Origin of the sequence: Geodermatophilus nigrescens (assembly GCF_900129495.1) — a bacterium.
GTDB classification, from domain to species: domain Bacteria; phylum Actinomycetota; class Actinomycetes; order Mycobacteriales; family Geodermatophilaceae; genus Geodermatophilus; species Geodermatophilus nigrescens.
This window is the reverse complement of the sequence record NZ_FQVX01000001.1, coordinates 397,161-510,852: the sequence shown is the minus strand read 5'-3', so window position 1 is coordinate 510,852 and position 113,692 is coordinate 397,161. Positions and strand designations below refer to the sequence as shown.

Annotated in this window: 106 protein-coding genes, 2 tRNA genes, 2 pseudogenes and 1 riboswitch (1 of these 111 running past the window's edge); of the genes and pseudogenes, 39 read left to right on the top strand and 71 right to left on the bottom strand. The window is 76.6% G+C overall.

The genetic code is table 11. The annotated features are described in order from the left end of the window. Window positions 1-61: 61 nt before the first annotated feature. A complete protein-coding gene (locus BUE37_RS02445) occupies window positions 62-613 on the bottom strand; it encodes a hypothetical protein (RefSeq protein ID WP_245794251.1) in 552 nt (183 codons plus the stop codon). Window positions 614-650: 37 nt separating this feature from the next. Between BUE37_RS02445 and BUE37_RS24705 the strand changes: the two genes are divergently transcribed. Together BUE37_RS24705 and BUE37_RS02435 are read left to right on the top strand one after the other, a co-directional pair. Further along, complete coding sequence (locus tag BUE37_RS24705) at window positions 651-2,912, top strand: helicase-associated domain-containing protein (RefSeq protein WP_073419488.1); 2,262 nt, start codon at window positions 651-653, stop codon at window positions 2,910-2,912. Between the two features lie 41 nt (window positions 2,913-2,953). Next, entirely contained in the window at window positions 2,954-4,639 is a 1,686-nt protein-coding gene (locus tag BUE37_RS02435) for a DNA repair helicase XPB (protein ID WP_073418444.1), read from the top strand. A gap of 105 nt (window positions 4,640-4,744) precedes the next feature. Here BUE37_RS02435 and BUE37_RS02430 read toward each other — a convergent pair whose 3' ends face one another. Together BUE37_RS02430 and BUE37_RS24700 are read right to left on the bottom strand one after the other, a co-directional pair. After that, window positions 4,745-5,779, bottom strand: a complete 1,035-nt coding sequence (locus BUE37_RS02430; protein WP_073418442.1) for an NAD(P)H-dependent flavin oxidoreductase — start codon at window positions 5,777-5,779, stop codon at window positions 4,745-4,747. A gap of 64 nt (window positions 5,780-5,843) precedes the next feature. Continuing rightward, window positions 5,844-7,931, bottom strand: a complete 2,088-nt coding sequence (locus tag BUE37_RS24700) for an HNH endonuclease signature motif containing protein (RefSeq protein WP_281248040.1) — start codon at window positions 7,929-7,931, stop codon at window positions 5,844-5,846. A gap of 146 nt (window positions 7,932-8,077) precedes the next feature. Between BUE37_RS24700 and BUE37_RS02420 the strand changes: the two genes are divergently transcribed. The 5 genes from BUE37_RS02420 to BUE37_RS02400 all read left to right on the top strand — a co-directional run bounded on the left by BUE37_RS02420 (window position 8,078) and on the right by BUE37_RS02400 (window position 13,997). Then, entirely contained in the window at window positions 8,078-8,587 is a 510-nt protein-coding gene (locus BUE37_RS02420; protein WP_073418440.1) for a 2Fe-2S iron-sulfur cluster-binding protein, read from the top strand. Continuing rightward, on the top strand, window positions 8,584-9,615 hold the full coding sequence (locus BUE37_RS02415; RefSeq protein WP_073418438.1) for an FAD binding domain-containing protein: 1,032 nt from the start codon (window positions 8,584-8,586) through the stop codon (window positions 9,613-9,615). The genes BUE37_RS02420 and BUE37_RS02415 overlap by 4 nt, the downstream gene beginning before the upstream one ends. After that, window positions 9,612-11,702, top strand: a complete 2,091-nt coding sequence (locus tag BUE37_RS02410) for a xanthine dehydrogenase family protein molybdopterin-binding subunit (RefSeq protein ID WP_073418437.1) — start codon at window positions 9,612-9,614, stop codon at window positions 11,700-11,702. The genes BUE37_RS02415 and BUE37_RS02410 overlap by 4 nt, the downstream gene beginning before the upstream one ends. 14 nt (window positions 11,703-11,716) lie before the next feature. Continuing rightward, window positions 11,717-12,043: a hypothetical protein gene (locus BUE37_RS02405; RefSeq protein WP_073418435.1), complete on the top strand. Its 327-nt coding sequence runs from the start codon at window positions 11,717-11,719 to the stop codon at window positions 12,041-12,043. 169 nt (window positions 12,044-12,212) lie between these two features. After that, a complete protein-coding gene (locus BUE37_RS02400) occupies window positions 12,213-13,997 on the top strand; it encodes a DEAD/DEAH box helicase (protein ID WP_073419486.1) in 1,785 nt (594 codons plus the stop codon). An 18-nt stretch (window positions 13,998-14,015) separates the two neighbouring features. Here the strand turns inward: BUE37_RS02400 and BUE37_RS02395 are convergent, their stop codons facing one another. From BUE37_RS02395 to BUE37_RS02390, 3 genes are all read right to left on the bottom strand, one after another. Beyond that, window positions 14,016-16,946, bottom strand: a complete 2,931-nt coding sequence (locus BUE37_RS02395) for a helix-turn-helix transcriptional regulator (protein ID WP_073418433.1) — start codon at window positions 16,944-16,946, stop codon at window positions 14,016-14,018. A gap of 71 nt (window positions 16,947-17,017) precedes the next feature. Then, a complete protein-coding gene (locus BUE37_RS24695; RefSeq protein WP_281248039.1) occupies window positions 17,018-17,149 on the bottom strand; it encodes a hypothetical protein in 132 nt (43 codons plus the stop codon). A 148-nt stretch (window positions 17,150-17,297) separates the two neighbouring features. Then, window positions 17,298-18,593: an MFS transporter gene (locus BUE37_RS02390; RefSeq protein ID WP_073418430.1), complete on the bottom strand. Its 1,296-nt coding sequence runs from the start codon at window positions 18,591-18,593 to the stop codon at window positions 17,298-17,300. A gap of 84 nt (window positions 18,594-18,677) precedes the next feature. Between BUE37_RS02390 and BUE37_RS02385 the strand changes: the two genes are divergently transcribed. From BUE37_RS02385 to BUE37_RS02375, 3 genes are all read left to right on the top strand, one after another. Further along, window positions 18,678-20,066, top strand: a complete 1,389-nt coding sequence (locus BUE37_RS02385) for a glucose-6-phosphate dehydrogenase (RefSeq protein ID WP_073418428.1) — start codon at window positions 18,678-18,680, stop codon at window positions 20,064-20,066. A 208-nt stretch (window positions 20,067-20,274) separates the two neighbouring features. Then, window positions 20,275-21,546 (top strand): ArgE/DapE family deacylase, encoded by a 1,272-nt coding sequence (locus BUE37_RS02380; RefSeq protein ID WP_073418426.1) that lies wholly within the window; start codon window positions 20,275-20,277, stop codon window positions 21,544-21,546. Then, on the top strand, window positions 21,543-22,160 hold the full coding sequence (locus BUE37_RS02375; protein WP_245794250.1) for an HD domain-containing protein: 618 nt from the start codon (window positions 21,543-21,545) through the stop codon (window positions 22,158-22,160). The genes BUE37_RS02380 and BUE37_RS02375 overlap by 4 nt, the downstream gene beginning before the upstream one ends. Here BUE37_RS02375 and BUE37_RS02370 read toward each other — a convergent pair. After that, complete coding sequence (locus tag BUE37_RS02370; protein WP_073418424.1) at window positions 22,132-22,407, bottom strand: DUF4031 domain-containing protein; 276 nt, start codon at window positions 22,405-22,407, stop codon at window positions 22,132-22,134. The two genes, BUE37_RS02375 and BUE37_RS02370, sit on opposite strands and share 29 nt — an antisense overlap. Before the next feature lie 35 nt (window positions 22,408-22,442). On the opposite strand from BUE37_RS02370, the gene BUE37_RS02365 reads away from it, so the two are divergent. After that, window positions 22,443-23,438 (top strand): Gfo/Idh/MocA family protein, encoded by a 996-nt coding sequence (locus BUE37_RS02365; protein ID WP_073418422.1) that lies wholly within the window; start codon window positions 22,443-22,445, stop codon window positions 23,436-23,438. A gap of 1 nt (window position 23,439) precedes the next feature. Here BUE37_RS02365 and BUE37_RS02360 read toward each other — a convergent pair whose 3' ends face one another. Further along, window positions 23,440-24,225, bottom strand: coding sequence for a DUF72 domain-containing protein (locus tag BUE37_RS02360; RefSeq protein WP_073418420.1), 786 nt, complete (start codon window positions 24,223-24,225; stop codon window positions 23,440-23,442). A 24-nt stretch (window positions 24,226-24,249) separates the two neighbouring features. Here BUE37_RS02360 and BUE37_RS02355 point away from each other — a divergent pair, with 24 nt between their 5' ends. Beyond that, window positions 24,250-24,663 (top strand): VOC family protein, encoded by a 414-nt coding sequence (locus BUE37_RS02355; RefSeq protein WP_073418418.1) that lies wholly within the window; start codon window positions 24,250-24,252, stop codon window positions 24,661-24,663. 158 nt (window positions 24,664-24,821) lie between these two features. Here BUE37_RS02355 and groL read toward each other — a convergent pair whose 3' ends face one another. The 4 genes from groL to thrC form a co-directional block, all read right to left on the bottom strand. Beyond that, on the bottom strand, window positions 24,822-26,450 hold the full coding sequence (gene groL / locus BUE37_RS02350) for a chaperonin GroEL (RefSeq protein WP_073418416.1): 1,629 nt from the start codon (window positions 26,448-26,450) through the stop codon (window positions 24,822-24,824). A gap of 218 nt (window positions 26,451-26,668) precedes the next feature. Continuing rightward, complete coding sequence (locus tag BUE37_RS02345; protein ID WP_073418414.1) at window positions 26,669-26,851, bottom strand: hypothetical protein; 183 nt, start codon at window positions 26,849-26,851, stop codon at window positions 26,669-26,671. An 80-nt stretch (window positions 26,852-26,931) separates the two neighbouring features. Continuing rightward, window positions 26,932-27,132, bottom strand: coding sequence for a cold-shock protein (locus BUE37_RS02340; protein ID WP_073418412.1), 201 nt, complete (start codon window positions 27,130-27,132; stop codon window positions 26,932-26,934). Window positions 27,133-27,340: 208 nt separating this feature from the next. Next, window positions 27,341-28,642, bottom strand: a complete 1,302-nt coding sequence (gene thrC, locus BUE37_RS02335) for a threonine synthase (protein WP_073418411.1) — start codon at window positions 28,640-28,642, stop codon at window positions 27,341-27,343. Window positions 28,643-28,654: 12 nt separating this feature from the next. Next, window positions 28,655-28,778, bottom strand: a riboswitch (SAM riboswitch). A gap of 59 nt (window positions 28,779-28,837) precedes the next feature. Between thrC and BUE37_RS02330 the strand changes: the two genes are divergently transcribed. Continuing rightward, a complete protein-coding gene (locus BUE37_RS02330; protein ID WP_073418409.1) occupies window positions 28,838-29,659 on the top strand; it encodes an HAD family hydrolase in 822 nt (273 codons plus the stop codon). Between the two features lie 108 nt (window positions 29,660-29,767). Here BUE37_RS02330 and BUE37_RS02325 read toward each other — a convergent pair whose 3' ends face one another. The 6 genes from BUE37_RS02325 to BUE37_RS02300 all read right to left on the bottom strand — a co-directional run bounded on the left by BUE37_RS02325 (window position 29,768) and on the right by BUE37_RS02300 (window position 37,261). Continuing rightward, the gene (locus tag BUE37_RS02325) at window positions 29,768-30,640 is read right to left on the bottom strand and encodes an ABC transporter permease (protein WP_073418407.1); all 873 of its coding nucleotides are present in this window, start codon (window positions 30,638-30,640) and stop codon (window positions 29,768-29,770) included. After that, the gene (locus BUE37_RS02320) at window positions 30,640-33,573 is read right to left on the bottom strand and encodes an alpha/beta fold hydrolase (RefSeq protein ID WP_083628199.1); all 2,934 of its coding nucleotides are present in this window, start codon (window positions 33,571-33,573) and stop codon (window positions 30,640-30,642) included. Before BUE37_RS02320 ends, BUE37_RS02325 begins: the two co-directional genes overlap by 1 nt. A 68-nt stretch (window positions 33,574-33,641) precedes the next feature. Next, complete coding sequence (locus BUE37_RS02315; RefSeq protein ID WP_139252793.1) at window positions 33,642-35,360, bottom strand: LytR C-terminal domain-containing protein; 1,719 nt, start codon at window positions 35,358-35,360, stop codon at window positions 33,642-33,644. 110 nt (window positions 35,361-35,470) lie between these two features. After that, window positions 35,471-35,803, bottom strand: coding sequence for a DUF3263 domain-containing protein (locus BUE37_RS02310; RefSeq protein ID WP_073418403.1), 333 nt, complete (start codon window positions 35,801-35,803; stop codon window positions 35,471-35,473). Between the two features lie 85 nt (window positions 35,804-35,888). After that, window positions 35,889-36,806, bottom strand: coding sequence for an EamA family transporter RarD (gene rarD, locus BUE37_RS02305; protein WP_073419483.1), 918 nt, complete (start codon window positions 36,804-36,806; stop codon window positions 35,889-35,891). Window positions 36,807-36,829: 23 nt separating this feature from the next. Next, window positions 36,830-37,261 carry a CBS domain-containing protein gene (locus BUE37_RS02300; protein WP_073418401.1) on the bottom strand — a complete coding sequence of 144 codons (432 nt, stop codon included), beginning with the start codon at window positions 37,259-37,261 and terminating at the stop codon, window positions 36,830-36,832. Between the two features lie 161 nt (window positions 37,262-37,422). On the opposite strand from BUE37_RS02300, the gene BUE37_RS02295 reads away from it, so the two are divergent. Beyond that, window positions 37,423-37,848, top strand: a complete 426-nt coding sequence (locus BUE37_RS02295; RefSeq protein ID WP_083628197.1) for a DUF5313 family protein — start codon at window positions 37,423-37,425, stop codon at window positions 37,846-37,848. On the opposite strand, the gene BUE37_RS02290 is transcribed toward BUE37_RS02295, so the two are convergent. Then, window positions 37,848-37,920: transfer RNA gene (locus BUE37_RS02290), tRNA-Thr, on the bottom strand. The genes BUE37_RS02295 and BUE37_RS02290 overlap by 1 nt on opposite strands. Here BUE37_RS02290 and BUE37_RS24935 point away from each other — a divergent pair. After that, window positions 37,894-38,229, top strand: a pseudogene (locus tag BUE37_RS24935) (DUF2695 domain-containing protein); the annotation flags it as partial. The gene BUE37_RS02290 and the pseudogene BUE37_RS24935 overlap by 27 nt on opposite strands. Before the next feature lie 43 nt (window positions 38,230-38,272). Here BUE37_RS24935 and BUE37_RS24270 read toward each other — a convergent pair. Continuing rightward, window positions 38,273-38,998: a hypothetical protein gene (locus tag BUE37_RS24270; protein WP_073418399.1), complete on the bottom strand. Its 726-nt coding sequence runs from the start codon at window positions 38,996-38,998 to the stop codon at window positions 38,273-38,275. Between the two features lie 152 nt (window positions 38,999-39,150). On the opposite strand from BUE37_RS24270, the gene BUE37_RS02275 reads away from it, so the two are divergent. The 3 genes from BUE37_RS02275 to BUE37_RS02265 all read left to right on the top strand — a co-directional run bounded on the left by BUE37_RS02275 (window position 39,151) and on the right by BUE37_RS02265 (window position 42,618). Beyond that, complete coding sequence (locus tag BUE37_RS02275) at window positions 39,151-39,927, top strand: ABC transporter permease (protein ID WP_073418397.1); 777 nt, start codon at window positions 39,151-39,153, stop codon at window positions 39,925-39,927. A 107-nt stretch (window positions 39,928-40,034) separates the two neighbouring features. Further along, window positions 40,035-41,297 carry a S1C family serine protease gene (locus BUE37_RS02270; protein ID WP_073418395.1) on the top strand — a complete coding sequence of 421 codons (1,263 nt, stop codon included), beginning with the start codon at window positions 40,035-40,037 and terminating at the stop codon, window positions 41,295-41,297. A gap of 61 nt (window positions 41,298-41,358) precedes the next feature. Further along, window positions 41,359-42,618 (top strand): DUF445 domain-containing protein, encoded by a 1,260-nt coding sequence (locus tag BUE37_RS02265; protein ID WP_245794249.1) that lies wholly within the window; start codon window positions 41,359-41,361, stop codon window positions 42,616-42,618. A 3-nt stretch (window positions 42,619-42,621) separates the two neighbouring features. Here the strand turns inward: BUE37_RS02265 and rlmB are convergent, their stop codons facing one another. Genes rlmB through BUE37_RS02240 form a run of 5 tightly spaced genes read right to left on the bottom strand, consistent with a single transcriptional unit; the run spans window position 42,622 to window position 46,667 of the window. Continuing rightward, window positions 42,622-43,596: a 23S rRNA (guanosine(2251)-2'-O)-methyltransferase RlmB gene (gene rlmB / locus BUE37_RS02260; RefSeq protein WP_245794248.1), complete on the bottom strand. Its 975-nt coding sequence runs from the start codon at window positions 43,594-43,596 to the stop codon at window positions 42,622-42,624. Beyond that, complete coding sequence (cysS, locus tag BUE37_RS02255) at window positions 43,578-44,981, bottom strand: cysteine--tRNA ligase (protein ID WP_073418389.1); 1,404 nt, start codon at window positions 44,979-44,981, stop codon at window positions 43,578-43,580. Before cysS ends, rlmB begins: the two co-directional genes overlap by 19 nt. Next, window positions 44,978-45,475, bottom strand: a complete 498-nt coding sequence (ispF, locus tag BUE37_RS02250; protein ID WP_073418387.1) for a 2-C-methyl-D-erythritol 2,4-cyclodiphosphate synthase — start codon at window positions 45,473-45,475, stop codon at window positions 44,978-44,980. The genes cysS and ispF overlap by 4 nt, the downstream gene beginning before the upstream one ends. After that, window positions 45,472-46,149, bottom strand: coding sequence for a 2-C-methyl-D-erythritol 4-phosphate cytidylyltransferase (gene ispD, locus BUE37_RS02245; RefSeq protein ID WP_083628195.1), 678 nt, complete (start codon window positions 46,147-46,149; stop codon window positions 45,472-45,474). Before ispD ends, ispF begins: the two co-directional genes overlap by 4 nt. A gap of 35 nt (window positions 46,150-46,184) precedes the next feature. Beyond that, window positions 46,185-46,667 carry a CarD family transcriptional regulator gene (locus BUE37_RS02240; RefSeq protein WP_073418385.1) on the bottom strand — a complete coding sequence of 161 codons (483 nt, stop codon included), beginning with the start codon at window positions 46,665-46,667 and terminating at the stop codon, window positions 46,185-46,187. A 160-nt stretch (window positions 46,668-46,827) separates the two neighbouring features. Here BUE37_RS02240 and BUE37_RS02235 point away from each other — a divergent pair, with 160 nt between their 5' ends. Next, window positions 46,828-47,643, top strand: coding sequence for a UbiA family prenyltransferase (locus BUE37_RS02235; RefSeq protein ID WP_175562774.1), 816 nt, complete (start codon window positions 46,828-46,830; stop codon window positions 47,641-47,643). An 18-nt stretch (window positions 47,644-47,661) separates the two neighbouring features. Here the strand turns inward: BUE37_RS02235 and BUE37_RS02230 are convergent, their stop codons facing one another. The 3 genes from BUE37_RS02230 to BUE37_RS02220 all read right to left on the bottom strand — a co-directional run bounded on the left by BUE37_RS02230 (window position 47,662) and on the right by BUE37_RS02220 (window position 50,869). Further along, on the bottom strand, window positions 47,662-48,606 hold the full coding sequence (locus tag BUE37_RS02230) for a hypothetical protein (RefSeq protein ID WP_073418382.1): 945 nt from the start codon (window positions 48,604-48,606) through the stop codon (window positions 47,662-47,664). After that, a complete protein-coding gene (locus BUE37_RS02225) occupies window positions 48,603-49,223 on the bottom strand; it encodes an RNA polymerase sigma factor (protein ID WP_139252792.1) in 621 nt (206 codons plus the stop codon). The genes BUE37_RS02230 and BUE37_RS02225 overlap by 4 nt, the downstream gene beginning before the upstream one ends. A gap of 77 nt (window positions 49,224-49,300) precedes the next feature. Further along, window positions 49,301-50,869, bottom strand: a complete 1,569-nt coding sequence (locus BUE37_RS02220) for a cryptochrome/photolyase family protein (protein ID WP_083628193.1) — start codon at window positions 50,867-50,869, stop codon at window positions 49,301-49,303. Between the two features lie 109 nt (window positions 50,870-50,978). Here BUE37_RS02220 and BUE37_RS02215 point away from each other — a divergent pair, with 109 nt between their 5' ends. The 3 genes from BUE37_RS02215 (at window position 50,979) to disA (ending at window position 54,315) form a co-directional block, all read left to right on the top strand. Next, window positions 50,979-51,695, top strand: coding sequence for a copper chaperone PCu(A)C domain-containing protein (locus BUE37_RS02215; RefSeq protein WP_073418378.1), 717 nt, complete (start codon window positions 50,979-50,981; stop codon window positions 51,693-51,695). A gap of 52 nt (window positions 51,696-51,747) precedes the next feature. Beyond that, window positions 51,748-53,118 carry a DNA repair protein RadA gene (gene radA, locus BUE37_RS02210; RefSeq protein ID WP_073418376.1) on the top strand — a complete coding sequence of 457 codons (1,371 nt, stop codon included), beginning with the start codon at window positions 51,748-51,750 and terminating at the stop codon, window positions 53,116-53,118. A 108-nt stretch (window positions 53,119-53,226) separates the two neighbouring features. After that, complete coding sequence (gene disA, locus BUE37_RS02205; protein WP_139252791.1) at window positions 53,227-54,315, top strand: DNA integrity scanning diadenylate cyclase DisA; 1,089 nt, start codon at window positions 53,227-53,229, stop codon at window positions 54,313-54,315. Here the strand turns inward: disA and BUE37_RS02200 are convergent. Next, complete coding sequence (locus BUE37_RS02200; RefSeq protein WP_073418373.1) at window positions 54,312-54,995, bottom strand: MucR family transcriptional regulator; 684 nt, start codon at window positions 54,993-54,995, stop codon at window positions 54,312-54,314. The two genes, disA and BUE37_RS02200, sit on opposite strands and share 4 nt — an antisense overlap. Window positions 54,996-55,093: 98 nt before the next feature. Here BUE37_RS02200 and BUE37_RS02195 point away from each other — a divergent pair, with 98 nt between their 5' ends. After that, window positions 55,094-55,969, top strand: a complete 876-nt coding sequence (locus tag BUE37_RS02195; protein ID WP_073418371.1) for an HhH-GPD family protein — start codon at window positions 55,094-55,096, stop codon at window positions 55,967-55,969. A gap of 86 nt (window positions 55,970-56,055) precedes the next feature. On the opposite strand, the gene BUE37_RS02190 is transcribed toward BUE37_RS02195, so the two are convergent. The 9 genes from BUE37_RS02190 to BUE37_RS02150 form a co-directional block, all read right to left on the bottom strand. Then, the gene (locus BUE37_RS02190; RefSeq protein ID WP_073418369.1) at window positions 56,056-58,593 is read right to left on the bottom strand and encodes an ATP-dependent Clp protease ATP-binding subunit; all 2,538 of its coding nucleotides are present in this window, start codon (window positions 58,591-58,593) and stop codon (window positions 56,056-56,058) included. A gap of 372 nt (window positions 58,594-58,965) precedes the next feature. Continuing rightward, window positions 58,966-59,322 carry a histone-like nucleoid-structuring protein Lsr2 gene (locus BUE37_RS02185; RefSeq protein ID WP_073418367.1) on the bottom strand — a complete coding sequence of 119 codons (357 nt, stop codon included), beginning with the start codon at window positions 59,320-59,322 and terminating at the stop codon, window positions 58,966-58,968. Window positions 59,323-59,482: 160 nt separating this feature from the next. Beyond that, window positions 59,483-60,985: a lysine--tRNA ligase gene (gene lysS, locus BUE37_RS02180; RefSeq protein ID WP_073418365.1), complete on the bottom strand. Its 1,503-nt coding sequence runs from the start codon at window positions 60,983-60,985 to the stop codon at window positions 59,483-59,485. A 46-nt stretch (window positions 60,986-61,031) separates the two neighbouring features. Then, the gene (locus BUE37_RS02175) at window positions 61,032-61,826 is read right to left on the bottom strand and encodes a type III pantothenate kinase (protein ID WP_073418363.1); all 795 of its coding nucleotides are present in this window, start codon (window positions 61,824-61,826) and stop codon (window positions 61,032-61,034) included. 1 nt (window position 61,827) lies between these two features. Continuing rightward, window positions 61,828-62,736, bottom strand: a complete 909-nt coding sequence (gene nadC, locus BUE37_RS02170) for a carboxylating nicotinate-nucleotide diphosphorylase (RefSeq protein WP_245794247.1) — start codon at window positions 62,734-62,736, stop codon at window positions 61,828-61,830. Beyond that, entirely contained in the window at window positions 62,733-64,415 is a 1,683-nt protein-coding gene (locus tag BUE37_RS02165; RefSeq protein WP_175562773.1) for an L-aspartate oxidase, read from the bottom strand. The genes nadC and BUE37_RS02165 overlap by 4 nt, the downstream gene beginning before the upstream one ends. Further along, the gene (gene panD / locus BUE37_RS02160; RefSeq protein WP_073418362.1) at window positions 64,412-64,837 is read right to left on the bottom strand and encodes an aspartate 1-decarboxylase; all 426 of its coding nucleotides are present in this window, start codon (window positions 64,835-64,837) and stop codon (window positions 64,412-64,414) included. The genes BUE37_RS02165 and panD overlap by 4 nt, the downstream gene beginning before the upstream one ends. Next, complete coding sequence (gene panC / locus BUE37_RS02155; RefSeq protein ID WP_073418361.1) at window positions 64,834-65,688, bottom strand: pantoate--beta-alanine ligase; 855 nt, start codon at window positions 65,686-65,688, stop codon at window positions 64,834-64,836. The genes panD and panC overlap by 4 nt, the downstream gene beginning before the upstream one ends. After that, on the bottom strand, window positions 65,685-66,629 hold the full coding sequence (locus BUE37_RS02150) for a Rossmann-like and DUF2520 domain-containing protein (RefSeq protein WP_073419478.1): 945 nt from the start codon (window positions 66,627-66,629) through the stop codon (window positions 65,685-65,687). Before BUE37_RS02150 ends, panC begins: the two co-directional genes overlap by 4 nt. A gap of 318 nt (window positions 66,630-66,947) precedes the next feature. Here BUE37_RS02150 and BUE37_RS02145 point away from each other — a divergent pair, with 318 nt between their 5' ends. Next, entirely contained in the window at window positions 66,948-67,694 is a 747-nt protein-coding gene (locus tag BUE37_RS02145) for an SDR family oxidoreductase (RefSeq protein ID WP_073419475.1), read from the top strand. Window positions 67,695-67,707: 13 nt separating this feature from the next. On the opposite strand, the gene BUE37_RS02140 is transcribed toward BUE37_RS02145, so the two are convergent. The 4 genes from BUE37_RS02140 to BUE37_RS02125 form a co-directional block, all read right to left on the bottom strand. Further along, window positions 67,708-69,036, bottom strand: coding sequence for a DUF6779 domain-containing protein (locus BUE37_RS02140; RefSeq protein WP_073418360.1), 1,329 nt, complete (start codon window positions 69,034-69,036; stop codon window positions 67,708-67,710). Between the two features lie 94 nt (window positions 69,037-69,130). Continuing rightward, window positions 69,131-70,144, bottom strand: a complete 1,014-nt coding sequence (locus BUE37_RS02135; protein WP_073418359.1) for a glycine betaine ABC transporter substrate-binding protein — start codon at window positions 70,142-70,144, stop codon at window positions 69,131-69,133. A 158-nt stretch (window positions 70,145-70,302) separates the two neighbouring features. Then, complete coding sequence (locus BUE37_RS02130) at window positions 70,303-71,040, bottom strand: ABC transporter permease (RefSeq protein WP_073418358.1); 738 nt, start codon at window positions 71,038-71,040, stop codon at window positions 70,303-70,305. Then, window positions 71,037-71,768 (bottom strand): ABC transporter permease, encoded by a 732-nt coding sequence (locus BUE37_RS02125; protein WP_245794246.1) that lies wholly within the window; start codon window positions 71,766-71,768, stop codon window positions 71,037-71,039. Before BUE37_RS02125 ends, BUE37_RS02130 begins: the two co-directional genes overlap by 4 nt. 3 nt (window positions 71,769-71,771) lie before the next feature. On the opposite strand from BUE37_RS02125, the gene BUE37_RS02120 reads away from it, so the two are divergent. Continuing rightward, window positions 71,772-72,965, top strand: coding sequence for an ABC transporter ATP-binding protein (locus BUE37_RS02120; RefSeq protein ID WP_083628189.1), 1,194 nt, complete (start codon window positions 71,772-71,774; stop codon window positions 72,963-72,965). 17 nt (window positions 72,966-72,982) lie between these two features. Here BUE37_RS02120 and BUE37_RS02115 read toward each other — a convergent pair whose 3' ends face one another. After that, entirely contained in the window at window positions 72,983-73,645 is a 663-nt protein-coding gene (locus BUE37_RS02115; protein ID WP_073418357.1) for a GAP family protein, read from the bottom strand. Window positions 73,646-73,719: 74 nt separating this feature from the next. On the opposite strand from BUE37_RS02115, the gene BUE37_RS02110 reads away from it, so the two are divergent. Next, on the top strand, window positions 73,720-74,265 hold the full coding sequence (locus BUE37_RS02110) for a TetR/AcrR family transcriptional regulator (protein WP_073418356.1): 546 nt from the start codon (window positions 73,720-73,722) through the stop codon (window positions 74,263-74,265). Window positions 74,266-74,271: 6 nt separating this feature from the next. On the opposite strand, the gene BUE37_RS02105 is transcribed toward BUE37_RS02110, so the two are convergent. From BUE37_RS02105 to dacB, 10 genes are all read right to left on the bottom strand, one after another. Continuing rightward, window positions 74,272-74,769, bottom strand: coding sequence for a DUF3180 domain-containing protein (locus BUE37_RS02105; RefSeq protein WP_245794245.1), 498 nt, complete (start codon window positions 74,767-74,769; stop codon window positions 74,272-74,274). 5 nt (window positions 74,770-74,774) lie between these two features. Further along, window positions 74,775-75,278, bottom strand: coding sequence for a 2-amino-4-hydroxy-6-hydroxymethyldihydropteridine diphosphokinase (folK, locus tag BUE37_RS02100; protein WP_073418354.1), 504 nt, complete (start codon window positions 75,276-75,278; stop codon window positions 74,775-74,777). Then, window positions 75,275-75,664 (bottom strand): dihydroneopterin aldolase, encoded by a 390-nt coding sequence (folB, locus tag BUE37_RS02095; protein WP_073418352.1) that lies wholly within the window; start codon window positions 75,662-75,664, stop codon window positions 75,275-75,277. The genes folK and folB overlap by 4 nt, the downstream gene beginning before the upstream one ends. Next, window positions 75,657-76,520: a dihydropteroate synthase gene (folP, locus tag BUE37_RS02090; RefSeq protein ID WP_245794244.1), complete on the bottom strand. Its 864-nt coding sequence runs from the start codon at window positions 76,518-76,520 to the stop codon at window positions 75,657-75,659. Before folP ends, folB begins: the two co-directional genes overlap by 8 nt. A gap of 10 nt (window positions 76,521-76,530) precedes the next feature. After that, window positions 76,531-77,148, bottom strand: coding sequence for a GTP cyclohydrolase I FolE (folE, locus tag BUE37_RS02085; protein WP_073418351.1), 618 nt, complete (start codon window positions 77,146-77,148; stop codon window positions 76,531-76,533). Continuing rightward, the gene (ftsH, locus tag BUE37_RS02080) at window positions 77,145-79,187 is read right to left on the bottom strand and encodes an ATP-dependent zinc metalloprotease FtsH (RefSeq protein WP_073418349.1); all 2,043 of its coding nucleotides are present in this window, start codon (window positions 79,185-79,187) and stop codon (window positions 77,145-77,147) included. The genes folE and ftsH overlap by 4 nt, the downstream gene beginning before the upstream one ends. A gap of 223 nt (window positions 79,188-79,410) precedes the next feature. Continuing rightward, window positions 79,411-80,001 carry a hypoxanthine phosphoribosyltransferase gene (gene hpt / locus BUE37_RS02075; RefSeq protein ID WP_175562772.1) on the bottom strand — a complete coding sequence of 197 codons (591 nt, stop codon included), beginning with the start codon at window positions 79,999-80,001 and terminating at the stop codon, window positions 79,411-79,413. Continuing rightward, on the bottom strand, window positions 79,998-81,008 hold the full coding sequence (tilS, locus tag BUE37_RS02070; protein WP_073418347.1) for a tRNA lysidine(34) synthetase TilS: 1,011 nt from the start codon (window positions 81,006-81,008) through the stop codon (window positions 79,998-80,000). The genes hpt and tilS overlap by 4 nt, the downstream gene beginning before the upstream one ends. A gap of 10 nt (window positions 81,009-81,018) precedes the next feature. Then, entirely contained in the window at window positions 81,019-82,101 is a 1,083-nt protein-coding gene (locus BUE37_RS02065) for a zinc-dependent metalloprotease (protein ID WP_073418346.1), read from the bottom strand. A gap of 39 nt (window positions 82,102-82,140) precedes the next feature. Continuing rightward, window positions 82,141-83,565, bottom strand: a complete 1,425-nt coding sequence (dacB, locus tag BUE37_RS02060) for a D-alanyl-D-alanine carboxypeptidase/D-alanyl-D-alanine endopeptidase (RefSeq protein WP_083628186.1) — start codon at window positions 83,563-83,565, stop codon at window positions 82,141-82,143. 69 nt (window positions 83,566-83,634) lie between these two features. Between dacB and BUE37_RS02055 the strand changes: the two genes are divergently transcribed. After that, complete coding sequence (locus BUE37_RS02055) at window positions 83,635-84,126, top strand: inorganic diphosphatase (protein WP_073418345.1); 492 nt, start codon at window positions 83,635-83,637, stop codon at window positions 84,124-84,126. Between the two features lie 140 nt (window positions 84,127-84,266). Here BUE37_RS02055 and BUE37_RS02050 read toward each other — a convergent pair whose 3' ends face one another. The 6 genes from BUE37_RS02050 to tmk form a co-directional block, all read right to left on the bottom strand. Continuing rightward, window positions 84,267-85,010: an SAM-dependent methyltransferase gene (locus BUE37_RS02050; protein ID WP_073418343.1), complete on the bottom strand. Its 744-nt coding sequence runs from the start codon at window positions 85,008-85,010 to the stop codon at window positions 84,267-84,269. A gap of 31 nt (window positions 85,011-85,041) precedes the next feature. Next, window positions 85,042-85,689 carry a flagellar brake protein gene (locus BUE37_RS02045; protein ID WP_073418341.1) on the bottom strand — a complete coding sequence of 216 codons (648 nt, stop codon included), beginning with the start codon at window positions 85,687-85,689 and terminating at the stop codon, window positions 85,042-85,044. Between the two features lie 76 nt (window positions 85,690-85,765). Continuing rightward, entirely contained in the window at window positions 85,766-86,347 is a 582-nt protein-coding gene (locus BUE37_RS02040) for a dihydrofolate reductase family protein (RefSeq protein ID WP_073418339.1), read from the bottom strand. A 110-nt stretch (window positions 86,348-86,457) separates the two neighbouring features. Next, a tRNA-Thr gene (locus tag BUE37_RS02035) sits at window positions 86,458-86,533 on the bottom strand. A gap of 56 nt (window positions 86,534-86,589) precedes the next feature. Next, window positions 86,590-87,750 (bottom strand): DNA polymerase III subunit delta', encoded by a 1,161-nt coding sequence (locus tag BUE37_RS02030; protein ID WP_073418337.1) that lies wholly within the window; start codon window positions 87,748-87,750, stop codon window positions 86,590-86,592. Further along, on the bottom strand, window positions 87,747-88,385 hold the full coding sequence (tmk, locus tag BUE37_RS02025; RefSeq protein ID WP_245794243.1) for a dTMP kinase: 639 nt from the start codon (window positions 88,383-88,385) through the stop codon (window positions 87,747-87,749). Before tmk ends, BUE37_RS02030 begins: the two co-directional genes overlap by 4 nt. Window positions 88,386-88,503: 118 nt before the next feature. On the opposite strand from tmk, the gene BUE37_RS02020 reads away from it, so the two are divergent. The 3 genes from BUE37_RS02020 to BUE37_RS02010 are packed head-to-tail and all read left to right on the top strand — an operon-like array spanning window position 88,504 to window position 90,085. Further along, window positions 88,504-89,289, top strand: coding sequence for a trans-aconitate 2-methyltransferase (locus BUE37_RS02020; protein ID WP_083628180.1), 786 nt, complete (start codon window positions 88,504-88,506; stop codon window positions 89,287-89,289). A 53-nt stretch (window positions 89,290-89,342) separates the two neighbouring features. Continuing rightward, on the top strand, window positions 89,343-89,774 hold the full coding sequence (locus BUE37_RS02015) for a hypothetical protein (protein ID WP_073418333.1): 432 nt from the start codon (window positions 89,343-89,345) through the stop codon (window positions 89,772-89,774). Beyond that, window positions 89,771-90,085: a winged helix-turn-helix domain-containing protein gene (locus BUE37_RS02010; RefSeq protein ID WP_245794242.1), complete on the top strand. Its 315-nt coding sequence runs from the start codon at window positions 89,771-89,773 to the stop codon at window positions 90,083-90,085. Before BUE37_RS02015 ends, BUE37_RS02010 begins: the two co-directional genes overlap by 4 nt. Here BUE37_RS02010 and BUE37_RS02005 read toward each other — a convergent pair. From BUE37_RS02005 to BUE37_RS01985, 5 genes are all read right to left on the bottom strand, one after another. Further along, the gene (locus tag BUE37_RS02005) at window positions 90,072-90,833 is read right to left on the bottom strand and encodes a class I SAM-dependent methyltransferase (RefSeq protein WP_245794241.1); all 762 of its coding nucleotides are present in this window, start codon (window positions 90,831-90,833) and stop codon (window positions 90,072-90,074) included. The two genes, BUE37_RS02010 and BUE37_RS02005, sit on opposite strands and share 14 nt — an antisense overlap. Before the next feature lie 7 nt (window positions 90,834-90,840). Further along, window positions 90,841-93,714, bottom strand: a complete 2,874-nt coding sequence (gene topA, locus BUE37_RS02000; RefSeq protein ID WP_073418329.1) for a type I DNA topoisomerase — start codon at window positions 93,712-93,714, stop codon at window positions 90,841-90,843. A gap of 188 nt (window positions 93,715-93,902) precedes the next feature. Then, window positions 93,903-95,474: an alpha/beta hydrolase gene (locus tag BUE37_RS01995; RefSeq protein WP_073418327.1), complete on the bottom strand. Its 1,572-nt coding sequence runs from the start codon at window positions 95,472-95,474 to the stop codon at window positions 93,903-93,905. Then, window positions 95,471-95,791, bottom strand: coding sequence for a hypothetical protein (locus BUE37_RS01990; RefSeq protein WP_073418325.1), 321 nt, complete (start codon window positions 95,789-95,791; stop codon window positions 95,471-95,473). Before BUE37_RS01990 ends, BUE37_RS01995 begins: the two co-directional genes overlap by 4 nt. Window positions 95,792-95,956: 165 nt before the next feature. Then, window positions 95,957-98,215 carry a sodium-translocating pyrophosphatase gene (locus tag BUE37_RS01985; RefSeq protein ID WP_073418323.1) on the bottom strand — a complete coding sequence of 753 codons (2,259 nt, stop codon included), beginning with the start codon at window positions 98,213-98,215 and terminating at the stop codon, window positions 95,957-95,959. A 202-nt stretch (window positions 98,216-98,417) separates the two neighbouring features. Here BUE37_RS01985 and BUE37_RS01980 point away from each other — a divergent pair, with 202 nt between their 5' ends. Continuing rightward, entirely contained in the window at window positions 98,418-101,084 is a 2,667-nt protein-coding gene (locus BUE37_RS01980) for a DEAD/DEAH box helicase (RefSeq protein ID WP_083628178.1), read from the top strand. Window positions 101,085-101,111: 27 nt separating this feature from the next. On the opposite strand, the pseudogene BUE37_RS24930 reads toward BUE37_RS01980, so the two are convergent. The 3 genes and pseudogenes from BUE37_RS24930 to BUE37_RS01965 all read right to left on the bottom strand — a co-directional run. Further along, a pseudogene (locus BUE37_RS24930) lies at window positions 101,112-101,441 on the bottom strand (Rv3654c family TadE-like protein); the annotation flags it as partial. Further along, window positions 101,438-101,773: a TadE family type IV pilus minor pilin gene (locus tag BUE37_RS01970; protein WP_073418321.1), complete on the bottom strand. Its 336-nt coding sequence runs from the start codon at window positions 101,771-101,773 to the stop codon at window positions 101,438-101,440. The pseudogene BUE37_RS24930 and the gene BUE37_RS01970, both read right to left, overlap by 4 nt. A 26-nt stretch (window positions 101,774-101,799) precedes the next feature. Then, on the bottom strand, window positions 101,800-102,078 hold the full coding sequence (locus BUE37_RS01965) for a DUF4244 domain-containing protein (RefSeq protein WP_083628176.1): 279 nt from the start codon (window positions 102,076-102,078) through the stop codon (window positions 101,800-101,802). Between the two features lie 229 nt (window positions 102,079-102,307). On the opposite strand from BUE37_RS01965, the gene BUE37_RS01960 reads away from it, so the two are divergent. The 7 genes from BUE37_RS01960 to BUE37_RS01930 all read left to right on the top strand — a co-directional run bounded on the left by BUE37_RS01960 (window position 102,308) and on the right by BUE37_RS01930 (window position 109,411). Continuing rightward, entirely contained in the window at window positions 102,308-103,723 is a 1,416-nt protein-coding gene (locus BUE37_RS01960) for a glycosyltransferase family 2 protein (protein WP_245794240.1), read from the top strand. Further along, window positions 103,720-104,922 carry an exosortase/archaeosortase family protein gene (locus tag BUE37_RS01955; protein ID WP_073418319.1) on the top strand — a complete coding sequence of 401 codons (1,203 nt, stop codon included), beginning with the start codon at window positions 103,720-103,722 and terminating at the stop codon, window positions 104,920-104,922. The genes BUE37_RS01960 and BUE37_RS01955 overlap by 4 nt, the downstream gene beginning before the upstream one ends. Beyond that, window positions 104,919-105,989: an ATP-grasp domain-containing protein gene (locus tag BUE37_RS23600; RefSeq protein WP_073418317.1), complete on the top strand. Its 1,071-nt coding sequence runs from the start codon at window positions 104,919-104,921 to the stop codon at window positions 105,987-105,989. The genes BUE37_RS01955 and BUE37_RS23600 overlap by 4 nt, the downstream gene beginning before the upstream one ends. Further along, entirely contained in the window at window positions 105,986-107,137 is a 1,152-nt protein-coding gene (gene wecB / locus BUE37_RS01945; RefSeq protein ID WP_073418315.1) for a non-hydrolyzing UDP-N-acetylglucosamine 2-epimerase, read from the top strand. Before BUE37_RS23600 ends, wecB begins: the two co-directional genes overlap by 4 nt. Next, window positions 107,134-107,874: an HAD family hydrolase gene (locus BUE37_RS01940; protein WP_073419466.1), complete on the top strand. Its 741-nt coding sequence runs from the start codon at window positions 107,134-107,136 to the stop codon at window positions 107,872-107,874. The genes wecB and BUE37_RS01940 overlap by 4 nt, the downstream gene beginning before the upstream one ends. A gap of 117 nt (window positions 107,875-107,991) precedes the next feature. Beyond that, window positions 107,992-108,519: a hypothetical protein gene (locus BUE37_RS01935; protein ID WP_073418312.1), complete on the top strand. Its 528-nt coding sequence runs from the start codon at window positions 107,992-107,994 to the stop codon at window positions 108,517-108,519. 130 nt (window positions 108,520-108,649) lie between these two features. Beyond that, window positions 108,650-109,411 carry a PIG-L deacetylase family protein gene (locus BUE37_RS01930; protein ID WP_083628170.1) on the top strand — a complete coding sequence of 254 codons (762 nt, stop codon included), beginning with the start codon at window positions 108,650-108,652 and terminating at the stop codon, window positions 109,409-109,411. 4 nt (window positions 109,412-109,415) lie between these two features. On the opposite strand, the gene BUE37_RS01925 is transcribed toward BUE37_RS01930, so the two are convergent. From BUE37_RS01925 to ssd, 4 genes are read right to left on the bottom strand one after another with little or no spacing between them, the layout of a single operon-like run. Beyond that, window positions 109,416-110,156: a type II secretion system F family protein gene (locus BUE37_RS01925; protein ID WP_073418310.1), complete on the bottom strand. Its 741-nt coding sequence runs from the start codon at window positions 110,154-110,156 to the stop codon at window positions 109,416-109,418. Further along, window positions 110,153-110,965, bottom strand: coding sequence for a type II secretion system F family protein (locus BUE37_RS01920; RefSeq protein WP_073418308.1), 813 nt, complete (start codon window positions 110,963-110,965; stop codon window positions 110,153-110,155). Before BUE37_RS01920 ends, BUE37_RS01925 begins: the two co-directional genes overlap by 4 nt. Further along, window positions 110,962-112,104: a TadA family conjugal transfer-associated ATPase gene (locus BUE37_RS01915; RefSeq protein WP_073418306.1), complete on the bottom strand. Its 1,143-nt coding sequence runs from the start codon at window positions 112,102-112,104 to the stop codon at window positions 110,962-110,964. Before BUE37_RS01915 ends, BUE37_RS01920 begins: the two co-directional genes overlap by 4 nt. Next, window positions 112,101-113,201, bottom strand: coding sequence for a septum site-determining protein Ssd (gene ssd, locus BUE37_RS23215; protein WP_073418304.1), 1,101 nt, complete (start codon window positions 113,199-113,201; stop codon window positions 112,101-112,103). Before ssd ends, BUE37_RS01915 begins: the two co-directional genes overlap by 4 nt. A 127-nt stretch (window positions 113,202-113,328) precedes the next feature. Here ssd and BUE37_RS01905 point away from each other — a divergent pair, with 127 nt between their 5' ends. After that, window positions 113,329-113,692, top strand: partial view of an HAD family hydrolase gene (locus tag BUE37_RS01905; protein ID WP_073418302.1) — the start only. The gene runs 488 nt beyond the window's last position; 364 of the gene's 852 nt are visible here — the first part of the coding sequence; it begins with the start codon at window positions 113,329-113,331; its stop codon lies beyond the right edge, outside the window.

Here is a 113,692-nt window from a genome sequence, read left to right as displayed (position 1 = left end):
CGCGTCCCCGCCATTCTCCCGTGCGCGGGCTCCTACCCGCAGCAGGCCTCCCCCGACACGGTCAGCGCGGCCGCCGGGCCGTGCGGGCGCCGAAGAGCGTGGGCAGCCCCTCGGCGGTGAGCACCCACTGCCCGCCGCCCACGGGTGCTGCGCGCACCTCGCCGCCGTCGAGGGCCTGCACCTGCCGGGTGCGCCAGACCGAGGTGCTCACCAGCCGCAGCCGCACCGGCTCGTCGTCGGGGTCCCACTCGTCGTAGCCCTCCGGCTCGAAGGCGACGATCGCCGGGCCGGCGATCCGCAGCAGCCCGCGCTGCCACGGGACGGCCGACAGCGCCCGCCGCCAGCGGGTGGCCCGGGCCAGGGCGCCGAGGCCCGCGGCCACCGCGCAGGCGCCGCCGACGGTGAGCGCGACGACGACGAGCCCGGCCAGCGGGACCGGGCGGCCGCGGTCGTCGGCGAGGCTGACCGCGACCGCGCCGAGCAGCACGGCGAGGACGACGGCGATGGCGCCGCCGACGAGCCAGCGCAGCGCGCCGGCCCGGTAGCCCTCGAGGGCGGTCCGGGTGTGCGGGTCGTCGGCGGCCGGTTGCACGACGTCATCGTCGCAGGGCACGGGCGGTGTCCCGGGCGGTGGACGTAACGTGGTCCGGATGCCTGCCGACCGTCCCGCCACGCTGGCCGCGTGGCTGCGCACCCGCAGTGACGCCCAGCTCGCGGCGCTGCTGGCCGCCCGTCCCGACGTGGCGCGCCCCGCGCCGTCGGACGTCGTCGCGCTGGCCAGCCGGCTGGCGGTGCCGGTCTCGGTCGACCGCGCGCTCGACGACCTCGACGCCGCCACCCTCCAGGTGCTCGACGTCGTGCTGCTCGCGCCCACCGACGGGGTGGACGCCGCCGAGGTCGTGGGCGCCCTGCGCGGACTGCCCGAGGACGTCGTCGCGGACGCGGTCGAGCGGCTGACCACGCGGGCGCTGCTGTGGGGCGACGACGTCCTGCACGCCCCCGACCAGGTGCGCCGCGCCGTCCGCTACCCCGCGGGGCTCGGGCGCCGCGCCGCCGAGCTGCGGGTGACGCTGCCGGCCGACCTGCCCGCCGCCGTCGCCGCGCTGGAGCCGGCCGAGCGGCAGGTGCTCGAGCGGCTGGCCGGCGACCGCCCGGTGGGTCACCTGCCCGAGGCCGGCGGCGGCACCGCGTCGCCGGCGCGGCGGCTGCTGCAGGCCGGGCTGCTGGCCCGCATCGACGCGCTCAACGTGGAGCTGCCGCGCGAGATCGGCCTGCTGCTGCGGGGCACCGAGCCGCTCGGCCCCTCGCGGGTGGAGCCGCGACCGGCGGTGGTCGAGCGCGACCGGGCCGTCGTCGACCGGCAGGCCGCGGGTGCGGCGCTGGAGGCGGTCGGGCGGATCGGCGAGCTGCTGGCGGTGCTCGAGGAGGAGCCGGCCGGGCTGCTGCGCAGCGGCGGGGTCGCCGTCCGCGACCGCAAGCGGCTCGCGAAGGCGCTGACGGTGTCGGAGGCCGACGCCGGGTGGCTGCTGGAGCTGGCCTTCTCGGCCGGGCTGCTCGACGTCGGCGGGCCGCACCGCGACGAGTGGCTGCCCACCCGCGGCTACGACCTCTGGCGGGAGCAGCCGCTGGCCGACCGGTGGGCGACGCTCGCCGCCGGGTGGCTGGCGAGCACCCGGCTGCCGTCGCTGGTGGGGCAGCGCGACGTCGCCGGGAAGGCGGTCAACGCCCTCTCCCCCGACCTCGTGCGGCACACCGCGCCGTCGATCCGCCGCTCGGCGCTGGAGGCGCTCGCCGGGTACCCGCCGGGCCGCGGCCTGGCCCCCGACGACCTGGTGGACCTGCTGCGGTGGCGCACGCCGCGGCGGGGCGACCGGCTGGCCCCGGTGCCGGACATGCTGGCCGAGGCCGCGCGCATCGGCGTCCTGGTGGGCGGGGTGCTGTCCTCGGGCGGGCGCGGGCTGCTGGTCGCCGGCGAGGAGGGCGCGTCCGACGGGATGCAGGGGCTGCTGCCCGAGCCGGTCGACCACGTGCTCGCCCAGCCGGACCTCACGCTGGTGGCGCCCGGGCCGCTGGTGGCCGAGCTCGCCGACACGCTGTCGGTCGTCGCCGACGTCGAGTCCTCGGGCGGGGCCACGGTGTTCCGGGTGTCGGAGGCGTCGGTGCGGCGGGCGCTGGACGCGGGCTGGTCGGCCACCGACCTGCACGAGTTCTTCACCCGCGCCTCGCGCACGCCGGTGCCGCAGGCCCTGGACTACCTGGTCGACGACGTCGCCCGGCAGCACGGGCGGCTGCGGGTCGGCTCGATCGAGTGCTACGTGCGCTCCGACGACCACGGCCTGCTCTCCCAGGTGCTCGGCGACCGGCGGACGGCCGATGCCGAGCTGCGCCGCCTGGCGCCCGGCGTGCTGGTCAGCGGGCTGGGCGCCGACGAGGTGCTGACCGTGCTGCGCGCCGCCGGGTACGCCCCGGCCGGGGAGTCGCCGGGCGGCGCGGTGCTCACCCGCCCGCCGGCGCGACCGCGGGCGGCAGGGCGCCGTCCCGGGCTGCCGGCGGCCGCGGCGGGCCGCCCGCTGACGGCGGCGGAGGCCGACGCCACCGTGCGCGAGATCCGCGCCGGCGACGCCGCCCTGGCCGCCCGGCCCGCGGCGCCGGTCCGGCAGGTCCCGGGGGTGACGACGGCGGGCACGCTGGAGGTGCTCTCCCGCGCGATCCGCGACGGCGTGCCGGTGTGGCTCGGCTACGTCGACGCGCAGGGCAGCGGCAGCCAGCGCGTGGTGCAGCCGGTGTCACTGGCCGGTGGTTTCCTCCAGGGCTGGGACGAGCGCCGGCAGGAGAACCGCACCTTCGCGGTGCACCGGATCACCTCGGTGGCGCTGGTCGAGGAGGAAGCACCGGCCGCCGGCAACGGTTGACCTGACAGACGCCCACCCGCCGAGGAGAGGCCACCCATCCCGTGAACGACGGACCCCTCATCGTCCAGTCGGACAAGACGCTGCTGCTCGAGGTCGACCACCCGCAGGCCCGCGACTGCCGCGCGGCCATCGCGCCGTTCGCCGAGCTCGAGCGCTCGCCCGAGCACGTGCACACCTACCGGGTCACCCCGCTGGCACTGTGGAACGCCCGCGCCGCGGGGCACGACGCCGAGCAGGTCGTCGACGCGCTGGTGCGCTACTCGCGCTACCCGGTGCCGCACGCGCTGCTGGTCGACGTCGCCGACACGATGGACCGCTTCGGCCGGCTGACGCTGCAGAACGACCCGGTGCACGGGCTGGTGCTCACCACCACCGACCGGGCGGTGCTCGAGGAGGTCGTCCGCTCCAAGCGGGTGGCCCCGATGATCGGCGCGCGGATCGACGCGGACACCGTCGTCGTCCACCCCTCCGAGCGCGGCAGGCTCAAGCAGGCGCTGCTCAAGGTGGGCTGGCCGGCGGAGGACCTGGCGGGCTACGTCGACGGCCAGGCGCACCCGATCGAGCTGGCGCAGGACGGCTGGCACCTGCGCGACTACCAGCACGAGGCCGTCGAGGGCTTCTGGGCCGGTGGCTCGGGCGTCGTCGTGCTGCCGTGTGGCGCGGGAAAGACGCTGGTCGGCGCCGCGGCGATGGCCCAGGCCGGCGCGACCACGCTGATCCTGGTCACCAACACCGTCTCGGGGCGGCAGTGGAAGCGCGAGCTCATCGCGCGCACCTCGCTCACCGAGGACGAGATCGGTGAGTACTCGGGCGAGCGCAAGGAGATCCGCCCGGTCACCATCGCCACCTACCAGGTGATGACCACCCGCCGGAAGGGCGAGTACCGGCACCTGGACCTGTTCGACGCGCAGGACTGGGGCCTGATCGTCTACGACGAGGTGCACCTGCTGCCCGCGCCGATCTTCCGGCTCACCGCCGACCTGCAGTCCCGCCGCCGGCTGGGGCTCACCGCCACGCTGGTGCGCGAGGACGGGCGCGAGGACGACGTCTTCTCCCTCATCGGGCCCAAGCGCTACGACGCGCCGTGGAAGGACATCGAGTCGCAGGGCTACATCGCCCCGGCCGAGTGCATCGAGGTGCGGGTGGCGCTCGACGACGAGGAGCGGATGACCTACGCCGTCGCCGAGCCCGAGGAGCGCTACCGGATCGCGGCCACCGCCACGTCGAAGCTCCCGGTGATCCGGCGGGTGCTCGAGCGGCACCCCGACGAGCAGAAGCTGGTCATCGGCGCCTACCTCGACCAGCTCGAGGAGCTCGGGCGGGCGCTCGACGCACCGGTCATCCAGGGCTCCACGACCAACCGGGAGCGGGAGAAGCTGTTCGACGCCTTCCGCCGCGGCGAGGTCAAGACGCTGGTGGTCTCGAAGGTCGCCAACTTCTCGATCGACCTGCCGGAGGCCGCGGTCGCCGTCCAGGTGTCGGGGACCTTCGGCTCGCGGCAGGAGGAGGCGCAGCGCCTCGGGCGGGTGCTCCGCCCCAAGGCCGACGGCCGGCAGGCGCACTTCTACACGGTCGTCAGCCGCGACACCCTCGACGCGGAGTACGCCGCCCACCGGCAGCGGTTCCTCGCCGAGCAGGGCTACGCGTACACGATCGTCGACGCCGCCGACCTGGCCGGCCCGGGCGAGGTCAACGGCCCCGACTGGGTCGACGAGCCCGCCGACTGAAGAAGGACCACCCTTCCCCCCACGCCTCGCAGGCTCGGCGTGGGCCCCTGAAGGGTGGCCGGACCGCGGCCACTTGGTCCTCGCGACCCGGGGGCCGCGGTCGTCTCAGGTCCCGGTGTGCCGGCGGAGGACGTCGGCGGCGTCGGCGGCGATGCGGCGCACCAGGTCGCCGGCGGGCTCGGCCCGGCACAGCGCGTGGCCCTGCCCGGCCCACAGGTTGACCACCTCGGCGTCGCCGGACGCGCGGGCCGCGGCGCGCAGCGGCGTCGTCAGGTGGTGCACCTCCGGGTAGGCGGCCGGCGCCGCGGCGGAGTGCTCGGTGAGGAAGCGGTTGACCAGGCCGCGGGCGCGCCGGCCGCTGAAGGCGCGGGTGAGCGCGGTGGGCGTGGCGGTGCCGAGTGCGGCGCGGTGCATCGCGCTGGTGCCGGCCTCGGGGCTGAGCAGGAAGGCCGTGCCGAGCTGGGCGGCCTCCGCGCCGGCGACGAGGACCGCGGCGACCCCCGCGCCGTCCATCAGGCCGCCGGCGGCGACGAGCGGGAGGTCGACCGTGTCACGGACGAGCCGCAGCAGCGTCAGCAGGCCGTACTCCCCCACGCCGTCCTCGTCGGAGGGCCCGCCGCGGTGGCCGCCGGCCTCGATGCCCTGGACGACGAGCGCGTCGGCGCCGGTGTCGCGGGCGTCGGCGGCCTCCTGCGGCGTGGTGACGGTGACCAGGACGGTGGCGCCGGCGTCGTGCAGGGCGGTGACCATGTCGGGGCGGGGCAGGCCGAAGGTGAAGGACACGACCGGGACGCGCTCCTCGACCGCGACGGCGACCTTGGCCTCCCAGGCGTCGTCGTCGTGGACCGGGTCGCCGAGCTCGACGCCGGCCCGGCGGGCGTCCTCCCGCAGCGCGTCGGCGTAGCGGAGGACCGCCTCCGGGTCGCCGAGCGGGCCGGGGACGAAGACGTTGAGCCCGAACCGACGGCTCGTGAGGGCCCGGGTGGCGCGGACGTCGTCGCGCACCGCGTCCGGCGTCTTGTACCCGGCGGCGAGGGAGCCGAGCCCGCCGGCCTCGCTGACCGCGGCGGCCAGCGCCGGCGTGGACGGCCCGCCGGCCATCGGCGCCTGGACGATCGGGCGGTCGAGCTCCAGCACCACGGCGTCCTCCCCTGAGCGCTCCTCCCGGCACCCTCTCACCGCGGCACGGGACGCCTCCGGGCGGTCAGTAGGGCGGCGGCTCGGTCGTCGCGGTGAGGCCGCTGGGTGTGGTGACGGTGAGGGTGCCGTCGGGCTGCCGGTCGTGGCGCCAGCCGGGGGCCTGGTGCTTGCCGCGGTGGTGGCCGGTGCAGAAGCCGGTGAGGTTCGCGGCGCTGGTGGGTCCGGCCGGCCACGGCGTGCCGTGGTCGAGCTCCCCCTTCGTCGGCACGGGGCGGCGGCAGCCGGGGAAGCGGCAGCGGCGGTCGCGGGCGCGGACGTGCCGGTCGAGGGCGGCGCCGGGCCGGTAGCCGCCGGTCCCGCTCGGAGCGGCGAGGCCGGTGCCGGCGCGAGCGGCGCGGCGGAGGCCGGGCAGGTCGGTGAGGGCCAGCAGGGCGCCGGTGAGGGCGTGGGTGACGGCGATCCGGGGCCGGTCGGCGAGGCCGCCACCGGCGGTGCGGTCGAGCAGGTCGGCGAGGTCCGCTCGGGCATCACCGGTCGCTGTAGCCAGGGCACCGAGGGCGTCCGCCGCGGCGGTGACCCGCCCGGCGGGACTGGCGGCCCATGCGGTCTCGTCGGCGCTGTCGGCGCGCTCGGCGGTCGCCACCAGGCGGCGGGCACGACCGACCGCCTGCTCGGCTTCGAGCAGCGCGGCGCCCGCGTCGTCGACCGCGCGATCAGCGCGCGACCACCACCCGTCGGGCACGGGTTGCTGTGCCGGCGGGCTGCCGGTCGGTCGGGAGTCGGGTGCGGGCCCGCTGCGCCGGCGCGGTGGCGGCTGCCCGGCCACGCGGGCGTCCTCCGCGGCGGCCCACCGGATGAGCACCTCTTCGGGGATCGGATCGTCCCGTCCGGCGAGGAGGTGGTCGGCGGTGCGGGCGTCCTCTTCGGCGGCCCACCGTTCGAGGACCTCTGCCGGGACGGGGTCGTCCCAGCCACCAGGGAGGGTCTCGGCGGTCGGGTCTGCGGGGACATCCGGCGTCGTGTCCTCGGCCGCGGGGTCCTCGGCCGCGAGGGCCTCGACCGCCGGGTCCTCGACCGCCGGGTCCTCGACCGCCGGGTCCTCGACCGCCGGGTCCTCGACCGCCGGGTCCTCGACAGCCGGGGCCTCGACCGCCGGGGCCTCGACCGCGGTGTCGGCGGTCGCGGTGCCCTCGGCGAGCGCCGCGTCGCCCTCGGCGGTCACGTCCTCGGCGGTCATGCGCGCGCCGGTCAGGGCGGTGAGCAGGGCCCGGACCACCTCGGCCGGGACGACCTGCCCGTCGATCTCGCACGGCTGGTCCCCACCCAGCAGCGCCCCGACCGGAGCGACCACGGTGAGCACCACCTGCACCGGCGACAGACCGTTCGCCCCGGGCCGCAGCACCAGGTCGAGCAGGGCATCGGCCATCTTCTGGCCCCGCGTGCGGCCGTCGTCGGGCAGCGCGTCGGCGTAGGCGCCCAGCGCCGCCATGAGCGCCGCTGCCTCGGGCGTCGTCAGGAGAGCGGAGACGACCGCCATGCCGTCACAGCTGTCGGGCCGGCACGAGAGCCCGCGCTGCTTGATGGCCCGCGCGAGGTCCTCGGCGGCCGATCGGGCCTTGCGCTTGAGCACCTCCCGGCGGGCCTTGTCGCGCAGCTGCGCCGGCGTGCACACGGTCTGCCGCCGGGTGGCCCAGGCCAGCAGGTCCCGCTCCAACTTCGCGCGGACCGTGTCGTCTGCGACCGGCGCCACGTGGCCGAGCAGCGCGGTGACGTGCCCGGCGTGGACGGCACCGGCCTCGAGCGCGTCGAGGGTGGCCGGGAGCCGATGCACGAGCGTCAGGGAGGTGGTCAAGAGGGACTCGGCGGCGTGAGAGGTGAGCGACAGCGCGATCGACAGCTCCTGGGTGGCCCACTCGCTCACCGACCGCAGCAGCTCCGGCCGCGCCGCCCACCGGTCGGCCGCCATCGCCCCGCGCGTGCCCTGCGGCCGGTCGACCGAGGACGGCCGCGAGAGCGCGAACGCCGCCACCGCCCGGTACCGCAGCGCCGACTGCCGCGACAGCTCCCGGTCCGCGGCCTGCACCAGCCCCAGCGGACCCCGCGCCCAGCCGACCGACGGCGCGGACGCCACGCCGGTCAGCACGTCGTCCACACCCAGGAAGCTACGGGGCACCTCTGACAGGAATCCGCAGGTCAGGGGCAGTGCCGTGTCACCCGATCGGGTGACACGGCGAAACGAGACGCCGACGTCCGGATTCCCCGGTTACCGCGCGACGGCCAGCGGGCACCGACGAGCCCATGGACGCCGACATCAGGCTCACGGTGGACGGCGAGCTGCACGAGCTCACCGTCGACACCCGCACCACCCTGCTCGACCTCCTCCGCGAGCGGCTGGGCAACACCAGCCCGAAGAAGGGCTGCGACCACGGCCAGTGCGGCGCCTGCACGGTGATCCTCGACGGCGAGCGCGCCCTGCTCTGCCTCGCCCTCGCCGTCGCCCACGACGGCGCGGAGATCACGACGGCGAACGGCCTCGCACCCGAGGGCGAGCTCCACCCGGTGCAGCAGGCCTTCCTCGACCACGACGCCTTCCAGTGCGGCTACTGCACGCCCGGGCAGGTCTGCTCGGCCGTCGGCCTCCTCAGCGAGGTCGACCGCGGCTGGCCGAGCCACGCCACCGCCGACCTCACGAGCGACCCCGAGCTCAGCGACGCCGAGGTCAGCGAGCGGATGAGCGGCAACCTCTGCCGCTGCGCCGCCTACGCCACCATCACCCCGGCGGTGCAGCAGGCCGGCGGTGCCCGGTGAAGCCGTTCGCCTTCGCCCGCCCCGGCTCCGTCGCCGAGGCCGTCCGGGAGGTCAGCGCCGAACCCAACGCCGTCTTCCTCGGCGGCGGCACCAACCTCGTCGACCACCTCAAGCTCGGCGTCGCCCGGCCCGACCTGGTGGTCGACGTCCGCACCCTCACCTCGCGGGAGACCACCGACACCGCCGACGGCGGCCTGCTGGTGGGCGCCGCCGTCAGCAACAGCGAGCTCGCCGCCGACCGCCGGGTCCGCGAGCACTACCCGGTGCTCGCCCAGGCCCTGCTCGCCGGCGCGAACGGCCAGCTGCGCAACCTCGCGACCGTCGGCGGCAACCCGCTGCAGCGCACCCGCTGCGTCTACTTCCAGGACGTCACCACCGCCTGCAACAAGCGCGAGCCCGGCAGCGGCTGTGCGGCGGTCGGCGGATACACCCGCTACCACGCCGTGCTGGGCGTCCCGGCCGCGCTGCCCGACGCCACCGCGGCGGATACGTGCATCGCCACGCACCCCTCCGACATGGCGGTGGCGCTGGCCGCCCTCGACGCCGTCGTCCACGTCCTCGGCCCGCAGGGCGCGCGCACGCTGCCCTTCCGCGAGCTGCACCGGCTCCCCGGCGACGACCCGAGCCGCGACACCGTCCTCGGGCACGGCGACCTCGTCACCGCCATCGAGCTCCCGCCGCTGCCGATGGCCGCCCGCTCCACCTACCGCAAGGTCCGCGACCGCGCGTCCTACGCCTTCGCGCTCGTGTCGGTCGCCGCCGCGCTCGACGTCGACGGCGACACCGTGCGCGACGTGCGCCTGGCCCTCGGCGGCGTCGCGCACGTGCCCTGGCGCGCGACCCGCGCCGAGGAGGTGCTGCGCGGCGGCCCCGCCACCGAGCACGCCTTCCGCGCCGCCGCCGAGGCCGAGCTCGCCGCCGCCCAGCCGCAGCCCGGCGTCGACGGCGGCAACGGCTTCAAGATCCCGCTGCTCACCCGCACCATCACCGCCACCCTGCGCGACCTGACCGAGGGAGCGACCTCGTGACCGACCTCCTCGAGCCCCGCGCGATGGGCCGCGACCTGGTCCGCCGCGACGGCGTCCAGAAGGTCCGCGGCACCGCCACGTACGCCTACGAGACGCCGGTCGAGTCGCCAGCGTTCTGCCACCCCGTCCAGGCCACCGTCGCCCGCGGGCGCATCACCGGCATCGACACGGAGGCCGCCGAGGCGCTCGACGGGGTCCTCGCCGTGCTCACCTCCGAGAACGCCGAGCGGCTGGCCTCCACCGACGACGCCGAGCTGGCCGTGCTGCAGTCCCCCGACGTCGCCTTCCGCGGCCAGGTGGTGGGCGTCGTCGTCGCCGAGACCTCCGAGCTCGCCCGGCAGGGCGCCGACCTCGTCGTCGTCACCTACGCCGAGCAGGAGCACGACAGCGCGCTCACGGTCGACCACCCCGGCCTCTACGCCCCGGAGAAGGTCAACCCGTCCTACGACACCGACGTCGTCCAGGGCGACGTCGACGCCGAGCTCGCCGCCAGCGCCGTCGTCGTCAGTCACACCTACGCGACGGCGATGGTGCACAACAACCCGCTCGAGCCGCACGCCTCCACGGCACTGTGGGACGGCTCCTCGCTCACGCTGTGGGACTCCACCCAGGGCGTGCACCCCGACCGCAAGGCCGTGTGCACGGTCTTCGGGCTGGAGGAGGAGCAGGTCCGGGTCGTCTGCCCCTACGTCGGTGGCGGGTTCGGCTCCAAGGGCACCCCACACGCCAACGTCGTCCTGGTGACCATGGCCGCCCGCGCACTGCCCGGCCGGCCGGTGAAGCTCGCCCTGACCCGCCAGCAGATGTTCAGCCTCGCCGGCTACCGGACGCCGACCATCCAGAGGATGCAGCTCGGCGCCGACCGCGACGGCCGCATCCGGGCCCTCACCCTCGACGTCGTCGAGCAGACCTCCCGGATCAAGGAGTTCGCCGAACAGACCGGCGTCCCCGCCCGGATGATGTACACCGCGAACGCCCGGCGGACGACGCACCGGCTGGCCGCCCTCGACGTCCCGGTGCCCTCCTGGTTCCGCGCGCCCGGCGAGTGCCCCGGCATGTTCGGCCCCGAGGTCGCGATGGACGAGCTGGCGCACGAGCTCGGCATCGACCCGATCGAGCTGCGCGTCCGCAACGACCCCGAGCGCGACCCCGAGACCGGCCAGCCGTGGTCGAGCCGGCACCTGGTGGAGTGCCTGCGCGAGGGCGCCGAGCGCTTCGGCTGGGCCGGGCGCGACCCGCGGCCGGGCGTGCGCCGCGAGGGCCGCTGGCTGGTCGGCACCGGCGTCGCGTCGTCGGTCTACCCGACCATGCGCCAGGCGCAGTCGACCGCCGATGTGCGCTTCGAGGACGGCCGCTACGTCGTCGAGATCGGCGCCGCCGACCTCGGCACCGGCGCCTGGACGGTGCTGCCGCAGATCGCCGCGGACGCGCTCGGGGTCGACGTCGACGACGTCGAGGTGCGCATCGGCGACACCCGCTACCCGATCGCCTCGGTCGCCGGCGGCTCGTCGGGCACCAACACGTGGGGCTCGGCGATCGCGGTTGCGGCGCGCGAGTTCCGCGGCAAGTTCGGCACCGACCCGCGCGACGGCGACGAGGCGTCGGGCCAGGTGGACCAGGCCGACACCGACGACGAGCACGCCACCTACGCGTTCGGCGCCCAGTTCGTCGAGGCGCGGGTCGACGTCGACACCGGCGAGGTCCGGGTGCCGCGGCTGCTCGGCGTCTTCGCCTGCGGGCGCATCCTCAACCCGCGCACCGCGCGCTCCCAGTTCATCGGCGGCATGACCATGGGCCTGTCCATGGCGCTGCACGAGAACAGCGTCTGGGACCCGCGGATCGGGCAGGTGGCCAACCACGACCTCGCCGAGTACCACGTGACGGTCAACGCCGACGTCGGCGACGTGCAGGCGCACTGGCTCGACGAGGAGGACCCCTACGTCAACGTCATGGGCGCCAAGGGCATCGGCGAGATCGGCATCGTCGGGACGGCGGCCGCGGTGTCCAACGCGGTGTGGCACGCCACCGGGGTCCGGGTGCGCGAACTGCCGGTCACCCTCGACCGGCTGCTGACGGCGCTCCCCTGAGCCATCATCGACCGGTGGCCGCCAGGGACCTGCAGGACCTCGTCCGCCGCCGGCTGTGGGAGCTGGGCGAGACCGTGTACGAGACCTCCCGCCGCGCCCGCGGCGCGGTGGGGCCGGAGGTGCTCGAGCGGCTGGCGCACAGCCGCGGCTGGGCGCTGATCAGCCCGTGGATGGCGACGCAGCTCGCGCGCGCCCTCGACGTCCCGGAGAACCGGGTGCGCCGGGCCGCCGGCCTGCCCGAGGTGGCCGACCCGCGCACCGACGTGCCCACCGGGCCGCACCTGCGCCTGCTGCACGGCGGGGCGTCCCGCGCCGGGACGGGTGAGGCGTCCGAGGCGTGACGGACCGGTCCGGCGGCCGTGTGAGGAGCGCCACGCCGCCGCCGTCCCGCTGAGGGAAACCGCAGGTCAGCGGCGTGCGGACCGGCGCGTATACGACGCCCCCGCGGAGGCGCGCGGGAGGTGACCGGTCGGGCGTGTCTCGCGGACGCCAGGCAGGATGGGCCCCGAGATGGCGAGCGCAGCACGGGCCGGGGCGGTCGCCCCGCAGACGACCAGCCGACCGCTCCGGGTGTGGCAGCAGGCCGCCCTCGAGCGCTACGAGGACTCGTCCCCCAAGGACTTCCTCGTCACCGCGACCCCGGGCGCGGGCAAGACGACCTTCGCCCTGACGCTGGCCGCGCGGCTGCTGCAGCGGCGCGAGGTCGCCCGCGTGATCGTCGTCTGCCCGACCGACCACCTGCGGCTGCAGTGGGCCGACGCCGCCGACCGGCTCGGCATCGTGCTCGACCCCGGCCTGACCAACGCCGTCGGCCCGGTGCGCGCCGGCACCCAGGGCTACGTGACGACGTACGCGCAGGTGGCGGGCAAGCCGATGCTGCACGCGGCGCGCGCCACCGCCGTCAAGACGCTGGTGATCCTCGACGAGGTCCACCACGCCGGTGACGGCCTGTCCTGGGGCGAGGCGATCGAGGAGGCCTACGGCTTCGCCGCCCGCCGGCTGTGCCTGACCGGGACGCCGTTCCGCACCAAGCCCGACGAGCGCATCCCCTTCGTGCGCTACGAGGAGGACGGCTTCGAGGGCGACTCGGCCGACGGCGCCGGGCTGGTCAGCCGTGCGGACTACACCTACGGCTACAAGGAGGCGCTGGCCGACAACGTCGTCCGCCCGGTCGTCTTCGCCGCCTACACCGGCACCGCGCGCTGGCGGAACTCCGCCGGCGAGGTCGTCGCCGCGTCGCTGTCGGAGGCCGGCACCCGCTCCGTGGAGATGGCCGCCTGGCGCACCGCGCTGGACCCCAAGGGCCAGTGGGTGCCGCACGTCATCGCCGCCATGGACGACCGGATCACGCACCTGCGCGAGGAGGGCGGCATGCCCGACGCCGCCGGGCTGATCCTCGCCAGCGACCAGGACGACGCCCGCGCCTACGCCAAGATCGTCCGCCGGGTGACCGGCAAGGCGCCCGAGCTGATCCTCTCCGACGACCCCAAGGCGTCGAAGAAGATCGAGCGGTTCGCCACCGGCTCGGCGCGGATCGCCGTCTGCGTCCGGATGATCTCCGAGGGCGTCGACGTCCCGCGCGCCGCCGTCCTCGCGTGGATGACCTCCTACCGGACGCCGCTGTTCTTCGCCCAGGCCGTCGGCCGCGTCGTCCGGTCGCGGGCGTCGCACGAGACCGCCACCGTGTTCCTCCCCGCCGTCCGGCCGCTGCTCGGCCTGGCCGCGTCGATGGAGAAGGAACGCAACCACGTCATGCCGCCGCCGAAGGCGCAGGACCCGGAGGCGCTCGACCTCGACCCGCTGCCGCCCAAGGAGCGCGAGGCGGTCGGGCTCAAGCAGTGGGAGGCGCTGGAGGCCGACGCCCGCTTCGCGCACGTGCTGCACGGCGGCACGGCGCACACCGGCTCCGACGGCGGTGTCGCCGTGGCGCCCGAGGACGAGGACTTCCTCGGCATCCCCGGCCTGCTCACCGCCGAGCAGACGGCGTCGCTGCTGGCCCGCCGCGACGACGAGCTGCGGCTGCGGATCGCCCAGCGGGTACACGACGACGACACCGGCGAGCTGCCGCTCGTCGAGGACCACCCCGACGAGGACGACGCCGGCCGCTCCTGGCGCGACGCCGCCGAGCTGCGGCGGGAGGTCAACCGGCTGGTCGCCCGCGTGGCGGCGAAGACGTCGCGGCCGCACGGCGTCGTGCACACCGAGCTGCGCAAGTCCGTGCCCGGGCCGCCGTCGGCCTCGGCGTCGGTCGAGGTGCTGCGTGCCCGCCGGGAGCGCCTCCGCACCATGTTGTGAGAGGTGCAGGCGCACCTCTCAACCCGTGGGCAGCAGACCCCGCGACGCCGCGACGGCGACCGCCTCCGTGCGGGAGCTCGCGCCGAGCTTGGCCAGGATGTTGCTCACGTGCACGCTGGCGGTCTTCTCGCTGATGTAGAGCTCGCGGCCGATCTGCCGGTTGGTGCGGCCCCGGGCGAGCAGCGCCAGCACCTCGGTCTCGCGCGGGGTGAACACCGCCGCCGCGTCGACCACCCGGCCGGCGCCGGGCAGCTCGAGCCGGGCGCGGCGGGCCAGCGCGGTCACCGCGTCGAGCAGCGGCGCCGCGCCCAGCGAGCGGGCGGTCGCGGCCGCCGCGGTCAGCGGCGCGAGCGCGGCCTCGCGGTCCCCCGCGGCCACCAGCGCCTCGGCCAGCCGCCACCGGCAGCGGGCCTCCTCGTAGACGTGCCCGTAGCCGAACGCCTCGACGGCGGCCGCCCACAGCGCGGGCTCGGCCCGGCCGGCCAGCCGCGCGGCCTCCGCCTCCATCCGGGCGAGCCACGCCGCCGCCTCGACGCCGTGCGGCCCGACGGACCGCGTGTGGTCCTCGACCGCCTCCCGCCCCAGCGCGAGCAGCGCCTCTCCCGCCGCCGTCCACTCCGCCGCCGCGGCGGCGTCCCCGGCGAGGCGGGCCGCGGCGACGGCGTCGCCCACCGGGGCCAGCGCCGTGGTGACCAGCCGGAGGACGGCGAGCCGCTCGGGCCCCCACAGCCGCCGGAGCGCGGCGTCGGCGTCGGTGGCGGCGCGCACCGCGGTGGCCGGGTCGCCGGTCCAGGCGGCGTGGTCGATCTCCGCGCCCGCCGTGGCCAGGAGCAGCAGCACGTGCGCGTCGAGCCGGCCGACGAGCCCGCGCGCCCAGGCGATCCGCTCGGCGGCCACCGGGTCGCCGCGGCCGACCTGCACGAGCAGCCCCGCCGCCCGCACGTGCGCGGCCATCTCCGGCATCCGGGCCAGCCGGTCGGCCAGCGCCAGGCTGCCGTCCCAGTCGCCGCGGACGTAGCGCGACACCACGCCCAGGTGGCGCAGCTCCGCCGCGTAGAACGACCACTCGACGCCGAGCTCCCGGGCCCGGGCCAGCCCGACGTCGCTCCAGCGCAGCGTCTCCTCCGACGCCCCGGCCTCGTAGGCGACGATCGCCAGGTTGAACAGCACCCGCATCTCGACGTCGGGGTCGCCGGAGCGCCGGGCCCGCACGAGGGCCTCCTCCAGCCGCGCCGGCAGCTCCTCGCCGCCGTGCGAGCGGGCCAGCGACACCGCGACGTCGGCCCAGGCGCTGTCCAGGCCCAGTGTGTCGGCCGAGGCCAGCGCCTCCTCGGCGGCGGCGTCGCCCTCCGCGCGGCGGCCCACCTCGTAGCAGGCCCGGGCGTGCGTGGCCGCGGCCCAGGTGCGCGCCAGCGACGGCGGGTCGGCCGGGACCAGCGCCATCGCGGCCGAGGTCTCGCTCACCGCGGCGGCCTGGTCCTCGATGCGGGCCAGCGCCTGTGCCAGCGTGTAGTGCACCTTCGCCCGCATGACCGGGTCGCCGTCGGGCCCGAGCACGTCCTGGGCCGCGCGCAGCAGCGCCACCGCCCGGTGCAGCTCGCCGCTGCGGCGGGCGGCGGCCGAGGTCTGCTTGAGCAGCTCGACCTGGCTGCGCCCCGCGCGGGCGGCGGCGTCGGGGACGGCCGGCCACAGCGCGAGCGCGGCCTCCAGGTGCTGCAGCCGCTCGGCGGGGGCACCGGCACGCCCGGCCTCGTCCGCGGCCTCCAGCGACGCCATGAGCGCGCCGGGCAGGTCGTTGCTCTCCTGCAGGTGGTGGGCCCGCTCGGCAGCCGTGCCCGCGCCCGGGACGGCGGCCAGGTGGGCGGCCACGGCGGCGTGCAGCCGCACCCGCTCGCCGGGCAGCAGGTCGGCCAGCACGGCCTCGCGGAGCAGCGCGTGCCGGAAGCGGTAGGCGCCGTCGGGGTCGACGACGAGCAGGTGCGAGTGCACGGCCTCGGCCAGCGCGCGCTCGAGGTCGCCGTCGGACAGCCCGCCGACGGCGGACAGCAGCTCGTGCCGCACCCGCCGCCCGGCCACCGCGACGCCCCGCAGCACCTGCTGGGCGGCCGGCGACAGCTGCTCCACCCGGGCGAGCAGGACGTCGGTGAGCGCCCACGGCAGCGTCTCCCCCGCGAGGCCCGCGGCCAGCAGCTCCTCGGCGTAGAAGGCGTTGCCCTCGGCGCGCGCCACGACGTCGTCGACCGTGCGGTCGTCCACCCCGGCGGCCAGGCCGCGCACCAGCTCCTCGACGGCGGGGTCGGGCAGCGGGCCGAGGTCGAGCCGCTCGACGCCGGGCAGCCGCACCAGCTCGGCCAGCAGCGGGCGCAGCGGGTGCCGCCGGTGCAGGTCGTCGGAGCGGTAGGAGGCGACGACGGCGACCGGCTCGTCGGCCAGCCGGGCGAGCAGGTAGCGCAGCAGGTCGCGGCTCGAGCGGTCGGCCCAGTGCAGGTCCTCCAGCAGCACGAGCACCGGCGCCTGCGCGGCGAGCGAGGCCAGCGCGCCGGCGACCGCCTCGAACAGCTGCAGCCGGCCGTCGTCGACCGGCGGGCGCAGCGCGCGCACCGCGGCGTCGAGGTCGGCGCCGTCGGACTCGGCCGCCCGCGCCCGGGCGGCGAACAGCCCGGCCGCGCCCTCGCCGAGCTCGGCGGCCACGGGGCGCAGCAGGTCCACGAAGGGCAGGTAGGGCAGGCCCACCTCGCCGAGGTCGACGCAGTGCCCGGTCAGCACCCGCAGGCCCCGGCCGGCGGCCCGGGCGGCCAGCTCGTCGAGCAGCCGCGACTTGCCGACGCCGGCGTCGCCGGCCACCAGCACCGCCGAGCCGCGCCCGGCCGCCGCGCGGTCGACGGCGGACTCCAGCGCGGCGATCTCCCGCGCGCGGCCCACCAGGGGTCGGTCCTCCCACCGCGGCACGTCGCCGATCGTGGCACGCGCCGCGGACAGGACGGGCCGGCCCCGGTCGCGGGCCGCCCGCGCGGGGGACGTCAGGCCGCCCGCCGGGTGCGCCGCAGCCGCCAGGGGCCGCGCCGGGTGCGGGTGTTGCGTCCGATCGCCTGCAGGACCTCGCGCCGGTAGGCCAGCTCCGCCTCGAGCCCGGGGTTGGGGTAGATGGTCACGGCCGTCTCCTCGTGTCGTCGTCCCGTGTGGACGACGACCACGGTCGGCGTGAGGCGGCACCGCGGGCATCGGGCGACCGCGCAGTCCCCGGCGCGTGTGGCGGCCTGAGTGCGGCCTGAGGGGGTCTGAGGCCCCCTCAGACGGGCCTCAGCGGAGCTCGGTGCCCCTCGTCTCGGGGAGCGTGAGGATGCCGAGGAAGGCGACCACCGCGGCACCGGCGACGTACCAGAAGAACACCGTGGGCATGCCGCGGTCGGAGAGGAACGTGATGAGCAGCGGCGCCGTCCCGCCGAACAGCGCGACGGTCGTGTTGTACCAGGCGCCGATGCCGGTGGCCCGCAGCTCCGTGGGGAACAGCTCGCTCATGATCGCCGGCGCGAGGGAGGCCATCGCGGCGTACAGGCCCAGCCCGACGCAGAACACGACGATCAGCGAGACCAGGTCGTCGCGGACGAGGTAGGACAGCGGGACGACGAGCACCGCCGTCGCCGCCGACCAGGCGAGCAGCACCGGCTTGCGGCCGACCCGGTCCGACAGCGCGCCGTAGGGGTAGCAGAGGGCGATGAACAGGGCGGTGCCGATGGACAGCGCGATGAAGACGTCGTTGCCGTCGGCGTCGCGGAAGTTCACGGCGAAGGGGGTCAGCGCGCTGAAGAAGGTGTAGTAGCTCAGCGTCGACAGCAGCGTGAAGGCGCACAGCTGCAGCACCGACCGCGGGTGCTCCTTGATCGTGCGCAGCAGCGGGTTCGTCGTCGCCCGCGCCTTCTCCGCGTTCTCCTCGAAGCTCTCGCTCTCGCTCAGCGAGCGGCGCAGCCACAGGCCGACGAAGCCGAGCAGCCCGCCGACGGCGAAGGCGATCCGCCAGCCGTAGGACTCCAGCTGCGCCTGGTCGAGCACGCCGGTGAGCAGCACGCCGAGCAGCGAGGCGAGCAGCAGGGCCGTCCCGGTGGAGATGTAGAAGAACGCCGAGTACCGGCCCCGTCGCGCGGGCGGGGCGATCTCGGCGAGGTAGGCCGAGGCGCCCGACACCTCGCCGCCGAGGCTGAGGCCCTGCGCGATGCGCGCCAGCAGCAGCAGGATCGGCGCGAACCAGCCGACCTGCTCGTAGGTGGGCAGGAGCGCGATCACCAGCGAGCCGCCGGCCATCAGCAGGATGGTCAGGAGCATGCCGGCCTTGCGGCCGCGCAGGTCGGCGAAGCGGCCGATGAGCACCCCGCCCAGCGGCCGGAAGAAGAACGCCAGCGCGTAGGTCGACGTCGTCCCGATCAGCGCCAGCGCCTCGTTCTCCGACGGGAAGAACTGCCCGGAGAAGTACACGAGGAAGGTGGCGTACACCGTCCAGTCGAACCACTCGACGGCGTTGCCGATGCTGGCCGACACCAGCGTCCGCACCGGCAGCCTGTGCTGCTCGGCGGTGCCCTGCCTGCTCGCCGTCTGCGCCATGGGCACCGACGCTAGTGAGGGACGGCACACCCGGCAGGTCGAACCCGGCGCGCGCCGCCTCCGGGGCGGGAGAAGGCTGGGGACGTGGCCGACCTCTCCCCCACCGTCTTCGTCCTCTACGGCGCCACCGGCGACCTCGCCGCGCGCATGGTCCTGCCCGCCTTCGACCAGCTCGAGCGGCGCGGGCTGCTGCCCCCGGACTGGCGGCTGGTCGGCAGCGGCCGCGGGGAGCGGTCCGACGACGACTTCCGCGGCCTCGTCCGCGACGCCCTGTCCGAGCACGGCGACGGCGAGCCCGCCGACGGCCTGCTCGACCGGCTGCGCTTCGCCGGCGGCGGCTTCACCCCCGAGGACCCGGGGCAGCTGGTCGACGCCGTCGCCGCGGCCCGCGAGGAGCTCGGCGGCGACGCCCAGCTCGTGCACTACCTCGCCGTCCCGCCGGGCGCGTTCGAGGGCATCACCCGCGGTCTCGACGCCCACGGCCTCGCCGCCGGCGCCCGCGTCGTGTTCGAGAAGCCCTACGGCACCTCCCCCGACGCGTTCCGCGAGCTCGACGAGCTGGTGCACTCCGTCCTCGACGAGGAGCAGGTCTTCCGCATCGACCACTTCCTCGGCAAGGAGGGCACCCAGGACCTGCACGTCCTGCGCTTCGCCAACGGGCTGTTCAGCTCGGTGTGGAGCCGCGAGCACGTGGCGCAGGTGCAGATCGACGTGCCCGAGACGCTCGACGTCGCCGACCGCGCCGAGTTCTACGACGCCACCGGCGCGACGCTCGACATGCTGGTCACCCACCTGTTCCAGGTGGCCGCCGAGGTGGCCATGGAGCCGCCGGTCTCGCTGCGTCCGGCCGACCTGCAGGAGGCGCGGGAGGCGGTGCTGGCCGCGTTCCGGCCGCTGGCCCGGGAGGACGTCGTCCTCGGGCAGTTCGAGGGCTACCGCGACCTCGACGACGTCCCCGACGACAGCCGCACCGACACCTTCGTGGCCGCCCGGCTGTGGGTGGACACCGACCGCTGGCGCGACGTGCCGTTCCTGCTGCGCACCGGCAAGCGCATGGCCGAGGGCCACCAGCGGGTCACGCTGGTCATGAAGCGGCCCGACGGCCCGGCCGGCCCCACGCCCGGCGGCGGCAACACGGTGTCGCTGTCCCTGTCCGGCGCGGGCGAGCTGGACCTGGGCCTGGTGACCAAGCGGCCCGGTCCCGACCTGGAGATGGCGGTGGCCGAGGCGACGCTGGACCTGGGCAAGGTCGACGGCGGCCAGCCGCTGCCGGCCTACGCCTCGCTGATCCACGACGTGCTCGTGGGCGACCGGTCGCTGTTCACCACCGGCGCGGGGCTCGAGCAGGCCTGGCGCGCGGTGCGGCCGGTGCTGGACGCCCCGCCGGAGGTGCAGCCCTACGCGCCCGGCTCCTGGGGGCCGGAGGACGCGCAGGCGCTCGCCGACCCGTGCGGGTGGGTGCTGGGGAGTTGAGGTCCGGACCGGGCTCTGGTCGCCTCGCGGCGAGTTGCACAACACGGCTCCAGGCCCCCGGCCGAGGCCGGGGCGGTAGTCCGTGGAGGCGGTATCCAATTGGCACCCGGGGACACAGAATCGCCCGGTCCGGACGACACCGACGGTACCCCTCCCCGGGCCGCGGTACACGGGTCGGGCCGGATCCGGCGTGCCAGACTGCCGAGCCGTGGCCGACCTGACCCCGACCGAGGCCGCCGTGCTCGACGCCGTGGACGAGGCCGCCGCCGTCGACCTGCTGTGCCGGCTGGTCGCCGTCCCCTCCGTGGGCGGGACCGCGGCCGAGTCGGAGGTGCAGCACCTGGTCGCCGCCGAGCTCGACGGGCTGGGCTGCGACGTCGACCGCTGGGCCGTCGACCTCGCCGCCGCGGCGACCGCGCCGGACGCCCCCGGCCAGGAGGTCGGGCGCGAGGAGGCGTGGGGCGTCGTCGGCACCCTGCCCGGCGCCGACGACGGCGACCCCGCCCTGGTGCTGTGCGGGCACACCGACGTCGTCCCGACCGGCGACCGGGCGCTGTGGGACGGCGACCCGTTCGCCCCGCGGATCGTCGGCGGCGACGTGCTCGGGCGCGGCGCCTGCGACATGAAGGGCGGGGTCGCCGCGTCGCTCGCGGCGCTGGCCGCGATCCGGGCGGCCGGGGTGCGGCTGCGCCGGCCGGTGGCGCTGCACAGCGTCGTCGGCGAGGAGGACGGCGGCCTCGGCGCGTGGGCGACGCTGGCCCGCGGGCACCGCGGCGACGCCTGCGTCATCCCCGAGCCCACCGACGGCGCGCTGGTCACCGCCGCCGCCGGGGCGCTCACCTTCCGCCTGGAGGTGTCCGGCCTCGCCGCGCACGCCGCGATGCGCGACCGCGGGGTGAGCGCGGTGGAGCTGTTCGCCGAGGTGCACGCCGACCTCCGGGCCTTCGAGGCCGACCGGCAGCGCGACGCCGACCCGCGCTTCGCCGGCGAGCGCTACCCGTACGGGCTCTCGATCGGCACCGTGCGCGCCGGCGACTGGGCCTCCACCGTGCCCGACCGGCTGGTCGCCGAGGGCCGCTACGGCGTCCGGCTGGGCGAGTCGCCGGCCGCCGCCCGCGCGGCGTTCGAGGCGCGGGTCGCCGGCTTCTGCGCCGGGCACCCGTGGCTCGCCGCGCACCCGGTGCGGGTCACCTGGACCGGCGGCGCCTTCGCGCCCGGCGAGCTCCCGCCCGGGGACGCGCTCCTCGCCGACGTGCGCGGCGCGGTGGTCGACGCCGGGGGCCGCGAGCCCGCCGAGCGGGCCGTGAACGCCGGCACCGACCTGCGCCTGTACGCCGCCGCCGGCATCCCCGCGCTGCACCTGGGCCCGGGCGACCTGCACCTGGCGCACGGCCCGGCCGAGCGGGTGCCCGTCGCCGAGGTGACCGCGGTGGCGCGGGCGCTGGCGCTGCTCACCCTGCGCCGCTGCGGGGTCGCGTGATCGGCCGGGCGGACTTCGCCGCGCTCACCGGCGACTCCCCCGCCGCGCGCGACGAGTGGGCCGCCGTCGTGGCCGCGTGGAGCGAGCCGCACCGCCGCTACCACGACCTGCGCCACCTGGCCGCCGTCCTCGGGCTGGTCGGCGAGCTGGGCGCGGCCGCCACCGACCCGGCCGCCGTCGCGCTGGCCGCCTGGTACCACGACGTCGTGTACGACCCCCGCCGCGGCGACAACGAGCGGGCCAGCGCCGACCGCGCGCGGGCGGGCCTCGCCGGGCTGGTGCCGGAGGCGCGGCTGGCCGAGGTGGAGCGGCTGGTGCTGCTCACCGCCGGGCACGCCGCGGAGCCCGGCGACACGAACGGCGCGGTGCTCTGCGACGCCGACCTCGCCGTGCTGGCCGGGCCGCCGGAGGCCTACGCCGCCTACGCGTCCGCGGTCCGCGAGGAGTACGGCCACCTGCCCGACGACGTCTTCACCGCCGGGCGCACCGCCGTGCTCGAGTCGCTGCTGGAGCTGCCCGCGCTCTACCGGCTGCCGGCCACCCGGGAGTGGGAGCCGCGGGCGCGGGCCAATCTGGCCGCCGAGCTCACCCTGCTGCGCGGTCGCGCTTCCTGACCCGCAGGCCCGCCGCCGTCAGCCGCGCGAGCAGCTCGCGGGCGCCCACGGGCTCCGCGCCAGCGGCCACCGCGACGTCGTAGAGGTCCTCGGGGACGTCGTAGTGGTCGCCCTGGAAGGCCCGCCGCGGGATGCCGAGCTCCGCGGCGACGAACGCGTGCAGCTCCTCGTGCGAGACGTCGCTGACCAGGTGGGACCACCGGCGGCCGCGCCACGGCCAGACGGGACTGTCGATCAGCACGGACACGGGGTGCAGTCTGCCCTCCGGCTACGGTCGTCGCCGTGGGCAACGAGATCCGCTGGGGCGTCGTCGGGCCGGGGCGCATCGCGCAGAGCGTGATGGGCGACTTCGTGCACGTGGAGGGGGCACGGCCGGTGGCCGTGGCGTCCCGCTCGGCCGACCGGGCGCAGGCGTTCGCGCAGCAGCACGGGCTGGAGCGGGCCCACGGCTCGTACGCCGAGATCGTCGCCGACCCCGACGTCGACGTCCTCTACCTCGCCACCCCGCACCCGCAGCACCACGCGGTGGCGCTCGCGGCGATCGAGGCCGGCAAGGCGCTGCTGGTGGAGAAGGCGTTCACCGCGACGACGGCCGGCGCGCGGGAGGTGGTCGACGCCGCCCGGGCGAACGGGGTGTTCGTCATGGAGGCGATGTGGACCCGCTTCCAGCCGGCCGTCGTCCGGATGCGGGAGCTGATCGCCGACGGCGCCATCGGCGAGGTCCGCTCGGTGCAGGCCGACCTCGGCGTCGACCGCGCCTACGACCCCGCCGACCGGCTGTTCGCCCTCGAGCTCGGCGGCGGCGCGCTGCTCGACCTCGGCGTGTACGTCGTCTCCTTCGCCCAGATGCTGCTCGGCGCGCCCGACCGGGTCACCGCCGCCGGGTCCACGTTCCCCACCGGCGCCGACGCCGAGGCCGCGCTGCTCCTCACGTACGACGACGGCCGCAGCGCCACGCTGACCACCTCGCTGCGCTACCCGACGCCCGGGCAGGCGCGGGTGTTCGGCACCGGCGGCTGGATCGACGTCCTCCCCCGGTTCCACCACCCGGCCACGATCGTGCTGCACCGCACCGGCGCCGACCCCGAGGAGATCACCCTCCCGCCGGACGGCACGGGCTACTCGCACGAGCTGGCGGAGGTGACGCGCTGCCTGCAGGCGGGCCGCACGGAGAGCGACGTCATGCCGCTGGCCGACACCCTGGCCGTGCAGGACGTCCTCGAGCAGGCGGCGTACCAGCTCGGCGTGCACCACCGCGAGGACCCGCACGCCCTGTAGGTCAGGCGGCCGCCCAGGCCGCGCCGGTGGCCTGCTCCGGCGTCGGCACGCGGGTGGGTGTGCGCCCGGCCCGCCGCACCGCGCCGGCCAGCGCGACGGCGTCGACGACGGCGGCCCCGCCCGGGTCGTTGTTGAGGTAGACGAACACGTCCTCGTCGTCGGCGTAGGTCGCCGCCAGGCGCTGTGCCCACTCCTCGAGCACCGCCGGCGGGTAGCCCCAGCCCTCCGCGCCGGTGTGCAGCCGGAGGTAGCCCCAGCCGGCGGTGCGCCACAGCGGGGTGACCGGCCGCTCGGCGCGGTCGGCCCAGCACAGCGCCGCGCCGTACCGCTCGAGCAGGTCGCGGACCTCGTCGGTCTCCCACGTGACGTGCCGCGGCTCGACGGCGACGCGGACGCCGGGCGGGAAGCAGGCGAGGCAGTCGCGCAGCAGGCCGGCGTCGGCCTTGAGCGTGGGCGGCAGCTGCAGCAGGACGACGTCGAGCCGGTCGCCGAGGCCCTCGGCGTGCTGCACGAGGCGGGCCACCGGCTCCTCGGGCTCGCGCAGCCGCTTGACGTGGGTGAGGAAGCGGCTCGCCTTGACCGCCCAGCGGTAGTCGGGCGGGGTGCGCTCGCGCCAGGCGGCGAAGGTCTCGCGGGCGGGCAGCCGGTAGAAGGCCGCGTTGCTCTCGACCGTGGCGAAGTGCTGCGCGTGGTGCTCCAGCCAGAGCCGCTGCGGCAGGCGCTGCGGGTAGAAACGGCCGCGCCAGTCGCGGTACTGCCACCCCGAGGTCCCGATCACCACGGCCACGCCGTCGGCCTACCCTGCGCCCCCATGGCCGACGCACCCGCCCGCTTCAAGGACCTCTGCATCGACGCCCGCGACCACCAGGCGCTCGCCGACTGGTGGTGCGCCGCCATGGGCTACGTCCGCCGCGACGAGGTGGCGCCACCCGAGCCGGGCTGGACGCGGCCGCGCGAGTGGCCGGTGCCGATCGTCGACCCGGCGGGCGCTGGGCCGCTGATCTGGGTCAACCCGGTGCCCGAGGAGAAGGTGGTGAAGAACCGCGTGCACCTCGACGTCGTCGGCGACTCCGCGGCGCTGCAGGCCGCCGGTGCCACGGTGGTGCGGGCGTCCGACGAGCGCCCCGGCCACGAGGCGGACGAGGACGCCGGGGAGATCGGCTGGGACGTGCTCGCCGACCCCGAGGGCAACGAGTTCTGCTGCTTCCCGCCCCCGCGGGACTGACGCCCGGAGACGCCGACAGGGGCGGCCCCGCGTGGTGCGGGACCGCCCCTGCCGGGCAGTGCTGGTGGTGCTGGTGGTGCTGGTGACGCGATGGAACGGCTACGTCGCCGGGACCCGCGGCGCGCGGAGCGCGTCGTGGGGAGCGACGTGGTCCTTCGTCAGAAGTCCATGCCGCCCATGCCGCCGTCGGCGCCCGGCATGGCCGGGGCGGACTTCTCCGGCTTGTCGGCGATGACGGCCTCGGTGGTGAGGAAGAGCGCCGCGATGGAGGCGGCGTTCTGCAGCGCCGAGCGGGTGACCTTGGCCGGGTCGATGATGCCGGCCGAGACCAGGTCCACGTACTCGCCGGTGGCGGCGTTGAGGCCGTGGCCCACCTCGGAGTTGCGCACCTTCTCCGCCACGACGCCGCCCTCGAGGCCGGCGTTGACGGCGATCTGCTTCAGCGGGGCCTCGAGCGCGACGCGCACGATGTTGGCACCGGTCGCCTCGTCACCCTCGAGCTCGAGCTTGTCGAACGCGACGGCGGTGGCCTGCGCGAGGGCGACGCCACCACCGGCGACGATGCCCTCCTCGACGGCGGCCTTGGCGTTGCGCACCGCGTCCTCGATGCGGTGCTTGCGCTCCTTGAGCTCGACCTCGGTCGCGGCGCCGGCCTTGATGACGGCGACGCCACCGGCCAGCTTGGCCAGGCGCTCCTGGAGCTTCTCGCGGTCGTAGTCGGAGTCCGACTTGTCGATCTCGTTGCGGATCTGGTTGACCCGGCCGGCGATCTGCTCGCTGTCACCGGCGCCCTCGACGATCGTCGTCTCGTCCTTGGTGACGACGACCTTGCGGGCGCGGCCGAGGAGGGAGACGTCGGCGGTGTCGAGCTTGAGGCCGACCTCCTCGCTGATGACCTGGCCACCGGTGAGGATGGCGATGTCGGTCAGCATGGCCTTGCGGCGGTCGCCGAAGCCGGGGGCCTTGACGGCCAGCGACTTGAAGGTGCCGCGGATCTTGTTCACGACCAGGGTCGCGAGGGCCTCGCCCTCGACGTCCTCGGCGATGATGGCCAGCGGCTTGCCCGACTGCATGACCTTCTCCAGCAGCGGGAGCAGGTCCTTGACCGAGCTGATCTTCGAGTTGACGACGAGCACGTACGGGTCGTCGAGGACGGCCTCCATGCGCTCGGGGTCGGTCACGAAGTAGGGCGAGATGTAGCCCTTGTCGAAGCGCATGCCCTCGGTGAGCTCGAGCTCGAGGCCGAAGGTGTTGCTCTCCTCGACGGTGATGACGCCTTCCTTGCCGACCTTGTCCATCGCCTCGGCGATGAGCTCGCCGATGGCGGGGTCAGCGGCGGAGATCGACGCGGTGGCGGCGATCTGCTCCTTGGTCTCGACGTCCTTGGCGGTCGAGAGGAGGTACTCGGTGACCGAGGCGACGGCCTTCTCGATGCCCTTCTTCAGGGCCATCGGGTTCGCGCCGGCGGCGACGTTGCGCAGACCCTCGCGGACGAGCGCCTGGGCGAGCACGGTGGCGGTGGTGGTGCCGTCACCCGCGACGTCGTCGGTCTTCTTCGCGACCTCCTTGACCAGCTCGGCGCCGATCTTCTCCCAGGGGTCCTCGAGCTCGATCTCCTTGGCGATGCTCACACCGTCGTTGGTGATGGTGGGAGCGCCCCACTTCTTCTCGAGGACGACGTTGCGGCCCTTGGGGCCGAGCGTCACCTTGACGGCGTCGGCGAGGGTGTTCATGCCCCGCTCGAGGCCGCGGCGCGCCTCTTCCTCGAAGGCGATCATCTTGGCCATGTGGTGATGTCCTCCATGCATGGATCGCTGCACGGCCGGGACCGGCGCCCGCGACGGACGACACCGGCGCCGCGGACGCTCCGTCGGTCCGCGCTCCGGTGCCTCACCGTTCCGACCTGATTGGCACTCGGCACTGTCGAGTGCCAATCGGAAGTCTGGCACTCGCACCTGCCGAGTGCAAGAACGGGGGGTGGGGGCCGGCTGTTCCCCGGGGCGGGTCAGTCCCTCGGCGGGTCGGCGTGCCAGACCCCCGTCGCGGGGTCCAGCCGCTCGACCAGCACCGTGCCGTCCCCGGTGGGCAGCCACACGCGGTTGCGCCCGTCGTCGTACTTCAGCTCCAGCCCCGGCCGGTGCGCCAGCGCCGGCGCGTCCTCCAGGTGGGTGATCCTCCAGCGCGGCACGGCCGCTCCTCTCGTCCTGGACCCGGGCACGACCGAGGCCCGGCCCCCGCGGGGGACCGGGCCTCGGGACGGGCGCAGGGTCAGACGGCGCGGACGGCGTCGGCCTGCGGGCCCTTCTCGCCCTGGACGACCTCGAAGGACACGCGCTGGCCCTCGTCGAGGCTCTTGTAGCCGTCCATCTGGATGGCCGAGTAGTGGACGAAGACGTCCTGGCCGCCGTCGACGGCGATGAAGCCGAAGCCCTTCTCGGCGTTGAACCACTTCACGGTGCCCTGTGCCACGTGCGCTCCCACGGTCGTGCGTGCGGACGACCCCCGTGATCCGGGGGCCGGGATCCAGCTCTTCCGCCCGTGATCACGTGCGTGGAACTGACCGCGCGAGACGGTACAACAAGGAGGCCGACGCGGGGAGATCCTCCCCACACGACTCGGCCACGATCGGGTCGGGGATGTCACCCGACCGGATCGGCGCTGACGAGGACTCTACGCCTCAGGAGATGAGGCCCGCCGACCGGACCGACCGCAGCGAGGGCTCCACCCGGTGGGTGAACCCGACCACCGGCAGCAGCGGGTCGAGGGTCTTGAGGCCCTCCCCGGTGTTGAGGACGACGGTCTCCTGCGTGGGGTCGAGCCGGCCGTCCTCGACCAGCTGCCGGAGCACCGCGACGGTGACGCCGCCGGCGGTCTCGGCGAAGACGCCGGTGGTGCGGGCGAGGTCGCGGATGCCCTCGACGATCTGCTCGTCGCCCACCCGGCCGACCGACCCGCCGGTGCGGCGGATGGCGTCGAGCGCGTACGGGCCGTCGGCGGGGTTGCCGATGTTCAGCGACTTCGCGATGCCGGTGGGCTTGACCGGCTTGACGACGTCCCAGCCGTTGTCGAAGGCGGTGGCGATCGGGTCGCAGCCGGCCGACTGGGCGCCGAACACGCGCCACTCGGTGTCGGCGACGATCCCGGCCTTGACCAGCTCCCGCCAGGCCTTGTCGACCTTGGTGAGCAGCGAGCCCGACGCCATCGGGATGACGACCTGGGCCGGGATGCGCCAGCCGAGCTGCTCGGCGATCTCGTAGCCCATCGTCTTCGAGCCCTCGGCGTAGTAGGGCCGCACGTTCTGGTTGACGAAGGCGGTGTCCTCGAACTCGTCGGTCTCGGCGAGCTCGCTGGTGAGCCGGTTGACGTCGTCGTACGAGCCGTCGACGGCGACCAGCGTCTGCCCGTAGACCGCCGACTGCACGACCTTGCCGGGCTCGAGGTCGGACGGGATGAAGACGTAGGAGGGCAGGCCGACGCGGGCGGCGTGGGCGGCCACGGAGTTCGCCAGGTTGCCGGTCGAGGCGGCGGCGATCTTGCGGTAGCCGAGCCCCTTGGCCGCGGTGGCGGCGAGGCTGACCACGCGGTCCTTGAACGAGTGCGTGGGGTTGGCCGAGTCGTCCTTGACCCACAGGCCGCCGGTGATGCCGAGCTCCGCGGCGAGCCGGTCGGCGCGGACCAGCGGCGTCATGCCCGGGTCGAGCGAGACGCGGTCGGCCGGGTCCTGGCCCACGGGCAGCAGGGCGGCGTAGCGCCAGATGTTCTGCGGGCCGGCCTCGATCTGCTCGCGGGTGACGGCGGCCATCAGCTCGGCGTCGTAGTCGACCTCCAGCGGGCCGAAGCACTCCGCGCACGCGTGCTCGGCGATCAGGCCGAAGGTGGCGCCGCAGTTGCGACAGACGAGGCCGCGGGCGGGGCTGGGCGGCACGGGGCCGCCGGCAGCGGAGTCGGCCTGGAGAGAACCGGGAGCGGTCAGGGTCATGCGACGACTACCTCCTCATCTTCCCCGCGTCGGGCCGTCGAGCCGCGCGGGACGGAATTGGCACCTCTCGCCGCTCGCGCGAGCGCGGTTGCCGGGGCTTCGTCGGGCCGTGTCCCTCTGCCCCTCTGGATGAGTGGAACGCCCCGAGTCTACCCGGGGTCCGGCGACGGTCCCGGTCCCGGCCATGCTGGGCGTGTGGCTGCGCGCATCGTCTACACCGACCTCGACGGCACGATGGTCGGCCCCCGGGGGTCGTTCTGGCACGCCTCCGACGGCTCCCCCACCGCCGAGCCCGCGGCCGCGCTCCTCGAGCTGCACACCGCCGGGGTCGCGCTGGTGATCGTCAGCGGGCGCACCGCCGACCAGGTCACCGAGGCCGGGCGGATCTTCGCCGCCGACGGCGCGATCGCCGAGCTGGGCTCGCTCGTCACGTGGAAGGGCGGCCGGTCGCGCCACCAGCTCACCGGCGCGCTGCCCGCGGAGTACGCCGGGCGCACGCCGATGGACGTGATGGCCGAGCTCGGCGTCGTCGACGCGCTGTGCGCCGCCCACCCGGGACGGCTGGAGTGGCACGCGCCCTGGCACACGACGCACGAGGGCGACGCGCTGCTGCGCGGCTACGTCGACCCGGTCGTCGTCGACGCCTGGCTCGCCGAGCGGGGCCTGGGCTGGCTGACGCTCAAGGACAACGGCGCCATCCCGGCGACGGCGAAGCTCGACCTCGCGCCCGAGGGGCAGCTGGCCCGGGTCTACCACCTGATGCCGCGCGGCATCTCCAAGGGCGAGGCGATCGCCTGGGACCTCGAGCGGCGCGGCGTCGACCCCGCCGACGCCGTCGCGATCGGCGACAGCGCCAGCGACCTGGAGATGGCGCCGGCCGTCGGCCGGCTGTGGATCACCGCGAACGGCGCCGAGGTCGACGGCATGGCCGGGCTGCTGGCCGCCGTCCCGAACGTGTCGGTCACCGACGAGGCGATGGGCGTCGGCTGGGCCCAGGCGGTGAGAGCGAGCCTGTGAGCGGGTCGCGCCGAGTGGGCCCCGGAGGGGTCCGCGCAGGCGCGACGGAAGGGCTCCACGGCGCCGGGGGACGGCACCTGGCCGCGGTGTCGCCCGGTAGGGCGACGGTTACGACGTGACGTCGCGGCGGGAGAAGGAGCGGAACGCCAGCGCGGTGAAGACCGCGGCGTAGACCAGCGACTGGATGACGCCGCGGAAGAGGTCGGAGGAGTCGACCGGCGTCTGCAGCAGGTCGGTCCAGGCGAACTCCTCCGCCGTGGGGAACCAGTCGCGGATGGCGCCGAGCTGCTCGACCTGGTCGAGGATCGCGAACACGACCATCGTGAAGACCGCCCCGCCGACGGCGGCCAGCGGCGCGTCGGTGACCGTGGACAGCCAGAACGCGAGCGCCCCGACGACGAGCAGGTGGACGGCGAGGTAGCCGAGCATCCCGGCCAGCCGGAGCAGGCCCTCGCCCTGCGACAGGGTCACCCCGATCGGCGTCCGGATGTCGTCGAAGCCGAACGCGATCCCGCCGGCCACGACGGCGACCACCGCGAGCGTGAGCAGCGCCGCCACCGAGAGCACCAGCGCGGCGACCCACTTCTGCCGGAGCAGCCGCGCCCGCGGGACCGGGGTGGCCAGCGTGTACCGCAGCGACCCCCACTGCGCCTCGCTGGCCACGGTGTCGCCGAAGAACAGCGCGTAGACCACCACGAGGAAGAACGACGTCGTCGCGAACAGCACGAACAGCGTGAAGTTCAGCCCGCTGGAGGTGGCGACGTCGACGAGGTTGATCCGGGTGTTCTCCGAGGCCTCCTCGCTGGCGCCGAGTTGGAGCGCGGCGATGAGCACCAGCGGGAGGGCGACCATGAGCGCGAAGACGCCGATGGTGCGCCGCCGCTTGAACTGCCGGCGCAGCTCCACCGACAGCCGCAGCGTGCGGCCGGGCCGGTAGCCGGCGACCGCCCCGGTGGGCTGGACGTGCTCCGTCGCGGTCATCAGCTCTCCCCCACCAGGGCCAGGAACGCGTCCTCCAGGCGGCGGCGCGGCGTGAACTGGTCGACGGCGACGTCGGCGGCCACGAGCGCCTGCAGCGCCTGCGCCCGCGAGGTCTGCGCGCCGAGGTCGGCGACCAGGCCCTCGTCGGTGCGCTCGACGGTGACCCCGGGCAGCCCGGACAGGACGGCGGACGCGCGGTCGGCGTCGGAGTCGTCGGCGAGCCCGACGAGCACCGCACCCCCGGTGCCGACGATCTCCTCGACCGTCCCCTGCGCGATCTTCTGGCCCCGGGCCATGACCACCACGTGGGTGCAGGTCTGCTCGATCTCGCTGAGCAGGTGGCTGGACACGATGACCGTGCGGCCGGTGGCGGCGTAGGACTGCAGCACCTCGCGCATCGCGTGGATCTGCGGCGGGTCCAGGCCGTTGGTCGGCTCGTCGAGCACCAGCAGGTCGGGCAGGCCGAGCATCGCCTGGGCGATGGCCACCCGCTGGCGCATGCCCTGGCTGTAGCGGCGCACCGGGCGGTCGATGGCGGCGCCGAGGCCGGCGACCTCGATCGCCTCCTCCATGTGCGCGTCCTCCGCCGGCCGGCCGGTGGCGGCCCAGTAGAGGGTGAGGTTGTCGCGGCCCGAGAGGTGCGGCATGAGGCCGGTGCCCTCGACGAAGGAGCCCAGCCGCGACAGCACCGGCGCCCCGGGGCCGGCGGCGTGGCCGAAGACGCTGATCCGGCCGGCGTTCGGGCGGATCAGGCCCATGAGCATCCGCAGCGACGTCGTCTTGCCCGCGCCGTTGGGCCCGAGCAGGCCGAGCACCTGGCCGCGGCGGACCTCGAAGGAGAGGTCCTTCACCGCCACGAAGCCGTCCTTGTAGGCCTTGGTCACGCCCTCGAAGCGCAGCGGCACGTCCTCGCCGTCGGGCTCGACGACGGAGGTGACCCGTCGACGGCGGCGGCCCCACAGGACCGCCGCGGCCCAGCCGAGCAGGCCGAGGAGGACGACGGCGCCGAGCAGCAGCCACCAGCGCGAGGTGCCGCCGTCGGCCTGCGCCTGCCCCTCGACCGTCGGGACGGCGAGCGCGCTGCCCCCGTTGCCCGCGCCGGCCAGCGCGACGGAGTAGACGCCTGCCTCGGCCGGGAGGGCGAACGCCTGGTCGGTGGAGGAGACGACGACGCGCATCGTGTGGCCGGCCTCGAAGCGGTGCACGATGCCCGGCAGCGTGACGGTGACCTCGGTCGGCGCCGTCGGGTCGGCCGACAGCCCGGTCAGCGACAGCGGCGCCACCAGCCCGCCGGGCAGGGTCTGCGCGCCGTCGGGGCCGACGTCGTAGAGCTTGGCGAACAGCGTCGCGGTGCCGCTGGGCGAGGCGACGGCGAGGTCCACGGTGGGGGCGCCGACCACCTCGACGGCCTCGTCGAGCGGCTCGGTGGAGAACGCGGCGAACTGGCCGGGGATCTCGACGGCGGTGCCGGCCAGCGCGGAGGCGATCGACCCGAGGCCGGGGACCATGGTGATCGCCGCGGGCGTCCCGCCGGCCGGGGTGACCACCGGCTGCAGCGGGCCGTCGAGGGCCAGGTCGGTGCGCTCGGTCGACGCGGCGCCGTCGAGGCCCGGGTAGGCGTCGGCGACGACGCTCGGGGTGCCGCCCTGGACGCTGCCGAGCGTGCTGCCCAGGCCGGTCGGGGCGGGGTACTGGAAGCCGGTGCCGGGGTCCTCGCCGCGGGCCGGGTCGTCCCCGTCACGCAGGTGCCAGGAGAACCAGCCGGCGACCAGGTCGCGCAGCTCGGCGGTCTCGCGCTCGGAGGCCTGCGAGTCGTGGCCCCCGGCGTACCAGACGACCTTCACCTCGGTGCCGTTGGCAGCGATCCCGCGGGCGTTGGCGTCGGCCTGGCCGAGGCCGAACAGCGAGTCCTCGGTGCCCTGCACGAGCAGCGTCGGCGCGGTGATCCGGTCGAGGACGGCGGCCGGGCTGCTGCGGTCGAGGACCGCGGCCACCTCGGGCGTGAGGGTGCCGGTGGCGGCGGAGTCCTGGTAGGCGGCGCAGATGTCGGCGCGGAACCGGCCGCAGGTCAGTGCCTGCTCCACCGCCGCGGGGTCGACGCCGGCCAGGTCGGGCAGCTGCGGCAGGGACGGGGCGGACGCGGGGGCCGCGCCGCCGGTGTCGGCGGTGGTGTCCTCGGTGGTGCCCTCGTCGTCGCCGGCGTCGCCCGCTCCCCCGCCGAGCGCGTCGAGCAGCCCGCCGGTGGGGACCGAGCCGACGCCGAAGAACAGCCCGGCCCACAGGCGCTTGTAGACGCCGGTGCCCTCGGTCTGCGGCGTGGCGGCGGGCGTCGTGGGCGGCTGCGCGCCGTCGGCCCCGCCGGTCTGGGACGGGAAGAGCGCGGCGGTCAGCGAGTTCCAGGTGATCTGCGGCGCGATGGCGTCGACCCGGTCGTCGTAGGCGGCGCCGAGCAGCGACAGCGCCCCGCCGTAGGAGGCGCCGGCCACGCCGACCCGCGGGTCGCCGTCGCCGTCGAGGAGGACGTCGTCGCGCTCGGCGAGCAGGTCGAGCAGCGTGGAGAGGTCGGCGACCTCGTAGCGCGGGTCGTCGAGGCCGATCTGGCCGGTGCTCTCGCCGAACCCGCGCGCCGAGTACGTCAGGACGACGAAGCCGCGGCCGGCGAGGTCCTGCGCGTCGTCGGCCACCGACCGCTTGCTGCCGCCGAAGCCGTGCGCCAGGACGACGGCCGGCGCCGGGGCGTCCGCCGTGGCCGAGGCCGGCAGGTACAGCGTGGTGTCGAGCTCGACGGCGTCCGCGCCGGAACCGGAGGGGACGCGGGCGTCCTCCGTGCGGACGTCCTCGGCGGCCGCCGCGGTGCCGGGGAGCGAGACGAGGACCGTGCCGGTGACCAGCAGGGCGAGCACGGCACCGAGGGCCGCGCGGGCGGAACGCACGGAGCGGCCAACGGACGGTGTCGCGCCCGGGTTCCGGCGGCGGCCGTGCGGTGGATCGCAGGCGACGGTCAGGACTGCCACTCGCCGGTGACGACGACGACCAGGCCCGGGTCGGCCACGCCGGGGACCTCGAAGAACCGGTCGGCGGGCCCGCTCTGCACCGCCGGGAAGGCGTCCATGAGCTGCAGCGCCGACTGCCGCTGAGTCTCGTCGCCCGCGGTGAAGAACACCGTGGTGACCGCGACGTCGGGGCCGTCGTAGGAGCCGACGCCGGCCGACGTCCAGCCCCGCGTGCCCAGCTGCGCGGCGACGTCGGCGGCCAGGCCGCTGGTGGACGTGGCGTTCAGCACGGTGACCGGGACGCGCACGTCGCCGCTGGGCGCCGGCTCGACCGGCGGCAGCGGCTCGACCGACAGGGGCGGCAGCGCCCCGCTGGGCGGCGCGGTGGGTGCGGGCGCGCTGCTGGTGGCCGGCGGGGCGGTGGAGCCGGCCTCCTGCGCCGCCGGGGAGGTGAAGCTGTAGACGCCGAGCACGACGAGCGCGACCACCACGACGGCGAGCAACAGGAGCCCCGTGCGGCGCCCCCGCGGCGGGGCGTCCTCCCCCTCGGCGGCGCGCAGGGCGGCGCGCGAGACGCCGGCGCGGCGGGCGGCCTTGCGGCGCTCGGCCTCCATCGCCTGGCGCTCGGCCTCCCGGGCCTGGCGCTCGGCGCGCATGGCGGCGCGGTTGCCGACGACACCGGTGCCGCCGGTGGCCGGGCCGGTCTCGGGACGCTCGGGCCGGCGCTCGTCCCGGTCGCCGCGGTCGTCGCGTCCCTCGCGGGTGCGGACGGGCTGCCGGTCCGGGATGGCCTCGGTCAGGGGCGCCGCAGCGCGGGCGCGGGCCGGCTCGCGGTCCGGGATGGCCTCGGTCAGGGGCGCCGCGGCCCGGGCGCGGGCGGGCTCGCGGTCCGGGATGGCCTCGGTCAGCGGCGCGGCGGCGCGAGCGCGGGCGGGCTCCCGGTCCGGGATCGCCGTGGTGGCCGGGGCGGGGGGTGCGGCGGGCTCGGGGGCGCCCTTCGGCCGGGTCCAGTCGCGGTAGGGCGTGGCGCCCGGGCCGGGGGCCACGGCGGGAGCGGCCGCGGTGGCCGGCGCGCCGGCCGGGGCCGCCGGGGCCTGGGTCCGGGCCGCAGGGGCCTGGACCGCAGGGGCCTGGGCCGGGGGTCGCTCCGGCCGCTGCCGGTCGGCGGGCCGGTCCGGCGCGGGGGCGTCGGGGGCGGGGCTGGGGACCGCCTGGAACGGCGCCACGGAGGTCTCGGGGGCGGCCGGGCGCGCCGGGGCCTGCGCCTCGGGCTTCGGCGGCGGCGCCGGCAGCCGCACCGCGGTGGGCGGCACGGCGGGCACCTGCGGAGCCGGGGGCGCCGGCGCGGCGGGCGGCTGCGCGGCCGGCGCCTGGCGGGTCGCCCCGTTCACCGGCACCGACGGCCGCGCGGCAGGCGTGCGGCCGCGCCCGGCCGGGGGCGCGGCGGGCTGCGGGCGGGCCGGCGGGGCCTGCGCCGGCGCCTGTGAGGTGGCGGGCTGGGCGGGAGCCGGCGGGGGCGCTGCCGGGCGGGGCGGCCGGGCGGACGGCCGGGCGGGGGCGGCCGCGGGCGCTCCCGGGCCGCCGGTCAGGCGGCGCCGGTCGGTCTCGTCGCCGAGCAGCGCGTCGCGGCGCCGGTCGGCGCGGCTGCGCAGCGGGCCGGGCGTGGTGGGGTGGTCGCTCAGGTCCCCGTAGCCAGGGGCCAGGGTGTCGGCCCCGAACTCGGGCACCGGGCGGTCGGCGGGCTGGTCGGTGCGGCGTCGCCCACCGGCCACCGGGGCTGACGGCCGGTCCGGTTGGTCACCACCTGACGCCGCGTGCCTGCCCACGGTGACCAAATCTAGATGGCCGGAGAGCCCTTGCCCAGGAGGGACGGTGAACGACGCGCGCGCCGCGCGGTGCGCAGACGCCGCAACCGGCGCACCAGCATGGGGTCGGCGGCGAGGGCCGCGGGCCGGTCGACCAGGGCGTTGAGCACCTGGTAGTACCGCGTCGGCGGGACGCCGAACTGCTCGCGGATCGCCGTCTCCTTGGCGCCGGCGCGGCGCCACCACTGCCGTTCGAAGGCCAGCATCTCGTGCTCGCGCCGGGTCAGGCCCGCGGGCTGCGCGGGGACCTCACCGGACGCCGAGCCCCCCGGCGGGGAGACCGCGGGGGCTGGGTCGGGGGTCATGGTCGGGTCCGTTCGATCGGGGGGAAGCCGTCACCCACGACGGTAGGCCCGGGTACCGACGTTCCGCGCGTGCTCGCGCGCGGCGTCAGGCGACGGCCGGCACCTGCTCGGCCGCGACCCGGCGGCCCGCCGCACGCGCGGCGCGGAGGCTGTCGACGGTGAACACGGCCAGCGCCGCCCAGACGATCGCGAAGCCGGCCAGCCGCGCCGGCGGCATGGGCTCGTGGAAGACGAAGACGCCCAGCGCGAGCTGCATCAGCGGCGTCACGTACTGCAGCAGGCCGATCGTCGACAGGGGGATCCGCCGGGCCGCCGCGGCGAACAGCAGCAGCGGCACCGCCGTCGCGATGCCCGAGGCCACGAGCAGCAGCAGGTGGCCGGTGCCCTCGCTGCCCGCCGTCCCCCGGCCGGTGCCGTGCAGGACGCCGAGGAGAACCAGCGCCGGCACGAACGCCACCGCCGTCTCCACGAACAACCCCGGCGCGGCCTCCACCCGGACCAGCTTCTTGAGCAGCCCGTAGGCGCCGAACGTGGCGGCGAGGGTCAGCGCGATCCACGGCGGGCGGCCGTGGTCGACGGTCAGGACGACGACCGCGACGCCCGCCAGCCCGACCGCCGTCCACTGCAGCGGCCGCAGCCGCTCGGCGAAGACGACGACGCCCAGCAGGACGCTCACCAGCGGGTTGACGAAGTAGCCGAGCGAGGTCTCGACCACGTGGCCGGAGTTGACGCCGTAGACGAACACCAGCCAGTTGGCGGCGATCAGCGCCGAGGCGCCGGCGAGCACCAGCATCGTCCGCGGGTCGGTGACCGCGGCGCACACCAGCGGCCAGCGGCGCAGCGCCGTCAGCAGCAGGGCGACGAAGACCAGCGACCAGACCACCCGGTGGGCGACGATCTCCAGGCCGCCGGCGGGCTCGAGGAGCGGGAAGTACAGCGGGAAGCAGCCCCACAGCAGGTAGGCCGACAGCCCCGCCGCGGTGCCCGCCCGCCGCTCGTCCACGGCGGGCACGCTACGCCCGGGGGTCAGCCCGCCTGGATGTAGTCGACGAGGTGGGCGCGCTCCTCCTCGAGCTCGTCGAGGCGGGCCTTGACGACGTCGCCGATCGAGACGATGCCGAGCAGCCGGCCGTCCTCGACGACGGGGACGTGCCGCACGCGGCGGTCGGTCATCGTGCGGGCCAGGTCGTGCACCGAGGCGCCGGGCGGGCAGGTGTGCACCTCGGCGGTCATGAGCGCCGACACCGGCCCGTCGAGGACGGCGTCACCCGAGGCGTGCAGCGCGCGGACGACGTCGCGCTCGGACAGGATGCCGGCGACCCGGCCCTCCCCCGGCGAGACGACGAGCGCGCCGACGCCGTGGTGGGCCATCAGCGCCAGCGCCTCCCGGACGCCGGCGCCCGGCTCGACGGTGACGACGTCGGGACCCTTGCGGTGGAGCAGGTGGGCGATGCGCACGGGGTCTCCTCCCTCCGGCCGGGCCGCAGTCTGCTCCGCGGCGGCCCGGCCGGACGGCGGCGCGGCGCGGGCCACGCCCGGGACGCGTGTCGGTCACGCGCCGCCGCCGGGCGTGACGCTGCGGAGGCACGCGACCGGCCGGACGGGCCTACCGTCGTCGCGTGCGCACCATCCGGCACGACGCCGCCCCGGCGTCCCCCACGGCCCTGCAGTGGCTCCGCTACGCCCTCGGCGGCCGGCTGCCCCGCGACCTGTCCGCCTGGGTGCTGTCGGACACGACCCGGCCGGGCTGGGTGCGGCGGCACGTCGCGCGCTCGCTGGTGCAGCTCTCGCCGCTGGTCGCGCTCTGCCTGTTCGTACCCGTCCCGCTGGTCTACCGGCTGACGGCGGCGCTCGGGGGCGTGCTGGTGGGTCTCATGTACTCGATGGCGTTCATCGTGGAGACGACCGAGCACCGGGTGGCCAAGGCCGGCTACCCCGCGGGCACGGCGGCGCGGATCCGCGAGGAGCGCGCCGAGCGGCGCCGCGACGCCCGGGTGGAGGCCCGCTTCCCCTACCGCGTCGGCGGGGCCGGCAGCTTCGACTGAGCCGACGGGGGGACTCGAACCCCCAACCGCCCGATTACAAGTCGGGTGCGCTACCAGTTGCGCCACGCCGGCGGGACCGGGGACTCCGTCCCCGGCACCACGAGGATAGGGACACAGCGGGCGCGGCCGCGGCGGACGGGTCGAGTCCGCGCCCGGGCTGCCGATGATCCCGACGTGGCACCCACCGACGACGGGACCTCCCTCCTGCCGCTGGACCGCACGCAGCTCGACGCGCTGCGCGGGCACGTCGAGGCGCTGCTCGCCGCGTCCGGCTGCGACCAGACCACCCGCGCCACCGACGAGTGGGCGGCCCGGCAGGGCATCGCGCTCGACCGCCTGCACGAGGGACTCGAGGAGTACGGCGGCTTCTGCGACTGCGAGGTCGTGATGAACGTCGACCCCGGAGTGTGTTCGAGCCGGCGGCTCAGGCGGCGGCGTCGGTGCCGGCGGCCGGGCCCTCCCGCAGGTAGCCCGCCGGGTCGCTGCCCAGCGCGCCGTCGGCCAGCCACCGGGCGAAGCCCTCCGGGTCGCGCCGCTCGAGCTCGTCGAGGACCTCCTCGCGGCGGCGCACGACCGACTGCCGGGTGCCGGCCTCCAGCCGGCCGCCCAGCGCCGTCGAGGTGCTCAGCCACTCCCGCCCCAGCGCCGCGGTCGACAGCGTCGCCACCGGCGGGGAGAACGTCACCGTGGCGCGGGCCTCCGCCGGCCGCGCGCCCCCCGGGCGCGGCCCCGCGGCCGGCGCCGCACCCCCGGACGACGGCGGCGCCGGGACGGCGTTGCGCCGCGGCGGGCGCCCGGCGTGCAGCAGCCACAGCCCGAGCCCGCCGACGGCGAGCACGGCGCCGGCCAGCACGGTGAGCACCGGGCCGCCGAGCGCGGCGGTGCCGGAGAGGAACAGCAGGACGCCGATCGTGGCCACGCCGGTGCGCCAGGCCGCCTCCAGCGGTGTGCGGGCGTCGGCGGGCGCGCCGGACTCGGCGCCGGACTCCCGCGCGACGCCACCGGCGAGGCAGGCGGTGACGACCGCCGCCAGCCCCACCGCCAGCAGCCCGGGCGGTCGCAGGGCGAGCCCGCCGACGACGGCGACCGCCGTCGCGGTGAGGGCGGCGAGCCCCAGGAGCAGGCGGGCGGGCAGTCCGCGGTCGGACACGAGCAGCCTCCAGGAGGGCAGGCCGGGTAGGACGAGCCCGGCCGCTCCCAGGGGACCGGCCGGGCTCCCCTCCTACCCCGCGACCGTCCGGTCGCACACCGTGCACGGGCGTGTCGCGGCGCGCCGGACGCCGCCCGGCAGGATCGCCGCACGTGGGGACCTCCGTCGTCGAGCCCGGCCTGCCGCTGGCCGTCGTCCTGGCGCTGCTCACCGCGCTGGCCGCGGCCGGGGGCCGGCTGTCCGGGCTCGGGCAGGAGCGCCCGGTCGCCGTCGCGGCGCTGCGGGCCACCGCGCAGCTGGCCGCGGTGTCGGCGGTGCTGCTGGCCGTCGTCCGCTCGCTGTGGCTGTCGGCGGCGTTCGTGCTGGTCATGGGCACCGTCGCGTCGGTCACCGCGGCGGGGCGGGTCACCGGCCTGCCGCTGCGGGCGCCCGGGGCGGCCCGCCGGGTGGCGACGGCGGCGCTCGCGGTGGCCGGCGGCGCGGCGCCCGTCGTGGCGCTGGTCCTCGCCAGCGGCACCGTCCCGCTGCGCGGCGAGGCGGTCATCCCGGTCGCGGGCATCGTCATCGGCGGGGCGATGACGGCGACGTCGCTGGCCGGCCGGCGCCTGCGCGACGAGCTGACCGGTCGCCGCGGCGAGGTCGAGGCCGCGCTCGCCCTCGGGCTGCTCCCCCGCGACGCCGTCCTCGAGGTCGGCCGCCCCTCGGCCGCCACCGCGCTCGTGCCGCCGCTGGACCAGACCCGAACGGTCGGGCTGGTCACGCTGCCCGGCGCCTACGTCGGCGTCCTGCTCGGCGGCGGCAGCCCGACGGCCGCCGGCGCCGCGCAGCTCCTGGTGCTGGTCGGGCTGCTGGCCGCCGAGGTGCTCGCCGTCTGGATCGTCACCGAGCTGGTGGCCCGCGGCCGGGTGCTCCCCGGCCTCCCGCGCTGACCGGCGTCCAGACACCTCACAGGCGGCCCGCAGGGCGCCACCAGACCGCGCGCCGACAGTCGGTCCCGAGGCGGCGGGGTGCCGCCCCAGGAGGAGGACCGAGGACGATGACCGGACAGCAGCCCCATCCCGACCCGTCGCAGCAGCCCGCGGGCGCGACACCGGGGTGGACGCCGCCGCCGTCCGGCGGGACCTGGTACCCGCACGGGATGACCGCCACCGCCACCCTGCCCCCGCCGCTGGTGCCCGCCGCGCCGGCCCGCCGGGCCGGTCGGGTGCGGATCGGCGTCGCCGGCCTGCTCGCCGGCGCGCTCATCGGCGGCGGCGCCGGGGCCGGCGTCGTGGCGCTGACCGCCGGCGGCGCGACCGCGGGCACGAGCCCCGTCGCCGCCCAGTCGGTGGTCATCCAGGACCCCGAGAGCGCCACCGCCGTCACCGCCGCGGCCGCGAAGGCCTCGCCGAGCGTCGTCACCGTCTACGTGACCAGCGGCTCGGGCTCAGGCAGCGGCTCCGGCGTCGTGCTCACCGACGACGGCTACGTGCTGACCAACAACCACGTGGTGACGCTCGACAGCTCCACCGACTCCGCCACCGTCCAGGTGCGCACCTCCGACGGCACGCTCTACGACGCCACCGTCGTCGGCACCGACCCCACCTCCGACCTCGCGGTGATCCGGCTGCAGGACGCGAGCGGCCTGACCCCGGCCACCTTCGCCGATTCCGACGACGTGCAGGTCGGCGACCTCGCCGTGGCGATCGGCGCCCCACTGGGCCTGTCCGACACCGTCACCGACGGCATCGTCAGCGCGACGAACCGGGCCGTGGCCACCGGCTCCACCCAGGACGACGCCACCGTCATCGACGCGCTGCAGACCGACGCGGCGATCAACCCGGGCAACTCCGGCGGCGCGCTGGTCGACGCCGCCGGCGAGGTCATCGGCATCAACACCGCCATCGCCTCGGTCGCGTCGGGCGCGCCGGGCTCGTCGTCGCAGAGCGGCAACATCGGCGTCGGCTTCGCGATCCCGGGCAACACGGCGAAGCGGATCGCCGACGAGATCATCGCGACCGGCAGCGCCACCCACGCCGTCCTGGGCGTCAGCGCGCAGACCGCCACCGACGGCAGCGCCGGCAGCGAGGTCGGCACCGGCGCGCAGGTGGTGCAGGTGCAGCCCGGCGGCGCGGCGGCCGACGCGGGGCTGCAGGCCGGCGACGTCGTCACCGCCGTCGGCGACCGGCCGGTGACCAGCTCCACCGAGCTCACCGCCGCGGTGCGCAGCGCCGCCCCCGGCGACGACGTGACCCTCACCGTCCGCCGCGGCGGGGAGACCACGACCGTCGAGGTGACCCTCGGCAGCAGTGCCGGCTGACCTCCCGGCCGCCCACGGGCACCCTCCCGCGCCGCATAGGCTCGGGAGGGTGTCGTCGTCCGTGCCCCTGACCTCCTCGCTGGACGACCCCGCCCGCGCCGAGGGCCTGCGCCGGATGAAGCGGCTGGCGACCGGCCTGTTCCTGTTCGCCGCCGCGGTGTTCCTCGCCTGCGTGCTGATCGGCGAGGACGCCGGCGCCTGGGTCGGGTACGTCCGCGCGACCGCCGAGGCCTCGATGGTGGGCGCGCTGGCCGACTGGTTCGCCGTCACCGCGCTGTTCCGGCACCCGCTGCGGATCCCCATCCCGCACACGGCGATCATCCCGCGCAAGAAGGACCAGATCGGCGCGAGCCTGGGCACCTTCGTGCAGGAGAACTTCCTGACCCGCGCGGTGGTCGAGGACAAGCTGGCCACCGTCGACGTCCCCGGCCGGCTCGGCGAGTTCCTGGCCGCCCCCGGCCGGGCCGAGCGGCTCTCGGGCGACGCAGCGGCCGCCCTCACCGGGCTCACCGACCTGCTCCGCGACGACGACGTGCAGGAGGCCGTGGCCGGGCTGGTCGACCGCCGGCTGCACGAGACGCCGGCCGCGCCGGTGCTGGCCCGGGTGCTGGAGCTGGTCGTCGAGGGCGACCGGCACCAGGAGGTCCTGTCGGCGGCGCTGCGCTTCCTCGGCCGCTTCCTCGAGGAGAACCGCGTCGTCTTCCGCGCCCAGCTGGGCGACGCCTCCCCGGCGTGGGTGCCCGACTGGGTCGACGACCGGGTGTTCGACCGGGTGTTCGCCGCGCTGCAGGGCTTCCTGCACGAGGTCGGCGACGCCCGCGACCACGAGCTGCGCCGGGTCTACGACGCCCGGCTGCGCGCCTACGTGCACGCGCTGCGCACCGACCCCGACACCGCGGCCTCCGTCGAGGCGTTCAAGAAGCAGCTGCTCGAGCACCCGGCGGTGCGCACCTGGTCGTCGTCGCTGTGGACCAACGCCAAGACGTCGTTCCTCGCCGCCGCCGCCGACCCGGACTCCGAGCTGCGGGCCCGCGTCACCGGCCTCGTCCGCGACGGCGCCCGGCTGCTGCGCACCGACCCGCGGGTGCGCGAGCTGGTGCAGCGGCAGTCGGTGCGGGTGGCCGGCTACCTCGTCGAGCGCTTCGCCGGCGACGTCGCCGACGTCGTCGGCACGACCGTCGCCCGCTGGGACACCGAGGAGACCAGCCGGCGCATCGAGCTGCAGGTGGGCCGCGACCTGCAGTTCATCCGGATCAACGGCACCGTCGTCGGCGGCCTCGCCGGACTGGTGATCTACACCGTCGCCCAGCTGCTGGGCTGAGACCTACCTCCGGGCCTGCGCCGCCGCGTACAACGCGATGCCGGCCGCGACGCTCACGTTGAGCGACTCGGTGTCGCGGGCGATGGGGATGCGCAGGACGACGTCGCAGCGCTCGCGGACCAGCCGCGACAGCCCGGTGCCCTCGGCGCCCACCACGAGCGCGACCGGGTCGGCCAGGCCGTCGTAGTCGTGCAGGTCCATGTCACCGTCGCCGGCGAGACCCACGGTCTGCAGGCCGGCGTCCTGGTAGGAGGCCAGCGCGCGGGCGAGGTTGACCGCGCGCGCCACCGGCAGCCGGGCGGCCGCGCCGGCGCTGGTGCGCCAGGCGGAGGCGGTCATGCCCACCGAGCGGCGCTGCGGCACGACGACGCCGTGCGCGGCGAACGCGGCCGCCGAGCGCACGACCGCGCCGAGGTTGCGCGGGTCGGTGATGCCGTCCATGGCGACGACGAGCGGCGGGCGGCCGGAGTCGCGGGCGAGGTCGAGCAGGTCGTCGGGGTGCGCGTAGGAGTACGGCGGCACCTGCAGCCCGATGCCCTGGTGCAGCGCGCCGTTGGACATCCGGTCGAACTCGGCCTTGCCCACCTCGAGCAGCGGCAGGCCGCGGTCGCCGGCCAGCTGCACCGCCTCGGTGATCCGCTCGTCGGTGCGGGTCGACTCCCCCGTGACGACGTAGAGCGCGGTCGCCGGGATCTCCGCCCGCAGCGCCTCCACGACCGGGTTGCGCCCGAGCAGCAGCTCCGGCGCCTCCTCGGCGCGCTGGCGGCTGCGGTCGCGCTCGGCGCGGCGGCGGGCGTCGGCCTGCGCCCGGCGCTGCGCCGGGTGACCGGTGCGCTGCTCGGCCGGCGGGGTCGCCCCGCGGCCGGCGAGCGACCGGCGGTTCTTGCCACCGGTGCCGGCGGTGGCGGTCTTCTTGCCGGCACCGCTCGTGCGGCCGCGGCGCTGGCTGTTGCCGGCCATCAGCGGGTCAGCTCCCATCGGGGTCCCTGCGGGGTGTCCTCGACCTGCAGGCCGAGGGCGGTGAGCTGGTCGCGCAGCGCGTCGGCCGCCGCGTAGTCCTTGCGGGCGCGCGCGGCCTGCCGCTGCTCGAGCGCCAGCCGGACCAGCCCGTCGGTGACGCCGGCCAGCCGGTCGTCGCCGCCGGACGCGGCCCAGCGGGGGTCGAGCGGGTCGAGCCCCAGCACGCCCAGCATCCCCCGGACCGCGCCGAGGGCGGCGCGCGTCGCGTCGTCGTCGCCGTCGGCGAGGGCGGTGTTGCCCTGCCGGACGGTGTCGTGCACGACGGCGACGGCGGCCGGCGTGCTCAGGTCGTCGTCCATCGCGGCGCGGAACGCCTCGGGCAGCGAGGTCCCGACGTCGCCGCCGACCTGCTCGGCGGCGCGCTGCACGAACGACTCGATGCGGCGGTAGGCGGCGCCCGCCTCGGCCAGCGCGGCGTCGGTGAACTCGATCGTCGACCGGTAGTGCGGGGCGACCAGGTAGTAGCGCAGCTCGACCGGGCGCACGCGCTGCACGACCTCGTCGACGAGCGCGGTGTTGCCGAGCGACTTGCTCATCTTCTCGCCGCCGAGGGTGACCCAGCCGTTGTGCATCCAGTAGCGGGCGAAGCCGTCGCCGGCCGCGCGGGACTGGGCCTGCTCGTTCTCGTGGTGCGGGAAGCGCAGGTCGAGCCCGCCGCCGTGGACGTCGAAGTCCGGGCCCAGGTAGCGCCCGGCCATGGCCGAGCACTCCAGGTGCCAGCCGGGGCGGCCGCGGCCCCAGGGCGTCGGCCACGCCGCGGTCTCCGGCTCGCCGGGCTTGTGCGCCTTCCACAGCGCGAAGTCGCGCGGGTCGCGCTTGCGGTCGTCGGTGTCGGTGTCGCCGGCGGGCTCGAGGTCGGCGAGCCGCTGCCGGGTGAGCGCGCCGTACTCCGGGAGCGAGCGGACGTCGAAGTAGACGTCGCCGTCGACGGCGTAGGCGTGCCCGCGCTCGATCAGCCGCTCGATGAGCCCGACCATGTCCGGCACGTGGCCGGTGGCGCGGGGTTCGTAGGTGGGCGGCCGCACCCCGAGGACGTCGTAGGCGCGGGTGCACGCGAGCTCGTTCTCGTAGGCCCAGGCCCACCACTCGACGCCGTGCTCGGCGGCCTTGGTGAGGATCTTGTCGTCGATGTCGGTGACGTTGCGGACCAGCGTGACGTCGAGGCCGGAGCCGTGCTCGAGCCAGCTGCGCAGGACGTCGAAGACGAGGGCGGCGCGCACGTGCCCGACGTGGGGCGGGCCCTGGACGGTGAGCCCGCAGACGTACATGGAGGCCTGGCCGGCACGCAGGGGCGTGAAGTCGCGGACCGCGCGGGCGGCCGTGTCGTACAGGCGGAGGCTCACTGCGCGGAGTCTACGGACCCGATCCGGACGACCAGCGCCGTCGCGAGGGCGGCCCGCCCCTCCCCGCGCCCGACCAGCCCGAGCCCGTCGGTGGTGGTGGCCGTGACGCTGACCGGGGCACCCAGGGCCGCCGACAGCACCGCCTCGGCCTCCGCGCGGCGCGGGCCGAGCTTCGGCGTCGGCGCGACCAGCTGGACGGCGGCGTTGCCGACCCGCCAGCCCGCCGCCGCCAGGGTCTCCCGCACGTGCTCGAGGACGGCGGCGCCGCGGGCCCCGGCCCAGCGCGGGTCGTCGGTGCCGAGCAGGCCGCCGATGTCGCCGAGGCCGGCCGCGGACAGCACCGCGTCGGTGAGGGCGTGCGCGGCGACGTCGCCGTCGGAGTGCCCGGCGCAGCCGTCGGCGCCGGGCCACTCGAGGCCGGCCAGCCAGCAGGGCCGGCCGGGCTCGACGGGGTGCACGTCGACGCCGAGGCCGACGCGGGGCAGCTCGGTCACGACGGCCCCGGGATGCCGGCGACCTGCAGCTCGGCGAGCGCGAGGTCGTGGGCCACGGTGACCTTGGCGGCCCGCTCGTCGCCGGCCACGGTGCCCACGGGGACGCCGGCGGCTCGGACGACGGCCGCGTCGTCGGTGAGCTCGACGCCGTCGGGCAGCGCGTCGTAGGCCTCGACGAGGACGCGGCGCGAGAAGCCCTGCGGGGTCTGCACGCGGCGCAGTGTCGCGCGGTCGGGGGCGGCGGTGACCGTGCCCCCGGCGTCGACGGCGACGGTGGTGTCGACGACCGGCAGCACCGGGACCACCGCGGGGGCGCCGGCGCGCAGCGCGTCGAGGACCCGGGCGACGACGGCGGGCGGGGTGAGCGGGCGGGCCGCGTCGTGCACGAGGACCGCCGCCCCCTCCCTCGGGACGGCGGCCAGCGCGGCGCGGACCGAGGCGGTGCGGGTGGCGCCGCCCTCGACGAGGCGGACCCCGTCCGGCAGCACCGCCGCGAACGCGTCGCGGTCGGCGGCGGGGACGGCGACGACCACCTCGTCGACGCCGCCGTCGAGGAGCGTGGCCACCGCCCAGGCGACCAGCGGCCGGCCGCCGAGCGGCACGAGCGCCTTGGGCCGGTCGGCCCCCAGACGCAGACCACTCCCGGCCGCGGCGACGATGCCGACCGCGGACACGGGAGTGGTCTGGTGGAGCAGAGGTGCGGCGGAGCTCAGCTGGCGAGGACCTCGTCGAGGAGGACCTCGGCCTTGTCCTCGTTGGTGCCCTCGGCGAGGGCGAGCTCGCTCACCAGGATCTGGCGGGCCTTGGAGAGCATGCGCTTCTCCCCGGCGGAGAGGCCACGGTCCTTGTCGCGGCGCCACAGGTCGCGGACGACCTCGGCCACCTTGTTCACGTCACCGGAGGCCAGCTTCTCGAGGTTGGCCTTGTAGCGGCGGGACCAGTTGGTCGGCTCCTCGGTGTGCGGGGCCCGCAGGACCTCGAACACGCGGTTGAGCCCGTCCTGACCGACGACGTCGCGGACGCCGACGATCTCTGCGTTGTCGGCCGGCACGCGCACGGTCAGGTCGCCCTGGGCGACCTTCAGCACGAGGTAGGCCTTCTCTTCACCCTTGATCACCCGCGTCTCGATCGCCTCGATGAGCGCGGCACCGTGGTGCGGGTAGACGACGGTCTCGCCGACAGTGAAGCCCATGTGTGTGTGACCCCTTTCGCTGGTTACAGGTTAGCACGGCACACTGACGCCCGGAATGGCCCGACGGCGGATAAGCGCAGGTCAGAGGCCTAATGAACTCCCGGGAAGGGGTTGACAGGGCGTGGTCGGTGTGCGTGCGAGGCCGGTCCGGGCCGCTCCCGTGCGTGCCCTCGTCCTCGCCACGCACGCCCCTCCGGCGGCCGCCGTCACCGTCGTCGCGACGCTGCTCGCGGTCGCCGCGGCGCTGCCCGCGGGGCGCGTGGTCCTCGTGGGGCTGGCCGTCCTCGCAGGTCAGGCGTCCATCGGCTGGAGCAACGACTGGCTCGACGCCGACCGCGACCGCGCCGTCGCACGGGCCGACAAGCCGGTCGTGCAGGGTGCCGTCGACCCCGCCGTGCTGCGCGGGGCGGCCCTCGCGGCCGCCGCGGCGGCCGTCGTCCTGTCGCTGCTGCTCGGCCCCGTGCCCGGCGCGCTGCTGCTCGTGCTCGTCGCCAGCGGATGGGCCTACAACGCGGGTCTGAAGCGGACGGTGCTGTCCGGGGTGCCCTACGTGACCGGTTTCGGCGCGCTGCCGGCGGGCGTCGTGGCCGCGGCGCCGGGCTCCCCGGTCGCGCCGTGGTGGCTGCCGGCGGCCGGCGCGGCGCTGGGGGCAGCCGCGCACCTGGCGAACGTGGCCCCCGACATCGCCGACGACCTCGCCACGGGGGTCCGCGGGCTGCCGCACCGGCTCGGCGCGCGGCGCTCGGCGGTGGTGGGCGCGCTGCTGCTGGGCGGGGCGTCGCTGGTGCTGGTCCTCGGGCCGGCCGGCCCGCCGGAGTGGTGGGGCTGGGCGGGGCTGGTGCTGGCGCTGCCCGCCGTCGTCGTGGCGGCGCTGGCCGGCACGCCGCGCTTCCGCCGGCTGGCGTTCCCGGCGGTGCTGCTGCTGACCGTCCTCGACGTGGTGCTGCTGGTGCTCGGCGGGGCCGCGCTCACCTGAGCGCGGCCCCGCCGGCGGTCACTTCCGGCCGTTCCCCTGGCCGTTGCCACCGCCGTTGCCGTTGCCGCCGCCGTTGCCGTTGCCGGTCCCGGCCGGGGCCGCGGGGGCCGGGGCGGCCTCCTGGGTGGTCACCGTCGGGGCGTCCTCCACCGGCGCGGGGGCCGGGGCGGGCGCGGGCGCCGGGGCGGGCGTGGTGGCGCGGGCGGCCTCGCGGGCGGCCTGGCGGGCGGCGTTGCGCTGGTGGGCCATGTCGCTCACGCGGCTGCCGGTCGCGTAGCCCAGGTGCGAGCCCTCGCTGACCCAGGCGCCGAAGGTCTGGCCCTCGCGCGGGCCGGCCAGCCACTCGGTCTCGCTGACCTCGGGCTCGGTGACCGGCTCGGTGACCTCGGGGGTCCCGGTGGCCGGCGGCTCGGTGACCTCCGGGGTCGCCGGCGGCTCGGTGGTGGGCGTGGCGGACGGCTCCTCGGAGGGGTCGCCGGTGGGCGCGCTCGGCTCGGCGGAGGGGTCGCCGGTGGGCGTGGCGGTCGGCTCGGCCGTCGTCTCCGGGGTGGTGACCTCGTCCGAGGCGGTGGCGAACAGGCCGGCGTCCTGGCCGGGCAGCGCGCCGGCGGTGGCGCCCGCGGTGAGGGCGAGGGCGACGGCGCCGGTCGCGGCCGCGCACTTGGCGGCGATGCCGGCGGCGGCGAGCTTGGCGGTGAGCGTGGTGAGCAGCATGCGGGGTCTCTTCCGTGAGGCCCGGGCGGGGCGCCCGGTCGTCCGCGTGGACGGTTCCGACTGGTCGGTGAGCAGACCGGTCGCCAGCAGCTCGGCCAGGGCCGCGTTCGGCCGGCCCGGCTCGGTGGCGCAGGCCCGGACCGCGTCGGTGAACGCGGCCAGGGACCGTGCGCCCTCGGGCACGGGACGGCCGGTGAGGCAGGCCTCGAGGGCTGCCTCCGCGGCGCGGTCGTCGGCTGGCGTGGTCATCTCGCCCCCGTCATCGCCGGACGGGCCCGCAGGGGTGCGCGGGGCGCCGTCGTCTCCCCCGCCGGGGTGACCCGGGCCGGGGCCAGTTCCTCCTGCAGCCGGCGCAGGCCGCGCCGCTGCAACGCCTTCACCGAGCCCACCGAGCGGTCCATCACCGCGGCCACCTGCTCGACGGTCAGGTCGGCGAGGACCCGCAGGAGCAGCACCGACCGCTGGTCGGCCGGGAGCCCCGCGCACAGGCGGTGCACGGTCTCGGTCCCCAGCCGGGCCAGCACGTCGTCCTCCACGTCCCCGCCGGGGAGCGCGGCCAGCACGTCCGCGCCGTCGTCGGTGACCACCGGGCGGCGGCTGCGCCGCCGGTGCTCGTCGACCAGCCGGCGGTGGGCGATGGTGAACACCCAGGACCGCAGGGCCGCCTCGTCGCCGGTGAAGCCGGGCAGGCCGCGGAAGACGGCGAGGAAGGTCTCGCTCGCCGTGTCGTCCGGGTCGGGCGCGCCGTGCAGGCGCAGGTACCCGGTGACCACCGGGGACAGGTCCCGGTAGAGCACCTCGAACGCCCAGGCCGCCCCCGTGCGCGCGGCCGCGAGGACGTCGTCGAACGCCGGGCCCACCGCCATCCGCACCTCCGTCGCCGTCCCCCGTGCGGGGACGACATCGGCAGGCGGAGGACGGAACTGGACCGTCCGTCACCCGGTCAGGGGGCGCCGGTGCCCCGCGCGGCCTCCTGCTCGACGACGAGCGGCAGGTCCTTCAACCGGTCCAGGCCCTGCAGCGGACGGCGCATCCGCTGGTTGCCGGCCAGCCGCTCGCGGTTGCGCTCCAGGAAGGCCCAGTAGCCCGCCGTGTAGGGGCAGGCGTCCTCGCCCAGGCGCCGCCGCGGGTCGTAGGGGCAGCGGCCGCAGTAGTCGCTCATCCGGTCGATGTAGGCGCCGCCGGCCGCGTACGGCTTGGTGGCCAGCATCCCGCCGTCGGCGTGCTGGCTCATGCCGACGACGTTGGCCACCATCACCCAGTCGTAGCCGTCGACGAACGTGCGGTGGAACCAGTCGGTCATCTCGCGCGGGTCGATGCCGCGCTGCAGGGCGTAGTTGCCGAGCACCATCAGCCGCGGGATGTGGTGCACCCAGCCGTCGCGGCGCAGGTCCCCCAGGACGCCGGACAGGCACGCGGCGTCGACGGCGGTGTCGTCGAGCTCGGCCATCCAGCCGGGCACCGGCTCGAGCGCCCGCAGCGCGTTGGCGTGCCGGTAGTGGCGGCCGAAGTGCCAGTAGGTGTGCCAGATGTAGTCGCGCCAGCCCATGAGCTGCCGGATGAACCCCTCGACGGAGTTCAGCGGCAGCGGCTCGCCGTCGGCCGCGCGGGCCCGGGCGGTGTCCTCGGCGGCGTGCACGACCTCCAGCGGGTCGAGCAGGCCGAGGTTGATGGCCGGGGACAGCAGCGAGTGGGCCATCCAGCGCTCGTCGGCGAGCATCGCGTCCTCGTGCGGGCCGAAGACGCCCAGCCGCGCGGTGAGGAAGTCCGCCAGCCGGGTCAGCGCCTCCTCCCGGGTGACCGGGAAGCGGCGCGGGCCGTCGTCGCCGACGAAGGACACCGAGCCGTCGGCCTCCCACCGGTCGAGGTCGGCGCGGACCTGCTCGTCGATCTCGTCCTCGGCCGGCCACCACGGCTCGGGCGCCGGCGAGCGGCCGTCGCGCGGGGCGGGCTCGCGGTTCTCGTGGTCGCGGTTCCACTGCCCGCCGAGCGGCTCGGCGCCGTCCATGAGGACGCCGAGACGCCGGCGGGCGTCGCGGTAGAAGTCCTCCATGAGCAGCCGGCGCCGTCCCCGGCCCTCGGCCCAGCGGGCGAACTCGCCCTGGGAGCTGACGAAGCCGCGCGCGGCGAGCACCTCGACGCCGGGCCGCTGCAGCACGTAGTCGCGGCTGCTCCAGGTGGTGGGCGCGCAGACGCTGAGCGGCTCGTCGTAGCGGTCGAGCGCCTCGGCGTAGGTGGTGACCTGGTGCAGGTCGGCCTGGTCGCCGAGCTCGGCGGCGCGGTGGCGCAGCGCGGAGAGCACCAGGTGCGCCTTCTGCCGGTGGAACCGGCGGCGGGCGAACACCGCCTGGGACTCGATCAGCAGGACCGGCTGGTCGGGGCGGTCGAGGAAGTGCGGGCCGAGCTGGTCGGCGAACAGCCAGCGCCGCGTGGCCGACGACCGCTCGGGGAAGTCGGCGAGTGCGGGGTCGCGCTGCTCGGGACCCGGTCCGCCCGTCGCTGGGCGCTCCATCCGCCTCACCTCCCGGCGGACATGGTGGGTGGACCGTTAGGCTCGGCGCGACTCGGGCCATCGACTCTGCGGTGGCCGGCACGTGTTCTCCCGCTGGAGGTCGACCGCTGTGAACCGCGCGAAGCGCGCCGCCGTTCTGGGTGCCCTCGTGGTCACCCCGGTCGCCCTCGGCGCCTGCAGCGCCGGGCAGGTCTCGCAGACCGGCACCCAGGACCGCGACAAGGTCGGCCCCCAGGCGCAGGTCGAGGACATCCTGCTGCGGCAGATCCAGCTCGGCTACCCCCAGGGCGGCGCCTACGAGGAGGGCGACGACGCCACGCTGGTGATGACGATCGTCAACGCCTCCAACGAGGCCGACACGCTCACCGGCATCGAGGGCGAGGGCTTCTCCGGCCTGCGCGTGGCCGCCACCGGGCCGACGCCGTCGCCGTCCTCCCCCGCGGGCGACCAGCCGACGGCCACCCCGACGCCGGGCACCACCGGCGCTACCCCGGGTGCCGTGCCGTCGGTCCCGGCCGCGCCCACGGGCGCGGCGCCGACCGCCAGCTCCCGGGTGGCCCTGGAGATCCCCGCCGACACCTCGCTCTACATCGGCCGCGGCGGCGACTCGACCATCACGCTGCTCGACCTCGAGGAGCCGCTCACCACCGGTCAGTACCTGACCCTGACGCTGACCTTCGAGCAGGCCGGCGAGGTCCAGGTGCAGGCGCTGGTGGCCGAGCCGGACGAGGTCGTCGAGCGCGGCGAGCCGTTCGACTTCCACGAGGGCGAGGGCGGCGGCGAGGGCGAGAACCCGGAGAGCGAGGAGGACACGCAGGCCGAGTGACGCCTGCCGCGTCCTCCCCGGGACTGTCGGTACCGCCACCTAGCGTGGCGGCGTGCCCTCCGGAGTGAAGTCCGCCCGTCCCGCCCACCGCTGCACCGAGTGCGGTTTCTCGTCGGCGAAGTGGATGGGCAAGTGCCCGGAGTGCCAGGCCTGGGGCACCCTCCAGGAGGTCGGCCCGGCGGCGCCCGCGCTGCGGGCGGTCGCCGCGGGCCCGGTCACCGCGCCCGCCCGGCCGATCGCCCAGGTCCAGCTCGACGGCGCCCGCGCGGTGGCCACCGGCATCGCGGAGTTCGACCGCGTGCTCGGCGGCGGCCTGGTGCCCGGTGCCGTGGTGCTGGTCGCCGGCGAGCCCGGCGTCGGCAAGTCCACGCTGCTGCTCGAGGTCGCCCACCGGGTGGCGGAGTCCAACGGGCCCACGCTGGTGGTCTCCGGTGAGGAGTCCGCCGCGCAGGTGCGGCTGCGCGCGGAGCGGATCGGCGCCCTGCACGACCGGCTGTACCTGGCCGCCGAGACCGAGCTGTCGGCGGTGCTCGCGCACGTCGAGCAGGTGGCCCCCTCGCTGCTGGTGCTCGACAGCGTGCAGACCGTCCGCTCCTCCGCGGTCGACGGCACCGACGGCGGCGCCACCCAGGTCCGCTCGGTGGCCACCGCGCTCACCGCCGTCGCCAAGTCCCGCGGGATGACCACGATCCTGGTCGGCCACGTCACCAAGGACGGCGCGATCGCCGGGCCGCGGGCGCTGGAGCACCTGGTCGACGTCGTCGTCTCCTTCGACGGCGAGCGGCACTCCACGCTGCGCCTGGTCCGGGCCACCAAGAACCGGTTCGGCCCGGCCGACGAGATCGGCTGCTTCGAGATCGGCGACGGCGGTGTGGTCGGGGTGCCCGACCCGTCGCACCTGTTCGTGTCGCGGCGCACCGCGTCGGTGCCCGGCAGTTGCGTCACGGTGACCATGGAGGGCAGCCGGCCGCTGCTGGCCGAGGTGCAGGCCCTCGTCGCGCAGAACACCGGCGGTGGCTCGCCCCGGCGCGCGGTCAGCGGGCTGGACTCGCAGCGCGTGGCGATGGTCAACGCCGTCGTCGAGCGGCGCGGCGGGGTCCGGCTGGCCGACGCCGACGTGTTCGCCGCCTCCGTCGGCGGGGTGAAGATCGCCGAGCCGGCGGCCGACCTGGCCCTGGCGCTCGCCATCGCGTCCGCGTCCCGGGACACCCCGCTCCCCGAGGGCCTGATCGCCCTGGGCGAGGTCGGGCTGTCGGGCGAGATCCGGCGGGTCGGCGGCACCGGACGGCGGCTGGCGGAGGCCGCGCGGCAGGGCTACCGGCTGGCGCTCGTGCCACCCGACGCCGGCCCGGCGCCCAAGGGTCTGCGGCTCATGGAGGTGCCCGACCTCGGCGCGGCCCTGCACAACCTGTTCCCCGGGTGACCGGGGAGCCGGACCGGGCCGGTCCCGTCCCCGCACCCCGCTCCCGACCCGCCGCGACGCGTGCCACGTAGACTCAGCCGCCGAACCGCGTCGACGTCAGGAGCGCCCGTGCCGCCCGCTGTGGACTCCGAGGTCGCCCTCCGCGAACTCCTCGGCCGCATCGCGCCGGGGACGGCGCTGCGGGACGGCCTGGAGCGCATCCTGGCCGGCCGCACCGGCGCGCTGATCGTGCTCGGCTACGACCGGGTCGTGGAGTCGATCTGCACCGGCGGCTTCGCCCTCGACGTCGCCCTGTCGGCCACCCGGCTGCGCGAGCTGGCCAAGATGGACGGCGCGGTGATCCTGTCCTCCGACGGGCTGCGCATCGTCCGCGCCGGCGTGCACCTCATGCCCGACCCGACGGTCCCCACCGAGGAGTCGGGCACCCGGCACCGCACCGCCGAGCGGGTCGCGGTGCAGACCGGCTTCCCGGTGATCTCGGTCAGCCAGTCCATGCACATCATCAGCGTCTACGTGGCCGGCCGGCGCTACACGCTCGAGCACCCGACGACGATCCTCGCCCGCGCCAACCAGGCCCTCGCGGCGCTGGAGCGCTACAAGCTGCGCCTCGACGAGGTCGCCAGCACGCTGTCGGCGCTGGAGATCGAGGACCTGGTCACCGTCCGCGACGCGATGAGCGTCAGCCAGCGGCTGGAGATGGTCCGCCGGATCGCCGACGAGATCGAGGGCTTCGTCGTCGAGCTCGGCACCGACGGCCGGCTGCTGGCGCTGCAGCTCGACGAGATGCTCGCCGGCGTCGAGGAGGACCGCGCGCTGCTCGTGCGCGACTACCTGCCCGGCGGCGCCGCCCGGCGGCCGCGCACCATCGAGGACGTCCTCGCCGACCTGCGGACGCTGTCGGCCACCGAGCTGCTCGACCTCTCGGCGGTGTCCCGCTGCTATGGCCTGCCCACCTCGGCCGACGCGCTCGACTCCCCCGTCAGTCCCCGCGGCTACCGACTGCTGGCGCGCGTGCCGCGGCTGCCGGCGGCGATCATCGACCGGCTGGTGGAGCACTTCGGCGGGCTGCAGAAGCTGCTCGCGGCCACCATCGAGGACCTGCTGGCCGTCGAGGGCGTCGGCGAGGCGCGGGCCCGCGGCATCCGCGAGGGCCTGTCCCGGCTGGCCGAGACCTCGATCCTCGACCGCTACAGCTAGCGGATCCGCAGCGGCGCGTCCGGGCTGGTCTTGGCGTCCAGCCGCGCCCGCACCACGTAGTCCCCCGGCGCCACCGGCACCCGCGGGGCGGCGCAGGCCGGCTCGCTGGTCAGGCCGGTCCAGGTCAGCGGGAACACCACCTGCTCACCGGGCTGCAGCGTGCGGGTGTCGCTGCTGCTGGCGGGCTGGCAGTCGTTGCTCCCCCACAGCCGGGCGCCGGCGCCGTCGACCAGCACCATCTCCTGCAGCTGGGCGTCCAGTGCCCGCGTGCACGGCACGGCGGCGGTGTTGGTGACCACGAGCTCCAGGGACACGGCGGCACCGGAGGGCGCCTCGCCGGGGGTGCGCACCTCCAGGGCGATCGAGCCGTCGCCGCACGCCGCACCGGCCTCCTGCGCCGGGGGCGCCGGCGTCTGCGGCGCGGGGGGCGTCGTGCTCGGCGCGGGGGTGGGGGTCTGCACGCCGGCCAGCGACGGGACCACCCGGTCCAGGGCGGGGGGCCCGGCGTCGGGCTCCGGGGTCGTCGGGGAGCCGCCGGCGGCGGCGGAGGTGCCCGAGCCGGTCACCAGTGACACCAGCAGCCAGCCACCGCCCCCCAGGACCGCCAGCAGGAGGGTCAGCACCAGCAGCCGCCGCCGCCAGTAGACGGCGGCCGGCAGGGGTCCGACCGGGTGCAGCACGGGGCCGACGGTAGTGCGCCGCCGCGACCGCCCGGCACAGGGCACGCCGCCGCCGGCGCCGGGCGGTCCGTCAGCGGCGCGAGGCACACTGGACCCCCGTGAGCAGCACCGCCGGACTCGGGGACGCCCTGGTCGACTGGTACGACACCGCCGCCCGCGACCTGCCCTGGCGGCGGCCGGGCGTCGACCCGTGGGCGGTGCTGGTCAGCGAGGTCATGCTCCAGCAGACGCCGGTGGCGCGCGTGGAGCCGGTGTGGGCCGACTGGATGGCCCGCTGGCCCACGCCCGCCGACCTGGCCGCCGCCTCCCCCGCGGAGGTCATCCGCGCCTGGGGCAAGCTCGGCTACCCGCGGCGGGCGCTGCGGCTGCGCGAGACCGCCGTCGCGCTCGTGGAGCGGCACGGCGGCGCCGTCCCGGCCGACGTGGCGGCCCTGGAGGCCCTGCCCGGCGTCGGCACCTACACCGCCCGCGCGGTGGCCTGCTTCGGCCACGGGCAGCCCCAGCCGGTCGTGGACACCAACGTGCGGCGGGTGGTGGCCCGCCTGGTGCACGGCCGGGCGGAGGCGGGCACCGCGCGCGCCTCCGACCTGGCCGACGTCGCGGGGCTCGCCCCGGCCGGCCGCGAGCGCGCCTGCCGGTTCTCCGTGGCCGCGATGGAGCTCGGGGCGCTGGTGTGCGTGGCCCGGACGCCGCGCTGCGCGGTCTGCCCGGTCCGGGACCGCTGCGCGTGGCGGCTGGCCGGCAGCCCGGCGCACGACGGCCCGGCCCGCCGGGTGCAGCGGTTCGCCGGCACCGACCGCCAGGTGCGCGGGCGGCTGCTGGACGTCCTGCGGGCCGCCGAGGGCCCCGTGGCGGCGCCCCTGCTCGACGCCGCCTGGGACGACGCCGCACAGCGCGCCCGCTGCCTGGACTCGCTGCTCGCCGACGGGCTGGTCGAGCAGACCCCCGACGGCCGCTTCACGCTGCCCGCCTGAGTGCGGCCCCCTCCGGGCGCCCCCACACGCGGCGAGGGCCGCCCCCCGCGGTGCGGGGGACGGCCCTCGTCGGTGCTGCTAGCTGCTCACTCCTTGGTGAGCGAGGTGGTGCCGCCGTCCTCGTCGTCGCCGACGGTCAGCGCGACCGGGGGCGAGTCGGGGACGTCGATCGGCTTGGCCTCGCCGCGGAAGGTGAACTTCGCGGTCGGGCCCTCGCCCTCGACGTCCACCACGATGATCTGACCGGCGGTCAGCTCGCCGTAGAGGATCTTCTCCGAGAGCGCGTCCTCGATCTCGCGCTGGATGGTCCGGCGCAGCGGCCGGGCACCCAGCACCGGGTCGAACCCGCGGGCCGCCAGCAGCTTCTTGGCGTCCTGCGTGATCTCCAGCGACATGTCCTTGTTGGCCAGCTGGCCCTCCACCCGCGCCACCATGAGGTCGACGATCTCGATGATCTCGTCCTCGGTGAGCTGGTGGAACACGACGATGTCGTCGATGCGGTTGAGGAACTCCGGCCGGAAGTGCTGCTTGAGCTCCTCGTTGACCTTGAGCTTCATCCGCTCGTAGTTCGACTGGGTGTCGTTGCCGACCTGGAAGCCCAGACCCACGGCCTTGGAGATGTCCCGCGTACCGAGGTTGGTCGTGAGGATCAGGATCGTGTTCTTGAAGTCCACGATCCGGCCCTGACCGTCGGTGAGCCGGCCGTCCTCCAGCACCTGCAGGAGCGTGTTGAACACGTCCGCGTGCGCCTTCTCGATCTCGTCGAAGAGGACCACCGAGAACGGCTTGCGCCGCACCTTCTCGGTCAGCTGGCCACCCTCGTCGTACCCGACGTAGCCGGGAGGGGCACCGACGAGCCGCGACACGGTGAACCGGTCGTGGAACTCGCCCATGTCGATCTGGATGAGGGCATCGTCCTCGCCGAAGAGGAACTGCGCGAGCGCCTTGGCGAGCTCGGTCTTACCGACACCCGAGGGGCCGGCGAAGATGAACGAACCACCCGGACGACGCGGGTCCTTGAGGCCGGCCCGCGTGCGACGGATCGCCTGCGAGACGCTCTTGATGGCCTCTTCCTGGCCGATGATCCGCTTGTGGAGCTCGTCCTCCATGCGGAGCAGACGGGTCGTCTCCTCCTCGGTGAGCTTGAAGACGGGGATGCCGGTCCAGTTGGCCAGCACCTCGGCGATCTGCTCGTCGTCGACCTCGGCGACGACGTCCATGTCACCGGCCTTCCACGCCTTCTCGCGCTCGGACTTCTCCGACAGGAGGGTCTTCTCCTTGTCGCGCAGCGACGCGGCCTTCTCGAAGTCCTGCGCGTCGATCGCCGACTCCTTCTCGCGGCGGATGCCGGCGATCCGGTCGTCGAACTCGCGCAGGTCCGGGGGCGCGGTCATCCGCTTGATCCGCATCCGCGCGCCGGCCTCGTCGATCAGGTCGATCGCCTTGTCGGGCAGGAAGCGGTCGGAGATGTAGCGGTCGGCCAGCGTCGCGGCGGCGACCAGGGCGCCGTCGGTGATGCTGATCCGGTGGTGGGCCTCGTAGCGGTCCCGCAGGCCCTTGAGGATCTCGATCGTGTGCTGCAGCGTCGGCTCGCCGACCTGGATGGGCTGGAAGCGGCGCTCGAGGGCGGCGTCCTTCTCCAGGTGCTTGCGGTACTCGTCGAGCGTGGTGGCACCGATCGTCTGCAGCTCACCGCGGGCCAGCATCGGCTTGAGGATGCTGGCGGCGTCGATCGCGCCCTCGGCGGCACCGGCACCGACGAGGGTGTGGATCTCGTCGATGAACAGGATGATGTCGCCGCGGGTGCGGATCTCCTTGAGGACCTTCTTGAGGCGCTCCTCGAAGTCACCGCGGTAGCGCGACCCGGCGACCAGGGCGCCGAGGTCGAGCGTGTAGAGCTGCTTGTCCTTCAGCGTCTCGGGGACCTCGCCCTTGACGATCGCCTGGGCCAGGCCCTCGACGACGGCGGTCTTGCCGACGCCGGGCTCGCCGATGAGGACGGGGTTGTTCTTGGTCCGCCGCGAGAGGACCTGCATGACCCGCTCGATCTCCTTGGCGCGCCCGATGACCGGGTCGAGCTTGGAGTCGCGCGCGGCCTGGGTCAGGTTGCGGCCGAACTGGTCGAGCACCAGCGACGTGGACGGGGTGCCCTCGGAGGGGCCGCCGGCCGCGGCCGGCTCCTTGCCCTGGTAGCCCGACAGCAGCTGGATGACCTGCTGGCGGACGCGGTTGAGGTCGGCACCCAGCTTGACCAGGACCTGCGCGGCGACGCCCTCGCCCTCGCGGATCAGGCCGAGCAGGATGTGCTCGGTGCCGATGTAGTTGTGGCCGAGCTGCAGCGCCTCGCGCAGCGACAGCTCGAGGACCTTCTTGGCACGCGGGGTGAAGGGGATGTGACCGGACGGGGCCTGCTGGCCCTGGCCGATGATCTCCTCGACCTGCTGGCGGACCCCCTCGAGCGAGATGCCGAGGGACTCGAGCGCCTTGGCGGCGACACCCTCACCCTCGTGGATCAGGCCCAGGAGGATGTGCTCGGTGCCGATGTAGTTGTGGTTGAGCATCCGGGCCTCTTCCTGGGCCAGGACGACCACCCGACGGGCTCGGTCGGTGAACCGTTCGAACATCTGCTGCTTCTCCTCTGACCGGCTGGTCCGGCACTGTCCTCCCCGGAGATGGGGAGGAGCACCCGACGTCCGTCGGCGCGCTGGGGCACCGGTCTTTCCACTGTAGTCACGGACCACGCCGTCCCGTCGGCACTCGGCCGGGGGTCGGGAGGTGGCTGCCCGGTCCAACCGATGGTGGACGAGCGGTGTTCCGGGAGCGTTACGCCGTCAGCGGACGACACGGCGCACCCTGTCGGCCCACCGGCCTCCACCGCGGCCAGGTGCCGGGTTCCCCTGCACGGAGCCGAAAGCCGTCGGCCCGCGGGAGGAGACGCTGCGCGCCCCCGCCACGCGGGCCGACCGCCGACTGCGTCGGCGTGCTCAGAGGTCCGACTAGTGCGCGGCCTCGTAGGCCTCGACGACGCTGGCCGGGATGCGGCCGCGGTCGCTGACGTCGTGGCCGTTCTTGCGGGCCCAGTCGCGGATGGCGCCGGCCTGCTCGCGGTCCATCCGGCCACCGCCGCCCGTGGCGCGGGAACGGCCACCGCCGGAGGCGCGGCCGCCGCTGCCGCGGCCGACCTTGCGGGCCGCCTGCACGTAGCGGGAGAAGGCGTCGCGCATCTCCTTGGCGTTCTTGTCGGAGAGGTCGATCTCGTAGCTCGTGCCGTCGAGGGAGAAACTCACCGTCTCGTCGGCGGGGACGTCCTCGTCGAGGTCGTCACTGAGGATCACCTGCACCTTGCGCGCCATTCGTGTTGCCTTCCTCCTTCTCGGCCCCCGTGGCCGGACAATTGCGCCGCCCATTGTGGGCGACGCGCTCATTCCACCACGGAACGGCGCGCCCGCACCAATTCCGGTGCGGCGGGTCGCTCTTTCCGGGGAACAATTGCCGGAACGAGAACGGCGCGTTTCAGGAAATGGGGCGCACGAGAGGGAACAGGATGGTCTCGCGGATGCCGAGTCCGGTGAGCGTCATCATCAGCCGGTCGATGCCCATCCCGACGCCACCGGTGGGCGGCATGCCGTACTCGAGGGCCTCGAGGAAGTCCTCGTCGAGCACCATCGCCTCCGGGTCGCCGGCGGCGGCGAGCAGCGCCTGCTGCGTGAACCGCTCGCGCTGCACCACCGGGTCGACGAGCTCGGAGTAGCCGGTGCCCCGCTCGATCCCGCCGATGTAGAGGTCCCACTTCTCGGCCAGCCCCGGCGTCGTCCGGTGGGCGCGGGTGAGCGGCGAGGTGTCCACCGGGTAGTCGACGACGAACGTCGGCGCCTGCAGGGAGTCCTGCACCAGCGCCTCGAACAGCTCCTCGACCACCTTGCCGGGCAGCCAGGCCGGGTCGACGCCGACGTCGTGCCGCTCGGCGAGCGCCCGCAGGTGCTCCACCGGCGTCTCCGGCGTGACCTCCTCGCCGACGGCGTCGCTGACGAGCGAGTACAGCGGCACCTGCGGCCACTCCCCCGACAGGTCGACCTCGGTGCCGTCGTGGTGGCGGGCGGTGTGGTCGCCGAACAGCGCGGCGCAGCACTCCTGGACCAGCTCGCGGGTGGTGCGGGCGACGTCGGTGTAGTCGGCCCACGCCTCGTAGTACTCGAGCATCGCGAACTCCGGCGAGTGCGAGCTGTCGGCGCCCTCGTTGCGGAAGTTGCGGTTGATCTCGAAGACCTTCTCCAGGCCGCCGACGATGCAGCGCTTGAGGAACAGCTCCGGGGCGATCCGCAGGTACAGGTCGAGGTCGAAGGCGTTCATGTGCGTGCGGAACGGCCGCGCCGCGGCGCCGCCGTGCACCGTCTGCAGCATCGGCGTCTCGACCTCGAGGAAGCCGCGGCCGGTGAGCCCGGTCCGGAGCGCCGCCATCACCTCGGCGCGCTGGCGCACGGTGCGGCGGGCCTCGTCGCGGACGATGAGGTCGACGTAGCGGCGGCGGACCCGCAGCTCCTCGCTCATCGGCTTGTGCGCCACCGGCAGCGGGCGCAGCGCCTTGGCGGCGAGCTGCCAGGAGTCGGCGAACACCGACAGCTCCCCGCGCCGCGAGGTGCCCACCTCGCCCTCGACGAAGACGTGGTCGCCGAGGTCGACGTCGGCCTTCCACGCGTCGAGGGACTCCGCGCCGACCCGGTCGCGGGAGAGCATGACCTGCAGCTCGGCGTCGCCCTCGCGCAGCGTCGCGAAGCACAGCTTGCCGGTGTTGCGGCTGAAGATGACCCGGCCGGTGACGCCCACCCGCTCGCCGGTCATGGTGTCCGGCTCGAGGTCGGGGAAGCGCTCGCGGACCCCGGCCAGCGACGTCGTCCGGGCGACCGTGACCGGGTAGGGGTCGGCACCGGTGTCGCGCAGCCGGTCGAGCTTGGCCCGGCGCACCCGGAGCTGTTCGGGGAGCTCGTCGTCGACGGGGCCGGGAGGCAGGTCGGTCACGGCGCCCGAGCCTACGGCGGTGGGCCGCGCCACCCCCGGCGTGCTCCTACCGGCGGCCGGCCGCCTGCTGCCGCTCGAAGGCCAGCCGCAGCCCGTGCACGGTCAGGTCGGGCTCCCGCTCGGCGATCGTCCGGCAGCTGTCGGCCACCAGCGGCGCCAGTCCCCCGGTGGCGACGACGACCGGCGGGGCGCCGAACTGCGCCACCAGCTCGGCGGCGATCCGCCCGACCAGCCCGTCGACCAGGCCCGCGAACCCGAGCACGACGCCGGACTGCAGCGCCGCCACGGTGTTCTTGCCGATCGCCTGCGGGGGCACGGTCAGCTCGACCGAGCGCAGCTGGGCGGCCCGCGACGCGAGCGCCTCCAGGCTGACCTCGACGCCGGGGGCGAGCGCGCCGCCGAGGAACTGCCCGTCGGGGCCCACGGCGTCGACGTTGGTGGAGGTGCCGAAGTCGACCACCACGACCGGCCGGCCGGCGCCGTCCGGCGCCCGGCCGAACAGCTCGTGCGCGGCCAGCGCGGTGACCACCCGGTCGGCGCCGACCTCGCGCGGGTTGTCCACGTGCAGCGGGACGCCGGTGCGCACGCCGGGCCCGATGAGCACCACCGGCACGTCGAGGGAGTCGAGCAGCTGCCGCAGCGCCGGCAGCAGCGCCGGCACGGTGGAGCAGGCGGCGACGCCGGTGACCTCGGTGTCGCGCAGCAGCCCGCGCCACAGCATCCGGATCTCGTCGGAGGTGGCCCGCGCGTGCGTCGTCACCCGCCAGCACCCGACCCGGCGGGCGCCGTCGAAGGTGGCCAGCACGGTCTGGCTGTTGCCGACGTCGACGGTGAGCAGCACGTCAGGCCCGCAGGTCGAGCGCGAGGTCGAGGATCGGCGAGGAGTGGGTGAGCGCGCCGACCGACAGGAAGTCGACGCCGGTCTGCGCCACCTCGCGGGCGACGGCGAGGGTGAGCCCGCCGGTGGCCTCGAGCTCCGCGCGGCCACCGACCAGCGCCACGACCTCGCGCAGCGTCGCGGGCGGCATGTTGTCCAGCAGCAGGAAGTCCGCGCCGGCCTCGACCGCCTCCACCGCCTGCGCGGGGGTGTCGGCCTCCACCTGCACCGGCACCCGCGGCGCGCGCTCGCGCACGGCGGCGACGGCGGCGGCCACGGAGCCCGCGGCGGCGACGTGGTTGTCCTTCACCATCGCGACGTCGTAGAGGCCCATCCGCTTGTTCGACCCGCCGCCGCAGCGCACCGCGTACTTCTCCAGCGGGCGCAGGCCCGGCGTGGTCTTGCGGGTGTCGAGGACGACCGCGCCGGTGCCCTCGACAGCGTCCACCCAGGCGCGAGTGGCGGTGGCGATGCCGCTGGCCCGGCTGGCGATGTTGAGCGCGCTGCGCTCGGCGGCGAGCAGGGCCCGCACCGGCCCGCGGATCGTGAGCAGCACGTCGCCGCGGGCCACGCGGTCGCCGTCGGCGGCGCCGGCGGTCAGCGTGGCGCCGGGCGCGAGGCGGGCGAAGACGCGGGCGGCCACGGGCAGCCCGGCGACGACGCCGCCGACCCGGGCCACCAGGTCGGCGGTGCCGTACTGCGCCGGGGGCACGGTGGCGGCGCTGGTGACGTCGAGGGCGACGGCGAGGTCGGGGGCGCTCGGGAGGACGGCGCCGCCGGCGAGGTCCTCGGCCAGCGTGCGCTCGACCAGCTCCCCGACCCAGGCCTCCGACAGCCCGGTGCCCTCCAGCGAGCGCGGGTCGGTGGCGGTCACCAGGCCACTCCCACGGGCTCGCCGACCGGGCGGCGGGACAGCCGCAGCCGGCCGTCGTCGTCCAGGCGGACGTCCAGGTGCACGCGCCACTCCTCCTCGCTGCCGGGGTGGTCCTCGCGCCAGTGGCAGCCGCGGGTCTCCTCGCGGGCCGCGGCGGCCGCGGTGAGCGCGCTCGCCACGGTGAGCAGGCCGGTGGCCTCCCAGCTCTCGACGCCGGGCGCGGCGCCCGGCCCCTCCACCAGCGACGCGGCGAGCGAGGCGAGCACCCCGGTGGCCTCGGCCAGCCCGGCGCCCGAGCGCAGCGCGGCGACGCGGCCGGACATGGTGTCGGTGACCGTGCGGCGCCCGGCCGGGTCCAGCAGCCCGCCGGTGCCGGGCGCGCCGGCCAGCGCGGGGGCCGACGGCGGCAGCGCGGCGGCGAGGTCGGCGCCGATGCGCGCGGCGAACACCAGCCCCTCCAGCAGCGAGTTCGACGCCAGCCGGTTGGCCCCGTGCACGCCGGTGCAGGCGACCTCGCCGCAGGCGTAGAGGCCGGGGACGGTCGTGCGGCCCGCGAGGTCGGTGGCCAGCCCACCGGAGGCGTAGTGCGCCGCGGGGGTGACCGGGACCAGGTCGGTGACCGGGTCGATGCCCGCCTGGCGGCAGCGGGCCACGATCGTCGGGAACCGCTCGGCCAGCCCCGGGATGCCGCGCGCGTCGAGCCAGACGTGGTCGACGCCGTCGCGCAGCTGCACCCGGGTGATGCCCTTGGCGACGACGTCGCGCGGCGCGAGCTCGGCGAGCGGGTGCGCGCCGACCATGAACCGCTCGCCGGCGCCGTCGCGCAGCACCGCGCCCTCGCCGCGCAGCGCCTCGCTGACCAGGGGCTGCTGCCCGCGGGCGCCGGGGCCGAGGTAGAGCGCGGTGGGGTGGAACTGGACGAACTCCAGGTCGGTGGCGACCGCGCCCGCGCGCAGCCCGAGGGCCACGCCGTCGCCGGTGGACACCGACGGGTTCGTCGTCGCGGCGTAGACCTGCCCCATGCCGCCGGTGGCGAGCACGACCGCGCGGGCGCGCACCGCGCCGACGCCGTCCGCGGAGCCCTCCCCCAGCACGTGCAGGGTGACGCCGGCCGCCCGGCCCGAGGCGTCGGTGAGCAGGTCGAGCACCATGGCGTGCTCGACGAGCGTGACGCCGGGGTCGGCCAGGACGGCGGCGTGCAGCGCGCGCTGCACCTCCGAGCCGGTGGCGTCGCCGCCGGCGTGCACGATCCGGTCGGCCGAGTGCCCGCCCTCGCGGGTGAGCAGCAGCCGGCCGCCGGGGTCGCGGTCGAAGGCGGCGCCCCAGTCGATGAGCTGGTGCAGCCGCCCGGGCCCCTCGGTCACGAGCGCCTGCACGGCGGCGGGCTCGCACAGCCCGACGCCGGCCACCTCGGTGTCGCGCGCGTGCGCGCCGGGGGTGTCGGCCGGGTCGAGGACGGCGGCGATGCCGCCCTGCGCCCAGCGGGTCGACCCGTCGTCGACGCGCACCTTGGTGACGACGGCGACCGACAGGCCCGCCGCCCGCGCGTGCAGGGCGACGCACAGCCCGGCGACGCCGGACCCGACGACGCAGACGTCGGCCGACAGCTCCCAGCCCGGCGCCGGGGCGGCCAGGCGGGTGGGCAGGCCGGTGACCGACGGCGTCGTCAGGGAGCTCACCGGACCGGCACGCCCAGGTCGCTGCGCCGCTGGTCGGTCGCGCCGGGCACCGGCGCCGACGGGTCGCCGCCGAGCTCGACGACGCGGTTGTCGCCGTCGACGTGCACGACCTTCGGGATGTAGCTCTTCGCCTCGGTCTCGTCCATCAGGCCGTAGCTGATGAGGATGACCATGTCGCCGGGGTGCACGAGGTGCGCGGCGGCGCCGTTGATGCCGATGACGCCGCTGCCGCGCTCGCCGGGGATGACGTAGGTCTCCAGCCGCGCGCCGTTGGTGATGTCGACGATCGCGACCTGCTCCCCGGGGATGAGGTCGGCGGCGTCGAGGAGGTCCTCGTCGACCGTGACCGAGCCGACGTAGTGCAGGTCGGCCTGCGTCACCGTCGCCCGGTGGATCTTGGACTTGAGCATCGTGCGCATCATCGGGGCTCTCCCAGCTGGACGTCGGTGTTGTCGAGGAGTCGGGTGCTGCCGGCGCGGGCGGCCAGCAGGAGGCGGGCGGGGCCGGCCGCGGGCGCGGGGCCGAGGTCGGGGTCGGTGAGCGCGAGGTAGTCGGCGACGAGCTCCGGCGCGCCGGCGAGCACCGCGCGCGCGGCGGCGAGGACGGCGTCGGCGCCGTCGGGGCCGGCGTCCGCACCGGACCGCAACGCCCTGTTCAACGTCGCGGCCCGGGCCCGCTCTTCCGGGGTCAGGTAGCGGTTGCGGCTGGACAGGGCCATGCCGTCGTCCTCGCGGACGGTGGGGACGCCGACGACCTCCACCGGCAGCGCCAGCTCGCGGACCATGGCCCGCACCAGCGTGAGCTGCTGGTAGTCCTTCTCGCCGAAGAACGCGAGGTCGGGCCGCGCCAGGCCGAACAGCTTGGCGACGACGGTGAGCACGCCCGCGAAGTGGCCGGGCCGCACGGCACCCTCGAGGACCGCGCCGAGCGGGCCGGGGTCGACGGTCACGCCGAGCGACCCGGGCGGGTAGACCTCCTCGACCGGCGGGTGGAAGACCGCGTCGGCGTGCTCCTCGGTGAGGGCGGCGAGGTCGGCGTCCCAGGTGCGGGGGTAGCGGTCGAGGTCCTCGCCGGGCCCGAACTGGGTCGGGTTGACGAACACCGAGACGACGACGCTGCCGGCGCGCTCGCGGGCGGCGCGGACCAGGGTGCGGTGGCCCTCGTGCAGCGCCCCCATCGTGGGGACCAGGGCGACCGGGCCGGGCAGGCCGGCGACGACCTCCCGCAGCTCGGCGGAGGTCTCCGCGACGGCGGGGGTGGTGCCGGTGGTCACCGGGAGCCCGCCGGGTCCGCGGCCTCGTAGAGCAGGTCGAGCAGCGGGGCGCCCTCGTGCCGCTTGAGCCGGCCCGCGGCCAGCGCCCGCTCGGTGGTGCGCTGCGCCATGGCGACGTAGGCGGCGACCGAGGCCGGCGCCCGCTCGGTGAGCGTGTGCAGGTGGTCGGCGACCGTGCCGACGTCGCCCCGGCTGACCGGCCCGGTGAGCCCGCGGTCGCCGCAGCGCAGGCCGTTGTCCAGCGCGGCGGTGAGCAGCGGGGCGAGCACGCGGGCGGGCGCGTCGACGCCGGCGGCGCGCAGCAGGTCGGCGGCCTCGGCGACGAGGGTGACCAGGTGGTTGGCGCCGGTGACCAGTGCGGCGTGGTAGAGCCGCCGGTCCTCCTCGGCGACGAAGAACGGCTCGCCGCCCATCTCGAGCACCAGCGTCTCGGCGACGGGCCGGTGCTCCGGGCGGCTGGTGACGCCGAACGGGGCGCCGGCGAGGCGGTCGGCGTCCTCGGGGGCGCCGGTGAAGGTCATCGCCGGGTGCAGCGCCAGCGGCAGGACGCCGGCCTCCTCCGCGGGCGCGAGGGCGGCGAGGCCGTGCGCGCCGGAGGTGTGGAAAGCCAGCTGGCCGGGCCGCCAGGAGCCGGTGCCGGCGAGGCCGGCGACGAGGCCGGCGAGGATGTCGTCGGGCACGGCGAGGACGACGAGGTCCGCGGCGGCGACGACCTCGTCGGCGGGCAGCAGGGGGACGCCGGGCAGCAGCCGGGCGGCGCGCTCGGCGGAGGCGGCGGAGACCCCGGAGGCGGCGACCACGTCGTGGCCGGCGGCGGTGAGGGCGGCGCCCAGGACGGCGCCGACGCGGCCGGCGCCGACGACGCCGACGCGGAGCCGGGCGGGGGCGCTGGCGGCGGGCCGGAGCCCGGCAGCGCGGGAGGTCCTGCGGGCAGCAGGCATCGCGGTCACCTCTCGTTCCAGTCCCTCGCGGGTACCGGACTCGGTGGCCGGTGCGACGTCGTCGTCGCGCCGGGTGTGCGGGGTCGAGCGGGGGGGTGCCGGCGGGGCGTCCGCTGCGACCGGGTGTGTCACGCGGGCGACGCGCCGATGGCGAGTGTGTGACGCCCCGGGGCCCCCTGCAACGCACGGGGCCTGTGGAGTGGGTCACTCCCCCGTCCGGGCGGCCCGGGGTGGCGGGGAACGGCCCGTCGCGCCGCCCCTACGGTGAGCGGCGGCACCGGCGCCGACGCGGTCGCCGGCGGACACGAGGGAGCTGGCGTGCAGACGTTCGAGGGGCGCACCGCACTGGTCACCGGCGGCAGCCGGGGCATCGGGCTGGCGATCGCGCGCAGCCTGGTCGACCGGGGGGCGCGGGTGGTGCTCACCGCCCGCAAGCCCGAGGCGCTCGAGGAGGCCGTGGCGTCGCTCGGCGGACCGGACGTCGCCGTCGGCGTCCCGGGCAACGCCGGGGACGCGGCGCACCGCGCGGAGGCCGTGCGCACCGCCGTCGAGCGGTTCGGCAGCCTCGACCACCTGGTCGGCAACGTGGGCATCAACCCGGTCTACGGGCCGATGGTCGACCTCGAGCTCGACGCGTTCCGCAAGATCCTCGACACCAACGTCGTCGGCACGCTCGGGCTGGTGCAGGAGGCCTGGCGCGCGTGGATGGGCGAGCACGGCGGCTCGGTGCTCGTCGTCGCCTCGGTGGCGGGTCTCAAGGCCTCGCCGATGATCGGCGGCTACGGCGTCAGCAAGGCCGCGCTGATCAACCTGGTCACCCAGCTCGCCGTCGAGCTCGGGCCCACGGTGACGGTCAACGCGGTCGCCCCGGCGGTCGTGAAGACCCGCTTCGCCGGCGCCCTCTACGAGGGCCGCGAGGCCGAGGCCGCCCGCGCCTACCCCGCCGGGCGGCTCGGCGAGCCGGAGGACGTCGGGGAGGCGGCGGCCTACCTGCTCGGCGCCGGCTGGGTCACCGGCCAGACGCTGGTGCTCGACGGCGGCGCGCTGTCCCGCGGCCCCGCCTGACCCGTCGGTCCGGCTAGCGGCCGAGGACGCGGGCGAGGACGTCCTCGCCCGCGTCGTCCTCGCGGTAGCGCCGGCGGCGGCCGCCGGGCCGCACGCCGCTCTCGGCGAGGATCTGCGCCAGCCGCGCCGCACCGGGGTCGTCGTCCGCGGTCGCGACCGGAGCCAGGACCGGGGACGGGACCGGGACGACGACGGGCGGCACTCCCGGCGCGGCGGTCGCGCCGTGGCCGGCCGCGGTGGCGTGCACGGCGGGCCGCTGCACGGTGACCTGCTCGTAGGGAGCCGGCGCCCGGTGCGCGGACGGCGGCGGGTCGGTGCGCCGGCGGTACGGCGCGCGCTCGGCGGCCGCCGGGACGGGGACCGGGGGGAACGCGGACGGGGGGACGGCGGCCGGCGCGGCGGGGGCCGGCGGGACGGGGACCGGCGGCACGGCGGGGCGGTCGTCGAGCATGCCGCGGGCGGCGAGCCACTCGCGGGGCGACCCGGCGGCCGGGCGGGCCGGCGGCGGCACGGGCACGGCGGGCCGGGGCCGGGCCGCGAGGGGGGCGGCCACCGGGACCGCGACGGGCTCGGGGCGCAGCGCGGGCAGCGGCTCCGGGCGGACCTCGGCGACCGGTTCGGGCCGGGACGCGGGGGCCGCGACGGTGGCGGGCGCCGGGGCGGCCGGCCAGGCGCCGGTCAGCTCGCGCGCGACGTCGGCCGACCAGGCGGAGGTGGCGGGCTCCAGCGTCTCGCGGCCGGGCCCGGTGCGGACCGACTGGGCGTGCATGACGACCCGCTCGACGCGCATCTCCCCGGAGAGCTGGCCCGAGAGCTGCCCGGTGAGCTCGGCGCGCAGCCGCCCGACGTCGGCCCGCAGTCCGGTGAGCTCGGCCAGCTCGCCGCGCAGCTCCCCGGACAGGGCGCCGACGGCGGCGACCTCCTGGCGCAGCGCGCCCAGGCCGGACAGGCCCTCGCGCAGGCCGGCGAGCTCCCCGCGCAGCGCGTCGAGCTCGCGGCGCATGGCGTCCTCGGAGTCGCGGCGGACCCGGTCGGTGCGCTCCCGCTCGGCGTCGCGGACCTCGGCGACCTCGCGGCGGTGGGCGGCGCGCAGGTCGGCCTCGGTGCGGGCGGCGGCACCGTCGTCGTCGGCGGCGGGGCGGGCGGTCGCGAAGGCGGCCAGCAGGCACGCCCAGGCCACGGAGACGACGGCGATCCGCAGGATCGTCGGGTCGTCGCTCAGGAAGACGACCGCGGTGGCGGCGACGGCCGCCAGGCAGCCGAGCGCGAGGCCGGCCGCCCGCCACGGAGAGGACCCGCCGGCACCGCGACGGGCCGGGCCGTCCTCCCCCGTGGCACGCATGGTCCTCAGGGTAACGCTGAGCGAGCCCCCGACTCCGGCACGGATACGTCCCGTGTGGCGGAGCCGAGGGCTCGCTGAGGTGGTGCCGAGCGGGTCAGCCCTGGGCGAGGGCGCCGTCGGAGCTGAACACGAGGCCGATGGAGACCTCGCCCTGCTGGATGGCGGCCTTGGTGAGCGGGCCGCCGGCGTCGAACTCGCGGAACTCGGCGAAGGTCAGGCCGTAGGTGTCCTCGAGGCCGGGCTGGCAGAACGGGCGGGTCGGGCACTCGGCCGGGCCGCCGAGGACCAGCGATCCGTCGCCGCAGGCGTCGGCCAGCTCCGAGAGCGTCGTGACGCCCAGCCCCTCGGCGAACTCCTGCGTGACCGCGAACGCGTTCTGGTCGGCGGCCTGCGACGGCGTGCCGAAGGTGAGCCCGACCTGGTCGGCCAGCGGCTGCAGCGCGTCGCGGGTGGCCTGGGCGTCGCCGCTGGCGATCGGCGCGGCCTCGGGGCCGTTGACCTGCTTGTTGACCGCCTCGGTGACCGTGGCCAGGTACTCGGGGAAGACCTGCAGGTCGGTGCCGGAGATGAGCGCCGGCAGGTAGAGGTCGCGGTTGCCGACCTCGCGCACCGAGGCGTCGAAGCCGGCGGCGTCGAGCACCCCGGCGTAGACGTTGGCCAGGATCGTCGACTCGGTGAAGTTGCCGGCGCCGACCACGATCGGGCCGCTGCCCTGCTCGAGGCCGTCGGTCACGCCGCTCTCGGCGACCCAGCCGGCGGCGACGTCCTCGGCGCTCTGCCGCTCGACGTCGACGGCGGCGTTGAGCTCGATGAGCTGGTCGGTGGTCATCGCCGCGGAGACCGCGTCCAGCGCCGGCAGCAGGGCTGGGTTGGCGGCGGCGGTGGCCGAGGTGACCGCCGCGACGATGTTGTCGGCGTTCTGCAGCTCCTGGTCGTCCTCGAGGACGACGAGCTGGTCGCCGGCCACCGGGGCGCAGGCGTCGCCGCCGGCGGCCGAGCCGCTGGCGCCGGTGGAGCCGCCGGTGCCCGAGGAGCCCGACTCGCCGCACGCGGCGGTGAGCAGGAGTCCGGCGAGGAGGAGGGGGGCGAGGGCGCGCTGCTTGCGCATGGTTCCGCCTTCTGTGTCCCGTGCGGCGGGCGGCCGCGACGCGTGTCTGGCGGGGGTCCCCGCGGCGCACATGCAACCCCCGGCCGGCGACCGACGGCAATCGAGCCGCGGATGTGTTGCGGGGTCGTTACACGGACGCCGTCAGCGCGAGACCTGGCTCACAGCGGGACGCCGGATGCGGTCGGTTCCGGAACGGCGCCGGCGCCCTCCGCCCGCCTGACCTGCAGGAACGGCAGCCGGCGCGGTCCGGGCGTCACCAGCCACGACACCAGGGCCAGCACCGCCTCGGTGAGCAGCGCCAGCCCGGCCACCGCGATGGCCCCGGCGATCATCACGCCGTAGTCCTGCTGACCGAAGCCGAGGTTGATCAGCCGGCCCAGTCCCCCGCCGCCGACCAGCGCGGCCAGCCCCGCCGTCGCGACGACCTGGACGGTCGCCGTCCGGATGCCGGTCATCAGCAGCGGGAGGGCGAGCGGCAGCTCCACCCGGGTGAGCACCTGGCCCCGGCTCATGCCCATGCCGCGGGCGGCCTCGCGGACCTCGGGGTCGACGCCGCGGAAGCCGACGAAGGTGTTCGTGAGGATCGGCGGGACGGCGAAGACGGCGAGCGCGATGGTGGTCGCCCGGTTGCCGAAGCCGATCGGGCTGACCGCGAAGAGGGTGAGCAGCGCCAGCGTGGGCACCGCGCGGCTCACGTTGGACAGCCCGACGACCAGGCCGCCGCCGCGGCGGGAGGTGCCCAGCGCCGTGCCGATCGGCAGGGCCACGACCATCGCGGCGAGGACGGCGACCAGCGAGATGGTCAGGTGCTCGACGGCGAGGTCGGCGATGCCGTTGGGCCGGCTCCAGTTGAAGGGGTCGTTGAGGTAGACGATCGCCCGCTCGAAGTCGTTCATGCCCGCGCCGCCCGCGACCAGGGGGTGAGCAGCCGTTCGGCGCCCGCGAGCAGCGCGTCGGCGAGCAGCGCCAGCAGCACGCAGCCGACGGCGCCGGTGACGATCTCGGCCCGGTAGAAGTTCGACGCGAAGCCACCGGTGATCAGCTGCCCCAGCCCGCCGTGCCCGACGAGGACGCCCACGGTGGTGAGCGCGACCGTGGACACCGTCGCGATCCGCAGGCCGGCCATGATCGCCGGCAGGGCCAGCGGCAGGTCCACCCGCCACAGCGTCTGGGCGCCGGACAGGCCCATGCCGCGGGCGGCCTCCCGCACGTCGGCCGGCACGCCCTGCAGGCCGGCGAGGAAGTTGCGCACCAGGATGACCAGCGAGTACGCCACCAGGCCGATGAGCACGGTGTTCGACGACAGGCCGGTGAAGGGCACCAGCAGCGCGAACAGCGCCAGCGACGGGATCGTGTAGACGACCGTGGACAGGCCCAGGACCGGCGCCGACAGGTAGCGGCTGCGGCGGGCGACCAGCGCCAGCGGCAGCGCGAGGGCCGCCCCGATCAGGACGGCGAGCACGGTCAGGCGGACGTGCTCGCCGGTGTAGGCGAGGATGCTGTCCCAGTTGTCGGTCACGTAGGACGGGTCGAACCAGGGGTTCGGGGCCTCGTCCACCGCGAGCAGCCCCACCGCGGGGTCGCTCACCGCGTCCAGCAGAGGGCGCGTACCCAGGGAGGTCACCCCGTGGACGCTACTGCCGCGAGCCGCTCGGAGGGCCCGGGCCCGGACGGCACCGCCCAGGAGATCCGCCTCGAGGGCGTGGGGAAGGTCTACGCCGACGGCACCGTCGGCGTGCAGGAGCTCGACCTGACCTTCGCCGCCGGCGAGCTGTCGGTGCTCGTCGGGCCCTCGGGCTGCGGCAAGACGACGACCATGAAGATGATCAACCGGGTCATCGAGCCGACCAGCGGGCGGATCCTGCTCGGCGGCGAGGACGTCACCCGCGTCGACCCCGACCGGCTGCGCCGCCGCATCGGCTACGTCATCCAGAACGTGGGGCTCTTCCCCCACCAGACGGTGCGGGCGAACGTCGCGACGGTGCCTCGGCTGCTCGGGTGGGACAAGCGGCGCACCCGCGACCGCGTGGACGAGCTGCTGTCCACGGTGGGCCTCGACCCCGCCGTCCACGGCGACCGCTACCCCGCCCAGCTCTCCGGCGGGCAGCGCCAGCGGGCCGGGGTGGCGCGGGCGCTGGCCGCCGACCCCGCCGTCCTGCTCATGGACGAGCCGTTCTCCGCCGTCGACCCGGTGGTGCGCGAGCGGCTGCAGACGGAGTTCCTCCGGCTGCAGGAGACGGTGCGCAAGACCATCGTCTTCGTCACCCACGACATCGAGGAGGCCGTCCGCATCGGCGACCGGATCGCGGTGATGAGCACCGGCGGGCGGGTGGAGCAGTTCGCTCCCCCGGCCGACCTGCTCGGCCGCCCGGCCAACGCCTTCGTCGCGGACTTCGTCGGCTCCGACCGGGGCCTCAAGCGGCTGGCGGTCACCGGCATCTCCGTCGACGACCTCGAGCGGCCGCCGGTGGTGCACGTGGCCGACGGCCTGGCCGACGCCCGCGCCTCCATGACCGCGGCGGGCGCGCGCTGGGCCGTCGTCCTCGACGACGACGGGCGGCTGCACGGGTGGCTGTCGGCCGAGCGGGCCACCGGCGCCGGCACGGTGGGCTCGGCGGCGCGCCGGATGGAGGCGTGGGTGCCGGTCGACGCGACGCTCAAGACGGCGTTCGCCACGATGCTGCAGCACGAGGCCGGCTGGGTGGCCGTGCTCGACGGCGACGTCTTCCTCGGGGTGCTGACGCCGGAGTCGCTGCACGCGGCGCTGCGCCGGTCGGTGGAGGGCACCGTGCCCGAGGTGGCCGGCGCGGCCCGCGCCTAGCCGGGGTCCCCGCCGGCTCAGGCGTACGCGGCGAGCCCCCCGACGGCGACGGCCGAGGCGAACAGCAGCGCCGCGCGCGGGACGCTGGCCGCCACCGTGCCGTCCCCGGCCGCGCGGCTGCGCAGCGCGCGCAGGCGGCGACGGACCCGGTCGCCGTGTGCCAGTCCGGCGGCGAGCAGCACCAGGCAGGGCAGGCAGTAGACGAGCGCGTACCCGGCCAGCAGGAGCAGGGCGGGACCGGGCGGGACGGCGGAGGCGAGCATCCGCTCGATCGCGACGAGGTACGGGAAGGCGTTGGGCAGGTCGGCCGCGGTCACCAGCACGCCGGCGGGCGCCGCCGTCCAGATGCCGAACCACCGCGGGAGCCGGACCGGACGCCGCGGCCTCGTCCGCAGGCGCCGCACGGCCGCCACGAGGAGCAGCACCGCGGCGAGGCCCAGCGCCCCGCGGCGGATCCACACCGTCCCGCCGTCGAGGGCGCCGGCGAGCGCGCCGGCTCCCAGGTAGAGGGCGGCGCCGACCGCCAGCACCGTGGCGAAGGCGCCCGCCACGTAGGCGAGGGCGAGGGGAGCCGGCCGCGCGGCCGGGGACAGCAGGATGACCGCCACCCCGACGATCGTCGCCGGGTTGAGGGAGTCGAGGAGCGCCAGCCCGGCCAGACTCCACAACAGTTCGCCCATGACGACGACCTCCGTCCACCGTGAGACACTAATGTCTCACATGAGACGCTGACATCTCAAACGGGAGGAGTGCCGTGCCCCTGGACGACGGCGCGCTCGAGCGGGCCGCGGTGCACGTCCTGGCCCACCGCCCCGACGCGACGATGGAGGAGATCGCGGCGGCGGCCGGGATCAGCCGCGCCACGCTGTTCCGCCGCCACCCCACCCGCGCGGCCCTCGTGGCCGAGCTGTCGCGGCGGGCGGTCCGGTCCTACGCCGAGGCCACCGACCGCGCCGAGCCGGAACGCGGGCCGGCACCGGCGGCGCTGCGCCGGCTCGCCTCGGAGCTGACGGCGCTCGGGGCGGAGCAGGGCATCCTGGCGACCCAGCCGCTCGCCGGGTCCGTGGAGGCCGACCTGCTCGCCCGGGCCGCGTCCACCGAGGACCGGATCCGCGCGCTGGTGCGCCGCGGGCAGGAGGCCGGCGACTTCCGCGCCGACCTGCCGGCCGACTGGGTCCTGGTCGCGCTCACCTGGCTGGTCATCGGCGCCGCCGACGGGCTGCGCACCGGCCGGCTCGCCGCCGCCGACCTGGGCCGGCTGGTCGGGGAGACCGTGCTGGCCGCGGTCGCGCGCCCCTGACCCGGCTCAGGCGCGGACGCCGCCGGGCGGGTCGTCCTCGTCCGGCGGGACCCGGCACACCGACTCCAGCCACAGTGCGGCGGCCGTGAGCGCGGCGGCGCAGGCGACGCCCACGACGGCCGTGACCGTGTCACCGCCGGCCGCCTCCAGCCGGGACACCGCGGGCGCCACGTGCAGCAGGACGCCCGCCCACACGCCGGCGAAGACCGCACCGACGTAGGCGCTGGCCTGGGCGAGCACCGCCAGGCGGGCGACGAGCATCGGCTCGACCGGGCGCACCAGCGGCGCGCCCGGCCCCGGGTCGCTGCCGCGGCGGGCGGCGCGCTGGGCGGCCAGCCGGGTGCGCAGCGTGCGGGCACCGAGCGCCTCGGCGACGGCGAGCACGGCCAGCGGCACGGGCAGCCACCAGCGCAGCGGCGGCAGGCTGCCGTAGGTGGCGCGCACGACCAGCCACGAGGCCAGCGCCAGCCCGACGGCGACGACGACCAGGTCGCGGCGGCTCACCGGCCTCAATGGAGGTGCTCCCAGCGCACGACCGCCGCCACGTCGTCGGGCGGCAGCGCGGCGACGAGGTCGGCGACCCACCCGTGCCCGGGGAGCACCGCCGTGGGGTCCAGCGACAGCCACGGCACCAGCACGAACGCCCGCTCGTGCGCGCGGGGGTGCGGCAGCGTGAGGACGGGGTCGCCGGAGAGCACGGGGCTGCCGTCGTCGGCGGTCACCGTGACGACGTCGACGTCGAGGGTCCGCGCGCCCCAGCGGACCTCGCGGGTGCGACCGGCGGCCTGCTCCAGCTCGTGCGCCCGGGCCAGCCAGCCGGCGGCGTCGCGGTCGCCGCGCACGAACACGACGGCGTTGAGGTACGGCGGCTGCTCCACCGGCCCCCAGGGCGGCGTCTCGAACAGCGTCGAGCGGGCCACCAGCCCGTCGGCCTTGAGCGCGTCGATCGCGGAGCGCAGGGTCCCCGCGCGGTCGCCGAGGTTGGCGCCCAGGGAGAGGACGGCGCGGGTCATGCCCGCTCGCGCCGGATGGTGACGGTGACGTCGTCGAAGGGGACGCCGAGCTCGGCCTGCGGCTTGTGCACGGTGATCTCGACCGCCTGCACCAGCGGGTCGGCGAGGCAGACGTCGGCCAGCCGCGCGCACAGCGTCTCCAGCAGGTCCACCGGCTCGCCGGTGAGCACCGCGTGCAGCCGCTGGGCCAGCTCGGCGTAGTTGACCGTGAGCGCGAGGTCGTCGGTGGCCGCGGCGGGCGCGGTGTCGACCTCGAGGACGGCGTCGACGGAGAACGTCTGCCCGTTCTCGCGCTCGAAGCCGTAGACGCCGTGGTGGGCGTGCGCGGTGAGGCCGCGGACGGCGATCCGGTCCGGGGTGCGGTCGGGGGTGCGCCGCTCAGTCACGCCGGGCCTCCTCGCGGGCGCGCTGCACGGCCGCCACGGTGCGGACGGCGTCGGCCGAGCCCGCGGCGTCGTGCACCCGCACGCCCCACGCGCCGGCCTCGGCGGCCAGGACGGTGGTGGCCAGCGTGGCGCCGTCGCGCCCGGCGGCCGGGCGCACGGCACCGTCGGGCCCGGCGAGCAGCCGGCCCAGGAAGGTCTTGCGGGAGGCGCCCACCAGCACCGGCAGGCCGAGGGCGACCACCCGCGGCAGCCCGGCGAGCAGCGCCCAGTTGTGCGCCGCCTGCTTGGCGAAGCCGAGGCCGGGGTCGAGGACGAGCTGGGCGGCGTCGACGCCGGCCGACAGCGCGGCGTCGACCCGGGCGGTCAGCTCCGTGCACACCTCGGCGACGACGTCGCCGTACTCGGCGTGGGCGTACATCTCGCGGCTGTGGCCGCGCCAGTGCATGAGCACCCACGGGACGCCGGCGTCGGCGACCAGCGCGGCCATGCCCTCGTCGGCCAGCCCGCCGCTGATGTCGTTGACGAGCACCGCCCCGGCCTCCAGCGCGGCGGCGGCCACCTCCGTGCGGGTGGTGTCGACGCTGACCCGCACCCCGGCCGCCGCGAGCTCGGCGACCACCGGGACGACGCGGCGGCGCTCCTCCGCGGCGTCGACCCGGTCGGCGCCCGGGCGGGTGGACTCGCCGCCCACGTCGACGTAGTCGGCGCCGGCCGCGGCCATCGCCAGCCCGTGCGCGACGGCGGAGTCCCGGTCGGCGAAGCAGCCGCCGTCGGAGAAGGAGTCGGGGGTGACGTTGAGGACGCCCATCACCACGCACCGCCCCGGGTGCAGCAGCCGCGGCGCGGTCCCGGTCACCGGCCGGCGGTCATCGTCCGAGGACGAGGCTCATCGCCTCGGCGCGGGTGGCGGCGTTGTCGCGGAACATGCCGCGCACGGCGGAGGTGACCGTCGTCGAGCCGGGCTTGCGGATGCCGCGCATGCCCATGCACAGGTGCTCGGCCTCGATGACGACGATGACGCCGCGCGGCTTGAGGACGTCGGCGAGCGCGTCGGCGATCTGCCGGGTCATCCGCTCCTGGACCTGCGGCCGGCGGGCGTAGACGTCGACCAGCCGGGCGATCTTCGACAGCCCGGTGACCTTGCCGTCCTCGCCGGGGATGTACCCGACGTGCGCGGCGCCGTGGAAGGGCACCAGGTGGTGCTCGCAGGTCGAGTACATCGGGATGTCCTTGACCAGCACCAGTTCGTCGTGGTCCTCGTCGAACGTGGTCGCGAGGACCTCCGCCGGGTCCTGCCAGAGCCCGGCGAAGGTCTCCGCGTAGGCGCGGGCCACCCGGGCCGGGGTGTCGCGCAGGCCCGGGCGGTCGGGGTCCTCCCCCACCGCGATCAGCAGCTCGCGGACGGCCGCCTCAGCGCGGGCGGCGTCGATCCGGGACGGGTCCGCGCGGACCTCGTCCCCCGGTTCCTCGGGGAGCTCGCTCACCGCTGAGCGGGGGCGCCGACGTCACCGACCGGGTTGCTGCCGCCCTTCACCAGGCCCACGCCGTTGCCGTTGGCGGCGGTGGCGCCGTGCCCGTTGCCGTTGGCCAGGGCGGCCTGCTCGGCGGGGGTGAGCACCGGGGGCTGGTCGGAGGGGGTGCGCTTGCCGAAGCCGTTGTAGGGGGCCATCGACGGGCGCTTGACGACCGGCGCGCAGATGCGGGCCATGTCCTCCTTGGAGAGGGTCTCCTTCTCGATCAGCTCGAGGACGAGCTGGTCGAGGACGCCCCGGTACTCCACGAGGATCTCCCACGCCTCGTCGTGGGCGGCCTCGATGAGCGCGCGGATCTCGCCGTCGATGTCGGCGGCGACGGCCTCGGAGTAGTCCGGCCGCGAGCCCATGTCCCGGCCCAGGAACGGCTCGCCCTCGGTGCTGCCGTACTTCACCGCGCCGAGCTTGGCGCTCATGCCGTACTGGGTGACCATCGCGCGGGCCATGGAGGTGGCCTTCTCGATGTCGTTGCCGGCGCCCGTCGTCGGCTCGTGGAAGACCAGCTCCTCGGCCGCGCGCCCGCCGAGGGCGTAGGCCAGGGTGTCGATCATCTCCGAGCGGGTCTGGGTGTACTTGTCCTCGGTCGGCAGCACGAGCGTGTGCCCGAGCGAGCGGCCGCGCGGCAGGATCGTCACCTTGTGCACCGGGTCCAGGTTGGGCAGTGCGTGCGCCACCAGGGCGTGGCCGCCCTCGTGGTAGGCGGTGACCTTCTTCTCCTTCTCGCTCATCGCCCGCGTCTTGCGCTCGGGGCCGGCGATGACGCGGTCGATCGCCTCCTCGAGCGTGGCGTCGGTGATCTGCGTGCCGTTGCCGCGGGCGGTGAGCAGCGCTCCCTCGTTGAGGACGTTGGCGAGGTCGGCTCCGGTGAAGCCGGGGGTGCGGCGGGCGACGGTCCCGAGGTCGACGTCGGGGGCGAGCGGCTTGCCCTTGGCGTGCACCTCGAGGATCTGCTTGCGGCCCTCGAGGTCGGGGCGGTCGACGGCGATCTGCCGGTCGAAGCGGCCCGGGCGCAGCAGCGCCGGGTCGAGGATGTCCGGCCGGTTCGTGGCGGCGATCATGATGACGCCGCCCTTGACGTCGAAGCCGTCCATCTCGACGAGCATCTGGTTGAGCGTCTGCTCCCGCTCGTCGTGTCCGCCGCCCATGCCGGCGCCGCGGTGGCGGCCGACGGCGTCGATCTCGTCGACGAAGATGATCGCCGGCGCGTTGGTCTTGGCCTGCTCGAACAGGTCGCGCACGCGGCTGGCGCCGACACCGACGAACATCTCGACGAAGTCCGAGCCGGAGATCGAGAAGAACGGCACGCCGGCCTCGCCGGCCACCGCGCGGGCGAGCAGCGTCTTGCCGGTGCCGGGCGGGCCGAACAGCAGCACGCCCTTGGGGATCTTCGCGCCGACGGCCTGGAACTTGACCGGGTTGGCCAGGAAGTCCTTGATCTCCTGGAGCTCCTCGATCGCCTCGTCGGCCCCGGCGACGTCGGCGAACGTCGTCTTCGGGGTGTCCTTGGTGATCTGCTTGGCCTTGGACTTGCCGAAGGCCATCACGCCCCGGCCGCCGCCCTGCATGGAGTTGAACAGCCAGAACAGCAGGAGCAGGAGGATCAGGAACGGCAGGAAGCTGATCAGGATGCTCGCGAGGATGCTGTCCTGGGTGACGTTGGTCGTGAAGTCGACGCCGTCGCCGGTGCTCTGACCGTCGGCGCCGAGGCCGGAGACGAGCGCGAAGACGTCGTCGGAGGCGCCGATCGGGTAGGACGCGCTGATCTGGTCGTTGCCGTCGACCGGGTCGGTCAGGTCGAGGTCGAGCGTCTGTTCCTTGTCGTTGATCGTGACCTGCTCGACGTTGCCCGACTCGATCTGCTCGAGCGCGACCGACGTCCGGACCGGCTCGTAGGCCGAGCCCCCGCTGAACACGGCGGACAGGCCGAGGGCGACCAGGACGACGAGGACGACCCAGAACCACACGGAGCGGAAGATCTTCTTGCGTTCCATACACCGATGCCGGGCGACCGGAGGGCTCCGGCCTGGCCCGTCGACCCTCCTGATCGTCCGGGTGACGCGCCGCGCGACCCGGGCGGGCACCCTGGCGCTCGGTGCAGCGTCGTTGCGACGACGGTACACCGGCGCGGCTGTGTGCCCCCTGTACGTGAGCTGGGCGGAGGACCCCCGTCCCCCCTCCGGAGGACCCCGTCCGGAGGCGCCCGCCCGGAGGGCCCTACTTCTCGTAGACCTCGGGCTTGAGCGTGCCGATGTAGGGCAGGTCGCGGTAGCGCTCGGCGTAGTCGAGGCCGTAGCCGACGACGAACTCGTTGGGGATGTCGAAGCCGACGTAGCGCACCGGCACCTCGACCTTGATCGCGTCGGGCTTGCGCAGCAGCGCGCAGACCTCGAGCGAGGCGGGCCGGCGGCCGCCGAGGTTCTTGAGCAGCCAGGACAGGGTCAGGCCCGAGTCGATGATGTCCTCGAGGACCAGCACGTGCCGGTCGCTGATGTCGCGGTCGAGGTCCTTGAGGATCCGGACGACGCCCGAGGAGCTGGTGGAGCTGCCGTAGGAGGAGACGGCCATGAACTCCATCTGCGTGGGCAGCCGCAACGCCCGGGCGAAGTCGCTCATGAACAGCACCGCGCCCTTGAGGACGCCGACCAGCAGGACCTCCCGGCCCTCGTAGTCCCGCGCGACCTGCTCGGCCAGCTCGGTGATCTTGGCCTGGATCTGCTCCTCGGAGAGCAGGACGTGGTCGATGTCGGGGCCGTAGCCGTGGTCGGGCCCCAGCACGGCGGCAGGGGTCGACGCGGTCTCGCTCACGGGGCGTGCTCCTCCGGGTCGGGGGTGGTCCCGGCCCTCCCGCCCGGGGAGCCGGCGGGCCGCAGCACCAGCCTGCCAGACGCCCGGAGCGCCTCCGCACCGCCCGGCAGGGCCACCGCCCCCTGCCCGTGCCAGGCCGAGACCAGCGCGTCGACGGCGCCCAGGTGGACCGCCTGCAGGTCGGGGACGCCGGCCTCCCGCAGCCAGCCGCGCAGCACGCGGCGGCGCAGCGCGGCGGGCAGGGCGGCGAGATCGGCGGCCGGCAGCCCGCCGTCGCCGGACACCCGGGCGAGGGAGGCGGCGGCGAGGTCGTCGAGGGCGTCGAGGTCCTCGCGCAGCAGGTCCGCGGTGCGGGCCAGCGCGGGGGCGACGCCGCCGCCGAGCACGTCCTCGAGCAGCGGCAGCACCTCGGCCCGCAGCCGGGCGCGGCGGTAGGCCGGGTCGGTGTTCCACGGGTCGTCCCACACCGGCAGCCCCTGCGCCGCGCAGGCCGCCCGCGTCGTCGCCCGACGGACGCCGAGCAGGGGGCGCCAGAACGGCGGGCGCTCGGCCACCATCCCGGCCACCGAGCGGGGACCCGAGCCCCGGCCGAGGCCGAGCAGCACCGTCTCGGCCTGGTCGTCGAGGGTGTGGCCGAGCGCGACCCGCGCGCCGGACGCCGCGGCCTCCCGGGTGAGCGCCGCGTACCGCGCCGAGCGCGCCGCGCCCTCCGGGCCGCCGCCGCTGCCGACGTCGACGGCGACGACGCGCACCGGGTCCAGGCCCAACCCGCGCAGCAGGTCCGCCGTCGCGGCGGCGCGGTCGGCCGACCCCGGCTGCAGCCGGTGGTCGACGGTGACCGCGCCGGCGGGCACGCCGGCCCGCGGGGCCTCGAAGGCCACCGCGGCGGCCAGCGCGAGGGAGTCCGCTCCCCCGCTGACGGCCACCAGCACCGGCTGCGCGGAGGCGCGCAGGCCCGGCCGGACGGCGCTGCGGACGTGCGCGACCGCCGGTGGCGGGCCGCTCACCCGCGCCGGCTCAGGCGACGGCCGGGCGGCCGTGCACCCGCTCGACCCAGCGGGCGGGGTCGGTGAGCTCCTCGACCAGCGGCAGGGTCTCCGGGCCGCTCCACACCCGGTTGAACCCGTCCATGCCGACGAGGTCGACGACGCCGCCGACGAAGTGCCGCCCGTCGGCGTACTGCTTCATCTTCTGCTCGAGGCCGAGCAGGCGGCGCAGCACGCGGTCGAACGGGCCGCGGCCCTTGCGGCGCTGGGCTAAGCGCTTGCGCAGCGTGCGCACCGACGGCACGACGTCGGGGCCGACGCCGTCCATGACGAACTCCGCGTGCCCCTCGACCAGGCTCATCACCGCGGTGACCCGGTCGAGGACGGCGCGCTGCTCCGGGTCGCGGACCAGCGCCATCAGGCCCTGGCCGGCCTCGTCGTCGTCCCCGCCGCGGACGGCGTCGGCCAGGCCGCGCACCAGGTCCGACAGCCGGTCGCGCAGGGCGTCGGGGCTGAGGTCGGTGGCGTCGACGAACTCGGCGATCTGGGCCTCGAGGTGGTCGGCGAGCCAGGGGAAGGCGGTGAATTGCAGCTGGTGGGTGACCTCGTGCAGGCACACCCACAGGCGGAAGTCGCTCGGGTCGACGCCCAGCCGGCGCTCGGCGTCGACGATGTTGGGCGCCACCAGCAGCAGCCGGCCGCCGGTGCCGAAGATCTCGTACTGGCCGAGCACCCGCGAGGACAGGAAGGCGAGCAGGCCGCCGGCCTGCACGCCGGTGGCACGCGAGCCGATCGCGGTGGCCAGCGGGCCGGGGCGGCTGTCCTGCCGCTCGGCGAGCGCGGTGACCAGCGGGTCCATGAGCGCGGCCATGCCGGCGGTGTTGGCGTCGATCCAGCCGGGCCGGTCGACGACGGCGACCTCGGGCACCGGCCCGCCCGCGACCGGGTGCAGGCCGGTGAGGCCCTCGACGTGCGCGACGGCGGCCGCGGCGGCCTCGTGCAGCTCCCGGACGACGGCGGCGGCCTCCTCGCGGGTGGTCTCGGGCCCCTGCCCGGACAGCCGGCGGGCCGTGCGACCGGCGAGCTCCCAGTCGACCAGTGCGCTGCTCGTCATCGCCTCACCGTACCCGCGGGACCTGCGGGTACCCGGGGCTCAACGGCAGCCGCAGGCGGCGAGGGCGGCGGCCATCCCGTCGAGGGCGGCCTCCTCCGGCCCGCCGCCGCCGACGGTGCCGTTGGCCACCAGCGCGTAGGCCAGCAGCCGGCCGTCGGCGGTGACCACGGTGCCGGCCAGCCCGTGCACGCCGAGCAGCGTGCCGGTCTTGCCGCGCACCGCGCCGGGGGCGGTCGCCGGGTCGTCGTCGCCGCGGTCGGCGAGCGTGCCGTCGTAGCCGGCGACGGCCAGGCCGGACACGATCGCCGAGGCGCCCTCCAGGGAGCCGTCGGCGGCACCGGCGACGACGTCGGTGAGCAGGTCGGGGGTGACCAGGTCCAGCCGGGACAGGCCGCTGCCGTCACGCAGCTCGAGGTCGGCGACGTCGAAGCCGGCGTCGGACAGGGCGGCGGTGACCGCCTCGGCCGACCCCTCGAAGCTGGCCGGCAGGTCGCGGGCCAGGGCCACCTGGCGGGCGAGGGACTCCGCCAGCAGGTTGTCCGACAGCGACAGCGCCTGCTCGACCAGCCGGGCGACCGGCGCGGAGCGGACCGAGCCCAGCTCCTGCGCGCCCTCGGGGGCCTCGCCCAGCTCCACGGTGGCGCCGGGGACGTCGAGCGCCTCGGCCAGCGCGCGGCCGGCGTCGGTGCCGGGGGCGCCGCTGCGCGCGTTCTCCCCCGGGGTCACGCGGGCGCCGTCGACGGCGGTGGCGGTGACCGGGGACGCGTAGCTCGACGGCGCGTCCTCCGGGCCCCAGCCCTCGGCGGTGAGCGGCCCCTCGAACAGCGAGTTGTCCACGACCACCCGGCCGACCGCGGTGCCGGGCGGCAGGGCGGCCCGCACCTGGGCGGCGAGGTCGGCGACGGTGGCCGCGCCCGGGTAGGTCAGCGAGGGCGTGGTGGTCGACAGGGTGGGGTCGCCGCCGCCGACGAGCACCACCTCGTCCGGCGCCGCGCCGGCGACGACGGTGGTCTCGAGGGTGGCCTCGGGGTCGAGCGTGGTGAGCACGGCGACGGCGGTGAGCAGCTTGGCGGTCGAGGCCGGCGTCACGGGGTCGCCCGCGCCGTCGTCGAGGAGCACCTCGCCGCTGGCGACGTCGACCACCTCGGCCGACACGCCGCCGGCGAGCGCGGGGGTGGCCAGCAGCGGCGCGAGCGCGTCGGCGAGGGCGGCCGGGTCGGGCACCGGCGCGTCGGAGGCGAGGGACGCGAGCACGGGCGCGGGCTCGCCCAGCTCGGGCAGCTCGGCGGCCGGCAGCGACGGGTCGGCGGCGGCCGGGCCGCCGTCGCGGCCCAGCCAGAGCACCGCACCGACGGCGAGCGCGGCCACCACGACCAGCGTGACCAGGACCGTCAGCAGGCGTCTGCGCAGCCGCCGGTAGCTCGGCGTGACGGTCGTCGACGAGCTCGGCTCGATGGTGCCCACCCCCTGGGAAGGCCCTCCCGGGCGGACCTGCGCCGGTGGGCCTGACAGCAGTGGTCCACACTATCTGCCGTGCAGTTCGACGTGACGGTAGAGATCCCCAAGGGCCAGCGGAACAAGTACGAGCTGGACCACGCCACCGGGCGCATCCGGCTCGACCGGATGCTGTTCACCTCCACCCGGTACCCGGCCGACTACGGGTACATCGAGAACACCCTGGGGCAGGACGGCGACCCGCTCGACGCCCTGGTGCTCCTGGAGGAGCCCACGTTCCCCGGGTGCCTGATCACCTGCCGGGCGATCGGCATGTTCCGGATGACCGACGAGGCGGGTGGCGACGACAAGGTCCTCACCGTCCCGGCCACCGACCCGCGGATGGCCCACCTCCAGGACATCACCGACGTGTCTGAGTTCGACCGCCTGGAGATCCAGCACTTCTTCGAGACCTACAAGGACCTCGAGCCGGGCAAGTCGGTCGAGGGTGCCGAGTGGGTCGGCCGCGCCGAGGCCGAGGCCGAGATCGAGGCCTCGATCAAGCGGGCGCAGGAGGCCGGCGGCCACTGAGCCGCACTCCCTCCCCCGGCCCGGCCGGACCTGCGAGCGCACGACGGACGGCGGACGGCGGCGCACCCCGATGCGGGTGCGCCGCCGTCGTCGTCCCGGGCGGTCTCGTCCCGGGCGGTCTCGTCCCGGGCGGTGTCGTCTCAGGCGACGTCGTGCAGGACCGCGGTGAGGAAGCCCAGCTCCCGGCGGTAGCCCTCCAGCCACTGCCGCCGGTGGGTGCGGGCGGCGCCGAGCGCCTCCTCGCGCTCGCCGGCGCCGGCCTCGGTGAGCGCCCACTCGGTGAGCGCCCCGGTCCAGGACCACTCGTACTCGTCCCACTCGGCGGTCGTGCTCAGGTGCGCGTAGCCGGGCTCGAACCCGCAGCGGCCGACCTCGGCCAGCAGGCCCGGCAGGTCGGGCAGCTCGCCGGGCTCGGCGCCGAGGCCGGCCAGCGCCCGCTCGCTCGGACCGGACTCCCAGAAGCCGTCGCCGAACAGCACCCGCCCGCCGGGCCGCAGGTGCCGGCGGGCCGCCTCGAGGGCGCCGGCCGTCCCGCCGAAGGCGTGCGCGGCGCCGATGCACAGCACGACGTCGGCCGGTTCGCCGCGCCAGCCGGCGGCGTCGGCCTGCACGAAGACGGCGCGGCCGACCATCCCGGCGAGCGCCGCGCGGTCGCGGGCGGCGTCGAGGGCGGGGCCGGAGGTGTCCACGCCGACGCCGGACAGGCCCGGCCGGGCGGCCAGCATCGCCAGCAGCCAGGCGCCGGAGCCGCAGCCGAGGTCGAGGGCGGTGCCGCGGCCGGTCGGCGCCGCCCGCTCCACGAGCCGGGCGAGGGCGTCGTCGGAGACGGGGGCGGCGACGGGGTGCCAGCGGTGGGCGATCGCGCTGAGCCGGGCTCGGTCCACGGGCGCAGTCTGGCGCACCCGCCGGCGGCCGCTAGATCAGGCCGCGCGCGCGGAGGTCCCGCATCTGGGCGAACACCCGGCGGCGGACGTCGTCCTCGTCCCTCTCCTTGAGGCCGATGAAGCGCAGCGAGAGCTCGGGGCGCTTGTCCTCGCGCGGGTGCCGCCGGATGACCTCGGCCTTGGTCGCCAGCGCGCGACCGTCGAGGTCGAGCGACACGTGCACCACCGAGCCGACCTCGAGCGCGCCGCTGCGGTCGGGCTCGCCGTCGAGCAGGCAGTGGATGCCGCCCTCGCTGAGGTCGACGGTGGTGCCGGTGCGGTGCTCCCCCCCGGCGTGGACCGTCACGTCCAGGGTGATCGGCACGCGCACCGCGGAGCGGCGCTGGCCGCGCGAGGCCGGGCCGGCGATGCGGACCCGCCAGGTCGGCGCGTCGCCGCCCCGCACGTCGAGCAGCACGGCCGGCACCGACCGCAGCTCCTCGGGTCCGCGCCAGACCAGCTCGAGCACCTCGCCGGGCTCGAGCCGGACGCGGCGCCGGGAGGCGTCCTCGCCGACGCTGATCACCAGCTCCCCGCCGGTGGCCTCCTCGACGAAACTGGTCAGCACGTCGTCGCGGCTGACCGCCTTGACGTCGAGCACCGACCGGTCCTCGGGGTAGTCGACTCCGGGCGTGGCCATGGTCGTCCCTCCTGCTGCGACGGGGTCCTCCGGGGACTGGATCGGCAGGTCGGGCGGGAACTGGAGTCGACGGCGCTCATCCGTGCAGCGTGGGGCGGTAGACGAGCTCCTGGACGCGGCCGTCGAAGGTGGTGCTGGAGACCAGGTCGAGGTCGAAGTCGGCGGCGCCGGCGAACACCGGGTCGGTGCCGGTGCGGCCGGTGATCACGGGGAAGACGGTCACCTGGACGAGGTCGACCAGCCCGGCGGCCATGAGCGCGCGGTTCATCGCCAGGCTGCCGTGGGAGCGCAGCGGCACCGGCGACTCCGCCTTGAGCCGCGCGACGACGTCGACGGCGTCCGCGGGCTCGAGGACGGCGTCGGGCCAGTCGAGCGGGGCCCGCAGCGTCGTGGACACGACCGTCGTCGGCATGTCCCGCATGCGGGCGTTCAGCGGGTCGAGCGTGCCGGCGGCGCCGTCGGCCGCGAGGAACCGGTGGAACTCCCGCCAGGTGGTGGCGCCCAGGACCAGCCGCTGGTCGGCGCGGTACTGGGTGAGGCGGTGGTCGAGGAACTCCGGCCCCTCCTTGCCCCAGTAGCCGCCCCAGTCGCCGTCCTCGCCGTAGGAGCCGAAGCCGTCGAGGCTGGTGAAGACGTCGAAGGTGTAGGTGGCGCTCACGGTGCCCTCCCGGGTCCGGCGGTCGTGTCCAGGGGCAGACCGGCGGCGGGGGCGGGACTCATCGCGGGAACGGCCGCGGCCCCGTCCTCGGGGAGGACGGGGCCGCGGGGTGGAGCCGCCTGTCGGAATCGAACCGACGACCTTCTCATTACGAGTGAGATGCTCTACCGACTGAGCTAAGGCGGCGGGCGTGCGGGGGACAGCGTACGTCACGGCCTCCCCCGGCCGGTGCGGGCCCGGGGTCAGGCCGCGGGGAGTCGCAGCGCCACGGTGAGCGCCTCGACGGCGACCTGCGGCTTGACGTTCTGCTCGAGCGCGGTGCGGCAGGCGAGGACGGCGTCGATGCGGCGCAGCGCCCCCTCCGCGCCGATCCGGCGGGCCAGCTCCTCGGCGTCGGCCCGGCGGTCGGGGTGGTTGAGCGGCAGCACCTCGCCGGCCGCGGCGTCGAGGACGAGCGCGTCGCGGTAGAGGCCGGCGAGGTCGACCAATGCGCGGTCGAGGGAGTCGCGGCCGATGCGGGTGGCCCGGCTCTTCTGCCGCTTCTCCAGGTCCTTGAGCACGCCGGCGCCGCGGCTGGCGGCGGCGACGCCCGGCCCGCGCGCGCCCACGCCGATGCTGGCCTTGACCGCCTCGGTCTCGGCGCCGTCGAGGGCGGCGGTGGTGCGGTCGGACTCCTCCTTCGCGGCGCCGACCAGGTCGTCGGCGGCGTTGAGGCAGGCGGCCAGCGAGACCAGCGACAGCGGGATGTCGAGCACGGCCTTGCGGGCCAGCCGCGCGGTCTCGTCGCGCGCGAGGTGCCGGGCCCGGCCGACGTGGCCGCCGGAGGCGCCCGCCGACCAGGCGGCCAGCGCCGGGTCGACCCCGTCGCGGCGGACCAGCACGTCGGCGACGGCGTCGACCGGCGGCGTCCGCAGCCCGACCACCCGGCACCGCGAGCGGATGGTGACCGGCACGTCCTCGGGGTGCAGGCTCGGCGCGCAGAGCAGGAAGACCGTGCGCGGCGGCGGCTCCTCGATCATCTTGAGGACGGCGTTGGCGGCCTGCTCGGTCATCCGGTCGGCGTCCTCGACGACGACGACCTGCCAGCGCCCCTGCGACGGCGCGCGGCCGGCGACGCGCACGAGCTCGCGGGCCTCGGTGACGCCGATCGACAGGCCCTCGGGCACGACGGTCTGCACGTCGGCGTGGGTGCCGGCCAGCACGGTGCGGCAGGCGTGGCAGGTGCCGTCGCCGCCGTCGGGGCACTGCAGCGCCGCGGCGAACGCGCGGGCGGCGACCGACCGGCCCGACCCCGGCGGGCCGGTGAACAGCCAGGCGTGGGTCATGGCGGTGGGCTGGGCGACGGCGGCCTGCAGCTCGGCGACGACGGCCGGCTGGCCGATGACCTCCGACCAGACGCTCACGCGACCCGCCCCGGGAGCAGCGCGGCGACCCGCTCGCGGACCGCGGCGGCGATCTCCTCGGCGGGGCCGCCCGCGTCGAGGACGAGGTAGCGGTGCGGCTCGGCGCCCGCGAGCGCGCGGAAGGTGGCGCGCACCCGCTCGTGGAAGTCGATCGACTCGCTCTCGAGGCGGTCGGCGGCGGCGCGGCCGAGCGCGCGGGCGAGGCCGGCCCCGGGCGGCAGGTCGAGCAGCACGGTGAGGTCGGGCACCAGGCCGCCGGTGGCCCAGGACGACAGCCGGCGGACCTCCTCGAGCTCCAGCGCCCGGCCGGCCCCCTGGTAGGCCAGCGAGCTGTCGACGTAGCGGTCGGTGAGCACGACCTCGCCGGCGTCGAGTGCGGGTAGCACCACGGTGGCCACGTGGTGGGCGCGGTCGGCGGCGTAGAGCAGCGCCTCGGCGCGCGGGGCGAGCGCGCCGGTGGCCGGGTCGAGCAGCAGCGCGCGGATGCGGGCGCCGGGCGGGGTGCCGCCGGGCTCGGAGGTGAGCCGGGCGGGGACCTCGTGCAGGCCGAGCCAGTCGAACAGCAGCCGGGCCTGGGTGGACTTGCCGGTGCCCTCCCCGCCCTCGAAGGCGACGAACAGCCCGCGGCCGGGCACGCGCGGCGAGGCGTCGATCGGGAGCTCCCGGGAGGTGCGAGGGGCGGGTGGGCGGCCGGTCCACGGTACCGGCCGGGGCCGACGTCCCCGGGCCGGCGGCGGCCCTACGGTGCGGGTCGTGGACGCGCGCTGGGACCCCGACACCTACCTGCGGCACGCCGGGGAGCGGGCCCGGCCGTTCGCCGACCTGCTGGCCCGGGTGGACGCCACCGGCCCGCGGGCCGTGGTCGACCTCGGCTGCGGCGAGGGCGCGCTGACCGCGTCTCTGGCCGCGCGCTGGCCGGCGGCGCGGGTGACCGGCGTGGACGCCTCGCCGGAGATGCTGGCCGCGGCCGCCGCGCACGCCGTCGACGGGCGGGTGGCGTTCGAGCGCGGCGACGTGCGGGACTGGCGCCCGGGCGGGCCGGTCGACGTCGTGGTGTCCAACGCGGTGCTGCACTGGGTGCCCGGGCACGCGGCGCTGCTGGGGCGCTGGGCCGGCTGGCTGGCGCCGGGCGGCCGGCTGGCCGTGCAGGTGCCGGGCAACCACCGGGCGCCGACCCACCGGCTGCTCGCCGACCTGTGCACCTCGCCGTCGTGGTCCTCCCGGCTCGCGGCGGCCGCTCCCCCGGCGGACCCGGTGCTCGACCCGGCCGGCTACCTCGACGTGCTCACCGGCGCGGGCCTGGCGGCCGACGTCTGGGAGACGACGTACCTGCACGTGCTGCGCGGGCCCGACCCGGTGCTGTCGTGGGTGCGCGGCACGGTGCTGCTGCCGGTGCTCGCCCGGCTCGACGACGAGGCGGCCGCCGACCTGACGGCGGAGTACGCGGCGGCGCTGCGCGCGGCCTACCCGGCCCGCGCGGACGGCACGACCGTGCTGCCCTTCCGCCGCGTCTTCCTGGTCGGCGCCGCAACTACTTGACCGGGTGGAAAGTAGTTGCCACTCTGTCGCGCACCCCGACCGAGGAGGCACCCGTGACCGTCCCCACCCCCGAGTCCGCCGCCGCGCTGCTGGCCGAGGCCGACGCCGCCGGGGCCCGCGTCCGGCGGGAGTCCAGCCCCGCCGCGTCGACGTTCCTGGTGACCCTCGGCTGCGCCAGCGCGGGCTTCTTCCTCGCCCAGCCGGTGGCCGACGGCGAGCGGGCGGTGGGCGCGACGGCGGTGGTCTACGCGCTGGCGGTGCTGGGCGCGGCCGCGGCGCTGGTGGCCGGCCGCGGCTCGGTGCGCGCCGGGTTCTCGCAGCGCTTCGGGACGGCCATGGGCGCCTGGGGCGCGGTGCTCGCCGTCGGGCTCGCGGTCGGGACGACGGTGCCGGGGCTCGCGCACGACTGGGCGTGGTGGGCGCCGCTGGCCCTCGCCGTCGCCGCGCCGTGCCTGGCCGGCGCATGGCGGGAGCGGCCGCGGTGACCGAGGCGCACCCCCGGCACGCGCTCGACGAGGTCATCCACGCGCCCGTCCGGTTCTCGGTGATGGCGACGCTGGCCGCGGCGGAGGAGGCGGAGTTCGGCTTCGTCCGCGACGGCGTGCAGGTCAGCGACTCGGTGCTGTCGAAGACGGTGGCGACACTGGAGCGGGCCGGCTACGTCGAGGTCCGCAAGGGCTACGTGGGCAAGCGGCCGCGCACCTGGCTGCGCCTGTCCGCCGCCGGGCGAGACGCCTTCCGGGCGCACGTGACGGCGCTGCGGGCGATCGCCGACGGCCCGGTCAGCGCGGGGTGAGCCGGTAGGCGTCGGTGCGGTACGGCAGGTCGAGGACGTCGCGGCCGGCCGTGTCGGGGTGGCCGGCCAGCAGCCGCCGGATGCCGCCGAGGAACTCCTCGCGCGCCGCGGCGGTCATGGTGGCCGCGTAGCTGCGGGTGCCGATGCCCGCGACCACCTGCTCGGGCGTCACCCGCTGCACGAGGGACGACCGCGCGGTCGCGACGTCGGCGGGCAGGGCGGCGGCGAAGGCGTCCACCACGCCCTGGTCGGCCTCGTGGCCGCGCGCCTCCGCGGCCAGCGCGGCGCCGAGTGCGGCGACCCACGGGACGGACTCGTCGCGGGTGTTCCACACGAACCCGACGACGCCGCCGGACCGCAGCACGCGGCGCAGCTCCGCGGCGGCCGGCCGCGGGTCGAACCAGTGCGCGGCCTGGCCCGCGACGACGGCGTCGACGTCCGCGGCGGGCAGCGGCACGGCCTCCGCGCCGCCGACGTGCGCGGGGACGCCGGGGTGCCGGGCGCGCAGCTCGCCGAGCATCTCCGGCGACGGGTCGACGGCGACCACCTCGTGCCCGGCGGCGACGAGGGCGTCAGTGAGCAGGCCGGTGCCGGCGCCGAGGTCGAGCACCCGCCGCGGCCGGTCGCCGAGCAGGAAGGCGACGGCGTCGGCCGGGTAGCCCGGACGCAGCGCCGCGTACTGCGCCGCGACCGACCCGAACGACGTCCGCCGGTGCTGCCAGGCGGCGGGGTCGATCGAGCCGGTCACGGCCGGGTCAGCTCGCGGGCACCGCGTCGGACGCGGCGGCCTTCTTCGCGGTCGTCTTCGTGGCGGTCGTCTTCTTGGCGGTGGTCTTCTTCGCCGCCGTCGTCTTCTTCGCCGCCGTCGTCCCCGTGGCCTTCTTGGCCGCCTTCTTCTTGGTGGCGGCCGGGCGGCTGCGGCGGTCGGCGAGCAGCTCGGCGGCGCGGTCGAGGGAGATGGTCTCGACGTCGTCGCCCTTGCGGAGGCTGGCGTTCGTCTCGCCGTCGGTGACGTAGGGGCCGAAGCGGCCCTCGCGGACGGTGATCTGGCCCTGCGTCACCGGGTCGGCCCCGAGCTCCTTGAGCGGGGCGGCCGCGGCCCGGCGCCCGCGCTGCTTGGGCTGGGCGAAGATCGCCAGCGCCTCGTCGAGGGTGACGGTGAACAGCCGCTGCTCGTTCTCCAGCGAGCGCGAGTCGGTGCCCTTCTTGATGTAGGGCCCGTAGCGGCCGTTGAGCGCCTGGATCTCCTCGCCGTCGGGGGCGGTGCCCACGGTGCGCGGGAGGGTCAGCAGCTGCAGCGCCTGCTCGAGGGTGACCGTCTCCGGCGACATCGAGGAGAACAGGCTCGCCGTCCGCGGGGCGTCCTTGCTGCCCTCGGGGACGACGGTGGTGACGTAGGGGCCGTAGCGGCCGGCCTTCACCACCACCGGCTGGCCGGACTCCGGGTCGGTGCCGAGCTCGCGGTCGCCGGAGGGGGCGGCGAGGAGCTCCGCGACCTTCTCGCTGGTCAGCTCGTCGGGCGCGAGGTCCTCGGGGAGGCTGACCCGGCCGCCCTCCTCGCCGCCGGCCTGCAGGTAGGGGCCGTAGCGGCCGACCCGGACGACGACCGGCTCGCCGTTGGGCCCGGTGGCGCGCAGCGGGATCGAGTTCACCCCGCGGGCGTCGATCTCCTCGAGCTGCTGGCCGATGACGGTCTTGAGCCCGCCGGAGGCCGCGATGCCGCCGGCGTGCCGGCCCTCGCCGCCGAAGTAGAACTCGGTCAGCCAGTCGACCCGGCCCAGCGACCCGCTGGCGATCTCGTCGAGCTCGTTCTCCAGCGACGCGGTGAAGTCGTAGTCGACGAGCGCCGCGAAGTGCTGCTCGAGCAGGTTGACGACGGCGAACGCGACGAACGAGGGCACCAGCGCGGAGCCCTTCTTCCACACGTACCCGCGGTCCTGGATCGTCTGCATGATCGACGCGTAGGTCGACGGGCGGCCGATGCCGAGCTCCTCGAGCCGGGCGACGAGGCTCGGCTCGGTGTAGCGCGACGGCGGGCTGGTGGTGTGGCCCTTGGGCTCGAGCTCGCGGGTGTCGAGCCGCTGGCCGCGCTCCACCCGGGGCAGCCGGCGCTCGGCGTCGTCGCTGCCGTGGTCGTCGTCGCCGGTGCTGCCCTCGTCGCGGGACTCGACGTAGGCGCGCAGGAAGCCGGGGAAGGTGATGGTGCGCCCCGACGCGGTGAACTCGACGCGCTCGTCGGTGGTGCTGGCGCCGGCGAGCCGGATGCTCACGGTCTGGCCCACGGCGTCGGCCATCTGCGAGGCGACCGTGCGCTGCCAGATCAGCTCGTAGAGGCGGAACTCGTCGCGGGCGAGCTGCGCGGCGAGCTGGCCGGGGGTGCGGAAGGAGTCGCCGGCGGGGCGGATCGCCTCGTGGGCTTCCTGCGCGCCCTTGGCCTTCTTGCTGTAGCGGCGGGCTTCGGCCGGCACGTAGGCGTCGCCGTAGAGCTCGCGGGCCTGGGTGCGGGCGGCGTTGATCGCCTCGTTCGACAGGTTCGTCGAGTCGGTCCGCATGTAGGTGATGTGGCCGTTCTCGTACAGCCGCTGCGCCACCCGCATGACCTGCGCGGAGGACCAGCCGAGCTTGCGGCCGGCCTCCATCTGCAGCGTCGAGGTGGTGAATGGCGCGTAGGGACGGCGCCGGTAGGGCTTCTCGTCGACGCGGCTGACGGTGACCTGGCGGCCCTCGAGCCGGGCGGCGAGGCCGCGGGCGCCGGCCTCGTCGAGGTGCACGACGTCGCCGGTGACCCGCCCGGTGGCGGGGTCGAAGTCGCGGCCGGTGGCGACGCGGCTGTCGTCGACGCTGACCAGGCGGGCGCGCAGGGTGGTGGGCTCCCCCGCGTCGGCGCCGGCCTTGCCGGGGACGGCGAAGACGCCGTCGAGGGACCAGTAGTCGGCGGCGGTGAACGCCATCCGCTCCCGCTCCCGCTCGACGACGATGCGGGTGGCCACCGACTGCACGCGGCCGGCCGACAGCTTCGGCAGGACCTTCTTCCACAGCACGGGGCTGACCTCGTAGCCGTAGAGCCGGTCGAGGATGCGGCGGGTCTCCTGCGCGTCGACCAGGGCGGTGTCGAGCTCGCGCGGGTTGGCGACGGCGCGGGCGATCGCCTCCGGGGTGATCTCGTGGAAGACCATCCGGCGCACGGGCACCCGCGGCTTGAGCGTGTCGACCAGGTGCCAGGCGATGGCCTCGCCCTCGCGGTCCTCGTCCGTCGCGAGGAAGACCTCGCTGGCGTCCTTGACCAGCTGCTTGAGCCGGGTGACCTGCTGCTTGCGGTCGGGGCTCACGACGTAGAGCGGCTCGAAGGAGTTGTCGACGTCGACGCCGAGCCGGGCCCACGGGGCGCCCTTGTGCTCGGCCGGGACGTCGGCGGCGTTCCGCGGCAGGTCGCGGATGTGGCCGACGCTGGCCTCGACGACGTAGCCGTTGCCGAGGTAGCCGGCGATCTTCCCGGCCTTGGTCGGCGACTCCACGATGACCAGCGGACGCCCGCCCCCGGTGGCGGCGGTCCGGCGGCGGGCGGGGGTGCTGGTGCCACCGGCGGTGCGGCCGGCGCTCTCGCCGTTCTTCGCGGTCTTCGTGGGCACGGTGCTCCTGTCGGTGGTGCTCGGTCGTGGCGGCGCGGCGCGGGGTGGTCGGCACCCGCCACGCCCCCTCGGCGGGCCACGGTAGGCCACGCCGACGGAACGCGACCGGCTGGCGACCCCGGGTGGGCGCGCCGCCACCCGGTCCAACGGCGGCGCCGCGCGACTGTTCCCGGGCTCCCCCGGGCCGGTCAGTCGGTCTCCCGCACCCCCGCCACCACCTCGCCCATGGCGGCGAGCGTCGGCCGGTCGGCGTCGTGGTACTCCCAGTGCAGGGTGTCCGGGTCGGTGGGCAGCGGGGTGGCCCCGAACTGCTCGAACCAGGCGTTCTCCCCGAACCACCCGGACCAGGAGATCGGGTCCCACGGCGACCACGCCGTGTACACCTCGTCGGCCTCCAGCCCGGAGGCGTGCTCCTCCTCGATTCCGGGGCCGCCCAGCAGCACGACGGCGTCGGCGTCCAGCCGGCCGGGCAGGTCCCCCGCCTCGTCGAGGACCACCGTGCCGTAGCTGTGCGCCAGGACGGTGACCCGCGGGTCGGCCGCCCGCCCGACGCCGGTCGCCGCCCGCGACGCCGCGAGCCCGGCGAGGTCCCCGGCGAGCGCGGCACCGCCCTCGGTCGCCGCCGCGCGCGTGAGGGCGCGCCCGAGACCGGCTCCGACCGGCGGGTTGTAACCGAGCCACGCGACGGTTGCGACCGTGGCGGCGGGCGCGGCGGCGACGGCGGCCGCGGCGACCGCCTGCGCGTCGTCCCCGAGCTCGCGCAGGTCGCCGTGGACGGTGGTGTTCACCCCGGGGACCAGCACCCCGACGTCCTCCGCGGCGTCGAGGTCCCCGTAGGCGAGGGCGGCGCGGTCGAGCGCCGGGTCGTAGACCCACAGCTGCACGGCCTGCCCGTCGGCCTCCTCGGCGGCGATCTCCGCGGCGATGGCCCGCGCGCTCGCCTGCTGCTGCCACGGCCCCTCGGCCAGGACGCGGTCCAGCACGACCCGGTTGGCGCGGTCCCGTGCCCACGCCGGGAGGCCGTCGAGGGCACCCAGGGCAGCCGGGTCGGAGTCCAGCAGCGCGTCCTGCTGCGGACCGGAGAGGCCGGCCCACCAGGAGGCGACCTCGTCCGCCGCCGCGCCGCGCCGCGGGAGCACCGGCGGGGACGCGGAGGCGCCGGTGGCACCCACCGTCGCCGCGAGTCCGGCGAAGTCCGCGGGGCCGGGACCGGTCCCGCCGATCGGGACCAGCGGATCGGCCGAGGCCGCGGCGGCAGCGGCGGCGCGGGCGGCCGCGGCCATGGCCTCGGCGGCGAGGCCCGCCAGCCACTCGGCGGTGGCCGCGCGCTCCGCGAGCCCGGCGTGGTGGTCCTCCAGCTGCTCGGGCGTCGCGCCGGCGGGCGGCGGGGCGGACGCCGGCACGACCACCGCCCCGGACGCGTCGAGGGCCATCCCCGAGGCGGCGGCCGCAGCGAGTGCCCGCTCGGCGAGCTCCTGGGCGGTGCGGGCCTCCCGGGCGGTGTCCTGCAGCCGGCCGAGCGAGGCGTCCAGTGCCCCGGTCACGGCGGTCACCACCGTCGACACCTCGCCCAGTGCCAGCCCGGCGACGGAGGCGGCCGGGCCGGACCAGCACTCGGCGCCGGTCAGCGACCGGGCTACCCGGTCGGTGCGGGCACGCCAGGAGGGGAGCCGCTCGGCGACCGCCTCGAGCGTGTAGACGGCACCGGCGAGGAGCGCGGTGTCCCACGCGGCGACGGCCGCGAGACCCGGCGCGCTCACGCCCCTCCGTCCCGCCCGGCCCGGGCGGCGAGCACCCGGTCGGAGAGAGCGGCGTCGGCCAGCCGGTAGGAGCGCACCGCGGCGAGCAACGTCCCCGCGACCGCGCCGGTCCCGGTGGCGAGCCGGTCGACGAGACCCGCCCACGCCCTGCCCGTGGCACCGGCGCTCTCGGACACCTCCCCGGGGGCGGCGACGTCCAGCGAGGCGGCGGTCGACGTGCACAGGCCGACCTCCGAGGAGAGCTCGGAGGCGAGCAGCGCCAGCTCCTCGGCGAGTTCCTGGACGGCGTCCAGCTGGATGGCGATGGGTGCGGACACGGCCCCTCCCGGCGTCGGTGCCGACCTCGGTCGGGACCGGCGCGGCGGACGCTAGGGCGGGGTGCCGGCGCGGCCCGGATCCGGATCCACAGGGCCGCCGCCGTCCACAGGCGACGCCGCGGGCCCCCGCCTGACCCGGAGCGGGCGGAGGCTCGCGGCGTGCGCTCAGGGGACGGTGGTGGTGAGGTTCGTCCCGGTGGGCTGCTCGCTGGCGCCGCCGACCACGACCGAGCGCCGCTTGGACACCACGACCGCGGCGACGACGACGAGCGTCGCGGCTCCCGCGATGAGCAGCCGCACGGTGGTGTTGGCGTCCTCGCCCACCTGCAGGCCGACCACGGCGGGCGCGATGAGCAGCGCCACCAGGTTCATCACCTTGATCAGCGGGTTGATGGCCGGGCCGGCGGTGTCCTTGAACGGGTCGCCCACCGTGTCGCCGATGACCGTGGCCGCGTGCGCCTCGCTGCCCTTCCCGCCGAAGGCGCCGTCCTCGACCATCTTCTTGGCGTTGTCCCACGCGCCGCCGGAGTTGGCGAGGAAGACGGCCATGAGGGTGCCCGCCGCGATCGCGCCCACGAGGTAGGCCGCCAGCGGGCCGAAGCCCAGCCCGAACCCGACGGCGACCGGCGAGAGGACGGCGAGCAGGCCGGGGGTGGCGAGCTCGCGCAGCGAGTCCTTGGTGCAGATGTCGACGACGGCGGAGTAGTCGGGCCGCTCGGAGAAGTCCATGATCCCGGGCCGGGTGCGGAACTGCTCGCGCACCTCGAAGACGACGCGCCCGGCCGCTCGGGAGACGGCGTTGATCGCCAGCCCGGAGAAGAGGAAGACGACGGCGGCGCCGATGACCGCGCCGACGACGTTGTCCGGCTCGACGAGGCTGAACGCCTCCCCGAGGTCGACGTCCTCCAGGGCCACGAGGACCTGCTGGTTGTAGGAGCCGAACAGCGCGGTGGCAGCGAGCACCGCGGTGGCGATGGCGATGCCCTTGGTGATGGCCTTGGTGGTGTTGCCGACGGCGTCGAGGTCGGTCAGCACGCGGGCACCGTCCTCGTCGATGTCCTGCGACATCTCGGCGATGCCCTGGGCGTTGTCGCTGACCGGGCCGAAGGTGTCCATGGAGACGATGACCCCGGCGGTGGTGAGCAGGCCGCAGCCGGCGAGCGCGACGGCGTAGAGGGCCGCGCCGCCGCCGACGAGGAAGGCGCCGTAGACCGCGCCGCCGATGAGCAGGGCGGCGTAGACGGCCGACTCCAGGCCGAGCGAGATGCCCGAGAGCACCACGGTCGCCGGGCCGGTGAGCGAGCTGCGGCCGACGTCGCGGACCGGCTTGCGGCTGGTCTCGGTGAAGTAGCCGGTGAGCAGCTGGATCGCCGCGGCCAGCACGATGCCGACGAGGACGGCGACGAAGCCGAGGACCTGCGGGTTGACCACCGAGTCGGGGATGTCGGCGACGCTGGGCAGCACGGTGAAGGCGGCGACGGCGACGAGCACGAGCGAGACCACCGCGGAGGTGAAGAAGCCGCGGTTGATGGGGGCAAGACCGCTGCTGTCGGACCTGCCGGGGTTGCTGGCGAGGATGCCGACGACGGACGCGAGCACGCCGATCGCGGCGACCACCAGGGGGAAGACCATGCCCACCGCGCCGAAGAAGACCTGGCCGAGGATCAGTGCGGCCACCAGCGTGACGGCGTAGGACTCGAAGAGGTCGGCGGCCATGCCGGCGCAGTCGCCGACGTTGTCGCCCACGTTGTCGGCGATCGTGGCGGCGTTGCGCGGGTCGTCCTCGGGGATGCCGGCCTCGACCTTGCCGACGAGGTCGGCGCCGACGTCGGCGGCCTTGGTGAAGATGCCGCCGCCGACGCGCATGAACATCGCCAGCAGCGCGCCGCCGAAGCCGAAGCCCTCGAGGACCACGGGCGCGGTGTCGTCGAAGAGCAGCAGCGCCAAGGAGGCACCGAACAGGCCCAGGCCCACGGTGATCATCCCGCAGACGCCGCCGGTGCGGTACGCGATGCGGAAGGCGGGCCGGTATCCGCCGGTGCGCGCGGCCGCGGCGACGCGGACGTTGCCGCGCGTGGCCAGCGTCATGCCGATGAAGCCGACCGCCGCGGAGAACAGCGCGCCGACGAGGAAGAACACCGCCCGGCCGATCCGGGTGCCCCAGCCGCCCTCGGCGACCGGCAGCACGAGCAGCAGCAGGAAGACGATGACGGCGAAGACGCCGAGGGTCCTGAACTGGCGCCGCAGGTAGGCGCCGGCTCCTTCCTGCACCGCCCGCGCGATGTCGCGCATGCGCGCCGTGCCCTGGTCGGCGGCCATGACGGCGCGGACCAGGGACGCGGCGAAGAGCAGTGCGGCGAGCGAGACGACGAGGGCTGCCGTCACGAGGACGACGTCCCCGCCGGAGAGATGACTGTCCGGCATCGGTACCTCCCAGCGGTGGGCTGCCGCCGGGCGGCCCCGCGTCCCCGGTCGGCGGAGAGCGCGCTCGCGGGCCGAGGCCCGTGGACGCCGCGCCAATGTAACGGAGATCACACTTCGCGGGACCTCCTTCTCCGCGCTCGTCCGGTTGCGCTGGGTGGCCGGAGGAGGGCGGGAGGTTGCCCCGGGGTGTGAGAGTGGAGGGGTGACCACGCTCCACCCGGTCCGGCCGGCTGCTCCCCCATCCGGCCGTGAGGGGCTGTCAGGGGGCGAGCTGCCGGAGGGCGGGGAGCATCCCGCCGCGTCGGAGCTGCACGGGTCCGCGGCCGGGCACGGGTCGGCACAGCGGGCCGGCACCGTGCCGCCCGGCGCCGAGCTCCTCGAGGACCTGCTCGCCGGCACGCCCGAGGAGGAGCACCCGGTCACCCACGTCCACCACCTGCCGGTGCGCGAGCCGCGCACGCTGTCCTGGCCGGAGTGGGTGGACCCGGCGCTGCGCGCCCGCCTGGAGGAGCGGGGCGTCGCGGAGCCCTGGCGGCACCAGGTCGAGGCCGCCCAGCTCGCGCACGACGGCACCTCGGTGGTGGTGGCCACCGGCACCGCGTCGGGCAAGTCCCTGGCCTACCAGCTCCCCGCGCTGACCCGGCTGGCCGAGGACCAGCGGGCTTGCGTCCTCTACCTGGCCCCGACCAAGGCGCTGGCGCGCGACCAGCTCGCCTCGGTGGCCGCGCTTGCCGATCCCTCGGTCCGGCCGGCCGCGTACGACGGCGACACCCCTGCCGAGGAGCGGGACTGGGTGCGCCGGCACTCGCGGTGGATCGTCACCAACCCGGACATGCTGCACCGCGGCGTCCTGCCCGCCCACCAGCGCTGGAGCTCGACGCTGCGCCGGCTGGCCTACGTCGTCATCGACGAGTGCCACGCCTACCGGGGCGTCTTCGGCTCGCACGTCGGCCACGTGCTGCGCCGGCTGCGCCGCATCTGCCGCCGCTACGGCGCGGACCCGGTGTTCGTGCTCGCCTCGGCGACGGTGGCCGAGCCCGCCGTCGCCGCCGCCCGGCTGGTCGGCGGGCCCGTCGTGGCGGTGACCGACGACGGCTCGCCGCGACCCGGCGCGACGTTCGCGCTGTGGGAGCCGCCGCTGACGGAGCGCACCGGCGAGCACGGCGCCCCGCTGCGCCGCTCGGCGGCCGCCGACGCCGCCGGCCTGCTCGCCGACCTCGTCGAGCGCGGCGCCCGGACCCTGGCGTTCGTCCGCTCGCGGCGCAGCGCGGAGTCGGTGGCCGAGCAGGCCCGGCGGCTGCTGCTGGACCGCGGTCGCGGCGACCTGGTGCGCCGGGTCGACTCCTACCGCGGCGGCTACCTGCCCGAGGAGCGCCGGGAGCTGGAGCGGTCGCTGTCCTCCGGCGACCTGCTCGGGGTGGCCACCACGAACGCCCTCGAACTCGGGATCGACATCGCCGGGCTCGACGCGGTCGTGCTCGCCGGCTACCCCGGCACGCTGGCCTCGCTGTGGCAGCAGGCGGGCCGGGCCGGGCGCGCGCAGCGGGAGTCGCTGGTCGTGTTCGTCGCCCGCGACGACCCGCTGGACCACTACCTGGCCCACCACCCGCGCGCGGTCTTCGGCCGCCCGGTGGAGGCGACCGTGACCGACCCGGCCAACCCCTACGTGCTGGGGCCGCAGCTGTGCAGCGCCGCGGCCGAGCTGCCGCTCACCCCCGACGACCTGCCCGACTTCGGCGGCCCGGTGGCCGAGGCCCAGTTGGAGGAGCTGGTGGCGGCGGGCTCGCTGCGCCGCCGCCCGGCCGGCTGGTACTGGGCCGGGCGCGGGCGACCCGACGTCGACATCCGAGGCAGCGGCGGCGAGCCGGTGGCGATCATCGAGTCCGGCACCGGCCGGCTGCTCGGCACCGTCGACGGCGGCGCCGCCCACTCGACGGTGCACGCCGGCGCGCTGTACGTACACCGCGGGGAGACCTACGTCGTCGACGAGCTCGACCTCGACGACGCCTGCGCGGTCGTCCACGCCGACAGCCCCGAGTGGACCACCGTGGCCCGCGACGTCACCGACCTCGGCATCGTCCGCACCGACCGCACCCGCCGCCTCGGCACGGTCACCGCGCACACCGGCGTCGTCGACGTCACCAACCAGGTGGTGGCCTACCAGCGGCGGCGGGCGGGCACCGGCGAGGTGCTGGCGGAGTTCCCGCTCGACCTGCCGGCCCGCCAGCTGCGCACCCGCGCGGTCTGGCTGACCCTCGACGCCGACGCCGTGGCCCGCGCCGACGTCGACGACCTGGCGCTGCCCGGGTCGCTGCACGCGGCCGAGCACGCCGCGATCGGCATCCTGCCGCTGCTGGCGACCTGCGACCGCTGGGACCTGGGCGGGCTGTCGACGGCGCTGCACCCCGACACCGGGACCGCCACGGTGTTCGTCTACGACGGGCACCCCGGCGGCGCGGGCTTCGCCGAGCGGGGCTTCGCGGCGCTGCGGCGCTGGCTGCGGGCCACCCGGGCGACCGTGGCGAGCTGCGAGTGCGAGAGCGGCTGCCCGTCGTGCGTGCAGTCGCCCAAGTGCGGCAACGGCAACGACCCGCTGGACAAGGCCGGGGCCGTGCGGGTGCTCGACGTCGTGCTCGACGAGCTGGCCGCGGCCGAGGAGTCCGGCGCCGAGCCGGAGGACGAGCCCGCCGACGCGGCGGACGGGCCGGCCGAGCCGACGCCGGCCGGTCCGGTGCGCGGCCTGCTGCGGCGGCCGTCCACCGGCCGGGCAGCGGCCCGCCCGGTGGACGGGGACGGGGAGGCGCCCGCCGCGGACGGCGACGCCGCCCCCGACAGCGGCGGCCACGTCGAGGACGACCTGGTCTTCTGACCCCTCCGGCGGCGCGGGGCCCGCGCGGGCGGCTCCCGCGGCCCGCCGGGCGCCCAGCGGGCCGAGGTCGACGGCCACGGTGGCGGTCACCTCGACCACCGCGCCGCCGCTCACCGCGCAGGCGGTGAGCACCGCGCCGTTGTCACGGGCGACCTCGGCGGCGGCGTCGCAGGCGGCCGGGTCGCCGGACACCGCCGCCGCGGCGCCCGCGAGGGCCGCGAGGTCGGCCGCGGCGCCGGCGCGGTGCCGGGCCACCGCCGCGGCACCGAGCAGCACCGCGGCCAGCCCGACGAGGGCGAGCACCGCGGCGAGCCCGACCGTCCACACGGTCGCCGACCCGCGCTCCCCCTCCCTCACCCGCCGGCCACCCCGGGCTCGAGCCGGGCGACCGCCGTCGCCTCCACGTCGACGCCGAGGTCGACCGGCCCGAGCGGAGACACCTCCGCCCGGACGGTGACCCGGACCCCGCCGTCGCCGACGGCGACCTCGGTCCGCGCGCCGTCGGGCGCGACCCGGGCGACGAGCGCGCGCACCGCGTCCGGGGCGTCGCCGCGGGCGGCGGCGCGGGCACCCTCCCGGGCGGCGTCCACGCAGCGCAGCTGGGCGCCGACCACCACGACCGCCGCGACCACGGCGGCGAGCACCAGCAGGAGGACCGGCAGCACCACCGCGGTCTCCGCGGTGACCATCCCCGCCTCCCGGTCGCGGCGCCGGGTCAGGACAGCACCTGCAGCGCGGAGGAGACGAGGTCGCCCAGCGCGGTGACCACCGAGCCGCCGGTGACCACGCGGTAGAGGACCGCGGCGAACGCGCAGGCGGCGACGGTGCCCACCGCGTACTCGGCGGTGCTCATGCCGGCCTCCGCCTCCGCCTGCAGCCGCGCCCACCGGGCGGCCAGGCGCCCGAGCGGCGGCGCGGGCAGGCCGGCGTCGTCCGTCCCGGCCGCGGTCTCGGGTGCGGTCTCGGGTGCGGCGTCCGGTGCGGCATCGGGCATGGGTTCCTCCTCGGGTGGGCGGCCCCGTGCGCGGGGCGCGCCCGACCCTCACCGCGCCCCACCCGACGCGGCGGGCCCGCGCCCGACCTGGGGACGGAGCACCGGCCTGTGGACGACGCGCGCGGCGGTGTCGGCATGGCCGCTTCCACTTCAGGACGACAGCGCGGTTGCCGATCCAGCCATGAGGTGGCGCAGCCGCACCACCGCACCCGGGCCGGGAGGAGGGACCGTGGCGGCACACGGCGCCGACCGCCCCGAGGGCCGCCCGCTGGTCCTCGTCGCCTACCTGCTGGGCCTCGCGGGCGCGATCGCGGCCTTCGGCATCGGCCCCACGCTCGGCGTCGTCGCCGGTGCGCTCAACGTCGTCTTCGGCGTCTACTTCTGCCGGCACCTGGCCTTCGCCGTCGCCGCCGCCCGCTGGGCCGAGCGCGACCTGCTGGCCGCCGACGTCGGCCTGGACAGCTACACGCCGCCGGTCGCCGTCCTCGTCGGGTGCAAGAACGAGGAGCTGGTCGTCGACGGGATGGTCGCGGCGCTGCTGGCCCTCGACTACCCCACCGACCGGCTCACCCTCGTCGTGGTCGACGACGGCTCCGACGACGCGACCGGCGCCAAGCTCGACGCCTGGGCGGTACGCGACCCGCGGCTGCGCGTGCTGCACCGCGCGCCCGGCTCCGGCGGCGGCAAGTCCGGCGCGCTGAACGAGGCGCTGGCGCTGGTCGACGCCGAGATCGTGCTGGTCTTCGACGCCGACCACGAGCCCGAGCCCACCGCGCTGCGCCGGCTGGTGCGGCACTTCCGCGACCCCTCCGTCGGCGCGGTGATGGGCCGCTGCGTCATCCGCAACGGCCAGGACTCGACGATGGCCAACACCGTCTTCGTCGACTACCTGTCGGGCTACCTCGTCAACGAGTACGGCCGCCAGGCGCTGTTCGAGCTGCCCGCCTACGGCGGCGCCAACTGCGCCGTGCGCGCCTCGACGCTGCGCGCCCTCGGCGGGTGGAACCCCGAGACGGTCACCGAGGACACCGACCTGACGCTGCGGATCCTGCTCATGGGCCAGCGGGTTCGCTACGACGTCTCGGCCATCGACTTCGAGGAGGCGGTGGTCAGCGCCCAGCGCTTCTGGAAGCAGCGCTACCGCTGGGCCCGGGGCCACCAGAAGTGCCTGCGCGACTACTGGCGGCCGCTCATGCGCTCGCCGCACCTGTCGCCGCTGGAGAAGGTCGAGACGACGCTGTTCCTCGGCGTCTACCACGTGCCGGTGCTCAGCGGGCTGGGCCTGCTGCTCACCGTGCTGCGCGCCTTCGGCGTCGGCGACCTGCCGGTCATCGGGCTGCTGCCGCTGTCGATGCTGCTGTTCATCGGCCCGCTCGCCGAGCTGTGCGTCGGCCTGCTGGTCGGCCGGGTGGAGCGGCGATCGGCGTGGCGGCTGCTGGGCTTCCTGCCCGCCTTCGCGCTGTCGATCTGGATCACCTCGCGCGCCTACGTCGACGGCATGCTCGGGCGCCCCTACAGCTGGGTGAAGACCTCCCGCTCGGGCGCCACCTCGACGGTGCTCGCGACGCCGCCGCCGGTCGCCGCCGTCCCCGCGCAGACGCCGGCCCGGCCCCGTTCGTTCGCGTCCCCCGGGGAGGACCGGTGACCACCGCACCCGCACAGGCCCTCGCGCGGCGCAGGACCCCGCGCGGCACGACGCGGCGGCTGCTGCCCGTCGTCGCCGACCTGGTCCTCGCCGGGCTGATCTGCGTCGTCGGCTTCGCCACGCTGTCGCACCCGCTGCAGGTGCTCGAGGCCGGCGCGGTCGCGACCGTCCTGGAGCTGCTGGACCCCGAGTGGTCCTCGGGCGTGCTGCCCGGCCACGTCCTGCTGTTCCGAGACGACGGCGGGATCATCGACGCGGTCGTCACGGCGTCGTGCTCGTCCGTCCTGTCGGTGCTCGGGCTCGTCGCGCTGACCGCGGTCATCCTGCGCGGCCGCAAGGCGCACGCCCTCGGCGGCCTGCTCGTCGCTGTCGTCGCCGTCGTCGCGCTCAACCACGGTCGGCTGCTGCTGTCGGCGCTCGCCGGGCTGTACTGGGGCGAGGGCGCGCTGGTGCTCTTCCACGACTGGGTGGGCACCGTCTGGAACCTCGTCGCCACCCTCGGCGGCTTCCTCGTGATGGTGTGGGTGACCCTGCCCGCCGCCGAGCGCGCCGAGCAGGACGTCGACGGCCGGCACACCGCCCGCCGCCCCGACTCCTGGGCCCGGCCGGGGCTCGGCTACCGGACGCCCGCCGTCGAGGAGGACGACGCGCGGCGCCGCCGCACGACGCTCACCGGGCTCATGCACCGCTACGTGCTGCCGCGCGGGATGTCGGCCCGGCTGGCCGCCCGCCGGGAGGCCGCGCGGGTCGACTACCGCCTCGGGCACCTGCCGCCCTACCAGCGCATCGAGCGCATCCGCGAGCTCGCCGCCGACGGCCTCGGCGCGCACAGCGCCTCGCTGGTCGCGGTCGCCACCTACGAGCGCGAGCACCTCGTCCTCGACGCCCTCGCGGAGGCGGTCGCCGCCCGCCAGTGGGAGCCGGTCACCGACCACCGGGTGACCGCCCTGCGGCTGTGGGCCCGCGGCTGGCTGCTGGCCCGTCCCGCCCCCGACGGCGCGGCCGCCGACGCCGCCCCGGGTGGCCCGGTGCACGGGGCGGCCCCGGTCGCCGTCGCCCGCATCCCGGTGCCCCCGCCGGCACCCGCCACGGCTCCCGCGGGCGGCCCGGGCCGCCGCTCGCACGCCGCCGGAACCCAGGCCCCCCGCACCTTCGCCCGCCCGTCCGACCACCCGCATCCCCCGGAGACGCCCCGGTGACCTCGACCCTCCCGACCTCGACCGCTCCCCCGTCGGCCGGCCGCCGCTCTCCCGGCTCCTCCTCCCCCGCCGTCCTGGTCACCGGGGCGGGCGGGCCGGCCGGGGTGGCGGTCGTCCGGCGGCTGGTGGCCCTCGGGCACCGCGTCGTCGGCGTGGACGCCGACGCGACCGCCGCGGGCGCCGCCCTGGCCACCGTCGGCGCCGTCGTCCCGCGGGCCGACCACGTGCGGTTCGTCGACGCCCTGGTCGCGCTGGCCACCGCCCACGGTGCCGACGCGCTCATCGGCACCGTGGCCGAGGAGCTGCCCGCCCTCGCCGCGGGCGCCGACCGCCTCGCCGCCGCCGGGGTGGCCACCTGGCTGCCCGACCCGGAGGCCGTCGGGATCTGCTGCGACAAGGCCGCCTTCGCCCGGGCGATGCGCGCCGCCGGGGTACCGCACCCGGCCACCACCGACACCCCCGCCGGGCTCGCCGCCGTCGGCGGACCGTGGGTCGTCAAGCCGCGCGCCGGGCGGGGCAGCCGGGGTGTGCGGCTGCTCGACACCCGCGCCGAGGTGGTCGAGGCGATGCACGGCGACGCCTCGCTCATCGCCCAGACGCGGCTGACCGGACGCGAGTTCACCGCCGACGCCCTCGTGGACCGCGACGGCGAGCTGGTCACGGTGGTGCCCCGCTGGCGCGACGACACCCGCGCCGGCATATCGGTCAAGGGCACGACCTTCGACTCCGCCGAGGTCACCGCGGTGGTGGCCGCGGCGCTGGAGGCGGTGCAGCTGACCGGCCCGGCCAACGTGCAGGGCTTCGTCGCCGACGACGGCCGGGCGAGCGTCGTGGAGATCAACCCGCGCTTCTCCGGTGGCCTGCCGCTCACCCTCGCCGCGGGCGCCGACGTCGTCAGCGCCCACCTGGCCGGCATCCGCGACCCGCACGCGCGCCTGCCGCACCTGTGGTTCACCCCCGGCGTCCGGATGAGCCGCTACTTCGCCGAGACCTACACCGCCGACGACGGCAGCCCCGTCGCCGACCCCTGCGAGGCGACGGCGGCGGTCACGGCGGTGCGCGCGTGAGCCGCAGCCGGCACGTCCTCGTCCCGTTCGGCACCCGGCCGGAGGTCGTCAAGCTCGCGCCGGTGGTGACCGCGCTCGTGGCCGCCGGCCACCGGGTCGACGTCGTCGACACCGGCCAGCACACCGACCCCGACCTCTCCACCCGGCTGCAGGAGACCCTCGGGCTGGCGCCCACCTGCCGGTTCACCCTGCCGACCGACGACCCCGCGGCCCGGTACGGCGCCCTGCACGCCGACGCGGCGCGCGCGGTGGCCCGGTTCCGGCCCGACCTCGTGCTGGCCCTCGGCGACACCAACACCGTCCCCGCCTACGCGCTGGCCGCGCGGGGCGCGGGCATCCCGTTCGCGCACCTCGAGGCGGGCCTGCGCAGCCTCAACGCGCGCAGCGTCGAGGAGGTCAACCGCCGGGTGGCGGCGGCCGTCGCCGCGCTGCACCTCGCCCCGACCCGGCGGGCCGCGGCGTTCCTCGCCGCCGAGGGCGTCCCCGCCGAGCGGGTGTTCGTGGTCGGCAACCCGGTGGTCGACACGCTGGTGGCCCGCGGCGTGCGCCCGGTGCCGGTGGCGGAGCGGTCCGGGGTGCTGGTGACGGCGCACCGGCCGACCAACGTCGACGACCCGGTCCGCCTGAAGCGTCTGGTCGGCGTGGTGCGCTCGCTGGCCGACGACGTCGGCCCGGTGACCTTCCCGGTTCACCCGCGCACGGCGGCCCGCCTGGCGGCGACGGGCCTCGACGCGGAGCTGGAGCACCCGGCGATCTCACTGAGCGGGCCGGTCGGCTACGACGCGCTGCTCGCGGCGCTGGCCTCGGCGCGCCTCGCGGTCACCGACTCCGGCGGCATCCAGGAGGAGGCGGCCTACCTCGGCGTGCCCGTGGTGGTGCTGCGGGGGTCCACGCCGCGGTGGGAGGGCGTGGAGGCCGGCACCACCACCCTGGCGGGCCTGGCCGACGACGGCGCCGCCGACGCGGTCCTGGCGGCCGCCGCGCGGCACACCTCGCCCGAGGGCCAGGCACGCGCCGCGGCGCTCCCCTGCCCCTACGGCGACGGCACCACCGGTCCGCAGGTCGCGGCGCTGCTCGCCGACGAGGCCACCGACGCGCTCCTGGCGATCACCGAGCCCGACTTCACCGACGGGCGCCTGCCGTGGTGACCGGCGCGCCCGCCTGGGACGGCCCGCCGCCGCTGGCGGTGGTGGTCGACCTCGACGACACGCTCTACCCGCAGGCCGCCTACCTGGCGGGCGCCGCCGAGGCGGTCGGGCGCGCATCCGCCGCCGCCGGCCTGGACGGCGCCCGGGTGCACGCGGCCCTCGTCCGGGAACTCGCGGCCGGCTCCGACCGCGGCGGCACCATCGACCGCGCGCTGCTCGCCGCCGGCGTCCCGGACGCGGACCTGCCGGGCCTGGTCCTCCCCCTGGTCGCCGCCTTCACCGCACACGAGCCGGTGGCGCTGGCCCCCTACCCCGGCGCGGCCGCGGCGCTGGCCGCGCTGGCCCGCGAGGTGCCCGTGGGCTGCCTGACCGACGGCAACCCGGCCATCCAGGCGGCCAAGCTCGCAGCGACCGGCCTGCTGCCGCTGCTGGCGGAGGTCCTGGTCACCGACACGCTCGGCGGGCGGGCGGCCCGCAAGCCCGCGCCCGAGGGCCTCCGCGTCCTCGCCGGGCGGCTCGGCGTGCCCGCCGACCGGGTGCTGGTCATCGGCGACCGGCCCGGCAAGGACGTCGCCGTCGCCGCCGCGGTGGGTGCGCGGGCGGTCCGCGTGCGCCAGGGCGAGTACGCGGACGCACCGGACGTGCCGCCGGCGTGGGCGGTCACCGCCGACTTCCCGGCCGCCGCGGCGCTCGCGCTCGGCGTCCTGACCGGCTCCCCGGCGGCCGCCGCGCACTGAGCGCGACCGTCCTCCCTCCTCCGGGGGACCCCCGTCCCAGTGGCGTGGAGACCGGGCGCGCCGCTCCCGATCTCCCCCGGGAGGGGCCGAGTGCGCCCCGGTCCGGAAGGGGGCCACATGAGAGGCAACACGGGGCGGCGCGCGTCGCTGGGGACCCGGCTGGCGGTCGTCGCCGGCGTGGGCGCGGCGGCGGTGCTCGCGACGCCGGGCGTGGCGAGCGCCCACTACGGGGAGACGTCGGTCACCTGCGTCATCCCGGCGCAGAACGGCAGTTGGACCGCGGTGTTCGGCTACCGCAACGACACCGGGTACACCGGCTCGCTGCCGGTCGGCCGCTACAACGACATGAGCCCGGACCAGTTCGACGGCCGGCAGGTCACGACCTTCGCGCCGGGCAACCACCCGGGCGCGTTCCAGGTCCAGGTGCCCGCGTCGGTGTCCTCGGTGAGCTGGACCGTCCTCGGGACGACCGCCACCGCGAAGAAGGACAGCAGCACCCGCTGCCCCTCGGGCACGCCGCTGCCGGCCGACGGCAACGGCCTGGGCATGGTCATCGCGCTCGCCGCCTCCGGCGCGGTCGCGGGTGGCTCCATGTGGGCGGCGCAGCGCCGCCGCGCGCGGGTCGTCGAGGCACCCGCGGACTGATACATCGCGCACGACCGGTCCTCCCCCCATCGAGGGGGGAGCCGGTCGTCCCGGTGGACCCGGCGGCCGCGGCCGCCGATGGAAGAGCATCGGGCGGGACCACCGCCCCGGCACGGACAGGACGGCGGCGATGGACGGCGCAGGAACGCGGAGCACGGGACGCAGCGTCCTGGCCATCGGGGCGCACCCCGACGACATCGAGCTGGGCTGCGGGGGCGCGCTGCTCGCGCACGTGGCCGCCGGCGACCGGGTGACCATGCTGGTGGTGACCGGCGGCGAGAACGGCCCCGGGGACGACACCCAGGTGACCGGCCGCCGCGCCGAGCAGGAGCGGGCCGCCGCCGCCATCGGCGCCCGGCTGGTGTGGGGCGGGCTGGTCGACTGCCAGGTCGTGGCCGACTCCGCCGCCATCCGCCGCATCGAGGAGGTCCTGGAGGCCACCGCCGCCGACCTCGTCTACGTGCACGCCCCCGACGACAGCCACCAGGACCACCGCGCCGTCGCCGCCGCCACGCTCGGCGCGGCCCGCCGGCTGCCCCGGGTGCTGCACTACCAGAGCCCCTCGACGCTGACCTTCGCCCCGACCGTCTACGTCGACGTCACCGCCCACCTGACCGGCAAGCTGGCCGCGCTCGCCGCCCACGCCTCGCAGGTGGAGCGCTCGGCCATGGTGGAGCCCGACGCGATCGTCGCCTCCGCCCGCCACTGGGGCGCGCAGGCCCGGATCGGGTACGCGGAGGCCTTCCAGCCGACCCGCATGGTGCTCGACCTGTCCCCCGCGGGCTCCCCGGTGCCCTCGGCGGTCCCGGCGGCGTGGTCGCTCGCACCGTCGTTCACCCCGCACGCGACGTCGTCGTTCGCGGGTTCCTCGTCCGTCGCCCGGACCCGCTGACCGCTCACCCGAAGACCTGCCCCGCGATGCCGATGACCATCGGCGCGATGCCGAGGCAGACGAACGCCGGCAGGAAGCAGGCGCCCAGCGGCGCGAGCACCCACACGCCGGCCCGCCGGACCGCGGCCTCGGCGTCGCCGCGCGCGGCCTGACGCGTCTCGGCGGCCAGCACCCGCAGCGCCCCGGCCGCCTGGGTCCCCGACTCCCCGGCCCGCACCAGCACCCGGCCGAGCCCCGCGAGCTCCGCCGGGGTGCCGGCCCAGGCCGCGAGCGGGCCCGCGCCCAGCCGCAGTCGCCCGGCGACGACGGCGAGCACCTCTCCCGTCGGGCCGGGCAGCGCCGTGGCCACCGCGGCCAGCGCCGCGCCGACCGGCGCCCCGGCCGCGAGGCACACCGCGAGCAGGTCACAGGCCACCGGCAGGTCCGCGCCGGTCCCTGCGCCCCGCGCGCCCGGGTCTGCCGTCCGCCGCAGCAGCCGGGCGGCCAGCACCCCGGCGCCGGCCCCGAGCAGCACCCCCGTCGCGCCGCCCACCAGCAGCGCCACCGCTCCCCCCGCGGCCACGGGCAGCGCGAGACGCCGCACCACACCGGGCGCCGCGTCCGGCACCGGCCCCGGCTCGGCCCGGGCGGACGGGGCGGGCCGCCGCGGGACCCCCGCGACCGCCCGCACCCGCGCACCCCGGCGGGCCTCAGCCGACGGCCAGGCCAGCAGCGCGGCCGCCAGCAGCACAAGTCCCGCGCTCACGCCGCGGCCGCCGGTCCCGCGACCGCCCGCCGGACCAGCCGCGCCGACCAGGCCAGCCCCGCCGCCTCCAGCGCGACCCCGAGGACCAGCAGGACCTGACCGGCGCCGGTGGTCGTGAGCACGGACCACGGGTCGGCGCCGATGCCGCTGCCCATGGCCAGCGCCAGCAGCGGCAGGCCGGCGAGCAGGGCGGCGCTGGCCCGCGGACCGGCGGTCACCGACCGCAGCTCCTGGCGCTGCCGGCGGCGGGCCCGCAGGTCGTCCTCCACCGCGGCGACGACGGCCGCCAGGGAGCAGCCGGTCCGCGCGCTGAGCAGCACCGCCGCGGCCACCCGCGCCAGCGCCCGGTCGAGGTCCGTCGCGCCCGGCCCGACCGCCGCCGGGGCCCGCAGCGCCCGGGCGAGCCCGTCGGCCACCCCGGCGTCGGCGCACCCGGCCACGGCCGCCCCGGCCGCGTCCTCGGGCGGCCGCCCGCCGCGCAACTCCGCGGACAGCGCCGTGAGGGCGTCGGTCAGCCCGTCCAGCCGCTCCTCCGCGGCGCGCCGGTCCCGGGCGCGGGCCAGCCCCCGGACCACGCCGGCCGCGCCCGCCGCGGCGAGGGCCCCGACCAGCGGCGTCGCGGCGAGGAAGCCGGCCGCCCCGGCGAGCAGCGCGGCGGGCAGCGGCCAGGCGGCGCGCGGCAGCGCGGCCGGGCGGGCAGCCTCGGTCCCCCGGGGGCGCACCAGGCGCCGCAGCCGGGAGCGCCGCCGGGCGACCGCGCCGGGCCACACGAGCAGCGCCCCGGCGGTCAGCAGCAGCGCCGCGCTCACCCGGCAGCTCCACCGTCGAGCAGCGCGGCCAGCCGCTCCGCGCCCGGGCACGGACCGCCGTCGGCCCGCCAGCCGGCGTCGACCGCGATCCAGTCCCCGTCGCGGCGGACGACGCCGATCTCCTCCACCCGCCGGCCGGCCGCGGTGCGCCGCAGGTGCACGACGACGGCGAGCGCGGCCGCGGCCTGGCTGTGCACCGCCCGCCGGTCGAGCCCCGCGGCCACCCCGAGCGCCTCCAGCCGGGCGGGCACCTCCCCGGGCCGGTTGGCGTGCAGGGTGCCGCAGCCGCCGTCGTGGCCGGTGTTGAGGGCGGCGAGCAGGTCGGTGACCTCCGCGCCGCGCACCTCGCCGACGACGAGCCGGTCGGGGCGCATCCGCAGGGCCTGGCGGACCAGGTCGCGCAGCGTCACCTGCCCAGCGCCCTCCACGTTGGCCGGCCGGGTGAGCAGCCGGACGACGTGCGGGTGGACCGGCGCGAGCTCCGGCGCGTCCTCGCACAGCACCAGCCGCTCCCCCGCCGGCAGCTCGCCGAGCAGCGCTGCCAGCAGCGTCGTCTTGCCCGAGCCGGTGCCGCCGGTGACGAGGAAAGCCAGCCGCGCTCGCAGCACCGCGCGCAGCAGGCGGGCCGACTCCCCGGGCAGCGTCCCGCGGGCGGCGAGGTCGCCGAGGCCCAGGCTGGCGCGGCGCAGCACCCGCAGCGACAGGCAGGTGCCCCCGCCCGAGACCGGCGGCAGCACCGCGTGCAGGCGGGTGCCGTCGGGCAGCCCGGCGTCGACCCAGGGCGCGGCGTCGTCGAGCCGGCGGCCCGCACTGGCGGCCAGCCGCACCGCGAGCCGGCGGACGGCGTCCTCGTCGGGGAAGCGGACGGCGGCGCGCTCGAGGCCGCCGCCCCGGTCCACCCACACGTGCGCCGGGCCGTTGACCAGCACGTCGGTGACGCCCGGCTCGCGCAGCAGCGCCTCCAGCGGCCCCGCCCCGGCCAGCTCGGCCACCGCGTCCCGCACGGCGTCGAGCACCTCGGCGTCGCCGAGCAGCCCCGCCTCGTCGCGGACGAGCGCGGCGACGGCGACGCGGCTGGGCGGCCCCGGCTCCAGCGCCAGCCGTGCCCGGACCCGCTCGACCAGCGGCAGCGCGCTCACGCCGCCCGCTCCGGCACCGGGAGCCCGCCGAGCAGCCGGCGGGCGACCGCCCCGAACGGGCTGCGCGGGGACACCGCGGGTGGCACGCCGCGCTCGCCGCGGTCGACGGCGCCGCGGTCGTGGCCGAGCACGGCGAGCACCGGGGCGCCGGTGGCGGCCGCGACCTCCGCCGCCGACAGGCCGCCCGGGACCTCGCGCACCACGACCCCGGCCCTCCGCCACGGGGACGGCTCCGCGGGCGACCCGGCGAGCAGCAGGCGGGCGGCGGTGACCGCGCGCAGCCGGGCCGGCACGACGAGGACCGCGAGGTCGGCCCCGGCCAGGACGGCGGCGGCCGCCGCGTCGTCGGGGCCGGCCGGGCGGGGCAGGTCGACCACCACCGGCCGGCCGCACCCGCGCGCGGCGTCGACGACCGCGGTCAGCGCCTCGACCGGCACCGGGCCCGCGTCCTCCCGGGCGGCGGGGAGCACGGTGACGCCGCCGGCCTCCGGCAGGGCGGCCAGCAGCGCGTCCCCGGCGACCCGGCCGCGCACCCCGGCCAGCGCGGGCCAGCGCAGCCCGTCGACGTCCTCGGCGCCGAGCAGCAGGTCCAGCCCGCCGCCCCACGGGTCGGCGTCGACCAGCAGCGCCCCGCCGGCGTCCTCCGCGGCGGTGAGCGCCAGGGCGGTGGCCAGCGTGCTGACGCCCGCGCCGCCGCAGCTGCCGCCCACCACCAGCAGCGGGCCGCGCTCCACCGGCGAGCGCACCGCCTCCACGGCGCGGGCGGCGAGCCAGGCCTCGTCGTCGGGGAGGACGGCCACGCGCTCGGCGCCGAGCTCCACCGCGGCCGCCCAGGCCGGCGCGGTCAGCGGGCCCCCGGCGACCACCACCACGCCGGGCCGGCGCGGCAGCGCCCGGACCGCGGGCGCGCCGAGGACGTCGGCGCCGAGCAGCACCAGCCCGGCCTCGCGGGAGGCGCGGCGCAGCGCCGGGCCGCCCGTGGCGACCTCGGGCTCGGTGCCCGCGGCGGCGAGCACCCGCAGGACGTCGTCGAGGAGGTCCTCGTCGGCGCTGACGACGAGCGGGCGGGGCGGGGGCGGCACGGGACGTGGGGGCACGCGCCCGAGCCCAGCGCGGCCGGGCGGCCCGGGACGACCGGAGCCGCGACCTGTGGATGACCCGGACGGGTGTGGACGGCGCGCGGGAGCCCGTCGGCCCCCTGTCGTCCGCTTACAGTCGTGAGCTGTGACCCGCGCCGCGGCGTTCTTCGACCTGGACAAGACGGTCATCGCCAAGTCCAGCACCCTGGCCTTCGGCCGCCCCTTCTTCGCGGGCGGGCTGATCAACCGGCGCGCCGTGCTCAAGGGCGCCTACGCGCAGTTCGTCTTCTCCCTCGCCGGCGCCGACGCCCAGCAGATGGAGCGGATGCGCGCCCAGATCACCCGGATGGCCACGGGGTGGGACGTCGCGACGGTGCACGAGATCGTCAGCGAGACGCTGCACGAGATCGTCGACCCGCTGGTCTACGCCGAGGCCGCCGACCTCATCGAGTTCCACCGGGCCGCCGGCCGGGAGATCGTCATCGTCTCCAGCAGCGGCGCGGAGATGG

Bases quoted from the DNA above. Each gene is read 5' to 3' on its own strand.
- BUE37_RS02220 (WP_083628193.1), bottom strand. From the start codon at position 50,869: ATGGAGCGCCCAGCGACGGGCGGACCGGGTCCCGAGCAGCGCGACCCC.
- BUE37_RS02190 (WP_073418369.1), bottom strand. From the start codon at position 58,593: ATGTTCGAACGGTTCACCGACCGAGCCCGTCGGGTGGTCGTCCTGGCC.
- BUE37_RS02310 (WP_073418403.1), bottom strand. From the start codon at position 35,803: ATGACCCCCGACCCAGCCCCCGCGGTCTCCCCGCCGGGGGGCTCGGCG.
- BUE37_RS02240 (WP_073418385.1), bottom strand. From the start codon at position 46,667: ATGGGCTTCACTGTCGGCGAGACCGTCGTCTACCCGCACCACGGTGCC.
- BUE37_RS02225 (WP_139252792.1), bottom strand. From the start codon at position 49,223: ATGGCGGTGGGCCCGGCGTTCGACGACGTCCTCGCGGCCGCGCGCACG.
- BUE37_RS02270 (WP_073418395.1), top strand. From the start codon at position 40,035: ATGACCGGACAGCAGCCCCATCCCGACCCGTCGCAGCAGCCCGCGGGC.
- BUE37_RS02130 (WP_073418358.1), bottom strand. From the start codon at position 71,040: ATGAACGACTTCGAGCGGGCGATCGTCTACCTCAACGACCCCTTCAAC.
- BUE37_RS02390 (WP_073418430.1), bottom strand. From the start codon at position 18,593: ATGGCGCAGACGGCGAGCAGGCAGGGCACCGCCGAGCAGCACAGGCTG.
- folK (WP_073418354.1), bottom strand. From the start codon at position 75,278: ATGACCCGCGCCGTCCTCTCCCTGGGCGCCAACCTCGGCGACCGCGCG.
- groL (WP_073418416.1), bottom strand. From the start codon at position 26,450: ATGGCCAAGATGATCGCCTTCGAGGAAGAGGCGCGCCGCGGCCTCGAG.
- BUE37_RS02230 (WP_073418382.1), bottom strand. From the start codon at position 48,606: ATGACCACGCCAGCCGACGACCGCGCCGCGGAGGCAGCCCTCGAGGCC.
- BUE37_RS02355 (WP_073418418.1), top strand. From the start codon at position 24,250: ATGGCCGACGCACCCGCCCGCTTCAAGGACCTCTGCATCGACGCCCGC.
- BUE37_RS24705 (WP_073419488.1), top strand. From the start codon at position 651: ATGCCTGCCGACCGTCCCGCCACGCTGGCCGCGTGGCTGCGCACCCGC.
- BUE37_RS02185 (WP_073418367.1), bottom strand. From the start codon at position 59,322: ATGGCGCGCAAGGTGCAGGTGATCCTCAGTGACGACCTCGACGAGGAC.
- BUE37_RS02135 (WP_073418359.1), bottom strand. From the start codon at position 70,144: ATGCGCAAGCAGCGCGCCCTCGCCCCCCTCCTCCTCGCCGGACTCCTG.
- thrC (WP_073418411.1), bottom strand. From the start codon at position 28,642: ATGACCCTGACCGCTCCCGGTTCTCTCCAGGCCGACTCCGCTGCCGGC.
- BUE37_RS02420 (WP_073418440.1), top strand. From the start codon at position 8,078: ATGGACGCCGACATCAGGCTCACGGTGGACGGCGAGCTGCACGAGCTC.
- panD (WP_073418362.1), bottom strand. From the start codon at position 64,837: ATGATGCGCACGATGCTCAAGTCCAAGATCCACCGGGCGACGGTGACG.
- BUE37_RS02140 (WP_073418360.1), bottom strand. From the start codon at position 69,036: ATGCGTGCCACGGGGGAGGACGGCCCGGCCCGTCGCGGTGCCGGCGGG.
- BUE37_RS02325 (WP_073418407.1), bottom strand. From the start codon at position 30,640: ATGACCGCGACGGAGCACGTCCAGCCCACCGGGGCGGTCGCCGGCTAC.
- BUE37_RS02150 (WP_073419478.1), bottom strand. From the start codon at position 66,629: ATGCCTGCTGCCCGCAGGACCTCCCGCGCTGCCGGGCTCCGGCCCGCC.
- ftsH (WP_073418349.1), bottom strand. From the start codon at position 79,187: ATGGAACGCAAGAAGATCTTCCGCTCCGTGTGGTTCTGGGTCGTCCTC.
- BUE37_RS02400 (WP_073419486.1), top strand. From the start codon at position 12,213: ATGGCGAGCGCAGCACGGGCCGGGGCGGTCGCCCCGCAGACGACCAGC.
- BUE37_RS01985 (WP_073418323.1), bottom strand. From the start codon at position 98,215: ATGCCGGACAGTCATCTCTCCGGCGGGGACGTCGTCCTCGTGACGGCA.
- BUE37_RS01930 (WP_083628170.1), top strand. From the start codon at position 108,650: ATGGACGGCGCAGGAACGCGGAGCACGGGACGCAGCGTCCTGGCCATC.
- BUE37_RS02045 (WP_073418341.1), bottom strand. From the start codon at position 85,689: ATGGCCACGCCCGGAGTCGACTACCCCGAGGACCGGTCGGTGCTCGAC.
- BUE37_RS02065 (WP_073418346.1), bottom strand. From the start codon at position 82,101: ATGACGAGCAGCGCACTGGTCGACTGGGAGCTCGCCGGTCGCACGGCC.
- BUE37_RS01970 (WP_073418321.1), bottom strand. From the start codon at position 101,773: ATGGTCACCGCGGAGACCGCGGTGGTGCTGCCGGTCCTCCTGCTGGTG.
- BUE37_RS01965 (WP_083628176.1), bottom strand. From the start codon at position 102,078: ATGCCCGATGCCGCACCGGACGCCGCACCCGAGACCGCACCCGAGACC.
- BUE37_RS02115 (WP_073418357.1), bottom strand. From the start codon at position 73,645: ATGGGCGAACTGTTGTGGAGTCTGGCCGGGCTGGCGCTCCTCGACTCC.
- rlmB (WP_245794248.1), bottom strand. From the start codon at position 43,596: ATGGGAGCTGACCCGCTGATGGCCGGCAACAGCCAGCGCCGCGGCCGC.
- BUE37_RS01935 (WP_073418312.1), top strand. From the start codon at position 107,992: ATGAGAGGCAACACGGGGCGGCGCGCGTCGCTGGGGACCCGGCTGGCG.